Annotated in this window: 101 protein-coding genes, 1 pseudogene and 1 riboswitch (1 of these 103 cut by a window edge); of the genes and pseudogenes, 64 read left to right on the top strand and 38 right to left on the bottom strand. The window is 66.7% G+C overall.

The window, feature by feature from the left end; translation table 11 throughout:
* Window positions 1-43: 43 nt before the first annotated feature.
* Entirely contained in the window at window positions 44-2,125 is a 2,082-nt protein-coding gene (locus ACT6SE_RS01110) for an NHL repeat-containing protein (protein ID WP_046428582.1), read from the top strand.
* On the opposite strand, the gene ACT6SE_RS01115 is transcribed toward ACT6SE_RS01110, so the two are convergent.
* Entirely contained in the window at window positions 2,103-2,510 is a 408-nt protein-coding gene (locus ACT6SE_RS01115) for a YciI family protein (protein ID WP_012479004.1), read from the bottom strand. The two genes, ACT6SE_RS01110 and ACT6SE_RS01115, sit on opposite strands and share 23 nt — an antisense overlap.
* 711 nt (window positions 2,511-3,221) lie before the next feature.
* On the opposite strand from ACT6SE_RS01115, the gene ACT6SE_RS01120 reads away from it, so the two are divergent.
* The 13 genes from ACT6SE_RS01120 to ACT6SE_RS01180 all read left to right on the top strand — a co-directional run bounded on the left by ACT6SE_RS01120 (window position 3,222) and on the right by ACT6SE_RS01180 (window position 15,570).
* The gene (locus tag ACT6SE_RS01120) at window positions 3,222-3,635 is read left to right on the top strand and encodes a YciI family protein (RefSeq protein WP_014645771.1); all 414 of its coding nucleotides are present in this window, start codon (window positions 3,222-3,224) and stop codon (window positions 3,633-3,635) included.
* Between the two features lie 67 nt (window positions 3,636-3,702).
* Window positions 3,703-4,125 carry a VOC family protein gene (locus ACT6SE_RS01125; RefSeq protein ID WP_014645772.1) on the top strand — a complete coding sequence of 141 codons (423 nt, stop codon included), beginning with the start codon at window positions 3,703-3,705 and terminating at the stop codon, window positions 4,123-4,125.
* A 36-nt stretch (window positions 4,126-4,161) separates the two neighbouring features.
* A complete protein-coding gene (locus ACT6SE_RS01130) occupies window positions 4,162-4,572 on the top strand; it encodes a VOC family protein (RefSeq protein ID WP_014645773.1) in 411 nt (136 codons plus the stop codon).
* A 23-nt stretch (window positions 4,573-4,595) separates the two neighbouring features.
* Window positions 4,596-4,952 carry a DUF1428 domain-containing protein gene (locus tag ACT6SE_RS01135; protein WP_014645774.1) on the top strand — a complete coding sequence of 119 codons (357 nt, stop codon included), beginning with the start codon at window positions 4,596-4,598 and terminating at the stop codon, window positions 4,950-4,952.
* A gap of 45 nt (window positions 4,953-4,997) precedes the next feature.
* Window positions 4,998-6,260, top strand: a complete 1,263-nt coding sequence (locus ACT6SE_RS01140) for an RNA polymerase sigma factor (protein WP_046428591.1) — start codon at window positions 4,998-5,000, stop codon at window positions 6,258-6,260.
* A 106-nt stretch (window positions 6,261-6,366) separates the two neighbouring features.
* The gene (locus ACT6SE_RS01145) at window positions 6,367-7,563 is read left to right on the top strand and encodes a hypothetical protein (protein ID WP_444811083.1); all 1,197 of its coding nucleotides are present in this window, start codon (window positions 6,367-6,369) and stop codon (window positions 7,561-7,563) included.
* Window positions 7,554-8,654, top strand: a complete 1,101-nt coding sequence (locus tag ACT6SE_RS01150) for a hypothetical protein (RefSeq protein ID WP_014645777.1) — start codon at window positions 7,554-7,556, stop codon at window positions 8,652-8,654. Before ACT6SE_RS01145 ends, ACT6SE_RS01150 begins: the two co-directional genes overlap by 10 nt.
* Before the next feature lie 98 nt (window positions 8,655-8,752).
* Entirely contained in the window at window positions 8,753-9,439 is a 687-nt protein-coding gene (locus ACT6SE_RS01155) for a hypothetical protein (RefSeq protein WP_014645778.1), read from the top strand.
* 16 nt (window positions 9,440-9,455) lie between these two features.
* A complete protein-coding gene (locus ACT6SE_RS01160; RefSeq protein WP_041863036.1) occupies window positions 9,456-11,105 on the top strand; it encodes a CsgG/HfaB family protein in 1,650 nt (549 codons plus the stop codon).
* A 243-nt stretch (window positions 11,106-11,348) separates the two neighbouring features.
* Window positions 11,349-12,998 carry a M28 family metallopeptidase gene (locus ACT6SE_RS01165; RefSeq protein WP_032959265.1) on the top strand — a complete coding sequence of 550 codons (1,650 nt, stop codon included), beginning with the start codon at window positions 11,349-11,351 and terminating at the stop codon, window positions 12,996-12,998.
* Window positions 12,999-13,172: 174 nt separating this feature from the next.
* A complete protein-coding gene (locus ACT6SE_RS01170) occupies window positions 13,173-14,432 on the top strand; it encodes a sensor histidine kinase (RefSeq protein WP_046428597.1) in 1,260 nt (419 codons plus the stop codon).
* Window positions 14,422-15,192: a LytR/AlgR family response regulator transcription factor gene (locus ACT6SE_RS01175; protein ID WP_014645782.1), complete on the top strand. Its 771-nt coding sequence runs from the start codon at window positions 14,422-14,424 to the stop codon at window positions 15,190-15,192. The genes ACT6SE_RS01170 and ACT6SE_RS01175 overlap by 11 nt, the downstream gene beginning before the upstream one ends.
* A gap of 33 nt (window positions 15,193-15,225) precedes the next feature.
* Entirely contained in the window at window positions 15,226-15,570 is a 345-nt protein-coding gene (locus ACT6SE_RS01180; RefSeq protein ID WP_014645783.1) for a hypothetical protein, read from the top strand.
* A 39-nt stretch (window positions 15,571-15,609) separates the two neighbouring features.
* Here ACT6SE_RS01180 and ACT6SE_RS01185 read toward each other — a convergent pair whose 3' ends face one another.
* Window positions 15,610-16,224: a hypothetical protein gene (locus tag ACT6SE_RS01185; RefSeq protein WP_046428600.1), complete on the bottom strand. Its 615-nt coding sequence runs from the start codon at window positions 16,222-16,224 to the stop codon at window positions 15,610-15,612.
* Between the two features lie 309 nt (window positions 16,225-16,533).
* On the opposite strand from ACT6SE_RS01185, the gene ACT6SE_RS01190 reads away from it, so the two are divergent.
* The gene (locus tag ACT6SE_RS01190) at window positions 16,534-17,463 is read left to right on the top strand and encodes an oxygenase MpaB family protein (protein ID WP_046428605.1); all 930 of its coding nucleotides are present in this window, start codon (window positions 16,534-16,536) and stop codon (window positions 17,461-17,463) included.
* A 77-nt stretch (window positions 17,464-17,540) separates the two neighbouring features.
* Here ACT6SE_RS01190 and ACT6SE_RS01195 read toward each other — a convergent pair whose 3' ends face one another.
* On the bottom strand, window positions 17,541-18,128 hold the full coding sequence (locus ACT6SE_RS01195; protein WP_014645786.1) for a TetR/AcrR family transcriptional regulator: 588 nt from the start codon (window positions 18,126-18,128) through the stop codon (window positions 17,541-17,543).
* A 129-nt stretch (window positions 18,129-18,257) separates the two neighbouring features.
* On the opposite strand from ACT6SE_RS01195, the gene ACT6SE_RS01200 reads away from it, so the two are divergent.
* Window positions 18,258-19,472: an MFS transporter gene (locus ACT6SE_RS01200; protein ID WP_046428674.1), complete on the top strand. Its 1,215-nt coding sequence runs from the start codon at window positions 18,258-18,260 to the stop codon at window positions 19,470-19,472.
* The gene (locus tag ACT6SE_RS01205) at window positions 19,469-20,641 is read left to right on the top strand and encodes an MFS transporter (protein ID WP_014645788.1); all 1,173 of its coding nucleotides are present in this window, start codon (window positions 19,469-19,471) and stop codon (window positions 20,639-20,641) included. The genes ACT6SE_RS01200 and ACT6SE_RS01205 overlap by 4 nt, the downstream gene beginning before the upstream one ends.
* Window positions 20,642-20,773: 132 nt before the next feature.
* Here ACT6SE_RS01205 and ACT6SE_RS01210 read toward each other — a convergent pair whose 3' ends face one another.
* Window positions 20,774-22,885 (bottom strand): M13 family metallopeptidase, encoded by a 2,112-nt coding sequence (locus ACT6SE_RS01210; RefSeq protein ID WP_032959257.1) that lies wholly within the window; start codon window positions 22,883-22,885, stop codon window positions 20,774-20,776.
* Window positions 22,886-23,061: 176 nt separating this feature from the next.
* On the opposite strand from ACT6SE_RS01210, the gene ACT6SE_RS01215 reads away from it, so the two are divergent.
* Complete coding sequence (locus ACT6SE_RS01215; RefSeq protein ID WP_046428611.1) at window positions 23,062-26,124, top strand: bifunctional diguanylate cyclase/phosphodiesterase; 3,063 nt, start codon at window positions 23,062-23,064, stop codon at window positions 26,122-26,124.
* Window positions 26,125-26,336: 212 nt separating this feature from the next.
* Here the strand turns inward: ACT6SE_RS01215 and ACT6SE_RS01220 are convergent, their stop codons facing one another.
* The gene (locus tag ACT6SE_RS01220; protein WP_046428614.1) at window positions 26,337-27,218 is read right to left on the bottom strand and encodes a LysR family transcriptional regulator; all 882 of its coding nucleotides are present in this window, start codon (window positions 27,216-27,218) and stop codon (window positions 26,337-26,339) included.
* A 96-nt stretch (window positions 27,219-27,314) separates the two neighbouring features.
* Between ACT6SE_RS01220 and ACT6SE_RS01225 the strand changes: the two genes are divergently transcribed.
* From ACT6SE_RS01225 to ACT6SE_RS01235, 3 genes are all read left to right on the top strand, one after another.
* Complete coding sequence (locus ACT6SE_RS01225; protein ID WP_046428617.1) at window positions 27,315-27,725, top strand: DoxX family protein; 411 nt, start codon at window positions 27,315-27,317, stop codon at window positions 27,723-27,725.
* Between the two features lie 31 nt (window positions 27,726-27,756).
* Entirely contained in the window at window positions 27,757-28,545 is a 789-nt protein-coding gene (locus tag ACT6SE_RS01230; protein WP_046428619.1) for a dioxygenase family protein, read from the top strand.
* A 118-nt stretch (window positions 28,546-28,663) separates the two neighbouring features.
* Complete coding sequence (locus ACT6SE_RS01235) at window positions 28,664-30,313, top strand: Na+/H+ antiporter (protein ID WP_046428622.1); 1,650 nt, start codon at window positions 28,664-28,666, stop codon at window positions 30,311-30,313.
* 79 nt (window positions 30,314-30,392) lie between these two features.
* On the opposite strand, the gene ACT6SE_RS01240 is transcribed toward ACT6SE_RS01235, so the two are convergent.
* Window positions 30,393-30,641, bottom strand: coding sequence for a DUF3297 family protein (locus ACT6SE_RS01240; protein ID WP_005415112.1), 249 nt, complete (start codon window positions 30,639-30,641; stop codon window positions 30,393-30,395).
* Between the two features lie 90 nt (window positions 30,642-30,731).
* On the opposite strand from ACT6SE_RS01240, the gene ACT6SE_RS01245 reads away from it, so the two are divergent.
* Window positions 30,732-31,274 carry a DUF6630 family protein gene (locus ACT6SE_RS01245; protein ID WP_032959249.1) on the top strand — a complete coding sequence of 181 codons (543 nt, stop codon included), beginning with the start codon at window positions 30,732-30,734 and terminating at the stop codon, window positions 31,272-31,274.
* A 55-nt stretch (window positions 31,275-31,329) separates the two neighbouring features.
* Here ACT6SE_RS01245 and ACT6SE_RS01250 read toward each other — a convergent pair whose 3' ends face one another.
* The 5 genes from ACT6SE_RS01250 to msrB (ACT6SE_RS01270) form a co-directional block, all read right to left on the bottom strand.
* Entirely contained in the window at window positions 31,330-31,605 is a 276-nt protein-coding gene (locus tag ACT6SE_RS01250) for a DUF4031 domain-containing protein (RefSeq protein WP_046428626.1), read from the bottom strand.
* Window positions 31,606-31,618: 13 nt separating this feature from the next.
* Window positions 31,619-32,107: a hypothetical protein gene (locus ACT6SE_RS01255; protein WP_046428629.1), complete on the bottom strand. Its 489-nt coding sequence runs from the start codon at window positions 32,105-32,107 to the stop codon at window positions 31,619-31,621.
* 97 nt (window positions 32,108-32,204) lie between these two features.
* Window positions 32,205-33,155, bottom strand: coding sequence for a flagellar motor protein MotB (motB, locus tag ACT6SE_RS01260; RefSeq protein WP_046428632.1), 951 nt, complete (start codon window positions 33,153-33,155; stop codon window positions 32,205-32,207).
* Window positions 33,156-33,158: 3 nt separating this feature from the next.
* Window positions 33,159-34,013, bottom strand: a complete 855-nt coding sequence (gene motA / locus ACT6SE_RS01265; protein WP_014645799.1) for a flagellar motor stator protein MotA — start codon at window positions 34,011-34,013, stop codon at window positions 33,159-33,161.
* A gap of 91 nt (window positions 34,014-34,104) precedes the next feature.
* Window positions 34,105-34,572, bottom strand: a complete 468-nt coding sequence (gene msrB, locus ACT6SE_RS01270) for a peptide-methionine (R)-S-oxide reductase MsrB (protein ID WP_005415117.1) — start codon at window positions 34,570-34,572, stop codon at window positions 34,105-34,107.
* Between the two features lie 140 nt (window positions 34,573-34,712).
* Here msrB (ACT6SE_RS01270) and ACT6SE_RS01275 point away from each other — a divergent pair, with 140 nt between their 5' ends.
* Complete coding sequence (locus ACT6SE_RS01275; protein ID WP_014645801.1) at window positions 34,713-35,087, top strand: hypothetical protein; 375 nt, start codon at window positions 34,713-34,715, stop codon at window positions 35,085-35,087.
* A gap of 144 nt (window positions 35,088-35,231) precedes the next feature.
* Window positions 35,232-35,411: a hypothetical protein gene (locus ACT6SE_RS01280; RefSeq protein ID WP_046428635.1), complete on the top strand. Its 180-nt coding sequence runs from the start codon at window positions 35,232-35,234 to the stop codon at window positions 35,409-35,411.
* A gap of 109 nt (window positions 35,412-35,520) precedes the next feature.
* On the opposite strand, the gene ACT6SE_RS01285 is transcribed toward ACT6SE_RS01280, so the two are convergent.
* Entirely contained in the window at window positions 35,521-36,000 is a 480-nt protein-coding gene (locus tag ACT6SE_RS01285; protein WP_004140558.1) for an Lrp/AsnC ligand binding domain-containing protein, read from the bottom strand.
* Between the two features lie 149 nt (window positions 36,001-36,149).
* On the opposite strand from ACT6SE_RS01285, the gene ACT6SE_RS01290 reads away from it, so the two are divergent.
* Window positions 36,150-37,454 (top strand): D-amino acid dehydrogenase, encoded by a 1,305-nt coding sequence (locus ACT6SE_RS01290; RefSeq protein WP_032959242.1) that lies wholly within the window; start codon window positions 36,150-36,152, stop codon window positions 37,452-37,454.
* A complete protein-coding gene (gene alr / locus ACT6SE_RS01295; protein ID WP_046428645.1) occupies window positions 37,433-38,500 on the top strand; it encodes an alanine racemase in 1,068 nt (355 codons plus the stop codon). The genes ACT6SE_RS01290 and alr overlap by 22 nt, the downstream gene beginning before the upstream one ends.
* 103 nt (window positions 38,501-38,603) lie before the next feature.
* On the opposite strand, the pseudogene ACT6SE_RS01300 reads toward alr, so the two are convergent.
* A pseudogene (locus tag ACT6SE_RS01300) lies at window positions 38,604-39,171 on the bottom strand (DUF3016 domain-containing protein).
* Between the two features lie 244 nt (window positions 39,172-39,415).
* On the opposite strand from ACT6SE_RS01300, the gene ACT6SE_RS01305 reads away from it, so the two are divergent.
* Both ACT6SE_RS01305 and ACT6SE_RS01310 read left to right on the top strand, forming a co-directional pair.
* Window positions 39,416-41,404, top strand: coding sequence for a hybrid sensor histidine kinase/response regulator (locus ACT6SE_RS01305; protein ID WP_014645806.1), 1,989 nt, complete (start codon window positions 39,416-39,418; stop codon window positions 41,402-41,404).
* A 43-nt stretch (window positions 41,405-41,447) separates the two neighbouring features.
* A complete protein-coding gene (locus ACT6SE_RS01310) occupies window positions 41,448-41,741 on the top strand; it encodes a DUF3247 family protein (RefSeq protein WP_032959238.1) in 294 nt (97 codons plus the stop codon).
* Window positions 41,742-41,811: 70 nt separating this feature from the next.
* On the opposite strand, the gene ACT6SE_RS01315 is transcribed toward ACT6SE_RS01310, so the two are convergent.
* On the bottom strand, window positions 41,812-42,075 hold the full coding sequence (locus ACT6SE_RS01315; RefSeq protein WP_005407925.1) for a hypothetical protein: 264 nt from the start codon (window positions 42,073-42,075) through the stop codon (window positions 41,812-41,814).
* 157 nt (window positions 42,076-42,232) lie between these two features.
* Between ACT6SE_RS01315 and ACT6SE_RS01320 the strand changes: the two genes are divergently transcribed.
* Genes ACT6SE_RS01320 through ACT6SE_RS01330 form a run of 3 tightly spaced genes read left to right on the top strand, consistent with a single transcriptional unit; the run spans window position 42,233 to window position 44,675 of the window.
* Window positions 42,233-43,297 (top strand): class I SAM-dependent methyltransferase, encoded by a 1,065-nt coding sequence (locus tag ACT6SE_RS01320; RefSeq protein ID WP_046428647.1) that lies wholly within the window; start codon window positions 42,233-42,235, stop codon window positions 43,295-43,297.
* Window positions 43,294-43,995: a pseudouridine synthase gene (locus ACT6SE_RS01325; RefSeq protein WP_014645809.1), complete on the top strand. Its 702-nt coding sequence runs from the start codon at window positions 43,294-43,296 to the stop codon at window positions 43,993-43,995. The genes ACT6SE_RS01320 and ACT6SE_RS01325 overlap by 4 nt, the downstream gene beginning before the upstream one ends.
* Entirely contained in the window at window positions 43,992-44,675 is a 684-nt protein-coding gene (locus ACT6SE_RS01330) for an HAD family hydrolase (RefSeq protein WP_046428651.1), read from the top strand. Before ACT6SE_RS01325 ends, ACT6SE_RS01330 begins: the two co-directional genes overlap by 4 nt.
* A gap of 95 nt (window positions 44,676-44,770) precedes the next feature.
* Here ACT6SE_RS01330 and fabB read toward each other — a convergent pair whose 3' ends face one another.
* A complete protein-coding gene (fabB, locus tag ACT6SE_RS01335; RefSeq protein WP_014645811.1) occupies window positions 44,771-45,979 on the bottom strand; it encodes a beta-ketoacyl-ACP synthase I in 1,209 nt (402 codons plus the stop codon).
* Complete coding sequence (gene fabA, locus ACT6SE_RS01340; RefSeq protein WP_014035851.1) at window positions 45,979-46,494, bottom strand: 3-hydroxyacyl-[acyl-carrier-protein] dehydratase FabA; 516 nt, start codon at window positions 46,492-46,494, stop codon at window positions 45,979-45,981. The genes fabB and fabA overlap by 1 nt, the downstream gene beginning before the upstream one ends.
* Here fabA and ACT6SE_RS01345 point away from each other — a divergent pair.
* Window positions 46,493-46,684 carry a hypothetical protein gene (locus tag ACT6SE_RS01345; protein ID WP_141098624.1) on the top strand — a complete coding sequence of 64 codons (192 nt, stop codon included), beginning with the start codon at window positions 46,493-46,495 and terminating at the stop codon, window positions 46,682-46,684. The genes fabA and ACT6SE_RS01345 overlap by 2 nt on opposite strands.
* 1 nt (window position 46,685) lies before the next feature.
* The gene (dinB, locus tag ACT6SE_RS01350) at window positions 46,686-47,780 is read left to right on the top strand and encodes a DNA polymerase IV (RefSeq protein WP_046428654.1); all 1,095 of its coding nucleotides are present in this window, start codon (window positions 46,686-46,688) and stop codon (window positions 47,778-47,780) included.
* A gap of 250 nt (window positions 47,781-48,030) precedes the next feature.
* On the opposite strand, the gene ACT6SE_RS01355 is transcribed toward dinB, so the two are convergent.
* Complete coding sequence (locus tag ACT6SE_RS01355; protein ID WP_046428657.1) at window positions 48,031-48,942, bottom strand: MBL fold metallo-hydrolase; 912 nt, start codon at window positions 48,940-48,942, stop codon at window positions 48,031-48,033.
* A gap of 91 nt (window positions 48,943-49,033) precedes the next feature.
* Window positions 49,034-49,672, bottom strand: coding sequence for an NAD(P)-dependent oxidoreductase (locus ACT6SE_RS01360; RefSeq protein WP_046428659.1), 639 nt, complete (start codon window positions 49,670-49,672; stop codon window positions 49,034-49,036).
* Between the two features lie 108 nt (window positions 49,673-49,780).
* On the opposite strand from ACT6SE_RS01360, the gene ACT6SE_RS01365 reads away from it, so the two are divergent.
* The 3 genes from ACT6SE_RS01365 (at window position 49,781) to gph (ending at window position 52,231) form a co-directional block, all read left to right on the top strand.
* The gene (locus ACT6SE_RS01365) at window positions 49,781-50,710 is read left to right on the top strand and encodes a LysR family transcriptional regulator (RefSeq protein WP_014645815.1); all 930 of its coding nucleotides are present in this window, start codon (window positions 49,781-49,783) and stop codon (window positions 50,708-50,710) included.
* Window positions 50,707-51,498 (top strand): class I SAM-dependent methyltransferase, encoded by a 792-nt coding sequence (locus ACT6SE_RS01370; RefSeq protein WP_014645816.1) that lies wholly within the window; start codon window positions 50,707-50,709, stop codon window positions 51,496-51,498. Before ACT6SE_RS01365 ends, ACT6SE_RS01370 begins: the two co-directional genes overlap by 4 nt.
* 64 nt (window positions 51,499-51,562) lie before the next feature.
* Window positions 51,563-52,231 carry a phosphoglycolate phosphatase gene (gene gph / locus ACT6SE_RS01375; RefSeq protein WP_046428663.1) on the top strand — a complete coding sequence of 223 codons (669 nt, stop codon included), beginning with the start codon at window positions 51,563-51,565 and terminating at the stop codon, window positions 52,229-52,231.
* Window positions 52,232-52,324: 93 nt separating this feature from the next.
* Here the strand turns inward: gph and btuB are convergent, their stop codons facing one another.
* A complete protein-coding gene (gene btuB, locus ACT6SE_RS01380) occupies window positions 52,325-54,166 on the bottom strand; it encodes a TonB-dependent vitamin B12 receptor (RefSeq protein WP_046428665.1) in 1,842 nt (613 codons plus the stop codon).
* A gap of 115 nt (window positions 54,167-54,281) precedes the next feature.
* Window positions 54,282-54,504: riboswitch (cobalamin riboswitch) on the bottom strand.
* A gap of 142 nt (window positions 54,505-54,646) precedes the next feature.
* On the opposite strand from btuB, the gene ACT6SE_RS01385 reads away from it, so the two are divergent.
* Window positions 54,647-55,225 carry a histidine phosphatase family protein gene (locus tag ACT6SE_RS01385; RefSeq protein ID WP_014645819.1) on the top strand — a complete coding sequence of 193 codons (579 nt, stop codon included), beginning with the start codon at window positions 54,647-54,649 and terminating at the stop codon, window positions 55,223-55,225.
* A gap of 91 nt (window positions 55,226-55,316) precedes the next feature.
* On the opposite strand, the gene ACT6SE_RS01390 is transcribed toward ACT6SE_RS01385, so the two are convergent.
* Both ACT6SE_RS01390 and ACT6SE_RS01395 read right to left on the bottom strand, forming a co-directional pair.
* Window positions 55,317-55,679 (bottom strand): TfoX/Sxy family protein, encoded by a 363-nt coding sequence (locus ACT6SE_RS01390; RefSeq protein WP_014645820.1) that lies wholly within the window; start codon window positions 55,677-55,679, stop codon window positions 55,317-55,319.
* Window positions 55,676-56,158 carry a GAF domain-containing protein gene (locus ACT6SE_RS01395; RefSeq protein ID WP_014645821.1) on the bottom strand — a complete coding sequence of 161 codons (483 nt, stop codon included), beginning with the start codon at window positions 56,156-56,158 and terminating at the stop codon, window positions 55,676-55,678. Before ACT6SE_RS01395 ends, ACT6SE_RS01390 begins: the two co-directional genes overlap by 4 nt.
* Window positions 56,159-56,226: 68 nt before the next feature.
* Between ACT6SE_RS01395 and bioD the strand changes: the two genes are divergently transcribed.
* A complete protein-coding gene (gene bioD, locus ACT6SE_RS01400; protein WP_041864050.1) occupies window positions 56,227-56,910 on the top strand; it encodes a dethiobiotin synthase in 684 nt (227 codons plus the stop codon).
* A gap of 75 nt (window positions 56,911-56,985) precedes the next feature.
* Here the strand turns inward: bioD and ACT6SE_RS01405 are convergent, their stop codons facing one another.
* From ACT6SE_RS01405 to msrB (ACT6SE_RS01420), 4 genes are all read right to left on the bottom strand, one after another.
* Window positions 56,986-58,434: an aminotransferase-like domain-containing protein gene (locus ACT6SE_RS01405; RefSeq protein ID WP_046428668.1), complete on the bottom strand. Its 1,449-nt coding sequence runs from the start codon at window positions 58,432-58,434 to the stop codon at window positions 56,986-56,988.
* 242 nt (window positions 58,435-58,676) lie between these two features.
* Window positions 58,677-59,414, bottom strand: a complete 738-nt coding sequence (gene msrA / locus ACT6SE_RS01410; RefSeq protein ID WP_032959274.1) for a peptide-methionine (S)-S-oxide reductase MsrA — start codon at window positions 59,412-59,414, stop codon at window positions 58,677-58,679.
* A 14-nt stretch (window positions 59,415-59,428) separates the two neighbouring features.
* Entirely contained in the window at window positions 59,429-61,198 is a 1,770-nt protein-coding gene (locus tag ACT6SE_RS01415; protein ID WP_046428671.1) for a cytochrome c biogenesis protein DipZ, read from the bottom strand.
* A 2-nt stretch (window positions 61,199-61,200) separates the two neighbouring features.
* The gene (gene msrB / locus ACT6SE_RS01420) at window positions 61,201-61,773 is read right to left on the bottom strand and encodes a peptide-methionine (R)-S-oxide reductase MsrB (protein WP_032959218.1); all 573 of its coding nucleotides are present in this window, start codon (window positions 61,771-61,773) and stop codon (window positions 61,201-61,203) included.
* A 144-nt stretch (window positions 61,774-61,917) separates the two neighbouring features.
* Between msrB (ACT6SE_RS01420) and ACT6SE_RS01425 the strand changes: the two genes are divergently transcribed.
* Together ACT6SE_RS01425 and ACT6SE_RS01430 are read left to right on the top strand one after the other, a co-directional pair.
* Window positions 61,918-62,637, top strand: coding sequence for a response regulator transcription factor (locus ACT6SE_RS01425; RefSeq protein WP_014645826.1), 720 nt, complete (start codon window positions 61,918-61,920; stop codon window positions 62,635-62,637).
* Window positions 62,634-64,103 carry a sensor histidine kinase gene (locus ACT6SE_RS01430; RefSeq protein ID WP_444811084.1) on the top strand — a complete coding sequence of 490 codons (1,470 nt, stop codon included), beginning with the start codon at window positions 62,634-62,636 and terminating at the stop codon, window positions 64,101-64,103. The genes ACT6SE_RS01425 and ACT6SE_RS01430 overlap by 4 nt, the downstream gene beginning before the upstream one ends.
* On the opposite strand, the gene ACT6SE_RS01435 is transcribed toward ACT6SE_RS01430, so the two are convergent.
* Both ACT6SE_RS01435 and ACT6SE_RS01440 read right to left on the bottom strand, forming a co-directional pair.
* Window positions 64,100-65,446, bottom strand: a complete 1,347-nt coding sequence (locus ACT6SE_RS01435; protein WP_046428672.1) for an ATP-binding protein — start codon at window positions 65,444-65,446, stop codon at window positions 64,100-64,102. The two genes, ACT6SE_RS01430 and ACT6SE_RS01435, sit on opposite strands and share 4 nt — an antisense overlap.
* Window positions 65,443-66,132, bottom strand: coding sequence for a winged helix-turn-helix domain-containing protein (locus ACT6SE_RS01440; protein ID WP_014645829.1), 690 nt, complete (start codon window positions 66,130-66,132; stop codon window positions 65,443-65,445). The genes ACT6SE_RS01435 and ACT6SE_RS01440 overlap by 4 nt, the downstream gene beginning before the upstream one ends.
* Window positions 66,133-66,481: 349 nt before the next feature.
* On the opposite strand from ACT6SE_RS01440, the gene asnB reads away from it, so the two are divergent.
* The gene (gene asnB, locus ACT6SE_RS01445; protein WP_088375433.1) at window positions 66,482-68,383 is read left to right on the top strand and encodes an asparagine synthase (glutamine-hydrolyzing); all 1,902 of its coding nucleotides are present in this window, start codon (window positions 66,482-66,484) and stop codon (window positions 68,381-68,383) included.
* 790 nt (window positions 68,384-69,173) lie between these two features.
* Here asnB and ACT6SE_RS01450 read toward each other — a convergent pair.
* Both ACT6SE_RS01450 and queD read right to left on the bottom strand, forming a co-directional pair.
* On the bottom strand, window positions 69,174-69,521 hold the full coding sequence (locus tag ACT6SE_RS01450) for a phasin family protein (protein ID WP_014035870.1): 348 nt from the start codon (window positions 69,519-69,521) through the stop codon (window positions 69,174-69,176).
* Window positions 69,522-69,638: 117 nt separating this feature from the next.
* Window positions 69,639-70,001 (bottom strand): 6-carboxytetrahydropterin synthase QueD, encoded by a 363-nt coding sequence (gene queD / locus ACT6SE_RS01455; protein ID WP_014645831.1) that lies wholly within the window; start codon window positions 69,999-70,001, stop codon window positions 69,639-69,641.
* Between the two features lie 192 nt (window positions 70,002-70,193).
* Between queD and ACT6SE_RS01460 the strand changes: the two genes are divergently transcribed.
* Entirely contained in the window at window positions 70,194-72,833 is a 2,640-nt protein-coding gene (locus ACT6SE_RS01460; RefSeq protein ID WP_046428687.1) for a TonB-dependent receptor, read from the top strand.
* Between the two features lie 74 nt (window positions 72,834-72,907).
* Window positions 72,908-75,502 carry a M14 family zinc carboxypeptidase gene (locus ACT6SE_RS01465; RefSeq protein WP_046428692.1) on the top strand — a complete coding sequence of 865 codons (2,595 nt, stop codon included), beginning with the start codon at window positions 72,908-72,910 and terminating at the stop codon, window positions 75,500-75,502.
* A gap of 564 nt (window positions 75,503-76,066) precedes the next feature.
* Here the strand turns inward: ACT6SE_RS01465 and ACT6SE_RS01470 are convergent.
* Window positions 76,067-77,482, bottom strand: a complete 1,416-nt coding sequence (locus tag ACT6SE_RS01470) for a DEAD/DEAH box helicase (protein WP_046428694.1) — start codon at window positions 77,480-77,482, stop codon at window positions 76,067-76,069.
* A gap of 910 nt (window positions 77,483-78,392) precedes the next feature.
* Between ACT6SE_RS01470 and ACT6SE_RS01475 the strand changes: the two genes are divergently transcribed.
* The gene (locus ACT6SE_RS01475) at window positions 78,393-79,382 is read left to right on the top strand and encodes a fumarylacetoacetate hydrolase family protein (RefSeq protein ID WP_046428698.1); all 990 of its coding nucleotides are present in this window, start codon (window positions 78,393-78,395) and stop codon (window positions 79,380-79,382) included.
* 14 nt (window positions 79,383-79,396) lie between these two features.
* Window positions 79,397-80,065: a maleylacetoacetate isomerase gene (gene maiA / locus ACT6SE_RS01480; RefSeq protein WP_032957926.1), complete on the top strand. Its 669-nt coding sequence runs from the start codon at window positions 79,397-79,399 to the stop codon at window positions 80,063-80,065.
* Between the two features lie 44 nt (window positions 80,066-80,109).
* On the opposite strand, the gene ACT6SE_RS01485 is transcribed toward maiA, so the two are convergent.
* From ACT6SE_RS01485 to ACT6SE_RS01495, 3 genes are all read right to left on the bottom strand, one after another.
* Window positions 80,110-81,570 carry a UdgX family uracil-DNA binding protein gene (locus tag ACT6SE_RS01485; RefSeq protein ID WP_046428706.1) on the bottom strand — a complete coding sequence of 487 codons (1,461 nt, stop codon included), beginning with the start codon at window positions 81,568-81,570 and terminating at the stop codon, window positions 80,110-80,112.
* Window positions 81,551-82,834 (bottom strand): putative DNA modification/repair radical SAM protein, encoded by a 1,284-nt coding sequence (locus ACT6SE_RS01490; protein ID WP_046428709.1) that lies wholly within the window; start codon window positions 82,832-82,834, stop codon window positions 81,551-81,553. Before ACT6SE_RS01490 ends, ACT6SE_RS01485 begins: the two co-directional genes overlap by 20 nt.
* Before the next feature lie 131 nt (window positions 82,835-82,965).
* Complete coding sequence (locus ACT6SE_RS01495) at window positions 82,966-84,093, bottom strand: PilT/PilU family type 4a pilus ATPase (protein ID WP_046428711.1); 1,128 nt, start codon at window positions 84,091-84,093, stop codon at window positions 82,966-82,968.
* 121 nt (window positions 84,094-84,214) lie between these two features.
* Here ACT6SE_RS01495 and ACT6SE_RS01500 point away from each other — a divergent pair, with 121 nt between their 5' ends.
* The 14 genes from ACT6SE_RS01500 (at window position 84,215) to ACT6SE_RS01565 (ending at window position 101,768) form a co-directional block, all read left to right on the top strand.
* Complete coding sequence (locus tag ACT6SE_RS01500) at window positions 84,215-84,580, top strand: DUF4398 domain-containing protein (protein WP_005415160.1); 366 nt, start codon at window positions 84,215-84,217, stop codon at window positions 84,578-84,580.
* Window positions 84,577-85,461 carry an OmpA family protein gene (locus ACT6SE_RS01505; protein ID WP_080281838.1) on the top strand — a complete coding sequence of 295 codons (885 nt, stop codon included), beginning with the start codon at window positions 84,577-84,579 and terminating at the stop codon, window positions 85,459-85,461. The genes ACT6SE_RS01500 and ACT6SE_RS01505 overlap by 4 nt, the downstream gene beginning before the upstream one ends.
* A gap of 323 nt (window positions 85,462-85,784) precedes the next feature.
* Window positions 85,785-86,021 (top strand): YdcH family protein, encoded by a 237-nt coding sequence (locus ACT6SE_RS01510; RefSeq protein ID WP_005407964.1) that lies wholly within the window; start codon window positions 85,785-85,787, stop codon window positions 86,019-86,021.
* Window positions 86,022-86,322: 301 nt separating this feature from the next.
* Window positions 86,323-87,693: a pyridoxal-phosphate dependent enzyme gene (locus ACT6SE_RS01515; RefSeq protein ID WP_046428713.1), complete on the top strand. Its 1,371-nt coding sequence runs from the start codon at window positions 86,323-86,325 to the stop codon at window positions 87,691-87,693.
* Between the two features lie 123 nt (window positions 87,694-87,816).
* The gene (locus ACT6SE_RS01520; RefSeq protein WP_046428715.1) at window positions 87,817-88,989 is read left to right on the top strand and encodes a cystathionine gamma-synthase; all 1,173 of its coding nucleotides are present in this window, start codon (window positions 87,817-87,819) and stop codon (window positions 88,987-88,989) included.
* Window positions 88,986-89,846, top strand: coding sequence for an ABC transporter permease (locus ACT6SE_RS01525; RefSeq protein ID WP_141098655.1), 861 nt, complete (start codon window positions 88,986-88,988; stop codon window positions 89,844-89,846). The genes ACT6SE_RS01520 and ACT6SE_RS01525 overlap by 4 nt, the downstream gene beginning before the upstream one ends.
* Entirely contained in the window at window positions 89,836-91,257 is a 1,422-nt protein-coding gene (locus ACT6SE_RS01530) for an ABC transporter ATP-binding protein (protein WP_046428716.1), read from the top strand. Before ACT6SE_RS01525 ends, ACT6SE_RS01530 begins: the two co-directional genes overlap by 11 nt.
* 35 nt (window positions 91,258-91,292) lie before the next feature.
* Window positions 91,293-92,783: a methyltransferase domain-containing protein gene (locus ACT6SE_RS01535; RefSeq protein WP_046428718.1), complete on the top strand. Its 1,491-nt coding sequence runs from the start codon at window positions 91,293-91,295 to the stop codon at window positions 92,781-92,783.
* Window positions 92,784-92,804: 21 nt separating this feature from the next.
* On the top strand, window positions 92,805-96,155 hold the full coding sequence (locus ACT6SE_RS01540) for a glycoside hydrolase family 99-like domain-containing protein (protein WP_230548540.1): 3,351 nt from the start codon (window positions 92,805-92,807) through the stop codon (window positions 96,153-96,155).
* A 4-nt stretch (window positions 96,156-96,159) separates the two neighbouring features.
* The gene (locus ACT6SE_RS01545) at window positions 96,160-97,080 is read left to right on the top strand and encodes an NAD-dependent epimerase/dehydratase family protein (RefSeq protein ID WP_014645848.1); all 921 of its coding nucleotides are present in this window, start codon (window positions 96,160-96,162) and stop codon (window positions 97,078-97,080) included.
* 206 nt (window positions 97,081-97,286) lie between these two features.
* Window positions 97,287-98,594, top strand: a complete 1,308-nt coding sequence (locus ACT6SE_RS01550) for a DUF6056 family protein (protein WP_014645849.1) — start codon at window positions 97,287-97,289, stop codon at window positions 98,592-98,594.
* Entirely contained in the window at window positions 98,591-98,962 is a 372-nt protein-coding gene (locus ACT6SE_RS01555) for a GtrA family protein (RefSeq protein WP_049405977.1), read from the top strand. Before ACT6SE_RS01550 ends, ACT6SE_RS01555 begins: the two co-directional genes overlap by 4 nt.
* Window positions 98,959-99,894: a glycosyltransferase family 2 protein gene (locus ACT6SE_RS01560; protein WP_032957905.1), complete on the top strand. Its 936-nt coding sequence runs from the start codon at window positions 98,959-98,961 to the stop codon at window positions 99,892-99,894. Before ACT6SE_RS01555 ends, ACT6SE_RS01560 begins: the two co-directional genes overlap by 4 nt.
* Window positions 99,895-100,626: 732 nt before the next feature.
* A protein-coding gene (locus tag ACT6SE_RS01565) for an IS3-like element ISStma9 family transposase (protein WP_087944428.1) occupies window positions 100,627-101,768 on the top strand; the annotation gives its coding sequence in 2 pieces (ribosomal slippage) (window positions 100,627-100,864 and window positions 100,864-101,768; 1,143 coding nt in all).
* Here the strand turns inward: ACT6SE_RS01565 and ACT6SE_RS01570 are convergent.
* The 3 genes from ACT6SE_RS01570 to ACT6SE_RS01580 form a co-directional block, all read right to left on the bottom strand.
* Window positions 101,757-102,593, bottom strand: a complete 837-nt coding sequence (locus ACT6SE_RS01570) for an acyltransferase family protein (RefSeq protein WP_444811085.1) — start codon at window positions 102,591-102,593, stop codon at window positions 101,757-101,759. The two genes, ACT6SE_RS01565 and ACT6SE_RS01570, sit on opposite strands and share 12 nt — an antisense overlap.
* A 97-nt stretch (window positions 102,594-102,690) precedes the next feature.
* On the bottom strand, window positions 102,691-103,629 hold the full coding sequence (locus tag ACT6SE_RS01575) for an electron transfer flavoprotein subunit alpha/FixB family protein (protein WP_046428281.1): 939 nt from the start codon (window positions 103,627-103,629) through the stop codon (window positions 102,691-102,693).
* On the bottom strand, window positions 103,629-104,375 hold the full coding sequence (locus ACT6SE_RS01580; protein ID WP_014035896.1) for an electron transfer flavoprotein subunit beta/FixA family protein: 747 nt from the start codon (window positions 104,373-104,375) through the stop codon (window positions 103,629-103,631). The genes ACT6SE_RS01575 and ACT6SE_RS01580 overlap by 1 nt, the downstream gene beginning before the upstream one ends.
* A gap of 280 nt (window positions 104,376-104,655) precedes the next feature.
* On the opposite strand from ACT6SE_RS01580, the gene rfbB reads away from it, so the two are divergent.
* From rfbB to rfbD, 4 genes are read left to right on the top strand one after another with little or no spacing between them, the layout of a single operon-like run.
* Entirely contained in the window at window positions 104,656-105,711 is a 1,056-nt protein-coding gene (rfbB, locus tag ACT6SE_RS01585; RefSeq protein ID WP_046428286.1) for a dTDP-glucose 4,6-dehydratase, read from the top strand.
* 14 nt (window positions 105,712-105,725) lie between these two features.
* Entirely contained in the window at window positions 105,726-106,613 is an 888-nt protein-coding gene (gene rfbA, locus ACT6SE_RS01590) for a glucose-1-phosphate thymidylyltransferase RfbA (RefSeq protein WP_046428289.1), read from the top strand.
* The gene (gene rfbC / locus ACT6SE_RS01595; RefSeq protein WP_014645857.1) at window positions 106,610-107,167 is read left to right on the top strand and encodes a dTDP-4-dehydrorhamnose 3,5-epimerase; all 558 of its coding nucleotides are present in this window, start codon (window positions 106,610-106,612) and stop codon (window positions 107,165-107,167) included. Before rfbA ends, rfbC begins: the two co-directional genes overlap by 4 nt.
* Complete coding sequence (gene rfbD / locus ACT6SE_RS01600; protein WP_046428292.1) at window positions 107,164-108,057, top strand: dTDP-4-dehydrorhamnose reductase; 894 nt, start codon at window positions 107,164-107,166, stop codon at window positions 108,055-108,057. Before rfbC ends, rfbD begins: the two co-directional genes overlap by 4 nt.
* 102 nt (window positions 108,058-108,159) lie before the next feature.
* Here the strand turns inward: rfbD and ACT6SE_RS01605 are convergent, their stop codons facing one another.
* Both ACT6SE_RS01605 and ACT6SE_RS01610 read right to left on the bottom strand, forming a co-directional pair.
* A complete protein-coding gene (locus ACT6SE_RS01605; RefSeq protein WP_046428297.1) occupies window positions 108,160-109,563 on the bottom strand; it encodes a mannose-1-phosphate guanylyltransferase/mannose-6-phosphate isomerase in 1,404 nt (467 codons plus the stop codon).
* Between the two features lie 11 nt (window positions 109,564-109,574).
* Window positions 109,575-110,921: a phosphomannomutase/phosphoglucomutase gene (locus ACT6SE_RS01610; RefSeq protein ID WP_014645860.1), complete on the bottom strand. Its 1,347-nt coding sequence runs from the start codon at window positions 110,919-110,921 to the stop codon at window positions 109,575-109,577.
* A 140-nt stretch (window positions 110,922-111,061) separates the two neighbouring features.
* Here ACT6SE_RS01610 and ACT6SE_RS01615 point away from each other — a divergent pair, with 140 nt between their 5' ends.
* Window positions 111,062-111,224: the beginning of a CoA transferase subunit A gene (locus tag ACT6SE_RS01615; protein ID WP_014645861.1), read on the top strand. Its footprint extends 572 nt past the window's final position; the window shows 163 of its 735 coding nt (coding positions 1-163); its start codon is at window positions 111,062-111,064; its stop codon lies off the right edge, out of view.

Raw genomic sequence — 111,224 nt, forward strand, 5'->3', positions numbered from 1 at the left:
ATTGTCGGTGCCTCTTCAGACAGCAGGCAGGCAGCGCAGCACGATGGCACGGTGGCAATGGATGGCGGCAGGCGTAGCGTTGGCGACGGTAGTGGCATTGGCTGCGACCTGGTGGGAGACACCGCTGCATACGCTGGCTGAACCGGCGGGTCCGGCTCCGACGCCGTTGGCGTGGACCGCGCAGATCGAACCGCTGGCCGGCGATGGCCACCCGGGTGACCGTGATGGCGCGTCCGCGCAGGCACGCTTCGCCGATCCGTACGCGTTGCTGCGCAGTGCCGATGGCAGCGTCTATTTCACCGATGCCGGCGACAACAACCGGATCCGTCGCCGCCTTCCCGATGGCCGCGTTGAAACGGTGGCCGGGCAGGGCGAGGGACGTGTCGATGGCCCTGCACTGCAGGCCAGTTTCAACACGCCTTCGGGCATTGCCGCCGACGCGCAGGGCAACCTGTATGTGGCCGACACCGGCAACCATGCGATCCGCCGCATCAGCACCGATGGCCAGGTGACCACGCTGGCCGGTGGCGAACAGGGCCACGCCGACGGCCCTGCCGCGCAGGCCCGCTTCGATGCGCCGATGGGCATCGCCGTGGATGCGCAGGGCCAGGTTTACGTGGCCGATACGTTCAACGATCGCATCCGGGTGATCGGTACGGATGGCAGCGTGCGCACCCTGGCCGGTGGTGATCGGCCGGGCCTTGCCGATGGCGTGGGCGCCGCTGCGCGCTTCGATACGCCGGTGGCGCTGGCCTTCGACGCGCAGGGCGCGTTGCTGGTGGCCGACCTGTTCAACAACGCCGTGCGCCGGGTGGGTGCCGATGGTACGGTCAGCACCGTGGTCGCCGCCGGTGGCGTGATCAATGGGCCGCTGTCGTTGGCCACCACCCATGACGGCGTGCTGTACGTGGGTGATCTCGATGGCCGCATCGTGCAGGTGACGCCGCAGGGCCATCAGATCGCGCTGGTCGGCAATGGCCGCCTGCCGCGCCTGGCCCGCCCCAGCGGATTGGCGCTGGATGCCGATGGCAGCGTGCTGGTGGCCGACGCCGCCAGCTACCGCCTGCATCGCCTGCGCCCGCTGCCGGTGGGCGACCTGCCGGCACCGGCACTGGTCGGCCCGGCTGCCGATGCCGCGCTGCCGAAGACCGGGGGCCGTTGGCCGCTGGCACCGCAGGACGGCTGGCACGAAGTGGTCGGCACCCTGGGCGAGGTGCGCGGCAACTTCACCGGTGAGAGCCGCCACCACCTGCATGGCGGCTTCGACGTGCGCGGTGATGTGGGCCAGACCGTGCTGGCGATCGCCGAAGGCAAGATCAGCAGCCCGGTGGCCGCCTGGAACCTGGGTGAGCAGGCCGAGGGCCTGGTCGTGGATCGCCTCAAGTACATCCACATGCGGGTCGGCCGCACCCCGCGCGACGAACCCTACGATGCGCGCTGGCAGGCGCTGTACGACGAGCAGGGCAGGCTGGAGCGGATGCGCGTGCGCCGCGGCATGCGCATCCACGTCGGTGACCGCCTGGGCAGCATCAACAACCAGGCGCACGTGCACCTGGCGGTGGGTACCGGCGGCTTCGAGACCAACGCGGTGGCGCTGGGCTTCCAGGGCTACGCCGACCACTTCGCGCCGCGCATCACCGATGTGGCCCTGCTGGACGACAACGACCAGCCGATGGCGGCGGGCGGCGATGGCGTGGTGATGGTGGCGCGCCAGGGCCGCGGCGTGCAGATCGTGGTCGAGGCCTGGGACCAGGTCGACAACAACCTGCCGCGCCGCCGCCTGGGCATGTACCAGGTCGGTTACCAGATCCTCGATGCCGCTGGGCAGCCGCTGCAGGGTTACGAGCAGCCGCGCTGGAACATCGTGTTCAACCGCATGCCGCCGCAGAAGGAAGCGGTGCGCGTGGCCTACGCACCGGACAGCGGCATCACCGTGCATGGCAGCGCGGTCACCCGTTTCCGCTACCTGGCCACCAACACCGTGCGCGACGGCCTGATGGAAACCGGGCGCTGGCAGCCGGCGGCGCTGCCGCCGGGCGAGTACATCGTGCGCGCCAGCGTGCGCGACTACAGCGGCAACGAAGGCGTCGGCCCGCGCGAGATCAGGGTACGGCTGCTGCCATAGCCGCAGCCGGGGCGCCGCAGCGTTCGCGCTCGGCGTCCATGTCTTCCAGCGGCCGCACTTCAATGCTGCCGAAGCGCGCCCACGGGAAGTCGCGGGCGATGCGCATGGCTTCGTCGCGGTCGCGGGCGACGATCAGGTTGAAGCCGGCCAGCAGTTCGCGGGTTTCGGCGAACGGGCCATCGAGAACACGGCTGTTGCCATCACGCACGCGCAGGGTCTGTGCAGTGTCGACCGGCTGCAGTTTCTGCGCGGCCAGCAGCGTGCCTTCGGCCTGCAGCTTGTCGGCGTGGGCCAGGCAGTCGCGCATCAGCGCGTTGAATTCTTCGATGGGCAGGGCCTGCAGCAGGGCAGGCTCGATATAGATCAGAAGCAGGTACTGCTGCATGGGACGGTCCTGGCGGGGGCGGGTGCCCATGATGGCGCAGGATGGCGCGTGGGCATGTTGCAGCGCAGAAGCGCGCCTTCGGCGGGGACGGCGAACGGCGGAGCCCCTCCGTGGTGGCGCTACAACGTGATGCTTGGGCTTGGCCGGGTGGGTAGGCGGGTCGGGGGACGCCGTAAACCCATCCATGGGGGCTTGGCCGCGGCATCCATGCCGCGGACACCCCCGCCCCGCCTACCCACCCGGCCCTGGACAGTTTCCTGCGGCGTCCACCCCGGAAAATCACAAACAAGAGCAAAAGCGGGTCGCTTCGCTCGCAAAGCTGAGCCCGCCAGCCAACCGCCGTTGCTGTTGCTTTTGCTGTTGCTTTTGCCTTTTCTCTTGATTTTCCCGTGGTGGGGCAGCCGCAGAGATCTGTCTGGGGCCGGGCGGGTGGGGTTGGCGGGGTATCCGCGGCATGGATGCCGCGGCTAAGCCCCCACGGATGGGTTCACGGCGTCCCCGCCAACCCCACCCGCCCGGCCCACTCCCAGAAAACCAGCTTTCAGCGACCAACCCAAACCCACCACGGAGGGGCTCCGCCGTTCGCCGACCTCCGCCGAAGGCGCGCTTTCCACGGAAGAAATAATTTTCAGAGGACGTGTCGATTCCCAGCCCCCTGGTTCGTTGTACCCAATGAAGGGCACGCACCACGCGTCCCCACGGGAGACCGCAATGAAAGTGATGGTGATCGTGAAGGCCAACGCCGACTCCGAAGCCGGCCGCATGCCCAGCGAACAGGAACTGTCCGAAATGGGCGCCTTCAACGAACAACTGGTGGCCGCCGGCATCATGCTGGCCGGTGAAGGCCTGCACGCCACCCAGCGCGGCCGTCGCATTCACTTCGGCGGCGGGGCACCCCAGGTCGAGGCCGGTCCGTTCGGTCCTGCCAGTGAACAGATCGCCGGCTTCTGGCTGTGGGAGGTGCGGTCGCTGGACGAAGCGGTTGAATGGGCCAGCCGCGCGCCGTTCGGCAGTGGCGGCACGCTCGAACTGCGTCCCTTGATCTCCGCTGAAGACTTCGGTGAAGCCTTCACCCCCGAATTACAGCAGCAGGAACAGCGTCTGCGTGCACAGCTGGAAGGTTGACCCGATTCATCTCCACGCCGGGCACGACCCGGCGCTACCGCCCTGAACCACATCACGGAGTATTGCCATGAGACTGATTCCCTTCCTCGGCTTCAGCGGCCAGGCCCACGAGGCGATGGCGTTCTACGCCAAGGCACTCGGTGGCCAGGTCACTTCGGAAATGAAATACCGCGACATGCCGCCCTCCGATGGCTCGCCGGGCTGCAACGAGATGCCGCCGGAAACCCTGGACCACGTCGCCCACAGCCAGCTGGAGATCGGCAACGCCATCGTGATGGCGGCCGACGGCCCCGGCGGCGGCGAGGGTGGCTCGACCACCATCAATGTTGATGTCGACAGCATCGAAGAAGCCGAACGCGTGTTTGCCGCGCTGGCCGAGGGGGGCCAGGTGCAGATGCCGATCGCCGAAACGTTCTGGGCGCACCGCTGGGGCATGCTGGTCGACCGCTATGGCAAGCCGTGGATGGTCAACTGCATGAAGCAGCCCTGATTCCTCTCTTTCTTTCATCCACAAGGAGCTTCACCGATGAGTGCACCGCAACCGCAGATGATCTTCGTCAACCTGCCCGTGCAGGATCTGAACGCGTCCAAGACCTTTTTCGCAGCGCTTGGCTACAGCTTCAACCCGACCTTCACCAATGACGATGCCGCCTGCATGGTGATCAGCGAGAGCATCTTCGTGATGCTGCTGACCCAGCCGTTCTTCAAGCAGTTCACCACCAAGCCGATCGCCGACGCACGCAGCCAGACCGAGGTGATCACCTGCCTGTCGGCGGACAGCCGCAAGGCGGTGGACGTGATGGTGGACAAGGCTCTGGCGGCCGGCGCCAGTGAACCGCAGCCCGCGCGCGACTACGGTTTCATGTACCAGCGTGGCTTCCAGGACCTGGATGGCCATCTCTGGGAAATCGCACACATGGACGGCGAGCCGGGCTGACGGCCGCCGCAGGGAGAACCCGCATGGCTTACGTGGACGCTTACGTGCTGCCGTGCCCGCAGGACAAGGTGGCGGCCTACCGTCGCCTTGCCCGCAAGGCCGGTGCGGTGTGGAAGGACCATGGCGCGCTGCAGTACATGGAATGCGTGGCCGACGATGTGGAGCCGGGCAAGAGCACCTCCTTCCCGCGCGCGGTCAAGGCGAAACCGGGCGAGACGGTGATCGTCGCCTTCGTGGTGTTCCGCTCGCGCGCGGCACGCGACCGCATCAACGCGAAGGTGATGGCCGACCCGCGGCTGGCGTCGCTGGGCCCGAAGGACATGCCATTCGATACCCGGCGCATGTTCTGGGGCGGTTTCAAGCCGATTGTTGAAGCGTGAGCTGCGGCGCTTGTGCGGGCCGGGCGTGCGTGCTGTGATCGGCGCATGCTCGAGCCCGCACTGACGCAGCGTCTGGAAACCCTCTGGCGGATGGAGTCGCCAGTGCTGATTGCGCGCCTGGCGCGGCTGCTCGGTGGCGATGTCGGCCGTGCCGAGGAGCTGGCCCAGGACACCTGGCTGGCCGCGCTGGAGCGTTGGCCGGAGCAGGGTATCCCGGACAACCCCGGAGCCTGGCTGATGACCACCGCGCGCAACCGTGCCATCGATGTGCTGCGCCAGCACCAGCGGGTGACGCAGCAGCATGCGCAGTGGGGCGAGGAACTGCATCCGGCGGCACTGCCGGCGCCGGATGACAGCCGGGCACTGGAGGACGACCTGGGCGATGACCTGCTGCGGCTGATGTTCGTGGCCTGCCATCCCGTGCTGCCGGCCGATGCGCGGGTGGCACTGACCCTGCGCCTGCTCGGTGGCCTGACCACCGTCGAGATCGCGCGTGCGTTCCTGCAGCCGGAGCCGACCATCGCCCAGCGCATCGTGCGCGCCAAGCGCACGCTGGCGCAGAAGCAGGTGCCCTATGAAGTGCCACGCGCGGACGCGATGCCGGAGCGCCTGGCCTCGGTGCTGGAAGCGATCTATCTGGTGTTCAACGAAGGCTACGCCGCCAGCGCCGGTGATGACTGGATGCGCCCGGCGCTGTGCGAGGAAGCGCTGCGGCTGGCCCGCATCCTGGCGCATCGGTTGCCGGTGCCGCCGGTACTGGGCCTGCTGGCGCTGATGGAACTGCAGGCCTCGCGTGCAGCGGCACGGGTGGACGCGCAGGGGGTGCCGGTGCTGCTGGACCAGCAGAACCGCGCGCGCTGGGATTGGCTGCAGATCGAACGTGGGCAGCAGGTGCTGGCGCGCGCATTGGCCATCGGTGGCGACCAGGATCCCTACGTGCTGCAGGCGCGCATCGCGGCCTGCCATGCGGCTGCGCGGCATGCTGACGCCACTGATTGGCCGCGTATTGCTGCGCTTTATACACAGCTGCTGCAGGTGCAACCTTCGCCGGTGGTGGCATTGAACCGGGTGGTGGCGATCCTGCGCAGCGACGGTGCCTTCGCCGCGTGGGCACAACTGCAGCCACTGCTGGTCGATCCGCGCCTGCGCGACTACGCGCCGCTGCAGGTGGTGCGCGGCGAGCTGCTGCAGGCACTGGGGCGTGAGCAGGATGCGCGTGACGCTTTTGGCCAAGCCGCTCGGCTCAGCCAGAACCAGGCCGAGCGCGGACTGCTGCGGCAACGGGCGGGCCTGCCCCCTACGGACTGAGCCGACAAAGGCAGCACTTGTCGCCGGCCGCCTGAGCGGCTATGTTTCGCGCCCAGCGGACGCATCAGCGTCCGCGATCCGTGCGTATTGACCGAGGAGCGGTTGGATGTATTCAAGGACGAAGAGCGCATCGCGCGCTTTTGCGCGCCTGCTTGCCTGTGCCCTGTGCGTGGCCGTATGGCCGATGGCCGTGCAGGCTGCGGACAAATCACAGCAGGCCTATTGGGCCGGTTTTGCCTATACCGCTGACGCCGCCGCCGTGCAGGCGACCACCCCGCATGCGCACGCGGTGCTGGAACGGCGTGGGCTGGTCCCGCTGAACCAGACGCTGGCACAGTCGCTCAAGCGCCGCGCACCGGCCCACCTGGAGCTGATCGACCAGCCGGTGGCGATGCTCGACGGCACCACCAGTGCCACCGTGCTGGCCGCTGCGCTGGATCGCGAGCTGGTCTCGGTCGAACCGATCGGCGACCAGTACAAGGTGCTGGTGGAAGTGGCGCTGCAGGCGTTGTTCTTCGACTTCCGCGAGCGCCAGGTGATCGCCTCCTATCCGCTCACCCTGCAGCGCATCGACGTGCAGGACTACCGTCCGGACAACGACGATATCGACGCGATCGTCGCCGATCTGCTGTACGGCGGTGCCGATACCAGCCTGTCGCAGGTACTGGCGGCCAGCCTGGCGCAGGCGCGGTTGCCCGATGCCGCCGTGCGTCGCCTGCAGGTGGGCGGGGTGACCCTGTCCGACGCGGCACGCGCCAAGCTGCCCGATCCGAAGTGGGAAGCACCGCTGCGTGCCACGCTTGCGCACGAACTGTCCAAGACGCTGTCGTCCAACACCGGCGTTGGCCTGCTGCCGCCGGCCTCGGGCCAGGCGATCGGCGGTGCGATGGCCGCCCGCTTTGCCGACGGCAAGGTCTACCAGCTGAAGATTCCCGAACCCGACTACGTCATCCAGCTGCAGGTCGATGCACTGAAGAACGGCGTGATCGAGGAAACCCCGGCGATGAAGACGATGCTGTTCGGCGCCTTCTTCACCGCCAAGGTGAGCGAGCCGTTCTCGGGCAAGGTCTATTTCGAACAGCCGCTGCGCAAGGGGGCCACCAAGGTGGTGCCGGTCACGCAGTGGCAGGTCGACCAGTGGTCGGCCAGCTACGAAACCCTGCTGGCCGGCTTCGACGCCTTCGCCGGCGCCGCCGCCAAGCGTGCCGATTCGCGCGCCTGGCTGGACGAACAGAAGCCGGGCGGCCGCCCGTTGCAGCAGCAGACCCAAGCCATCCAGGAGTTGATCAAGTCATGTCGTTGATGCGTACCATCCTGCTCATCCTCATCGCGCTGGCGGTGGCCTCGCCGGTCGCTGCGCAGACCGCGAGTTCGCGCGGTACCGGCTCGGCCAGCTACGGCCTGCGCCTGAGCGCCGATACCCGTGCCCAGGCCCTGAACAAGGCCAAGGTCAATGCCCTGGAGGCGTACATCGCCGAAACCGGTGCGGCCAAGCTGCGCCTGTTCGAGGCGCGCCGCGCCGAGTTCATCGGCGAGATCGACCGCTACGTGCTCAGCGCCGTGCAGCTGTCGGACACCGAAGACAAGAAGGCCAAGACCTACAGCGTCACCGTCCGCGCCGAGATCAACACCACCCTGCTGCAGACCAAGCTGGATGCGGGTTCGGCCGTGGCCGGCGCCACCGCTGCGCAGCGCTCGCTGCTGACGTTCCTGTTCATGGCGCGCTCGCAGGACACCGTGCAGTCGTTCCAGGACAAGGAATACCGCCGCGTCGACGCCAGCAGCAGCTACAGCGAGAACACCCGTGAAGGCGACAGCTTCCGCGGCAACTCGGTCAGCACCAACGGCAGCATCAACCAGAACGGTTCGGTGTCGGTCACCAGCGGCGGCAGCACCACCGCGCGCGCCGACAACATCACCTGGAAGGTGGCCAACGCCGCCGAAGTCAACACCGCGATGACCGGTGCCTTCAGCGCCGCCGGCTACGAGGTGGTTGAAGCCGAGTACGTGGAAGGCGAGTCGCGCGGCCTGCTCAGCATCGAGCGCATCCGCAAGGACTTCAGCACCGGCAACGACCTGGCCCCGGCCACCCTGCGCGACACCGCCAATGGCATCCGTGCGGCCAACATCCCGTACATCGCCGTCGGCACCCTCGACGTCGGCATGCGTGACCGCGATCCGGCCAGCGGCAACACCCGCGTGTTCGTCACTGTCACCGGCAAGGTGCTGGACGTGACCGGTCGTTTCCCGCGCACCGTGTCGTCGGTCGGCCCGGTGCAGTTCTCCGGCACCGGCCCGAATGAAACCGTGGCCCGTACCAATGCCCTGCAGCTGGCTGCCGAAAAGGCCGCCCAGCAGATGATCAACGAACTGAACGTCAAGGCGGTCCGCTGATCCGCCGGCCCGTTGGGTGCCGAGCTCGCTCGGCATCGCCCCTGGGTTACCGATTCCCCACGTGCCGCACGCGGCCGTTTCTTCCAAAGGACTCTCACATGATCCGCAATACCGCTCTTGCCCTGGCCATCGCGGCCGCCACCCTGTCGATGCCGGCCCATGCCGGCCTGGGCAAGCTGAAGGACCTGGCCGGTGGCTCCACCGGCTCCTCCAGCAGCACCTCCAGCGCCGCTGCCCCGGACGAAGCCGCGCAGGAAGCGCTGGTGCGTCGTTTCGTCAGCTCGCAGTCGCACTCGCTGCAGGCCCAGACCTCGTTCGCCCGTGCCTTCGGCCTGGCCGAGCAGGTGCAGCTGCTGGAAGCCGAGCGCCAGGCGCTGTCGTCGGGTTCGGTCAGCGTCGATGCGATGAAGAAGTCGGTGTCGGTCAGCGAAGCCGCCCAGGCCGCGATCGACGAGCGCCAGGCCGCGCAGCCGGAGCTGAACGCTGAATCCAAGCAGCACTACGCCGAAGGCCTGGTCTCGCTGCTGGCGTCGGCCGCCGAAGCGCAGAAGCTGGGTGGCGAAGCCAGCAACTTCACCGCCGGCATGAAGAACCTGGGCGCCACCCAGATGGCTACCGTCGGCCGCAAGCTGGCCGCTGGTGCATGGGTGGCCAAGGAATCGCCGGGCTTCATCCAGGGCCTGTACGGTTCGACCAAGTCGGCTGTGACCTTCGCCAAGAAGAGCAAGGTCAAGGTGCCGTCCAACGCCGACTCGATGCTGGGCCAGCTGGACAAGATGAACTGATCCGAGGCGAATCCCCATGCGTACGACCTCCCGTTTGATCGGCCTGGGCCTGGCTGCCGCGCTGCTTGCAGCCTGTGGCAAGCAGGACACCCCGGCCGAAGCGCCCGCACCTGCCAAGGACAAGGCAACCAGTGCACTGGCCAGCAATGCGCCAGTGGAAGCAGCGCCCCTGCGTGGCACGCCGGATTTCGGCGGCACCACCCAGGTCGCGCGCGAGGCCGACGGCATCGGCAGCACCCCGGAACTGGCGGTGCTGGCGGCGTTGCAGTCGGCGGTGGCGCAGGTCAACGGCGTACGCGTGGCCAGCCAGATGCAGAGCCTGCGTGCAGGCCTGCATGTGGATGTGGATGACGAACACGTCGGCGATATCCGCGCCGACGCGTTCACCCAGCAGATGATCGCCGGCTCGCAGGGCGCGGTGCTGGGCTATGAAATCCTGTCGCAGGACGAAGTGCGGCAGCTGGATGAAGAAACCATCGCGCGCGTGCGCGCCAGCGACGAAGGCTGGAGCTTCAAGGGTTCGGCCTCTGCCAGCGCGTCCGGCGAGGCCACGGCCAAGGGCGGCGGAGCCTCGGCCAGCGTCAAGGAGAGCTACGACGAGAAGGTCAGCGTCGATGCCAAGCGTGGCGCAAGCTCGTTCGATTCGGACGTGACCCACCGCAGCATGCGCAGCTACTGGAAGGTGCGCGTGCGTGCACAGATTGCCCAGTACCGGGCACCGGACGAGCAGGGCAAGCCGAAGATCGTGGTCGCGCTGCCGCGCACCAAGGCCGGCAGCTATGCCGTGGGCGATGGCCGCGTGAGTGCCGATGAAGTGGCCGACGCGATCCGCGCGCGCCTGTCCGACACGCTGACCCAGACCCAGCGCTTCATCGTGCTGGACCGAGAGTTCGGCGACGAACTGCAGGCCGAGATCGACCATATCAACAGCGGCAACGTACGCCTGCAGGACACCGCACGCGTCGGCCAGCAGCTGGCGACCGACCTGATCCTGATCCCGACCATCGAACGCTTCGAGTACCCGCGCAGCGTGCGCAACCTGCGCATGTCCGACCGCCAGGTGACCTCGTACTCCGGTGGCGGCCGCATCACCCTGCGCCTGATCAACGCCACCACCGGCCAGGTGGTGATGTCCGACAGCTTCGACCACCAGCTGGCCTCGACCGGCCCGAGCACCCTGCCCCGCGTGGTCAACGGCCGCAACATGGCCGCGGCGATGATGGAATCGCTGTCGGGCCAGATCGGTACCACCATCGTCACCACGCTGTTCCCGGTGTCGGTGGTTTCTGTGGACGGTGACCAGGTGGTGCTGAGCCAGGGTGGCGAAACCCTGCAGGCCGGCCAGCGCTGGCAGGCCGTGCGCCTGGGCGAGGAACTGAAGGACCCGCAGACCGGCCGCTCACTGGGCCGCAGTGAACACCCGTGCTGCACCATCCGCATCGACCGCGTGGCCGCACAGACCTCGTACGGCACCATCGAAGACGGCGTCGACGCGATGCGCGGCGGTTTCCGCCCGGGCCAGATCGAACTGCGCCAGAAGCTGGGCAGCAAGCCGGCCGCCGCCGCAGGTGCGACTGCCTCGGCCGCTCCCGCCGCCGCCGCACGCCCGGCGGCCAAGCCGAAGCCCAAGCCCGCTGCCGCCCCGGCCGAAGACCCGAACTGGTAACACGCCCAAGCAACACACCGATGGGGTCAGAGCCCTTTTCCGGCGGGAAAAGGATCTGACCCCTTCGTGTTTCCGTGCGTGTCGACCCAGGTCGACACCCACCAACAGCAGTGGGACCCCGCCTACCCTCAGGAAACCAGCTTTTGCTGTTGCTTCGGCTGTTGCCGTTGTTTCGGCAGGTGCAGGGCGCAGCCCTGGCGAATCCCATTACACTCCAGAAGGATTTCCCTGCTGGAGAGAGCAATGAAACGAGTGGTACTGGGCGTGCTGGCCCTGTCGGTGTCGAGCGCACTGATGGCGGCCACCCCGAAATTCGATGGCGCGCGGATCTCCGCCGACGTCAAGGAACTGGCCTCCGACGCCTACGAAGGCCGCTCGCCGGCCACCGCCGGCGAAGAAAAGACCATCGCCTACCTCAGCAGGCAGTTTGCCGACGCCGGCCTGCAGCCGGGCGGCGACCTCAAGGACGGCAAGCGCCTGTGGACCCAGGCCGTGCCGCTGCGCAAGGGCGACATCGTCGGCGCACCGCAGCTGGCGCTGCACCAGGGCGGCAAGACCCTGCCGCTGGAGCAGGGCAAGCAGATCGCCGTGCGCGCCGCCATGAACGGCGCCAGCAGCGTCGACATCAGCAAGGCCCCGCTGGTGTTTCTCGGCTACGGCGTGAAGGCACCGGAGCGCAACTGGGACGACTTCAAGGGCGTGGACCTGAAGGGCAAGATCGCCGTGGTGCTGATCAACGACCCGGACTTCGAAACCGGCCAAGGTGATTTCGACGGCAAGGGCATGACCTATTACGGCCGTTGGACCTACAAGTACGAGGAAGGCGCCCGTCAGGGTGCGCTGGGCGTGCTGATCGTGCACGAGACCGCACCGGCGTCGTATGGCTGGGCCACCGTGGCCGGCTCCAACACCAACACCATGTTCGACGTGGTGCGTGACAACCCGGCAGAAAGCCACCCGCTGCTGGAAGGCTGGATTCAGCGCGACCTTGCCGTGGAGCTGTTCCGCTCGGCCGGGCAGGATTTCGAGGCACTGAAGAAGAAGGCGCAGCAGCGCGACTTCACCCCGGTGCCGCTGACCGGCGCCAGCCTGGACGCGAAGTACGCGGTGAAGACCGAAGTGATCACCTCTCACAACGTGGCCGCGCGCCTGGAAGGCAGCCGCCATCCGGACGAGACCATCATCTACAGCGCGCACTGGGACCACATCGGCGTGGGCGAGCCGGACGCGCGCGGTGACCGCATCTTCAACGGCGCGCTGGACAACGCCAGCGGCACCGCCTCGCTGGTCGAGCTGGCCCGTGGCTTCGCCAAGGAGAAGCGCCCGCAGCGCTCGCTGCTGTTCCTGGCGGTCACCGCCGAGGAAAAGGGCCTGCTGGGTTCTGAGTACTACGCCACCCATCCGCTGTATCCGCTGGAAAAGACCGTGGCCGTGATCAACATGGACGGCATGGCGCCGTTCGGCCCGTCGCGTGACTTCGGCATCTACGGTGCCGCGCGCTTCGAGCTGCTGGACCAGCTGAAGGACGTGGCCAAGGGCTGGGATATCCGCTACACGCCGGACCCGAAGCCGGAAGCGGGCCTGTTCTTCCGCTCCGACCACTTCCCGTTCGCCAAGCGTGGCGTGCCGGCGCTGTCCTGGTCGGCCGGCCAGGACTGGGTGGACGGTGGCGTGGCCGCAGGCAGGAAGGCCTCCGAGGACTACACCGCCAAGCGCTATCACCAGCAGGGCGACGAGTGGCAGCCGGACTGGGTGTTTGCCGGTGCCGCGCGCGACCTGGAAGTGCTGTACACGCTGGGCAACCAGCTGGCCAATTCCCGCGATTGGCCGAACTGGAGCAAGGACGAGGCGTTCCGCGCCGTGCGTGACGCCAGCGCCGACCAGCGCAAATAACGGCGTCCGGTAGTGCCGGCCGCTGGCCGGCATTGCCGCCCCCGGAAACGCCGGGCCGTGCCCGGCGTTTCCATAACGGCTTCCATCCCAACTTTCCCGGCCTTCGTCGCAGCCTGCTTGCTTGCCCGGCGGGCCGCCCTATGCTCGGCTCACCCCCTTCCTCAAGGCGCCGCCGTGTTCGCCAGCCTCTCTCTCCTGATCCGCCACCTGCTGGCCTGGGCTGCCGCGCTGGTTGTCGCCGGCATGGTCTGGAGCGGCATCTTCAGTGGCATGAACGATGGCCCGGGCTGGATCTTCGGGCTGCTGGCGATGTTCCTGATCATTTCCGCGCTGGGCAGTGCCATCACCCACATCCGCCGGGTCTGGCTGGTGGCCGGTCGCCTGGATGCCACCACCCTGTCCGGCCGCCAGCGCCGCCAGATCGAACTGCCGATGGACGCGGGCCACGCCTTCTCGGTGGTGGAGGCGGCGATTTCCGAACTACCGCGCGTCGAAGACGTGGAAAGCTCGGCCGGCAGCCTGCAGGTGCGCGCCTATGTGCGCCGGGTCGACCTCTGGAACGGCCGCCAGCCCTCGCGCTGGAACCTGCCGGCGCGGCTGGCCATCAAGCGCAACAGCGTGCTGGCCACGGTGACACCGGGGCAGGGCACCAGCACCGTGACCCTGCTGTTCGAACCCGATGCCGGCTGGTGGGCCGACCTGCTGGCGCTCGACGAGGGCAGCAACTTCGAGAACGCCGAAGCAGTCACCCGTGCGATCAGCCGCCGCGTCGCCGACCAGCGCCGCGACGAACAGGCTGCGGCCGAACAGACCCAGGTGGAAAAGGAACTGTCGGTGGCACGCTTGAACCTGTTGCATGCGCAGGTGGAACCGCACTTCCTCTACAACACGCTGGCCAACGCGCAGGTACTGACCCGCACCGATCCGGCGCGTGCCGAACAGATGCTCGGCCACCTCATTCAATACCTGCGCAGCTCGTTGCCGCAGGTGGACGAATCGGTATCCACGCTGGGCGTGGAGTTGGACCGCACCCGCGCGTACCTGGAAATCCTGCGCATCCGCATGGGCGCACGCCTGGCGGTGGAAATGCAGGTACCGAACGAACTGCACGGCGTGCACCTGCCGGCGATGGCACTGCAGACGCTGGTGGAGAACGCGATCAAGCATGGCCTGGAACCCAAGCCCGGCGGTGGCACGATCTGGATACTGGCGCGCGGCTTCGATGACCACGTGACCGTGACCGTGGCCGACGATGGGCTGGGCTTCGGCCAGGGCACCAGCGGTACCGGCATCGGCCTGAAGAACCTGCGCGAGCGCCTGCGCCTGACCTGCGGCGAGCAGGCCGGCGTGGCGATCGTTGCCAACTTCCCCAGCGGCGTGGCCGCGACCATGACCCTGCCGCAGTCGCACAAGGAGCGCAGCCATGCCGCTTGAAGCCCTGATCGCCGAAGACGAAGAACTGCTGCGGCAGTCACTGGTGGAGCAGCTGGGCCGGTTGTGGCCGGAGCTGAAGCTGGTGGCCGAGTGCGAGGACGGTGCCAGTGCACTGGAGCAGCTGGCCGAGACGCAGCCGGATATCGCTTTTCTCGACATCCGCATGCCCGGCATCAGCGGCATCGAGGTCGCGCGCTCGCTGTCCGAGCTGAGCCCGCGCACCCAGGTAGTGTTCGTCACCGCCTACGACCAGTACGCCATCGATGCGTTCGAGCAGGGCGCGATGGACTACCTGTTGAAGCCGGTCAGCGACGAGCGCCTGCTGGCCACCCGCGAGCGCATCCTGTCGCGGCTGCCATCAACGCGACAGGACGATGCCGTGCTGGAGCGCCTGCTGCAGCGGCTGGGCCCGTCGCAGGGCGCAGCGGAGCGCCCGCCACTGGCCTGGATCACCGCCAGCAACGGCCGCGAGACGCAGCTGATCATGCTGGAAGATGTGGCCTACTTCCGCGCCGACAACAAGTACACCACCGTGGTCACCGCTGCCGGCGAAAGCCTGCTGCGCACACCGTTACGTGAACTGCTTGAAGTGCTCGACCCGCAGCACTTCCGCCAGATCCACCGCTCCACCATCGTCAACATGAAGGCGGTGGCAGCGGTGAGCCGCGACGACACCGGGCGCGGCGTGCTGCGCCTGCGCGGGCGCACGGAGACGCTGGTGGTCAGCCAACCGTTCATGAGCCTGTTCCGCGGCATGTAGCCGCGACGCAGTCTCCGCCGCCAGGAGCATTGCATGCGTTTTTTCCTGCTTGTCGGCCTCGCCGCATTGGCGCTTGCCGGTTGCCGGAAGTCCACTGAAACCGCGATCACCCGCACCACTGCCAATGGCGTGGACACGCTGTACAGCAAGCGCACGGTAGTGGACGGCGTGGCGCGTTTCGAGTGCATGGCCAGCCGCAGCGGCCAGTGCCATTACCTGGTGCTGGACCCGGCCTGTCGTCCTGATGCCGCCTGTGCGAAAGCGCCGATACGGTCGTTCGCGTTGGCGGCCGGCACGACCCGGGAGTTCAGGGGCCTGCCGAAGGGCTTCGCCCAGTGCGTCAGCGAGGATCGGAAAGAACAATGCCACCGTGAGTGATCACGGTGGCATTGTGGCTCCCCCCGCTTCCCTGAAGGGTCAGTAGGCAGGCTGTAGTGTCAGGTCGTGGAGGTGCTCGTTCTCGCCCACGTGGTTGAGGCGGCCGACCAGTTCGGAGTGCTGCTTCATGCGCCCGATCTCGGTCATGATGCGGATGTCCTCGTGGCGCAGCTCGCGCTTGGCGGTGACCGCCTGCTTGTAATCGAGCACTTCCGGGTAATGCTCGGCCAGGTCCAGTGCCTCGGCCACGTGCTCGACGCTGTCGGCCTTGGAGCTGATGCGTGCGCGGCTGTTGAACGCCTTCATCCAGCGCTCGAAACCGGCCTGCTGATCGAACATGTTGGCCATGAACCAGATCACGAACAGGATCGACACCCACGAGCCGAACACGACTACCACGCGGGTGAACGTGATATGGAAGTCGTCGCGCCAGAGGTAGTTGGCGATCAGGCCAAGAATCAGCAGCGAGGCTGCCTGCCAGCCGACGATCGAGGCGATCAGCCATTGGCACTTGGCCTGGGCCAGCACCGCGACTTCATCGCGGATCTGCTGCTCGCTGAGATTGCGCCAATGCGCGACCTGTTTGTCGAACGGGCTGCTGTAGAGCTCGTTGTCGCGAAGCAGAATTCCCAAACCCTTGAACAAAGCAATCATGGCTGGCTCCTTGTGGAACGTGCGTCGATCAGCATTGGACGGTGTGGCGGTTCCAGTTCTAGCACTTCCAGCGAGCCGTGCAATGGGCGCAATGCCAAGCTGCGCAAGGGCTTTGCCTGAATCGGTGAATGTTGTTGCATCGCAGCATCGAGGGCGCTGCCTGCGACAGGATGTCGCAGGGTGAAATGTGCTGCGGCCGCACATGAAACCGTGGCTGAGTACGAAGACTCGCCGCCGCGGTCGTGATCGCCGAGAATCGGAGCCAACCGCGCAAGATGCGACTGTTCTTCCGTCTTTCTTGGACCTGTGATGCCGGCTCTGCTGCAGCGACTCTCCCGCCCCGTCACCGCGCCGATCCGGCGCTGGGTGCTGGAGGCCTTCCCCCGTGGCCAGAGCGGCATCGATTACGACCAGCCGCTGGGTGACCCGGGTTGGTTTGGACCCGACAGCGTGACCTGGCGCCTGCACGCCGAGTTCCCCTCGATGCTGGCCGGTGGCCTGTGCGCGCTGATGCTGCAGACCCTGCATCCGCGCGCGCTGGCCGGGGTCTACGATCACTCCAATTTCCGCCAGGACCTGGTGGGTCGCCTGCGTCGCACCACCGCGTTCGTTGCCGGTACCAGCTATGCGCCCACCGGCGAGGTGGAGGCGCTGGTGGCCAAGGTGCGCCGCATCCATGCACGGATCCGCGGCCAGACCGCACAGGGCGAACCCTACGCCGCCGATGATCCGCAGCTGCTGACCTGGGTGCATGTGACCGAGGCGTTCGGGTTCCTTCAGGGCTTCCGCCGGTACGGACGGGAGGTGCCGGCACACATCGCCGACCGTTACTACGATGAGTACCGCTGCGTGGCCGAGGCACTGGGTGCGGTGGACGTGCCGCGCAGCGAAGCGGAAGTGGCGGCGTACTTCTGTGCGCGGCAGCCGGAGCTGCGCGTCGACGAGCGCTCGCGCGAGGTGCTGGAGGTGCTGTCCGGCGTGCGCCTGCCGGTACCGGTGCCGGGGCTGTCGCGCGAAGTGTTCCTGGGTGCAGGCGCGGCACTGCTGCCGGACTGGGCCGAAGGCATGCTTGAACGCAGTGGCCGTCAGCGCGCGCAGGCCGCCGCGTCGGCGACACTGGTGCAGGGCATGGCGCCGCTGTTTCGCCGTGCGTTGCCCGATGGCCTGGCCAGCCGCGCCTGTGCGCGCATGGGCGTGCCGGTGTCGGTGCTGCGCGAGTGGCCCACCGTTCCCCGGTAGGTGCCAACCTTGGTTGGCACGCGTTGCGCGCGGTGCCGCAGGAGCCGCAGTAGATCCACACCATGCGTGGATGGGCCTTACCCCGCCGACTTCAACCCGCGCAACAGCATCTCCAGCGCCGCCGTCGCCTGCCGCAGGCGCACGTCGCCATCCTCGCCCTCGGCGATCCAGAACGCGGCCTCGGCCAGGCTGCCATAGATCAGCGACGCCAGCGCCTGCGCATTCACCGGCGCCACCACGCCCTGGGCAACCAGATGTTCGATCAGGTGCTGCATCGAATGCACGCAGTGGCGCTGCGATTCCGGTGAGGCGCCACCGAGCACCGCGCGCGCATCGCGCAGCACGATGCGCTGGATCTCCGGTTCCAGCGCCATCTCCAGGTACGCGCGGCAACGCTGCACGAAGCCCTCCCAGGCATCGTCGGCGGCATCACTGATCGCCTGCAGGCGCTGGTCGGTCTCGGCATCGAGCTGGGCGACGACAGCCGCCAGCAGACCCTTCTTGTCGCCGAAGTGGTGGTACAGCGCGCCGCGGGTCAGCCCGGCCTGGGCGGTCAGGTCGTCCATCGAGGTGGCGGCATAGCCATGCTCGCTGAACACCCGGCGGGCGGTGGCCAGGAGGGTGGCGCGGGTTTCTTCCATCTCGGCGCGGGTGCGGCGAACCATTCAGAGCTCCTTACATACGCAGTGCATGATTATTTACATACGGCGCGTATGAATGTAGCCTCTTATTCATACGCCCCGTATGTATTGTCATGGCGCCCCGTGCGCCAGGCAAGTCGCTTGGAGAACCTGATGGCCACCCCCTATCGCGACCTGTTCGCGACCCCCGGCACCGCCGGCCTCGCCCTGGCCGGGCTGCTGGCACGCCTGCCGCTGCCGATGACCGGTATCGGCATCATCACCTTGCTGTCCCAGCTGCGCGGCAGCTATGCACTGGCCGGTGCGGTGTCGGCCACCTTCGTGCTGACCTATGCGTTGCTGTCGCCGCAGGTGTCGCGCTGGGTCGACCGGCGCGGGCAGGGCAGGGTACTGCCATGGGCCACTGCGGCCAGTGCGGCCGGTCTGCTGTTGCTGCTCGCGTGCACGCTGCTGGCCGCGCCGGACTGGACGCTGTTCGTTGCGGCGATGCTGGCCGGCTGCATGCCCAGCGTGTCGGCGATGGTGCGAGCGCGCTGGACCGCGACCCATCGCGGACGACCACAGCTGCAGACCGCGTATTCGCTGGAGACCGTGTTCGACGAGGTGACCTTCATCGCCGGGCCACCGTTGTCCGTCGGATTGTCGGTGGCGGTATGGCCACAGGCTGGCGTACTGGCGGCCGCCCTGCTGCTGGTGGCCGGCGTCGCCGCACTGGTGCTGCAGCGGGGCACCGAGCCGCCGATACAGCACTACGAAGGTGCAGCATCCTCGCACTCGCTGCTGCGGCAACCGGAGATCCGCCTGCTGGCGTTGCTGATGCTGGCGATGGGCGTGATCGTCGGCACCGTCGACATCACCAGCGTGGCATTGGCCGAGCTGCGCGGACAGCCACTAGCTGCCAGCTGGGTGCTGTCGGCCTACGCGCTGGGCAGCTGCTCGGCGGGCCTGCTGTTTGGTGCCCTGAAGCTGCCGATGCCGCTGCCGCGCCTGTTGCTGGCCGGAGCAGCGGCCACCGCATTGACCACGTTGCCGCTGCTGTGGGTCGGCACTCTGCCGGCACTGGCCGCTGCGGTACTGCTGGCCGGGGTGTTCTTCGCGCCGACGATGATCGTGGCGATGTCGCTGGTTGAACAACGCGTGCCCGAAGCACGCCTGACCGAAGGCATGACGTGGCTGCTGGCCGGCCTCAACATCGGCGTGGCGCTGGGCGCGGCGCTGTCTGGACAGAGCGTCGATGCGGCGGGCGTGCGCAGCGGTTTTGTGGTTGCGCTGGCGGCAGGCGGTGGCGTGCTGCTGTTCGCCTTGCTCGTGCAACGTGCGCTGCGCCCGTCTGCCGCGTCCACATCTCCTGAAGGAATCATCCCGTGAGCGCTTCATCGCCTGCGCATGCCGCGTCTGTGCCCCGCCATCCGTGGTGGGCGGTCTCCGCCGTCGGCCTCGCCACGTTCTCGGTGGTCACCACCGAAATGCTGCCGGTCGGCCTGCTGACTCCCATCGCCGAAGATCTCGGCGCGTCCACCGGCACCGCCGGCCTGATGATCTCACTGCCCGCCCTGCTGGCGGCAGTGTTCGCCCCGCTTGCGGTGATCGCAGCCGGTGGCATCGATCGTCGCCGCATCCTGTGTGCGCTGTTGGGCCTGCTGCTGGTCGCCAACCTTGCGTCGGCGCTGGCACCTGGCATCGGCTGGCTGTTGGCCGCGCGTGTGCTGGTGGGGTTCTGCATGGGCGGCATCTGGACCATTGCCGGTGGGCTGGCAGCGCGCCTGGTACCTGCGCAGCGCATCGGTCTGGCCACCTCGATCATCTTCGGAGGCGTGGCCGCAGCTTCGGTGCTCGGCGTTCCGTTGGGCGCGCTGATCGGGGATGCATTGGGCTGGCGCAGCGCGTTCGTGGCGATGACGTTGTTCAGTGCGGCGGTGATGCTGCTGCATCTGCGGGTGGTTCCCGCGTTGCCGGTCAGCACATCGGTGCGGCCGCGGCAGTTCGTGCAGCAGCTTGGCCAGCGCAACCTGCGGCGTGGCCTGTGGCTGACCGGGCTGCTGGTGTCCGGGCACTTCATCGCCTTCACGTACGTGCGGCCGCTGCTGACGTCCGTATCGGGCGTGGATGCGTCGTGGATAGGTGCACTGCTGTTTGGGTACGGCCTGGCTGGCATCGCCGGCAACTTCATCGCCGGGCCGCTGGCTGCGCGCCATCCACGGGGCATGCTGCTGGCGATAGCCTCGGGCCTGCTGCTGACGCCTCTGCTGTTCCTGTGGGTGGGAAATACGCCCTCCGCAGGTATTGCAGTGCTGCTGCTGTGGGGTCTGGCCTATGGCGGTGTATCGGTGGGCCTGATGAGCTGGATGATGAAGGCGGTGCCGCAGGCCGTGGAGATCGCCACCGCGTTGTATGTGGCGGTATTCAACATCGGCATCGCAATGGGTGCGTGGGGTGGTGGCCGCCTGCTGGATGGCGTGGGCCTGCATGCGAATCTGTGGGCTGCGGCGGTGTTGGCTGGGAGTGCCCTGCTGATGGCTGCCATCACCCGCAGGTAGATCCACGCCATGCGTGGATTCCTACCCCGTGCCGACCAAGGTCGGCACCCACCAGAGCGGAGTATGTGCCGACGAAGGTTGGCCGCTACCCGGAAATGAAACGGGCGCCTTGCGGCGCCCGTTCCGGTTACATCACCACACCTTGACCCGCTTGTCCGGGGCCAGGTACAGCTTCTGGCCTTCCTTCACTTCGAACGCCGGGTACCAGGCGTCGATGTTGCGCACGGTCAATGCGCGGAACTGGCCCGGGGCATGCACATCGGTCAGCAGCGAATTGCGCAGCGCCTGCTCGCGGCTCTTGCTGCGCCACGCCTGGGCGAAGCCGAGGAAGAAGCGCTGGTCCGGGCTGAAGCCTTCCAGGGTCTGGCCCGGCTTGCCCTGCAGCGACAGCTGGTAGGCATCGTAGGCGGTACCCAGGCCAGCCACGTCGGCGATGTTCTCGCCCAGGGTCAGCTTGCCGTTCACGTGCACGCCGGGGAACGGCTCGTAGCTGCTGAACTGCGCGGCCAGCGCATCACCGGCGGCGTTGAACTGCTTCAGGTCCTCGGCGGTCCACCAGTTGTGCAGCTTGCCGGTCTCATCGAACAGCGCGCCGGCGTTGTCGAAGCCGTGGCTGATCTCGTGGCCGATCACCGCACCGATCGCACCGTAGTTCACCGCGTCGTCGGCAGCGCCGTCGAAGAACGGCGGCTGCAGGATCGCGGCCGGGAACACCAGGCGGTTCTCCAGCGGCACGTTCATCGCATTGATGGTCTGCGGCAGCATCGCCCACTCGCTGTGGTCGACCGGCTTGCCCAGCTTGGCGATGTTGCGCTGGTACTCGAACAGCTCGGCGCGCTGTGCATTGCCCAGCGGATCATCACGGCGGATCTCCAGGCCGGTGTAGTCGCGCCACTTCTCCGGATAGCCCATGCCCACGGTCAGGCCCGTGACCTTGGCCTTGGCATGCGCCTTGGTCTGCGGCGACATCCACGACAGCGCGTCGATGCGCTTGGCAAAAGCGGCGATGATGTTCTTCGCCATCTCGTCCGCACGCTCCTTGGTCCTGGCGTCGAAGTGCTTTTCGACGTAGCGCTTGCCGATCGCTTCGCCGACGGCATGGTTGGCATCGTCCACCGCGCGCTTCCAGCGGTCGCTCTGCTGCGGCGTGCCGCTCAGCGCGGTGCCATGGAAGGCGAACCGGGCATCGGCGAACTTCTTCGGCAGGTAGGCGGCGGCACGGTCCAGCGCGTGGAACGCCAGGTAGTCCTTCCAGGCGTCCAGCGGCTCGGTGGCGACCAGCCTGGACAGGCCGGCCACGGCCTTGGGCTGCCACACGATGAAGTCCTGCTGGTTGCCCAGCGCGGCCGCATCGAGGAAGGCGTTCCAGTCCAGGCCCGGCGCCTTTGCATTGAAGTCGGCCTGGGTCCAGGGGTTGGCGCCCTTGGTCACGTCGTTGGTTTCTTCCTGGGTGGCATGTGCTTGCGCGATCTTCGTTTCCAGCGCGAGGATGCGCTGCGCCTTGCCGGCCGGGTCGGCGACGCCGGCCAGCTGCAGCATCTGTGCGATGTAGGCCTGGTACTGCTTGCGCAGTTCGGCCATGCGGCCATCGCCCAGGTAGAAATCGCGGTCGGGCATGCCCAGGCCGCCCTGCACCAGGTACGGCGCGGTGCGATCCGGCTGCAGCATGTCCACCGACACCCACAGGCCGAACAGGCGGTCGGTGTAGAAGTTGGTGGCGTTGAGCAGGTCGACGTCGGCGCGCAGGTCGCCGCCGAGTGCGCGGGCCAGCCCGGCCTTGTCGGCGATCGCATCGATGGCCTTCAGCTGCGGCTGCACCGGCGCCAGACCGTGCTGCTCGATGCCGGCTTCGTCCATGTAGGCGGCGTAGTAGTCGCCGATCAGCTTGTCGTCGCCGCTGGCCTGGGTGTTGCCGGCGGCCCCTTCCAGGATGGCGCGGGTGTCGGCCAGGGTCTTCTCGGCAATGACATTGAAGCTGCCGAAGCGCGAGCGGTCGGCCGGAATCTCGGTGTTCTTCACCCAGGTGCCGTTGGCGAAGCCGAAGAAGTCGTCGCCGGCGGCGATGCTGCGGTCCATGCCGCTGGCATCGAAGCCGAAACTGCCCAGCATCGGCTTGGCCGCAGCGGGGGCGGCATCGGCCGGCGCGGTGGCACCGACGGCCGGGTCGGCCGGGCGGTCACAGGCGGCCAGGGACAGGCTGGCAACAATGGCCAGCGCCAGGGTGGGACGGCGCAGCTTGGACATGGACTTCTCTTGCAGCGGAAAACCCCAAGTCTAATCCGCTCCGGCGCCACTGGCCGCCCCCCTGCGGGGCCCGCCCTGTGCAGGATCTGGCTGAACGTGCGGATGCGATCTTCACGCCGTCACCGGGGTGGTGCATGCTGGACCCTCGAGCCCTGCGCGGACACGGGGAGGTGGCCATGCAGGATGGGGTCAGGCGTCAAGAATGGCGTCCGCCGGCCGTTGAGGTCGGGGACGTGGAGGATTCGTTCGCGCATGAAGCCAGCCGACTGCACAAGGAACATCAACCGATGCCCGCGCTGAAACGGGCGTTGGCCCGGCCGCTGCGCGCCATCACCTGGGGCGGTGTGCTGCTGGGCGTACTGCTGGTGACCGGTCTGGCCCTGATGCTGGTCAACGACCACCACCGCCGCCTGGAAGCGGCGCAGCGGCAGAGCCGCGCGCTGGCGGTGGGCAGCGAGCGCCTGCTGGCGCTGGAGCTGCGCAACCTGGAGCGGGCCATGACCGGCATCGCCGCCGACGCCGCGGAACTGTTCCGCAGCGTGCCGGCACAGGCGCCGGCCTTGCTGGATGCCTCCATCGGCGGCGTGCTGGGCCGGCACGCCGAACTGCACAGCATCGTGGTGCTCGACAGCTATGGCCGCGCATTGACGGCCGGCAAGGGCGACCTGCAGTTGCCGTTGTGGACCGATCCGCAACGGCGCGGCTCGGGCAGCGCGCTGTACATCGGCCCGCCGCAGCGTGCCAGCGACGGGGGCTGGGTGGTCCCGCTGGCGCTGCCGATGGCCGATGGGCGCTGGCTGCTGGCACGGCTGCGCTGTGGCGAACTGCAGCGCATCGTCGGCGGCCTGGATGTCGGTCCCAACGGATTGGTCTCGATCAGCGATGCCCAGGGCTACATGCTGGCCCGCGTACCCGATCCGCATGGCACGGTGGGCCGCCGCTATGACCTGCCGCGCCGGGACCTGCTCGGCACGCAGGCAGTGGTCGAGCTGGGCAGCATGCCCGGCGTTGTCGACGGCGTGCCGCGCATCCTCACCATCAGCACGCTCGAACGCAGCCCGCTGGCGGTGCAGGTCGGCCTGGCCGACGAAGATGTACTCGCACCGTGGTGGCCGTACCTGAAGGCGTCGGTGGCGATCGTACTGGCCTACATCGCGGTGTTGCTGGTACTGCTGTACGCCGTGCGCCGCAGCACCCGCAGCCAGCAGGCGATGGCCGAGGAACTGAAGACGGGCCACGCCGAGCTGCGCCTGGCGCACCAGGTCGGGCGTGTCTGCACCTGGTACGTGGATGAGGACGCCGCGCTGCTGCGCTGGTCGCCGCTGGCCCGCGAGATCTTTGGGGTACAGACCGACGCCTTGCCGGTCGCGGATTTCTTCGCGCGCGTGCATCGCGATGATGCCGCGCGCCTGCAGCAGGCCTTTGACCAGGCCTTCGCCGGCAGCGCTGTGCTCGACCAGGTGTTCCGCCTGGTGCTGCCCGGGGGCGAGGTGCGCTGGGTCGGCGCGCGCGGGCAGCGGGTGGAAGTGGCCGACAGCGAGCGGCGCATGATCGGTGCGCTGACCGACCTGAGCGAACGCTATCAGGCGCGCGAGCAGATGAGCGAAGTGGAACGCCGCTTCCGCCTGCTGTTCGACCGCAATCCGGCACCGTTCTGGGTGTTCGACCCGGATACGCTGCGCTTCATCGAGGTCAACGACGCTGCAGTGCGCCAGTACGGCTACAGCCGCGACGAGTTCCTGGCGATGAGCATCCTCGACATCCGCCCGCGCGAAGGCTGGGACGAAGTGCGTGGTGCCATCCAGCGGGCGCAGGTGGGCGATCCCCCCGACGCGACCGTGCGCCTGCACCGGCGCAAGGACGGCAGTGTGTTCGAGGTGCGCGCACACCTGTCCAAGCTCGACTTCGACGGGCAGCCCGCGTGCCTGGTGCTGGCCGAGGATGTCAGCGAGCGGCTGGCCTACGAGCGCGACCTGGCCTACCAGGCACGGCACAACCCGGCCACCGGCCTGCTCAATGTGCGCGCCCTGACCGAACAGCTGGACGAGCAGGAGGAGGGCTACACCATCGCCTTCGTGCAGCTGCGCGGGCTGCAGCTGGTGGCCGATACGCTGGGCCGCGAGATCGGCGATGCGGTGCTGCAGTCGATGGCGACCCGGCTCGGGGGCCTGGGCGCACGCTGTGGCACGCTGGCGTTCCAGCCGGCCGAGGATTTCGTCTTCGCCATCGGTGCCGAGCACGATACCCAGCGCGTGCTGGACGACCTGCTGCAGATCGTGTCGGCGCCGATGCGCGGCAAGGACTCGCTGCACCAGTTCGAGCCGCGCATCGGCGTGGCCGTGCACATCGCTGGTGACGGGCACACGGCCGAGCAGGTGATCGGCATGGCCGCGCAGGCCGCGCATGCGGCGCGCGCCGAGGGCAACGTGGTGGTCTGGTTCGACGCGGCCGTGACCACGCGCCTGGCCGACCGCCTGCGCCTGGCCGGGCGCATCCATGCCGCCATCGACAACGAATTCCAGCTGTATTTCCAGCCGATCCGGCATGCCGGCGATGGCAGCCCGGCAGCGCTGGAGGCACTGCTGCGCTGGCCGCAGGCCGATGGCAGCTTCATCCCGCCCAACGAGTTCATCCAGCTGTGCGAGGACACCGGGTTGATCCTGGCGCTGGGCCGCTGGGTGATCCGCGCGGCGGCGAAGGCGCAGCGCCGTCTGGTCGAGGCCGGGTGGGGTGAGTTGCCGATCGCGGTCAACGTGTCGGCGGTTCAGTTCTTCAACAGCGACCTGGTGGCCGAATTCACCCGTGCCCAGCAGGATTTCGGCCTGGCCCGTGGCGCGCTGCACGTGGAGCTGACCGAGAGCAGCCTGATGCGCAAGCCGGCACAGGCGATGCAGACCATGCAGCGCCTGCACGAGCAGGGCATCCGCGTGTCGCTGGATGATTTCGGCACCGGCTATTCCAGCATGTCCTACCTGCAGCACCTGCCGCTGGACATCCTGAAGATCGACCGCAGCTTCGTCGCCGACGTGGAAACCAATCCACGCAATGCCTCGATCTGCCGCGCGCTGCTGTCGCTGGGCCACAGCATGGGCCTGACCATCATCGCCGAAGGCGTGGAGACGCCGGGGCAGCTGGACTGGCTGGCTGCGCATGGCTGTGACCAGGTGCAGGGCTACCTGTTGGGGCGGCCGGCGCCGCTGGAACAGATCATCGACGCGCTGGATGAGGTCCCCGCCTGATCGGGTTTCGTATGTGCCGGCCAGCGGCCGGCACTACCCGACCGAAGCACGACGGGGCTTCGTATGTGCCGGCCAGCGGCCGGCACTACCCGACCGAAACATGACGGGGTTTCGTATGTGCCGGCCAGCGGCCGGCACTACCCGACCGAAGCATGACGGGGGTTCGTATGTGCCGGCCAGCGGCCGGCACTACCGGCAAGCGCCAGACTCGGCTACACCCCGGTGTCCACCAGATGGTCGATGAAACTGCGCACCTTCGGTGCCAGATGGCTGCGGCTGGTATAGACCGCGAAGATGCCGATCGGCGAGGCCTCCCATTCCGGCAGTACGCGCACCAGGCGGCCATCGGCCAGCGCGTCTTCCAGCAGGAAGTCGGGCTGCAGGATGACGCCCATGCCGGCGATCGCCGCTTCACGCAGCACGTCGCCGTTGTTGGCGTGCAGCAGGCTGTTCACCGCTACTTTCACTTCGCCGCCCGGCCCCTGCAGCGGCCAGTGGTCACCGGCGGCCCAGTAGCTGTAGCCCAGGCACGCGTGCGCCTGCAGGTCCTGCGGGGTCTGCGGGGCGCCGCGTGCGGCCAGGTAGGCGGGCGCGGCGCACAGGCTCACCCGCGATTCGCCCAGGCGGCGAGCGATCAGGGTGGGGCCCGGCTCGCGGGTGATGCGGATGGCCACGTCGTAGCCTTCCTCGACCATGTCCACCAGGCGGTCGGACAGGGCCAGGTCCAGTTCCACCTGCGGAAAGCGTTCGCGGTAACTGGCCAGCAGTGGGCCGAGGCGGGCGATGCCCCAACTGACCGGTGCATTGATGCGCAGCGTGCCGGAGGGCTCCAGCGCCTGCGCGCCGATGCTGGCCTCCAGCGCGTCGAACTCGGCCAGCAGGCGCACGCATTGGGCGTAGTAGGCGGCGCCGGTGCTGGTGGGGCTGACCCGCCGCGTGGTGCGATGGAGCAGGCGGGTGGACAGGCGCTTTTCCAGTGCGGCGACCTGGCGGGTAACGCCGGCGGTGGACATGTCCAGGGCCTGGGCGGCGGCGCTGAAGCCGTTGCGCTCGACCACCGCCACGAACACGCGCATCGCCTCAAGGGTGTCCATTGTTGCGCCTTCTGAAATAAATACGGTCAATCGATCGTATTTATCGGCCTGTGAAGGCGCAATAACCTGAGCCCACTCCCTTCAAGGTGCTTTCCGATGCACGCCACGACCGCTCCTGTTTCGCCGCTGGCCCCGTATGGCGCCACCCTGCTGCGCCTGGCACTGGGCGTGCTGTTCCTGGTCCATGCGCTGACCAAGCTGCTGGTATTCACCCCGGCCGGCACGGCAGCGTTCTTCGAGTCGCTGGGCCTGCCCGGCGTGCTCGGCTACCTCACCCTCGGCGTCGAGCTGGTGATCACTGTCGCGCTCCTGCTGGGCATCTATGCGCGCTGGGTGGGCCTGGTCGGCGTGCCGCTGCTGCTGGGCACCATCGTCACCGTGCACGGCGCCAACGGCTTCGGTTTCGCCAATGCCGGCGGCGGCTGGGAATACCCGGCGTTCTGGGCGCTGGCGCTGGTGGTGCTGTTCCTGGTCGGCGATGGCAAGTGGACCCTGCGTTCGCGCTGATCGCCGCCTGATCCTGCAACTGGAGAATTCCATGTCCCGCCTGCCTTCGCTGTACATCTCCCATGGTTCGCCGATGACCGCCTTGCATCCGGGCCAGGTCGGTGTGCGCCTGGCCGAGCTGGCGCGCGACCTGCCGCCGCCGCGCGCCATCGTGATGGCCTCGGCGCACTGGCTGGGCCGGCAGCCGCTGGTCGGCGCACATCCGCAGCCGCCGACGATCCACGACTTTGGTGGCTTCCCGCGCGCGCTGTTCGAACTGCAATACCCGGCGCCGGGTGATCCGGCACTGGCCGAAGAAGTGGCCGGCCGCATCGCCGCCGCAGGCCTGACAGTGGCCATCGACCCGCAGCGTGGCCTCGACCACGGCGCGTGGGTACCGCTGCGGCTGTTGCGCCCGCAGGCCGACATCCCGGTGGTGCCGGTGTCGATCCAGCCGCTGCTCGGCCCCGAGCATCAGTTTGCGCTGGGCCGCGCGCTGGCACCACTGCGCGAACAAGGCGTGCTGCTGGTCGGCTCGGGCAGCATCACCCACAACCTGCACGACTGGGGCGACTACCAGGACGGCAAGGAAGCGCCATACGTGCGGCCCTTCATCGAGTGGGTGGAGCAGCGGCTGGCCGCTGATGACCGCCAGGCGCTGTTCGATTACCGCCGGCAGGCCCCGTTCGCCGAGCGTGCGCACCCGACCGACGAGCACCTGCTGCCGCTGTTCTTCGCGATGGGAGCGGCCGGCGAGGGCGGTTTCGGCGCACGCCGCATCGACGCCGGCATCGATGCCGGCTTCCTGGCCATGGATCTGTACCGGTTCGACGGGGCATGAGCCGGGGCTGGACGCGCGGCGGCCCCGGCCGTCGCGGTCAGGGCCGCATGTGGTAGTTTTTTCCGGGTTTCCGGCGCTGGCCCTCGTGCCTCCCCACGCGCCGCTTCCTGGAAGAAGCATGCATACCATTGAAGTCGTCCTGGCGATGCTGGTGGCCGTTGTCGCCAGCGGCTACCTGGTTCGCGTCCTCCCGTTCTCGCTGCCGTTGCCGCTGGTGCAGATCGGCCTGGGCGCGGTGATCGCCGGCGTGTTCAACCGCGGCCATGCGCTGGAGCCGGAAGTGTTCTTCCTGCTGTTCCTGCCGCCGCTGCTGTTCCTGGATGGCTGGCGCATTCCCAAGCAGGGCCTGTTCCGCGACAAGGGCGCGATCCTCGAACTGGCGTTCGGCCTGGTGGTGTTCACTGTGATCGGCGCCGGCCTGCTGATCCACTGGATGATTCCGGTGATGCCGCTGGCAGTGTGCTTCGCGCTGGCGGCCATCGTCTCGCCGACCGACCCGGTGGCGGTCGGGGCGATCGCCTCCAAGGCACCGATCCCGAAGCGCCTGATGCACATCTTGGAAGGCGAGTCGCTGCTCAACGATGCGTCCGGCCTGGTCTGCTTCCGTTTCGCGGTGGCCGCGGTGATGACCGGCTCCTTCTCGCTCGCCACGGCCTCGCTGACCTTCCTGTGGGTGGCGGTGGCCGGCCTTGCCGTGGGCGTGGCGGTCACCCTCGGCGTGTCCACCTTCCAGCGCTGGTTGTGGCGCCGCTTCGGCGAAGAGCCGGGTGCGGCGATGCTGGTCAACCTGCTGATTCCGTTCGCGGCCTACCTGCTCGCCGAAGAAATCCATGCCTCGGGCATCCTCGCTGCGGTCGCCGCCGGTATCGCGATGAGCTACGTCGAGCTGACCGGCCGTGTCTCCGGCAGCATGCGCGTGCAGCGCGCGGGCGTCTGGAACATGCTGCAGTTCAGCTTCAACGGCATCATGTTCGTGTTGCTGGGCGAGCAGCTGCCGGGCATCGTCGAGCGCGCCACCACCACCATGAACGAGTCCGGCCACCAGAGTGCATGGTGGCTGCTGGTATACGTGGTGGTGATCAACCTGGCGCTGATCCTGCTGCGCCTGCTGTGGGTATGGCTGTCGCTGCGCTGGAACCTGCTGCGCGCGCGCCGCCGTGGCCTGGAGCGGGGCGAGGCGCCGAACTGGCGCATCGTGGTGGCGACCTCGGTGGCCGGTGTGCGCGGCGCGATCACCCTGGCCGGTGTGTTGACCCTGCCGCTGTTCCTGCCCGATGGCAGTGCGTTCCCGGCGCGCGACCTGGTGATCTTCCTGGCCGCGGCGGTGATCCTGTTCTCGCTGGTCGGCGCCAGCGTGGCGCTGCCGCAGCTGCTGAAGGGCCTGCAGCTGCCAGCCGATTCGGGCGAGCGCAAGGAAGAGGACCTGGCACGCAAGCTGTCCTCCAAGGCCGCGCTGGCCGGGGTCGAACGCATGCGCCAGCAGCTGGTGATGAACCAGAACACCGAGAACGTGCAGCTGTACAACGATGCTGCCTCGCGGGTGAGCCTGCTGTACCAGCGGCACCTGGAGAAAGACAACGACGGCCCCGACGTGGACCCGGAGAAGGTGCGGCGCATGGAGCTGGGTTACCGCCAGCTGCGCAGCGCGGGCCTGAATGCCGAGCGCGAGGAACTGTTCCGGTTGACCCGGCGCGGGGTGATCTCCGATGAGATCTCGCGGCGCCTGATCCGCAACCTGGACCTGCTGGAATCGCGCAAGCGCGAATGACGCGGCGGTCGTGCGCCGTCGAGCGGGGTCAGGTCCCTTTCCGCAGGAAAGGGACCTGACCCCAGGTCGGAACAGCGGGTTATTCCGGCTTCTGGTCCAGGAAATACACCTCGACCTTGCCCTTGACCTTGATGGTCATCGGATTGCCGCGGCGGTCGCGGGCCTTGCCGGCCTGCACGCGGATCCAGCCTTCGCTGACCGAGTATTCCTCGACGTTGTCGCGCTCGACGTCGTTGAAACGCACGCCAACGCCGCGCTCCAGCGCCTGTGCATCATGGAAGGGGCTGGCCGGGTTGATCGCCAGGTGGTCGGGAGGGGTATCGCTCATCGCTTCATTCACAGTGACGGCCACCAAGGCCGGCTTCAGCGGCACAGGATAAACCGTAGAATGCCGGCCTGCCCCAGAGGACGTTCCGCCATGCCCGACAACAGCGACTATTTCGACTTCGAGGAAGACATCCACGACTTCGACGAGGAGGGCTTCGAGGCGCGGGTCTGGAACCTGCTGGTGCTGATCAACCCGGGCGACGAAGAGCTGGCCCTGCAGCAGTTCAACCGCTGGCGCGAGCACCTGTCCGAGGACGGGCAGCCGCTGGAAGCGGACAGCGACTGGCTGCCGGCCCTGTTCACGGCCATCGCCTGGCAGTCCGGTTTCGATGTGGAGCGCGATGACCTGGAATCGCTGCAGTCGGCGGTGAACGAGCTGTCGGCGCGCTTCAACCTGCAACTCGACTGGGGCGGCGACCTGGACGACGAGGACTTCGCCGAGGGCCTGGACGGCGTGCAGCTGATGTCCACCGCCTTCGACCGCCTGCGCGAGCACAACTACACGCTGTGGAGCGTGGATGCCGGCAGCGACGGCTTCACCGGCGTGATGGCGCTGACCCGCGACGACGACGCGATGCTGGCGCTGTGCTCGCTGCTGAACGTGGAAATCCGGCTGGGCAGCGACCCGTTCTGAGCGATGGGCCGATCCGCCGGGCACGACCCGGCGGGGACGATCTGCTGGGCGCGGCCTACGGCCGGTACTGCGCCCTGGCGTTGGCAATCACCGCTTTGACCAGCTCGCGGTCGGTGTGCCGGGAAATCGCCCGCGCACCGAGCGCTATTGCCTGTGCGCGCAGCTCGGCAGTGACGTCGTAGTGAGCACCGCTGGCCTTGTTCTGGAAGGCCCGCGGGGGAATGCCGAGCTGCGCCGCCATCGCGTGCAGCTCGGCCAGGGTGTCGGCCATCAGGTGCGCCCAGCGCTGTCCGCGCCAGGGATGCACCGCGTCATCGACGTAGACCGTCACCGCCGCGGCCGGTTCAGGCCTGCGGCTTGCTGTCGCTGTCAGCGGCCGGGGCGGCCTCGGCAGCGGCTTCTTCGGCCGCGTCGCCTTCGACGGCTTCGCCTTCTTCGCCCTCAGCGGCGTCGACGCCTTCGAATTCGGCAACCAGCTTGTCCAGGTATTCGTCAGCGGTCTGCTCGGATTCGGCAGCCAGGGTGTCCAGCAGCTTCTGCAGCAGTTCCGAGTACTCCAGGTTGACCTTGCGGCCTTCCTTTTCCTGCACGTTGGACAGGTGCTTGAGCATGGCCAGCATCGGCACCGGGTTTTCGGCGTTGCCCATGGTCTGGCCGCCGATGGCCAGCAGCCACTCACGGCCCTGCAGGCCGATGGCCGCTACCACCTGGCCGTCTTCGTTGGTCAGCACGGCATGGTTCTGCACCTGCTGCTGGGCATTCAGGCGGAGGAACGGGCGCTTGGCCTGCTGCTTCTTGCGCTTGTCGCGCTTGGCCTTGGAGTTCTGGGACATGGGGTGGGGTCACCTGGAAACGGAAAGACCGCCATTGTACCGGCCGCACACAGGCGGGGTCAGATCCCTTTCCATGGGAAAGGGATCTGACCCCGGTTCAATGTGCCACGGGCGCGGCCTCACCTTGCGCGGCCTGCACGTCCGGGTCGGCGGTCGGCGCCGACAGTCCCACCTGCGGGCCGGCACCGGCCAGGGCGGCCGCTTCGGCGGCCTGGGTCATCACCACGATGCTGATGCGGCGGTTGATCGGGTTCTGCGGGTCGGCCTTGTCGAACAGCACCGACGAAGACAGGCCGACCACGCGGGTGATCTTGCTGTCCTCCAGGCCACCGTCCACCAGCGCACGCCGTGCGGCGTTGGCACGATCGGCGCTCAGCTCCCAGTTGCCGTAGCCGCGCTCGGCCGAATAGGCGGTGATGTCGGTGTGGCCGGTCAGGCTGATCCGGTTCGGCACGTGGTTCAGGTAGTTGGCCAGCTCGTGCAGGATCTGCTGCGTATACGGCTTCAGCGTAGCGCTGCCGAGGTCGAACATCGGCCGGTTCTGCTTGTCCACGATCTGGATGCGCAGGCCTTCCGGGGTCAGGTCCAGCAGCAGCTGGTCCTTGAACGGCTCCAGTGCCTGGCTCCTGCTGATCGCTTCCTGCAGTTCCTTCATCAACGCTTCCAGCTGCTGCTTGTCGCGCTGCTGCTGGTCCACCGGCTGCGGCACCGCTTCCTTCTGGTTCTGGAAGGGATCGTTGCTGCTGCCGCGCGAGATGTCGGTGGCACCACCCAGCTTGATCATCGAGGTGCTGGCGCCGCCCGGGCCGGCCATGCCGGGCGCCGGCGTGGCGTTCTGCCCGCTCAGCGGGCTGGGGTTGCGGAAGTACTCGGAAATGGCCGCACGGTCGTTCTTGTTGGTGGTGGCCATCAGCCACAGCACCAGGAAGAACGCCATCATCGCGGTCACGAAGTCAGCATAGGCCACCTTCCACGAACCGCCATGATGGGCGGCGTGGCCGGCCTTCTTGACCCGGCGGACGATGACAGTGGGCTTGGTCTCGGCCATGGTTTACTTGACCGTCTTCAGGTGCTGCTCGAAATCGGAGAAGGCCGGGCGCACGTTCGACGGCAGCGTCTTGCGGGCGAATTCCAGCGCGATCTTCGGGTTGTAGCCGCGCAGGCAGGCCAGCAGGGCGGTCTTGACCGATTCATAGATGCGGCTGTCCTGCTCGGCGCGTGCCTCCATTGCTGCCGCCATCGGGCCGACGAAGCCGTAGCCCAGCAGGATGCCGAGGAAGGTACCGACCAGCGCGCCGGCCACGTGGCCACCGACCTCGACGATGTCACCGCCGATCGAGCCCATGGTGATGACGATGCCGAGCACCGCCGCGACGATGCCGAAACCGGGCAGTCCGTCGGCGACCTTGGTCAGCACCTGCGACGGCGCCATGGCCTCGGCGTGGTGCTTTTCCAGTTCCAGCTCCAGCAGCGGCTCCAGCTCGTGCGGCTCGATGTTGCTGCCGATCATCAGGCGCAGGCAGTCGGTGATGAAGTCGATCAGGTGGTGGTCGGCCTGCACCTTGGGGTAGTTGGCGAACAGGGCGCTCTCGGCCGGCCGCTCGACATGGTCTTCCAGGGCCATGAAGCCTTCGCGGCGGGCCTTGTTGAGCAGTTCATAGAGCAGGCTGAGGACATCGATGTAGTCCTGCTGCTTGTAGCGCGGGCCCTTGAACACGCCGACCATGGCCTGCAGGGTCTGCTTGACCGTCTTGGCCGGGGTGCCGACCAGGAACGCACCCAGTGCGGCACCGCCGATGATGACCAGCTCGTAGGGCTGCCAGAGGGCACCCAGGCGGCCGTGGGCACCGAGGTAGCCCCCGATCACGCTGATGATGACGACCAGGAATCCAACGATGATGAGCATGGGGCGACGCAAGGAGAGGGGATATCTCCTTGTCGGCCCGTCACCCGGTTTTCTGAAGAGGGAATTCTGTGAAATCGGTCAGCGGGGTGTTTCAGCCCGCCACACCGCTTTCCGCGCCGCCACGCTGCAACGGGTCGGGCCAGGGCTCGCCATTGCCGGTGAACGAAAGTGAGACGGAGTTCAGGCAGTGGCGCTCGTAGGTGGGCGGCGGACCATCCGGGAACACGTGGCCGAGGTGGCTGCCGCAGCGCGCGCAGGTGATCTCGGTGCGCACCATGCCATGGCTGGTATCGCGGATCTCGCGCACGTGCGCCGGGTCGAACGGGGCGAAGAAGCTGGGCCAGCCGGTGCCGGAATCGAACTTGGTGCTGGAGCGGAACAGCGGCAGCGCGCACAGCCGGCAGCAGTAGACGCCCTCGCGCTTGTTGTCCAGGAACACGCCGCAGAACGGCGCTTCGGTACCGTGCTGCAGCAGCACGCGGCGCTCTTCGCTGCTGAGGCCGGCGATCAGCGCCTCGGTCTGGGTGGCAGTGGGGGGCGTCAGGTCGAAGGCAGTCATGCCGGCTCTCCGTGGGGTCGATGGCCTGGGGATGCCGGAAAACGTGGGGGTGCCGGCGCGCGCTTGCAAGTGTGACGGCCGTTCATGGGCGGCACACAGGCGCAGGCGCAAGGTAAATGCGATCCACGCCGGAGCGTGCCATGAAACCGACCCTTCCCCTGCTGCTGATGGCCCTGTTGCCCACGTTGGCGCTGGCCCAGGTGCCTGCTGCCGACCCGACGGTCACCCGCAGCGCGACCACCGTGGCTCCGGCGCCGGTGGTACCGCCGCCGCAGGCCGCACGCCCGCAGCCGCAGGTGCTGCCGTCGCCGCAGCCGGCGCAGCCGATCAGGTCCACGGGTCCTGCCCGGATTGCGCCCACCCCGGCGCCGAGGCCGGCCGACAAGGTCTATGACCGCAATGGTCGCATCGTGCCTGGCGTGCGCCCGGCTGGCCCGAACCGGGTGTTCGATTCGCGTACCGGCCGCTATTACGACAGCGTGCCGGCCGGCGATGGGCAGCAGATCAAGCGCTGACCTCGGATGCCAGGCAAGGGTGGCAGCTTCCACACACTGCACGGCCTGAACGCACGAAAACAACATCCTGCCGATCACTGCTTTTTCGCCTGCGATTAACCGTGCCGGGACCACCGTGGCCCTGCGCCGGCATTCCGCCGCCGCATGTCCTCTGTCCACTGGATCGCGATCATGAAAAACCAGCAGAACCGTCATCCCGGCAAGGAACCGCAGGGCCGCAACCCGCAGCATCAGCAGCAACAGCAACAGATGGAACCGCAGCAGCCGCACAAGGGTGGCAAGCAGCAGGAACAGCGCTCGCAGAAGCATCCGCAGCAGCGCTGACTGTCGACATGACCGGGGTCAGAGCCCGCTGCGCGGGATCTGACCCCTCGCAATCCCTGGCCGGGGTCGGATCCCGCAACGCGGGCTCTGACCCCAACCTGCGACCGCCTCAATCCGGAATCGGCAGGCTCAGCGTTTCCTTCACTTCTTCCATCACGATGTAGCTTTTGGATTCACGCACATGCGGCAGTGTCAGCAAGGTGCTGCCGAGCAGCTTGCGGTAGGAGGCCATCTCACTGATCCGCGCCTTCAGCAGGTAATCGAAGTCGCCCGAGACCAGATGGCACTCGAGCACATTGGGCAGCTTCAGGGCGGCGCGCCGGAACTCTTCGAAGATGTCACCGGACTTGTAGGCCAGGCTGATCTCCACGAATACCAGCAGGCTGGCCTTCACCGCCGCCGGGTCCAGGTGGGCGTGGTAGCCGGTGATCACCGCTTCGCGCTCGAGCCGGCGCACGCGCTCGGTGCACGGGGTGGTCGACAGGCCGACCCGCTCACCCAGTTCGGTGAAGGAAATACGGCCCTCCGCCTGCAGGATGCGCAGGATCTTGCGGTCGATCTTGTCCAGTTCGCGGGTACGGGTGGCCATGGCCGTCAACCTTGGGGAATGAATTGCAGGAGAACATCCTGCCGGTTGATTTCAAATCAGGCAAATCAACTGGGATTGGCTGTCTATACTTCCCCAATTATGGTCCCGGCACGCTCCAGTGCAGGGAATGATCGGGTTGGAGAAGTCCCATGCGAGTCCTAGTTCTCGGCAGCGGCGTGATCGGCACCACCAGTGCCTGGTACCTGCGACAGGCCGGGTTTGAAGTCACGGTCATCGACCGCCAACCCGGCCCGGCGCTGGAGACCAGCTTCGCCAATGCTGGCCAGCTGTCGTTCGGCTACACCTCGCCGTGGGCAGCCCCGGGCGTGCCGAAGAAGGCCATCGGCTGGCTGTTCGAGAAGCACGCGCCGCTGGCGATCAAGCCGGGCATGGACCTGGCCCAGTACCGCTGGCTGTGGCAGATGCTGCGCAACTGCACCCACGAGCGCTACGCGATCAACAAGGCGCGCATGGTGCGCATGTCCGAGTACAGCCGCGACTGCCTGAACGAGCTGCGCGCGCAGATCGGCATCGAGTTCGAAGGCCGCGACCTGGGCACCACGCAGCTGTTCCGCACCCAGCAGCAGCTGGATGCCTCGGCGCAGGACATCGAGATCCTGGCCCAGTACGGCGTGCCGTACGAGGTGCTGGACCGCGCCGGCATCATCCAGGCCGAACCGGCCCTGGCCCATGTCGACGGCCTGGTCGGCGCGCTGCGCCTGCCGCGTGACCAGACCGGCGACTGCCAGCTGTTCACCCGGCGCCTGGCGCAGATGTGCGTGGACGCCGGCGTCGAGTTCCGCTTCGACCAGGACATCACCGGCCTGGAGTTCGAGGGCGACCGCATCACCGGCGTGCGCATCGACGGCAAGCGGGAAACCGCCGACCGCTTCGTGGTCGCGCTCGGCAGCTATTCGCCGGCGCTGGTCGCACCGCTGGGCATGCGCCTGCCGGTGTACCCGCTGAAGGGCTATTCGCTGACCCTGCCGATCACCGACCCGGCGATGGCGCCGACCTCGACCATCCTCGACGAGAGCTACAAGGTGGCGGTCACCCGCTTCGACGACCGCATCCGCGTCGGTGGCATGGCCGAAGTGGCCGGTTTCGACCTGTCGCTGTCGCAGCGTCGTCGCGAGACCCTGGAGCTGGTGGTCAGCGACCTCTACCCGAAGGGCGGCGACCTGTCGCGCGCACAGTTCTGGACAGGCCTGCGCCCGGCCACGCCGGACGGCACGCCGGTGATCGGCGCCACGCCGTTCCGCAACCTGTACCTCAACACCGGCCACGGCACCCTGGGCTGGACCATGGCCTGCGGCTCGGGCCGTTACCTGGCCGACCTGATGAGCGCGCGCCAGCCGCAGATCAGCACCGAAGGCCTGGATATTTTCCGCTACGGCCAGTACGGTCACGCCCCGCAACATGAGAACCGCACATGCGTCCTGCCCGCGCGCTGATCGATCTGGGCGCCCTGCGCAGCAATTACCGGCTTGCCCGTGAACTGGGCGGTGGCAAGGCCCTGGCGATCATCAAGGCCGATGCCTATGGCCATGGCGCGGTGCGCTGTGCACAGGCGCTGGAAGGCGAGGCTGATGGTTTCGGCGTGGCCACCATCGAAGAGGCGCTGGAACTGCGCCAGGCCGGGATCCGTGCGCCGATCCTGCTGCTGGAAGGCATCTTCGAACCCAGTGACATGGCGCTGGTGGCCGAGCACGATTTCTGGTTCGCGGTGGGCTCGCCGTGGCAGCTGGAAGCGCTGGTCGCATTCGACAGCCCGCGCCCGCTGACCGTGTGGCTGAAGCTGGACAGCGGCATGCATCGCCTCGGCCTGGACGTGGACAGCTTCCGCGCCGCGCATGCACGCCTGTCGGCGCTGCCGCAGGTCGAGCGCATCGTGCTGATGACCCACCTGGCGCGTGCCGACGAGCTGGACAGCGAACGCACCCATGAACAGGCGGCGACCTTCGCGCGCGCCATCGACGGCCTGGACGGCGAGACCAGCGTGTGCAATTCGCCGGCACTGCTGGGCTGGCCGGATGTACGCAGCGACTGGGTGCGCCCGGGCCTGATGCTGTACGGCGCCAATCCGCTGCCGGACAACACCGCGCTGACCCAGCGCCTGCGCCCGGTGATGACGATGCAGTCGAAGGTGATTGCCGAGCGCTGGATCGAGGCCGGTGAGCCGGTGGGCTATGGCGCACGCTTCGTGGCCAAGGCGCGCACCCGCGTGGGCGTGGTCGCGCTTGGCTATGCCGACGGTTATCCGCAGTTCGCCCCCAACGGCACGCCGGTACTGATCGATGGCCAGCCCGGCGTACTGATCGGGCGCGTGTCGATGGACATGCTGACGGTGGACCTGACCGCGCATGCGCAGGCCGGCATCGGCAGTGTGGTGGAACTGTGGGGTTCTGCGCCGACGCTGTCGGAACTGGCGCCGCGCTGCGGCGTGAGTGCCTACCAGCTGCCGTGCGCGGTCAAGCGCGTGGCGAAAGTCTACGTGTAGAGCCGAGCCCGCGCTCGGCTCTGGTAGCAGCCGACCTTGGTCGGCACCGTGCAATGCGTGTCGACCAAGGTCGACACCTGCCGGCAGGTAGAGCTGCCCGGAATCATCGTGCAGCAGTAGCCCGCGTGCTCAGCTCGCGCTTCACCCAGTCGTCGATCAGGCGCTTCTCGTAGCGCAGCGGATCGCTGTCGCTCTTCAGCCCCAGGTTGTGCAGGTAGCCGGTGTCGCTGAGCTTGGCTTCTCCCTCATCGACGATGCGACCACTGGCGTCCTTCAGCGTGTACTGCAGGGTGATCCGCGGCGGATAGATGTCGCGCATGATCCGGATGTCGCTGCCGCGCGGGCCGTGCCAGGGCTCGTAGTCGCCGGCGCGCTTGATGTCGACCAGGGTCACGTCCAGGGTCTGCCCGGGCTGGCAGCGGTTTGGCCGCCGTGGTCTGCACGTAGCTGGCCAGCTGCTGCACCCAGTTGCCGCGTTCGGCCTCGAAGCGGTTGGTGCTCTGGCGGATTTCGGTGAATCCGGCTGGATCGTCCCACTTCACGCTGACCGGGCCATTGGCCTGCAGCGCGCGGGGCGCATCCGGATCGGTGACGGCGCGCGGCGCGGCGTTCGCGCTGCCCGCCATGAGGGCGCCTGCCAGCAGCAGGGCAGTGGCCAACGAGCGGTTCATGACGGTCTCCTGCGCCCCATCGACGGGGACGATGCGATTTATAGATCGAGTGTGATCCCGCTTTCCAGCCACCGCAACGGCCGATTGCGACACCGACAAGAGCGGTTGCCGCCAATTCATCGTCGTCAACCATGACTGACGGCGCTTGACGCTGTGAATACGCGCTTTGGAAGATGCTGTGCTTCCAATCCGGCCCGTCCAGACGCCCTTGTCCACACTGCCGCCCCTCGTGGAGCGCCCACCGATGATGGTGCAGGCGCCCGAACCCGACCTGCATCATGGCGTGCTTGAGCGCATCAACGCTGGTTTCTGCGTGATCCAGGTGCTGTTCGAGGGCGATCGTGCGGTCGACTATCGTTTCCTCGAGGTCAACGATGCCTTCGAGCGCCACACCGGGCTGAAGGATGCGCGTGGACAGCGCATGACCGAGCTGGAACCCAACCATGAGCAGGACTGGTTCCGTATCTACGGCGAGGTCGCACGCAGCGGCCGTCCCGCCCAGTTCGAGATGGAAGCGCGTGCGCTGGGTCGTTCGTTCGCGGTCGACGCGGTGCGCGTGGGCCGGCCAGGCGAGGACAAGGTCGGCATCCTGTTCTTCGACATCACCGCACGCAAGCAGATGGAAGTGGAGCTGGGCGAGAGCGAAGCGCGCTTCAGCGCGCTGGCCGATGGCCTGCCGATGCCGGTGTGGGTGCTCGACGAGCGCGGCCATGCCCGTTTCGTCAACAGCGCCTTCAGCGAGTTCTTCGGTGGCGACGAGACGCGTGTGCCGGAAGATGTCTGGCGCGGCCTGGTGCATCCGGACGATGCGTCGGTATTCGAATACGAACTGCAGGAAGCGCTGAAGGCGCAGCGTTCGATGCACGCGCTGGTGCGTGCGCGGCGCGCCGATGGCCAGTGGCGTTGGCTGGAGATGAACGCACGCCCGCGTTTCTCGCGGATGGGCCGCTTCATCGGCCTGGCCGGCAGCAGCCCGGACGTGACCGAACGCCGCGAGATCGAACTGGCCCGCGAGGAACTGCTGCAGTCCGAGCGTGCCGCGCGCAGCGCTGCGGAGAACATGGCGCGGCTGAAGGACGAGTTCCTGGCCACGCTGTCGCATGAACTGCGTACGCCGCTGACCACCATCCTCGGCTGGAGTGAGCTGCTGCTGCAGCGCGTGGACAACACCAGCCCTCTGTACAAGGGCCTGAACGTGATCGCCAACAGCGCCGGTGCGCAGAAGCGGCTGATCTCGGACATGCTGGACCTCAGCAGCATGCTGCTGGGCAAGGTGCAGCTGGAGGTGGAAGTGCTGGACCTGCGCACGGTGCTGGGCGAGGCCATCGGCGCGCAGGAACTGGTGGCCGAAGGCAAGGCACTGGACGTGCACCTGCAGCTGCCCGAACAGCCGAGCCTGGTGCTGGGCGATGCCACGCGCCTGCAGCAGGTGTTCTGGAACCTGCTCTCGAACGCGATCAAGTTCACCCCGGCTGAAGGCCGCATCGACCTGCAGCTGCGGGCCGACGGCAACCATTGGGAGATCACCGTGCGCGACACCGGTGATGGCATCGCACCCGAATTCCTCAATCACCTGTTCAGCCGCTTCCGCCAGGCCGATGGCACCACCACCCGGCGCCATGGTGGACTGGGACTGGGCCTGGCGATCGTGCAGCAGCTGGTCGAACTGCATGGCGGCACGGTCGCCGCGGCCAGCGAGGGGCACGGCCATGGCGCTACGTTCACCGTGCGCCTGCCGCAGCACCTTCCCGATGCCGAGCGGCGCCCGCTGCGCGAAGTGATCAGCGGGCCGATCCTGGAACCGGTGATCGTCGAGCCGTATCCGCTGCGCGGCATGCACGTGCTGGCGGTGGAAGACCAGCCGGAAGTGCTGGAGTACCTGCGGCGCATGCTGGAAGAGCAGGGCGCCAGCGTGTCGGCGGCCAGTTCGGCCGGTGAGGCGCTGGCGTTGCTGGCCGACACCGGCCATCTGCAGTACCACGTGATGCTGACCGACATCGGCATGCCGGGCATGGATGGTTATGGCCTGGTGCGCACGCTGCGCGAGGACATGGGCGTGGATGCCACGACCCTGCCCGCGGTCGCCGTCACCGCGCTGGCGCGTGCCGATGACCGCCGCCGTGCGCTGGCGTCGGGTTTCCAGGAACACGTGGCCAAGCCGTACTCGGTGGCGCAGCTGGTGGCTGCGGTACGCAAGGTGCAGGTACCCCGCGCGGACAGCGCGCTGCACTGAGCATTCACGGCCGATCGGCGACCCTGCATGCAGGAGGTCGCCGATGTCCCGCATAGCTCCCCGTATCCATACCGATCCGGCGCAGATCGCGCGCCTGGAAGCCCTGCTGCCGCAGCTGGAAGGCGAAACGCAGGTGGAACTGATTCTGCACGATGGCCGCCGCCTGCTCGGCACGGTGGCCGTGAGGCCAACCGTGCAGCAGTACCGCAACGTCGCTGGTGATGAAGGCAGCAACGGCCAGTTGCGCCTGGATGACTACGACACGCCGGTGCAGCAGCACCACGTGTGGCTGGATGAAATCGCCAGCATCAACCGCCTGCCACCCAAGGCGCCTTGATCGGATGTAGAGCCGAGCCCACGCTCGGCTGCGCCGTCGCCCGAGCGTGGGCTCGGGCGCTACCGGTGTGTCAATGCTCGAACAGGGTCGGCGTCGCCTCGAATCGGCGTGCGTACGCCCGCTCCTCTGCAACCCTCGCCACCTCGTCATCGGCCAGGTCCGGTGCCCCGTAGACGGCGTAGGCCACGCTGCCATCGGCGCCATGGCCGACCTGGTGCAGCCGGTAGCGCGAGTGGCCGCCGCCGGTGTCCTCGGGGTAGTGCACGGGCGGATGGCTGCCTTCCAGGTCCATTTCACTGTTGTCGACCACGCCACCGACGAACAAGGCTCGCATGCAGGTTCTCCTGGGTTTCCGGGGGAGCCTCTACCCTGAACGTTTCAATGTTTCTGGCAGATCAAGGCCCCGTTCGGGTTTCGCAAAGCGGCCTGCCGGGGCCGGCCCGGCCAAGCCGGTACAATGGACGGCCCTCACGCTTGAAGTACCCGCGCCGATGGCCTCCAGCGACGACGCCCCCCTGCAGACCCTGCTCCTGCCGTTCTCCCAAGGCGCCCTGCGCTGGCCGGAGGGCCCGGTGGCTTTCCTGCGTGCCCGCGATGGCTGGCCGCTGCGCGAAGCGGCCGGCAACCGCGAGCTGCACTGCGAACAGAGCTTTGCCCCGTTCGCGCAGCCGCTGCAGCAGGCCGCCGGCTGGACCGTCAGCGGCCAGCTGGACGATGTGGCCGGCAAGTGCCGTTACCCGCTGGTGCTGGTGCTGCCGCCGCGCCAGCGTGAAGAAGCCCGTGCGCTGTTCGCCCGCGCGCTGGCGCTGGTCGCCGAGGGCGGCCGTATCGTCGCCTGCCAGTCCAACAACGAAGGCGCGCGCTCCGGTGAAGGCGACCTCAAGCAGCTGGCCGGTCTCGGCGGCTGCCTGACCAAGAACCACTGCCGCGTGTACTGGACCGCCCCGCTGCAGGGCCAGCACGACGCCGACCTGGCCAAGCGCTGGTCGGCGCTGGATGCGGTGCGCCCGATCATGGGCGGACGCTTCCTCAGCCGCCCGGGCGTGTTCGCCTGGGACCGCATCGATCCGGCATCGGCGCTGCTGGCCGAGCACCTGCCGGCCGACCTGGCCGGCCGCGCCGCCGACCTTGGCGCAGGCTACGGCTATCTCTCGCGCGAGCTGCTGGAACGCTGCCCGAAGATCACCGCGCTGGACCTGTACGAGGCCGAGCAGCGTGCGCTGGCCCTGGCCGAACTGAACCTGGCGCCGCCGCCGCGCGCGCTGCCGCTGCGCTTCCTGTGGCGCGACGTCACCGCCGGCATCGAGCCGGGCTACGACGTCATCATCAGCAACCCGCCGTTCCACACGCCGTCGCGTGCCGACCGCCCGGACATCGGCCAGCGCTTCATCGCCGTGGCCGCGCAGGCGCTGCGCCCGGGCGGGCGCCTGTACGTGGTGGCCAACCGCCATCTGCCGTACGAGCACACCCTCAACGACAGCTTCGGTGCGGTGCGCGTGGTCGCCGAGCGCGACGGTTTCAAGCTGGTTGAAGCAGTGAAGGGGAAGGGCAAGTGAAGCTGGTCAAGCTCATCGCCAACCTGGGCTATGGCAGCCGCAAGCAGGTGCAGTGGATGTTCCGCGAAGGCCGCGTCACCGACGCCGACGGTGAGGTGCTGTACGCCGATGACCAGGTGCCGCACGAGGCGATCCGCGTCGATGGCGAGCCGCTGGACCCGCCGGTGGGGCTGTCGATCGCGCTGCACAAGCCCGCCGGCTACACCTGTTCGACCAAGGACACCGGCCGCCTGATCTACGACCTGCTGCCGCCGCGCTTCCGCGACCGTGATCCGGTGCTGTCCACGGTGGGCCGCCTCGACCGCGAGACCAGTGGCCTGCTGCTGCTGACCGACGATGGCGGCCTGCTGCACCGGATCATCTCGCCGAAGTCGAAGCTGCCGAAGGTCTACGAAGTCGAGTTGAGCGAGGACCTGCGCGGCGACGAAGTGGCGTTGTTCGCCAGCGGCACGCTGATGCTGGAGTCCGAGAAGACGCCCCTGCTGCCGGCTGAACTCGAAGTGCTGGAGGCGCGTCGCGCACGCCTGGTGCTGCATGAAGGCCGCTACCATCAGGTACGCCGCATGTTCGCCGCCACCGGCAACCACGTGCAGGCCCTGCACCGCAGCCGCGTCGGCGGGCTGGACCTGCAGGGGCTGGACGAAGGGCAATGGCGGCAGCTCACTTCCACCGACCTGGATACGTTGTTCGCTCCATGACCCCCTTCGCTGCGCTGCCGTTCCTGCCCGACGCCGTCATCTTCGACATGGACGGTTTGATGATCGACAGCGAGCGGGTCTCGCTGGCCTGCTGGAGCGAGGCCGCCGACGAATTCGGGCTGGGCCTGGAGGAAGCGGTGTTCCTGCGCATGGTCGGCCTCGGCGACCACGATACGCATGCGTTGCTGCGCGCGCAGGGCATCGAGGACAGCCTGATCGACGCGGTGGCGGCACGTTGCCATGAGCTGTACGAAGCACGCACGCAGACCGGGCTGCCGCTGCGGCCGGGCATCCTGGAGCTGCTGGAGCTGCTGAAGGCGCACGCGGTACCGCGTGCGGTGGCGACCACCACGCGGCAGCCGCGCGCCAACCGCAAGTTGGCGGCCGCAGGCCTGCTGCCGTACTTCGATGCCGTGATCACCAGTGGTGATGTGGCGCGGCCGAAGCCGGCGCCGGATATCTACCTGCTGGCCGCGCAGCGGCTGGGCCAGGCGCCCGAACGTTGCCTGGCGCTGGAAGATTCACCGGCCGGCACGCGGGCCGCACTGGCCGCCGGCATGACCGTGATCCAGGTGCCGGACCTGGTGCATCCGGATGAAGAGCTGCGCGCACTGGGCCACCGCATCGTCGGCTCGCTGGTGGACGCGCACGCCCTGCTGCTGCCGCTGCTGCCGAAGTAGCGGTGGCTGCCGACCTTGGTTGGCACTGAGCCGGGCATGGGCTCGGCTTCACATCTTCTGGTGGGTGCCGACCGTTGGTCGGCACACCTGTTCAATCACACCCGCCCGAACACCAGCGCAGCGTTGGTGCCACCGAAGCCGAAGCTGTTGGACATCACCGTGTCCAGCTTCTGCTCGCGGCTTTCGCGCAGGATCGGGAAGCTCTCCACCTTCGGGTCCAGCTCGCCGATGTTGGCCGAACCGGCGACGAAGCCATCGCGCATCATCAGCAGGCAGTAGATCGCCTCGTGCACGCTGGCCGCGCCCAGCGAATGGCCGGACAGCGCCTTGGTCGAGGACAGCGGTGGTACCGCATCGCCGAACACTTCACGGATCGCGTTGAGCTCGGTGACATCGCCCAGCGGGGTCGAGGTGCCGTGGGTGTTGAGGTAGTCCAGCGGGCGATCGACGCCCTGCAGTGCCATCTTCATGCAGCGCACCGCGCCCTCGCCGGACGGCGCGACCATGTCGGCGCCATCGGAGGTCACGCCGTAGCCGATCAGCTCGGCATGGATGTGCGCGCCACGCGCAACGGCGTGGTCGTAGTCCTCCAGCACCAGCATGCCGCCGCCACCGGCGATGACGAAGCCGTCGCGGTCCTTGTCGTACGGACGCGAGGCGCTGGCCGGGGTCTCGTTGAAGCTGGTCGACAGCGCGCCCATCGCATCGAACATCACGCTCATCGACCAGTGCAGGTCTTCACCGCCACCGGCGAACATGATGTCCTGCGCACCGTGGCGGATCATGTCCGCGGCAGCGCCGATGCAGTGCGCCGAGGTCGCGCAGGCGGCCGACAGCGAGTAGCTGACGCCCTTGATCTGGTAGGCCGTGGCCAGGCAGGCCGAGACCGTCGAGCACATCGTGCGCGGCACCATGTACGGGCCGACCTTGCGCACGCCACGTTCGCGCAGCAGGTCGACCGCGCCGATCTGCCATTCGCTGGAGCCGCCGCCGGAACCGGCGATCAGGCCGGTGCGCAGGTTGCTGACCTGCTCGGGGCTGAGCCCGGCATCGGCGATGGCATCGCGCATGGACAGGTAAGCGAAGGCCGCCGCGTCGCTCATGAAGCGCTTCTGCTTGCGGTCGATCAGCGCCTCCAGATCGAGGTCGACGCGACCGCCGACCTGGCTGCGCAGGCCCGCTTCGGCATGGTCGGCCAAGGCGGTGATGCCCGAGCGCCCTTCGCGCAGCGCGGCCGAAACGGTATCCAGATCATTGCCGAGGCAGGACGTGATGCCCATGCCGGTGATGACGACGCGACGCATCAGAAGCTCCCGGTTTCAGTGAACAGGCCGACGCGCAGGTCGCGCGCGCTGTAGATTTCGCGGTCATCCACGTACATGCGGGCGTCCGACTGGGCCATCACCAGCTTGCGGTTGATGACACGGCTGATGTCGATCTCGTAGCGCACGAGCTTGGCGTCCGGCAGTACCTGGCCGGTGAACTTCACCTCGCCGCAGCCGAGTGCGCGGCCCTTGCCTGGGGCACCCAGCCAGGTCAGGAAGAAGCCGGTCAGCTGCCACATGGCGTCCAGGCCCAGGCAGCCGGGCATCACCGGGTCGCCGATGAAGTGGCAGCCGAAGAACCACAGGTCCGGGCGGATATCCAGCTCGGCGCGTACCATGCCCTTGCCGTGCGGTCCGCCGTCCTCGTGGATGTCGGTGATGCGGTCGAACATCAGCATCGGATCGTTGGGCAAACGGCCGGCGGCGGTGCCGAACAGTTCACCGCGTGCGCTGGCCAGCAGCTGTTCGCGGTTGAACGCGTGGAGACGGGTCATGAAGCACAATCCTGGAAGCGGGGAAACAGGGAAACAAGCGTTCGAGGATGCCCGTGGAAACTTCGCCGATCAAACATTTCAACCGTACGCAACCGTAGTGTTTTCAATGGAATACGCGCATCCTGTTGATGTGCAACGACCATACTTCGGCGTGTGGCCCGTTCGACACGCCCCCGCCCTTTCCGCCTGACATGACCCGACTGCGCAAGATCATCCACGTCGACATGGACGCGTTCTACGCGTCGGTGGAGCAGCGCGACGATCCGTCACTGCGCGGCAAGCCGGTGGTTGTGGCATGGCGCGGCGCGCGCTCGGTGGTGTGTGCGGCGTCCTACGAGGCACGCGTGTTCGGCGTGCGTTCGGCGATGCCGGCGCTGCGCGCCGAACGCCTGTGTCCGGACGCGATCTTCGTGCCGCCGGACTTTGCACGTTACAAGGCGGTGTCACGCCAGGTGCGCGAGATCTTCCTGCGCCACACCGACCTGGTCGAGCCGTTGTCGCTGGACGAGGCCTACCTGGACGTGACCGAGCCGAAGAGCGGCATCGAACTAGCCACCGACATCGCCCGCACCATCCGTGCGCAGATCCGCGAGGAGACGAACCTGACCGCTTCAGCCGGGATCGCGCCGAACAAGTTCCTGGCCAAGATCGCTTCGGACTGGCGCAAGCCCGATGGCCAGTTCGTGATTCCACCGCAGCGGGTGGACGCGTTCCTGCTGCCGCTGCCGGTGAACCGGGTGCCCGGCGTCGGCAAGGTGATGGAAGGCAAACTTGCCGCGCGTGGCATCGTCACCTGCGGCGACCTGCGGCAGTGGTCCCTGGTCGACCTGGAAGAGGCGTTCGGCAGTTTCGGCCGCAGCCTGTACAACCGTGCACGCGGCATTGACGAGCGGGCGGTGGAACCGGACCAGCAGGTACAGTCGATCTCCTCGGAGGACACCTTTGCCGAGGACCTGCTGCTGGAAGACCTGGGCGAGGCGATCGTGCAACTGGCGGAGAAGACCTGGAATGCCACGCGCAAGACCGAACGCGTCGGCCACACCGTGGTGCTGAAGCTGAAGACCGCGCAGTTCCGCATCCTCACCCGCAGTTTCACCCCGGAGCGCCCGCCGGAATCGATGGAAGAACTGCGCGACATCGCACTGGCCCTGCGCGCCCGCGTCGACCTGCCGGCGGAGACGCGTTACCGCCTGGTCGGCGTCGGGCTGGGTGGGTTCCGCGAAAAGGAGGCCGTGGTGCAGGGGGAATTGTTCGAGCACGGACCGAACGATTCCACATCCCTCTGATCGGCAAAGGCGGGGTCAGAGCCCGTTGCGCAGCAACGGGATCCGACCCCAGCAGATTGCCGAGATCTGTCGAAGGCGAGGTGGGTCCGGTTGCGGGGGTGTGAGCGGCATGGATGCCGCGACCAAGCCCCCATGGACGGGTTCACGGCGTCCCCTGCCATCGGACCCACCCCGCCAACCCACAGATATCCAGCTGTTGCCGTTGCATTGAGCAGGTGCAGGGCGCAGCCCTGCAAAACAACCCTTTACCTTAAGGCCACTGCATCTCGCCCTTGGCCACCTTCGCGCTCAGCTCCAGCGATGCGACGCCGTCCAGCTTCGGGTAGCGCGCCTGCATCGCTTTTACCAGCGCCGTACTGTCCCTGGCCTTTGCCGTCTCGGCATCGAACGCGCGGATGTAGTCCGCGGTGAAGCGCAACGCACTGGCATCCAGCGCCGCACCCGGCGCGTAGTGCCCCGGCACCACCACCTTCGGCTTCAGTGCCTGCAACCGCTGCAGGGTCTGCAGCCAGTCGGTGTGCGACTTCGGCGTCTGCGTGTCGGCCATCCACACGTGCTCGCCGGCCACCACCGGAATGCCACCGACGATCGCGCGCAGCGACGGCACCCACAGCACCGTGCGGTCCGGGGTCGGGCCATCCAGGCCGATCAGCGGCAGGCGCTGGCCTTCCAGCTGCAGGGCATCGCCATCCAGCACCTGCGGCAGCACGATGCGCGCGGGCACGTCGGCACCCATCTTCGGTCCCCAGTAGGCCAGCTTGCCGGCCTGGGTCTGCTGGATATGGGCGACGGTCTGCGCGGTGGCGACGATGCGTGCCTGCGGGAACGCGTCCTGCAGGGTGGCCAGGCCGAAGTAGTAGTCCGGATCGCCGTGGCTGATGTAGATCGTGGTCAGCTGCTTGCCGCTGGCGCGGATCAGCTCGACCAGCTTGCGCGCATCGCTGGCACCAAACTGCGCATTGACCAGGATCGCGTCGTGGCGGCCTTCGATCAGCACCGAGGACACCGAGAACATTGCCTGCGGGCCGGGATGGAAGGTCTGCAGGTGCAGCTGGGATTTCGTCGCCGCCGCCGGCGCCGTGGTGGCCGGTGCGGCCAGCAGCGGCGCACTGGTGAAGCTGGCGGCCAGGGCGAGGGGAAGCAGCAGGGCAGCGGTACGCATGGGAATTCCTTGTGTAGAGCCGGGCCAATGCCCGGCTGCATGTTCGCGTAGAGCCGAGCGCGGGCTTGGCTCTACATGGGACGTGCGTGGATCAATACGCTGCGGTGATGATCTGCTTCGGATACGCGTGCGCTTCCAGCTCGGCGACGAACGCCGCGCCATAGTCGGCGTAGCTGATGCGGCTGTGGCCGCTGGTATCGGCCAGGAACGCCTTGGGCTGCACGCGGTACTGGCCGCGCTCTTCACCCGGGCCGATTTCGGCGGCCGGCGAGAAGAAGGTCCAGTCCAGGTCGTCCACTGCCTGCAGGCGGTTGAACGCCTCGCGGTGGGCCAGCGCGTACGGCTTGTAGGCCTCCGGGAAGGTGGGGGTGTCGACCAGCTGCACGCCGGGTGCGACTTCCAGGCTGCCGGCACCGCCAACCACCACCAGGCGCGGCACGCCGGCCTTGCGCGCGGCAGCCGCCAGCTGCGCGGCGACCTCGCCGACGCGGCCGATGTCATCGCCCGGGCGCGGGCCGTAGGCACTGGCGAGCACGTCGTGGCCGGCGATGGCGGCAATCAGCGCGTCCTGGTCATCCAGCGAGGCGATCACCGGATGGGCACCGGCCAGCTCGGCCGGGAGGTCCTGCGCGCTGCGCACGATGACGGTGAGTTCGTGGCCGCGGGCCAGCGCGTGGCGGGCGATCTGGCGGCCGATGTTGCCGGTGGAACCAACGAGGGCGATCTTCATGGCAGGACTCCGTGGGGCGCTGTGGGGTGGGAATGGCGCCACTCTAGGCCGCTGCAGTCGCTCGAAAAGCAGCGTATAACGCGCTTGTTTGTTGCATGGATCGAGCATATGGACCGATTGACCGCCATGACCGTGTTCGTCGAGGTGGCCGAGCGCGGCAGCCTGACCGCGGCGGCAGAGGTGCTGGACATGTCGCGGGCGATGGTCAGCCGCTACCTGGCTGAGGTCGAGGGCTGGCTGGGCGCACGCCTGCTGCACCGGACCACGCGCCGGGTCAGTCTGACCGGGCCCGGCGAGGCGGCACTGGCGCGCTTCCGGCAGATGCTGGCGATCGGCGAGGAACTGCAGGGCGAGCTGGCCAGCGATGATCCCGAGCCGCATGGCACGCTGCGGGTGACTGCCAGCGTGTCGTTCGGGCAGAGCCACCTGGCGCGGGCGGTGGCCGGCTTTGTTGCGCGCCATCCGGCGGCACGCATCGAGCTGCTGCTGGTCGACCGCACGGTCAACCTAGTGGAGGAGCGGGTGGACCTGGCCGTGCGCATCGCGCGCCAGATCGATCCCAGCCTGATCGCGCGGCGGCTGGCCACCTGCCGCTCGGTGCTGTGCGCGACGCCGTCCTACCTGCAGGCACGCGGCACGCCGACTGCTCCCGAGCATCTGGCCGCGCACAACTGCCTGACCCACCACTACGTCGGCAAGAGCCTGTGGCAGCTGCACCGAGACGGCCGTTCGCTGTCGGTGGCGGTGGGCGGCAACATCAGCGCCAACGAGGCCTCGCTGCTGCTGGAGGCGGTGCGGGCCGGTGCCGGTATCGCCATGCTGCCGACCTACCAGGTGGCGCCGCTGCTGCGTACCGGCGAGCTGATCGAACTGCTGCCCGAATTCAGCCTGGACGAACTCGGCATTCATGCCGTGTACGCGTCACGGCGACAGCAGCCCGCTATCATGCGGCGATTCCTGGACTACCTGGCCGAGTGTTTCGCCAGCCCGGCCTTCCAGGATCTGGATTGGCGCCCACCGGGCAAGGAGAACACATGAACCATGGACAGGCCTTGATCGACCACAACCGTGCTGCCTGGGACCGCCAGGCCAGCGAAGTGCGCGAATGGTCGCGCCCGGTGGAAAGTTCAACCATTGCCGCCGCGCGCGAAGGCCGCTGGCAGGTGCATCTGACCCCACGCGCGCTGCCATTGGACTGGCTGGGCGATGTGCGTGGCCGCCGCATCCTGTGCCTGGCCTCGGGCGGGGGCCAGCAGGCACCGGTGCTGGCCGCTGCGGGCGCCGACGTCACCGTGTTCGATCTCTCCGACGGGCAGCTGGAACAGGACCGCAGCGTGGCGGCGCGCGATGGCCTGCAGCTGCGCACGGTGCAGGGCGACATGCGCGACCTGCACGTATTCGCCAACGACAGCTTCGACGTGGTGTTCCATCCGATCTCCAACCTGTACGTACCCGACGTGCGCCCGGTGTGGACCGAATGCCGCCGCGTGCTGGCGCGCGACGGCATGTTGATGGCCAGCTTCTACAACCCGGTGCTGTTCGTCGGCGCGCGCGATCCGCAGCTCGATGCGCAGGGCCTGATCCGGCCGCAGTACGCCATTCCCTATTCGGACCTGGAAGACCTGCCCGCCGCAGAACGTGAGGCGAAACTCGGCCGCGGCGATGCGCTGACCTTTGGCCACAGCCTGACCGAACTGATCGGCGGGCAGCTGGATGCGGGGTTCGTCATTGATCGCTTCATGGAAGACTGGCAGCCGCAGCCGCGCTTCCTGATCGACCGCTACCTGCCCACGTTCCTGGCCACCCGCGCACGCCGGATCGGTTGAGGCGGATCGGCGCAGAAACCAGCGGCGTACAATGGGCGGCCCCACGTCGTGCAGGTGCCGTCCCTTGTCGTATCCCTATCCGCTGGTCGTGTTCGACCTAGATGGCACGCTGGTCGACAGCGCAGCTGATATCGCCGAAGCACTGAACCGCACGCTGGAAGACATCGGCATGGCACGCGTGCCGGAAGCCACGGTTCTGGGCTGGATCGGCGACGGTGTGCGCCGCCTGGTCGAGCAGGCCGTGCATGCCGCGGGTCGTGAGGTCGACCTGGCCGAAGTGATGCCGGTGTTCATGGCGCACTACCGTGAGTGCCTGCTGCGCAGCCCGCGCCTGTTCGATGGCGTGGCCGAAGCGCTGATGCAGCTGCGTGCAGGCGGTGTTCCGCTGGCGATCTGCACCAACAAGCCCGAAGCGCTGGTGCCGCCACTGCTGCAGCACCTGGGCATTGGTGATGCGTTCGCGCTGGTACTGGGCGGCGATTCGCTGCCGCAGCGCAAGCCCAGCGGTGAGCCGCTGCGGCACATCGCTGCGCACTTCGGGCTGGCGGTGGATGCCTGCCTGATGGTGGGTGATTCGTTGACCGACTACCGCGCCGCCGAAGAGGCAGGCATGCCGATCGCACTGGTGCGTTACGGTTATCCGCGTGGCCTGGACCTGGCCACCGCACAGGCGGTGGCGGTGATTGACGACCTGCGTGAGTTGCCGGGGCTGGCCGCGGGCGTTCGGGTGTAGAGCCGAGCCCACGCTCGGCTGCTTCATTGCGTGAGCCGAGCATGGGCTCGGCTCTACAGTAGATCGGCGCCGGGCGATGCCCGGCGCGCGCCTTCATTTCGGCTGGTAACGCACGCTCAGCTGGTACTCGCGGCCGGGCTGGTTGAACCACGCCACCGTCTCGTAGCGGCGGTCGAACACGTTGGCGGCACGTGCCAGCAGCGACCACGCCGGCGTCAGCGCGTACTCGGCGCGCAGGTCCAGCGTGCCGTAGCCGCCGACCTTCACCGCGTTGGCGGCATCGTCATAGCGCTTGCCCGCACCCTGCACGGTCAGGCCGGCGCGGAAATCGCCGAAGCGGCGGTCGACGTCCAGGCGCGCGGTCTGCTGTGCACGGCGCGGCAGCCAGTTGTCGAACTGGGTGCTGCCATGGGTGCGGTTGCGCGGGTCGGTGTAGCTCAGCTGCGCGTTGAGGTCGAAGCCGGCCAGCAGCACGCCACCGGTCAGTTCGGCGCCACGGATGCGCGCCTTCTCCACCTGCTGCATTTTCATCGTGGACGCATCGTAGGTGATCAGGTCATCGATGCGGGTCTCGTACACGTCCAGGCCCCAATGCCAGCCCTGGCCCTGCTGCGAAACACCGAGGTTGGCGCTCTTGGACTTCTCCGGCTTCAACGTCGGCACGCCGCTCCACGGGTCGTACAGGTCGCTGAAGGTCGGTGCCTTGAAGGCGGTGCCGTAGCTGGCATTGACGCGCAGGCCGTGGTCCAGCTGCATTGCCCAGCCGAGGCTGCCGGTGGCATGGTTGCCGAACTGCTGGTTGTCGTCGTTGCGTGCGCTGGCCTGCAGCTGATGGCGGCCGAAGCGGCCCTGGTACTGCACGAACACGCCGGTGTTGCGACGGCTGTCGACGAGGTAGCCCGCGCTGCTGCCGTCCAGGTTGTCTTCGCTCCAGTCCACGCCGGTGCTCAGCAGCTGGCTTCCGGTCAAGGTGAAGTCACCCTGCAGCGAGGCGCTGTCGCGGTGGGTCTGCGCGCTGCCGCGTGCGCCGAAGTCGCCGAAGTTGTCCGATTCGTTGTCGCTGCGGCCGACGTTGGCGGTGAACGCCAGGCGCCCGGACGGGGTGTAGCGCACCTTGCCGGCCAGCACCTGCTGGCGGGTTTCCGAGTAGTTGTAATAGCCGTCGTAGTGGTTCTTGCCGTCGGCGCGCAGCGCACTGCCTTCCACATTCCACTGGTCGTTGAAGGTGTAGCCGCCACGCAGGCTCTTGGACAGGTTGCGGTAGCCGTCGCGGTCGGGTTCGTCAGCGAAGCAGCCGGTGAACAGCGTCGCCGAGCCACGGCAGGCATCGACGCCATCGGAATGCTGGTAGGCGATGTCGGCGCCGAACCAGCCGCGTTCGGTGCCACCTCCGATGCCGCCGCTGGCTTCGCGCAGGCCGTTGCTGCCACCACCGAGCTGGAAGTGCGGAGCAAAATCGCCCTGGTTGCGGCGGGTGAAGATCTGGATCACGCCACCGATGGCGTCGGCGCCGTACAGGCTGGACTGCGGGCCGCGCACGATTTCCACGCGTTCGATCTGCGCCAGCGGCAGGTCCTGGTACATGGCCAGGCCGAGGTCGGCACTGTTGATGCGCACGCCATCGACCAGCACCACGGTGTGGCCCGAGTTGGTGCCGCGCAGGAACAGCGAGCTCTGCTTGCCGAGCCCGCCGGCATTGGTCAGGTTGATGCCGGCGCGGCCGCGCAGCAGTTCCTGCAACGAGGTGGCCTGGCTGGATTCGATCTGCGCGCGGTCGATCACCTGGGCTGGTGCGATGCTGTCCTGCAGGGCGATCGGGGTGCGGGTGGCGGTGACCAGGATCTGGTCGAGCGCGGTGGTGTCATCGGCGGCCTGGGCCAGCGCGGGCAGGGCGGCCAGCACGGCCAGGGACAGCATTCGGGACTGCAGCTTCATGGGGGACTCCAGGTGCCACGCACGCCCGCGTGGCGAAGGGGAGGAGCCGCGAAGGCAGGCATGCGCCGACGCCGCAGCGCAGGCTGCGGTCATCCAGCGCCATGCCCACCGCACCGCGACCTGAGGCTTCCGGGCCGGTCTCCGGGCTTGCCGCCGGGTGGCGCGAGGCCACCGTCCAGGCGCCTTCCCATGCCTGCGGCACAGTGGCGTTGTTGCCTGGAACTGACGTGCTTACCGTTGCGGGGGCAGCGCCGGCCTGGCGTGGATTCACGCGTCACCGGCTTCCCGTTTCAACCTGCCGGCCGTGGCCGCAGGTCACCTGGAAGTGCGCGCAGTCTACGGCATCGCAGGCGGCCCGTAGCGTCGAGCGTACCCGACTGCCTTTGCTGTGCCCTTAGAATGGTCCCTCGATCCCGTGGTGCCGTTGCCGATGTCCGCCCGTTTTCCGCTGTTCCCGCGTTGCCTGTACAGGACGCACGCATGATCCTCGACCTGGTCCGCCATGCCGGCAACGGTCGCGATGAGTTCCTCGATGGCCGCAGCGATCCACCGCAGCTGGCCCGCCTGCCGCAGGAACTGGTCGAGGCCTACGCTGCGCAGCCCTGGGAACGGGTGATCAGTTCGCCGCGGCTGCGCTCGCTGCACACGGCGATGGCCCTGGCCACCCCGCGCGGGCTGGACGTGGAAGCGGAGGAGGAATGGGAAGAGCTGGATTTCGGCGATTGGGACGGGCAGTCGCTGTTCGACCTGCCGGAGGATGCACTGGCGGCCTTCCATGCCGATCCGCATGCATACCCACCGCCCAACGGTGAGAGCTGGGGCCACTTCGAGCGGCGTATCGCGCGCGCGCTGGATCGACTGCTCGATGATGACGACCCGGTGCCAACGCTGGTGGTCAGCCATGGCGGCCCGCTGCGCATGGTGCTGTCGCAGGTCTGCGGCCTGCCGATGTCGCTGTGCTGGGCACTGCGCATCGACCACGGCACGCGCCTGCGGGTACGGCTGGAACGTGGCGAAGCCGGGCTGGCAGGCGAGCTGCTGGAACTGCAGCAGCCGTAACCCATCGGTAGTGCCGGCCGCTGGCCGGCAGTCTCAGGAATGTTGAAAAGACCACGCAGTTGCCGGCCAGCGGCCGGCACTACCGGTGCGGTCAATCCTCGTCCGCATCCTCGGTCACGCTGTCTTCCGCGTCATCGTCGGCATCGAAGCGCTGCTCATGCACCGGACCCGACGCCGGGCCGGCCGCCTTCAGCGGATGCGCGGCGATGCGTGCTTCGTAATCCTGCACCAGCGCCTCACGCTGCGGCTCGCTCAGTTCCTGCCAGTGGCAGTCCAGCAGCGCGCCTTCCAGCGAGTACAGCAGGTTCAGGCTGGGCTTGAAGCCGGCGCGCTTGACCTTGACGAAGGCGCCGACTGCGCCGGTCGCAACCAGGTCCTCGCGGCTGCGCAGGCCGACCTGGCGCAGCCACGCTGCACTCTTGGGGCCGATGTTGCGCAGCTTCGGTGCGCTCATCCCAGCGCCTCGACGAACACGCGGGCGATGGCTTCCAGGCCGGCCTGGTCATCGGCATCGAAGCGGCCGATCTTCGGGCTGTCGATGTCGAACACGCCGATCAGTTCATCGCCGCGCAGCAGCGGCACCACCAGTTCCGAACGCGAGGCCGAATCGCAGGCGATATGGCCGGGGAAGGCATCGACGTCGTCCACGCGCTGGGTCACGCGCTGGCTGGCGGCGGCACCGCACACGCCCTTGTCCAGCGGGATGCGCACGCAGGCCGGCAGGCCCTGGAACGGGCCGACCACCAGCTCCGTGCCGTCGTACAGGTAGAAACCCACCCAGTTCAGGTCGGGCAGGGCGTGGTAGACCAGTGCGGAGAGGTTGGCCGCGTTGGCGATGCGGTCGGACTCGGCGTAGACCAGGCCACGGGCCTGTTCCAGCAGCTGGGCGTATTGTTCCGGCTTGCTGCCGGTAAGCGAGGCATTGGCGAACATGCCCGCAGTCTAGCAAGCGCGCCGGGCCGGCGATAATGCACGCTCTGTTGCCCTGTTGGAGCCCATCGATGCCGTTGCCCGCTACGCTGCCGCCCGCCCTGTTCATTACCGGCACCGATACGGAGATCGGCAAGACCGCGGCCAGCACCGCGCTGCTGCAGGCGCTGCGCCGGCGCGGCCTGCGCGCGGTGGGCATGAAACCGGTGGCCAGCGGCAGCGAAGACCTGGGGCAGGGCCTGCGCAACGAAGACGCGCTGGCGCTGCAGGCGGCCAGCTGGCCGGTGCCGGACTATGCCGATCTGAACCCGTATGCGCTGCGGCAGCCGCTGGCACCGGAGCTGGCCGCTGCCGAGGACGGCGTGCGGGTGGAACTGGCGCCGATCGTGGCTGCGTTCGCGCGACTGCGCGCACAGGCCGACATCGTGGTGGTGGAAGGCGTCGGTGGGTGGCTGGCGCCGGTCTCGGCCACGCTGGACCAGCTGGACCTGGTGCGAGCACTGCAGTTGCCGGTGCTGCTGGTGGTGGGCATGCGGCTGGGCTGCGTCAACCATGCGCGGCTGACTGCGCAGTCGCTGCAGGCCAGCGGCGTGCAGTGCCTGGGCTGGATCGGCAACCACATCGACCCGGCGATGCAGCGCCAGGATGAGAACATCGCCACGTTGCAGCAGCGCCTGCCGATGCCGTGCTGGGGACGGCTGCCGCATCTGCCGGGTGCGGATGGCGAAGCGCTGAGCGCGCACCTGCTCGAGTGATCCTGGGTAGTGCCGACCGCTGGCCGGCAACCGCATCCACCCGGTGATCCCGATGTTGCCGGCCAGCGGCCGGCACTACCGTGCTGCGGCCGCCAGCTCCCGCGCGATCGCGCCCAGTCGTTCCACCGCGCCAATGAAGCGCGCATCCAGGGTCTGGCAGCACGACAGCCGCAGGCAGTGGCGGTATCGCGCGCCACGTGAATAGACCTGGCCGGGCATGAACACGATGTCCTCCTGCAGCGCTCGCTCGAACAGCTCGCGCGTATCCACGCCCGGCAGTTCCAGCCACAGCAGGAATCCGCCCTGCGGTTCGGTGGCGCGGGTGCCGGCCGGGAAGTGCTCGGCCACCAGCTGGCGCAGCCGTCCCACCTGGTCGCGGTACAGCCGGCGCATGCGATGCAGGTGGTGCTCGTAGCTGCCGGCTTCCAGATAAGCCGCGACCGCGTCACCGAGCAGCTGCGGCTCGCCGCCGGTGGACTGGAATTTCAGCAGCGCGATGCGCTCGGCGAAGCGGCCGCCATCCAGCCAGCCGATGCGGTAATCCGGCGCCAGTGTCTTGGAGAAACCTCCGACCACCATCACCCAGCCGTCGCGATCGAAGGCCTTCAGCAGGGGCGCCGGCGGTTCGCAGAACTGCAGCTCGGCGTACACCGCGTCCTCGATCAGCGGCAGCTGCCGTGCGTTGACCAGCTCGGCCAGGCGCTGCTTGGCGGCGGTCGGCATGGTGCAGCCGAGCGGGTTGTGCACGGTCGGCATCACCACCAGCGCGGCCAGCGGTGTGTGCTGCAGCAGCGCGTCCAGCGCACCCACATCCAGTCCGTGCTGCGGATGGGTGGGCAGCTCGATGGCCTGCAGGCCGAGGTTGGCCAGCAACGGATACAGGTTGAAGTAGGACGGTGCCTCGATGCCGACCGCATCACCGGGCTGGGTGACCGCGCGCAGCGCCAGCTGCAGGCCCTCCATCGCACCATGGGTCAGCAGCAGGCGTTCGCTGCGGGTGTGCAGCCCCATGCGCGGGCCACGCCGCACGATCTGCGCCAGCAGCCGTGGCGAGCCGTTGGGGCGCGCGTAGGTCTCCACCGTCTGCTGGCCGTGCCGCAGCACCTGTGCGGTATGCCGGGCCAGCTGCGCGCCCGGATAGAACTGGCGCCCCCGCGGACCGGCAAAGGCCAGGTCGATCACACCGGGGCGGCGCTGTGCTTCCAGCACGCGGGCCATCAGCACCTGCTGCAGTGGTGCGGTGGGTGCGGACGGGGTATCACGCAGCGAACGCTCTGGCACCGACAAGCGCGGCGCCACCTCGAAGCCGGCTTTGGGCCGCGGAATGACCAGGCCGGCGTCCTCCAGCTGGCGATAGGCGGCAATCACCGTGTTCAGGCTGAGCCTGCGCTGCAGGGCCATCTGCCGCAGCGAAGGCAGGCGGCTGCCAACCGGAAGGCGTCCGCCGTGGATGGCCTCGGCCAGCTCATCGGACAGCCGTTGGTAGCGGGGTGGGATCATCGCGCTCTGGTCATCTGTATCCATCGAATTTCCCATCATCTGGTGCTGTACCCATGATGATGGCGAGCCTAGCATGTCGTTGTCGGCCGGGCCTGATCGGGGCACGGCCGATACTTCCCAAACGCACGGCTGGATGGCCGTGCGTCTTTTTCTGTGTGTAGAGCCGAGCCCATGCTCGGCTGCACTTCCGCCAACAGCAGCCGAGCGTGGGCTCGGCTCTACAGAGAGCACCGCCGAGCGTCGGTCAGCCCAAGGGGGAATGCCGGCTACCGCATCGGCACCAGCACCGCCTCGCGCCGGTACAGCGCCGGGAACTGCCTGCCCAGCGCGGCCAGCTTCGGTGCGTCGTAGTAGCGGATGTAGGCCGCCTGCGGGTAGTTGGTCATGTAGTTCTGGTGGTAGCTCTCGGCCGGGTAGAAGCGTTGGCCGCTGACCAGCTGGGTGACGATCGGCGCGCGGTAGCTGCCGGCCTGGCCGAGCTGGGCGATGTAGGCGCGGCTGGCAGCCTGCTGGCGTGCGTCGTCACTGAAGATCGCCGAGCGGTATTGGCTGCCGTGGTCCGGCCCCTGCCGATTGAGCTGGGTCGGGTCGTGCACCACCGAGAAGAACACCTGCATCAGCTGCCCGTAGCTGACCTGGCGCGGGTCGTAGTCGATCTTCACTGCTTCGGCATGGCCGGTCTGGCCACCGCTGACGCGCTCATAACGCGCATTGGCCGCACTGCCACCGATGTAGCCGGACACGGCATTGCTCACGCCCTTGACGTGCTGGAACACGCCCTGCACACCCCAGAAGCAACCACCGGCGAACACCACGCTGGCGTGGCTGGCGTCATCGCGGAACGCCGCATCGCCGGTGGGGGCCGGCAGTGCCTGGATCTGCGCGCTGGCCTCGACCGGCGCCGCAATCGCGCCGTGGTCAACCAGCAGCACACCGGCAATCAAGGCCGTGGCCACCAGGCCGGCCACACCGGCGGCGATGCCCTGTTCAAAGGAGAGTTTCATCATGTCCTCCCGGTTCAACCGAAGGTGAAGGCATAGGCCTGCACGCCCGCATCGAGGAACTCGATCTCGAAGCGATGCGGACCGACTGCGCCGCGCTGGCGCACCAGCTGGTACAGGCGGTGCTCGTCGACCACGCCACTGCCATCGGCACCAACATCACTGCCGGCATCGGCGGCGGGCAGCGCTTTGCCGTCCAGCCAGACGCGGAAGCGCACCGGCCTGCCGTCCTCGCTCGGTGCCAGCACCAGGTGCAGGTCGCGCGCATGGAACTGGAAGGCGATGCGGCCGCCGGCCTGCTGCAGCTGTGCGGCCTCATCGGTGACGGTCCAGCGCCCGGACAGCCCCCACTGGTTCAACGCCAGGGTGGCCGGCAGCGTGTAGTCGAACGCGGCGTCGCTGCGCTGCCCGCCGGGCGAGGCGAACTGCTCGGCGCGGGCGTGGCCCAGGTAGGTTTCCGGCGAACGCAGGTTGCCCATGTCGGCCTGCACGGCCACGCCCTTCAGGCCGGCGGCAGCGGGATCGGCCGGTGGCGGCAGATTGGTCTGCCCGGCTTCGGTCAGCAGGCGACGGATCATCTGTTCCGAGCGCGCATAGTTGCCCTCGCCGAACTGGTGGCCGCGGATATTGCCCTGCGCGTCGACGAAGTACTGCGCCGGCCAGTAGCGGTTGTTGAAGGCGCGCCAGATCGTGTACTGGTTGTCCAGCGCCACCGGGTACTCGACCTTCAGCTGCTGCACCGCTTTCATCACGTTGCGTGGGTCACGCTCGAAGGCGAACTCCGGCGTGTGCACGCCGACCACCACCAGGCCGTGGTCGCGGTAGCGTCGCTCCCATTCGTGCACGAACGGCATCGCGCGCAGGCAGTTGATGCAGGAATAGGTCCAGAAATCGACCAGAACCACCTTGCCGCGCAGCTGCTGTGCACTCAGGGGCGGGCTGTTGAGCCAGCCAGTGGCACCGTCCAGCGCGGGCAGCGTGCCCTCCACCGGCAGCGCTGCATCGGCACCGGCATTGGCGCCGGCCATCATCATCATCGGCGGTGCCGCCGGCTGCGCGCCGGGCACTGCATCCAGCAGGCGTTGCTCGATACGGGCGGTGCTGACCGTGGACAAGCGGGTCAGCAGGCCGGTATCCCAGCCGAGGCCGATCGCCACGACGGCCAGCAGCGCGGCCACACCCAGCACCTTGCGAAGTACATCGCCGAGGCCGAGCCGCGCCTGCATCGCGCGGAACACCCGGCCGCCGATCCACACCGCCAGCGCCAATGCGGTGATCGCACCCAGTGCGTAGGCCAGCAGCAGCGCAGTGGTACCGACGCTGGCGCCATGCAGGGCGGCGCCGGTTAGCACCAGACCGAGGATCGGCCCGGCACACGGTGCCCACAGCAGGCCAGTGGCGATGCCGATCAGCAGCGAGGTCCACGCGCCGCCGTGCCCCGCGGCATCCGCCGCATCGGCGCGCGCACTCAGGCGGGCACCCATGCGCTGGAACGGCGCCAGCAGGTGGTCGGCCAGTCGTGGCCAGAGCAGGGCGACCGCGAACAACGCCATCAGCAGCAGGGCGACCCAGCGTCCGACCTGGTTGGCCTGTGCCACCCATTGGCTGCCCACCGCGGCCAGGCTGGCGACCACGGTGAAGGTGAGCGCCATGCCCAGCAGCAGCGGCAGCGTGCTGCGCAGGAACGGGCGATCGGCACGCGCGAACACGAACGGCAGCACCGGCAGGATGCAGGGGCTGAGCAGGGTCAGCGCGCCCCCCAGATAGGCAAGCAGCAACAGCAGCATGGTCAGGCTCCGGAAGCAGGGGAAGAACCGACCGGCACCCGCCAGCCGTCGGCAGTGCCATCCGTGGCGCCGGGAGCGAACACCATCGCCGCACCGTTCATGCAGTAGCGCAGCCCGGTGGGGCGTGGCCCATCGTTGAACACATGGCCGAGATGGCCGCCGCAGCGGCGGCAATGCACCTCCACCCGCAGCATCCCGAAGGTGACGTCGCGGTCTTCGCCGATGGCGTTGTGCAGCGGCGCCCAGAAGCTGGGCCAGCCGGTACCGCTCTCGAACTTGGTGGACGAGGAGAACAGCGGCAGTGCGCACCCGGCGCAGGCGAAGGTGCCCTGCCGGTGTTCCTTGTTGAGCGGGCTGCTCCAGGGGCGCTCGGTGGCCTGCTGGCGCAGCACCGCGTACTGCGCCGGCGTCAGTCGCTGGCGCCACTCGGCATCGCTGTGCATGACCTCGAACTGTCGCGACGGGCGCGCTTCGGCGGCGGCCGGGGCGGCGCGGCTGCAGGCCCCCAGGCCGAACAGGCCGGCGGCGGTGGCGACACCGCCCAGGCCCAGCAGATGGCGGCGGGAGAGGGACATGGCGGACTCCGGGAAGGGGCGACGGGGCCATGCTGCGCCCGCCCGGGTCAACGAATCCTCACGCAGGATTCAATTTTTCGTGAGGTATCGGCGGCCGTCCCGCGCCACAATGCAGCCAGCCTCCCCACTGGCCCCGAGCTGCCGATGTCGACCAAACGCGTGCTGATCGTTGAAGACGATGCCCACATCGCCGACCTGCTGCGCATGCACCTGGGTGATGAGGGCTACGACGTCGCCCATGCCGCCAGCGGCGATGCCGGCCTGCGCCTGCTCGAGCAGGACGGCCCGTGGGATGCGCTGGTGCTGGACGTGATGCTGCCCGGCGTGGACGGGCTGCAGGTGTGCCAGCGCGCACGCGCGATGGCGCGGTATGTCCCGATCATCATCATCAGCGCGCGCGGCAGTGAAACGCAGCGCATCGTCGGCCTGGAACTGGGCGCGGACGATTACCTGGCAAAACCCTTTTCGATGCCGGAACTGGTGGCACGGGTACGTGCGCTGCTGCGCCGCGCCGAGGCGATGGCGCAGAGCGCGCGCATCGATGCCGGCGCGATCGAGCTGGGTGGGCTGCAGCTCGATCCGGTCGCGCGCACCGCTTCGGTGGATGGCAACACGCTGGAACTGACGCCGCGCGAGTTCGACCTGCTGCTGTTCTTCGCCCGTCATCCGGACCAGGTGTTCGCGCGCATGGAACTGCTCAACCAGGTCTGGGGCTACCAGCACGATGGCTACGAGCACACGGTCAACACCCACATCAACCGCCTGCGCAGCAAGATCGAACCCGACCCGGCCAACCCACGGCGGTTGCTGACGGTGTGGGGCCGCGGTTACAAGCTGGTCGACCCGGCCGGGGCGGCGGCATGATCAAGCCGAACCTGTGGCAGAAGCTGGCGGTGGTGACCGCCGCGCTGATGCTGATGTGCTGCATGGCGCTGCTGGCACTGCAGATGCGTGCCAACACCCGCCACGAGCAGGAAGTCGTGCAGCGGCTGTCGCTGGGCCTGGCCGAACATATCGCCCAGCGCAGCGAGCTGATGGACACCAGCGGCATGCGCGATGCCGCGGTGCGCGCGCTGTTCGGCCAGCTGATGGCGGTCAACCCCAGCGTCGAGGTCTACCTGCTGGACGACCAGGGCCGCATCCTCGGTCACGATGCACCCAGTGGACATCTGGTGCGCAACCGGGTGGACGTGGCGCCGTTGCGTCGCCTGCTGGCCGGTGCACCGCTGCCGATCCTCGGCGATGACCCGCGCAGCGCCGATGGCCGCAAGGTGTTCAGCGCTGCACCATTGATCGTGCAGGGCCGGCCGGCCGGCTATGTGTACGTGGTGCTGGTCGGCGAGCACCGGCAGATGCTCGCCGACGATCTTGCCGCCGGCAGCCAGTGGAACACCACGCTGTGGTCGGTGGTGCTGGTCGGCAGCCTCGGCCTGTTGGCCGGGCTGGTCGCGTTCTACTGGGTGACGCGTCCGTTGCGGCGGCTGACCCGGCGGATCCAGGCCTTTGACATCGATGCGCCGACGCCGCTGCCGCCGCCGGAGCCGCTGCGCGCTGGTGAGCGCGACGAACTGGTGATCCTGGAACATGCGCACGCGCAGATGGCGCAGCGGCTGGGCGAGCAGTGGCAGCAACTGCGCCAGCAGGATCTGCAGCGCCGTGAACTGGTCGCCAACATCTCGCACGACCTGCGCACGCCGTTGTCGTCGCTGCACGGCTACCTGGAAACGCTGGCGTTGAAGGACGCCACGCTGTCACCGGACGAGCGCCGCCGCTATCTCGGCATTGCGCTGGCACAGAGCGCCAAGGTCGGCCGGCTGGCGCGCGCGCTGTTCGAACTGGCGCGGCTGGAGCACGGCGAAGTGCGGCTGGAGTGGGAAGTGTTTGCGCTGCCGGAGCTGCTGCAGGACGTGCTGCAGAAGTTCGAACTGGCGGCACAGGCGCGTGGCCAGCAGCTGCACGCGGCGTTTCCGCCCGGCCTGCCGCTGGTCCGTGCGGACCTGGGCCTGGTCGAGCGGGTGCTGACCAACCTGCTCGACAACGCGCTGCGCCATGCACCCGAGGGTGGCCAGATCGAGGTGCGCCTGTGCGCGACCGCCGACAGCGTGGAGGTCTGCGTCGCCGATGATGGCCCCGGGGTAGCCCCGGCGCTGCGTACCCAGCTGTTCCAGGCACCGGCCGCGCTCGGCGCGCGGCGTGGCGACAACGGCGGATTGGGCCTGTTGATCGTGCAGCGCATCGTGCAGTTGCATGGCCGCCGCATCGAACTGCGCGACAGCGAACGGGGCGCGCTGTTCGTGTTTGCCTTGCCGCGCGCGGAAACGGCGGTCTAGCAGGCTGCCTCGGCCTCCACGACACCGCCGGTTTCCAGCGGCAGGTGCAGGCGGATGCAGGCGCCGCCCAGCGCCGAATCGGTCACCTCGACCTGGCCGCCATGCTTGTCGGCCACCACCTGCACCAGCGCCAGCCCGAGGCCGAAGCCGGGGCTGCCCGGGTCCAGCCGCACATAGGGTTGCAGCACCTGGCCGCGCAGTTCCGGTGCGATGCCGGGGCCGTCGTCCTCCACTTGCAGGCACAGCCAGCCGTCATTGACTGTGCTGGCGATGCGGATCTGCCGACGCGCGTAACGCAGCGCATTGCCGAGCAGGTTGCGCAGCGCCAGTTCCAGCATGTGCCGGTTGACGTTGACCAGGCCCACCGGCGACAACGCCTGCTGCACCGGCATCGGCAACGGTGCGAACTGGGCCATCACGCCGCGCACCAGCGCCGCCAGCTGCAGGCGCTGGCGGGTCAGCTGATGGCAGCGGCCCAGTGCGGCGTATTCGACGCCGGCATCGGTGAGGTGCTGCAGCCGATCGACGTCGGTGCGCAGCCCGCCCAGCGCATCGCGCTGCACATCGTCGAGCGCAGTGTCTTCCAGGTCGGCCAGGCCGAAACGCATCCGTGCCAACGGCGTGCGCACCTCGTGCGCGACCGCCTGGGCCAGCACGCGCTGGCTTTCCAGCAGTTGCTGCAGCTGCTCGGCCATGTGGTTGAAGGCGTTGGCCAACGGCCGCACCAGCGCGGTGCCGGCGCGCGGCGCACGCGTGTCCAGCTGGCCGTCGCGCATGCGGCGGGCCGCCTGGGCCAGCTGCGAGACGTCGCGCCACAGCCGGTACACCATCACGTACATCGGCAGTGCCACCGCTACCATCAGGATCAGCAGCAGGATCGCCACACCGGATACTTCGCTGTCCTGCCAGCCTTCGTCCGGCAGCGCCTCGTCCAACGGGCCCAGCATCACGGCGTAGTCGCTGTCGCCGATCCGCTGCAGGCTGCGCATGTGCTCCAGGTCGATCTGTACGCGGCCGTTGTTGAACGGCGGGCGCTGGCTGGCCGGCAGCGCCTTCACCGCCTCGGCCAGCGGCACCATGCGCAGCGCGTAGGCGAAATCGGCGTCGAGTTCGCGCGCCAGTGCCGGCCACTGCTCGCGCGGGGTTTCGGCGAAGCGATGCTGCAGCAGCGCGTGCGTGCCGCGCATCTCGGCCTGCAGGCCGGCTTCGGTGCGGTCTTCCAGCAGGGCGTCCCAGGCCCACAGGCCCAGCACGATCAACAACAGGTGGGCGACCAGGAAACCGATGCCGTAGCGCAGGAAGTGGAAGGCGTGGCCGCGCATCGCCGAGGGTGTGCGTTTCATCCCCATGCCGAGCGGCTGAACAGGTAGCCGCGGCCACGGACGGTCTTGATCCGTTCCGGCTGCTCCGGGTTGTCGCCCAGCTTGCGGCGCAGGCGCGAGATGCGGGCATCGATTGAGCGGTCCAGGCCATCGAAGGCGATGCCACGCAGGCCGCGCAGCAGCGCGTCGCGGTCCAGGATCTGGCCGGCATTGCTGGCCAGCAGGAACAGCAGGTCGAACTCGGCGGTGGTCAGCTCCAGCAGGCTGCCCTGCAGGTGCACGTTGCGGGTGGACGGGTCGATGCTCAGCTCGCCGAAGCGCAGGCTGCCGTCACGCGGTTCGACCCGGCGGTGGCGGCGCAGGTGGGCGCGCAGGCGGGCCAGCAGCACCCGCGGTTCGATGGGTTTGCCGATGTAATCGTCGGCCCCCAGTTCCAGGCCCAGCACCTGGTCGATGTTGTCGGTACGGGCGGTCAGCACGCAGATGATGCCGTCATAGTGGGGCCGGATCTGCCGACACACTTCGAAACCATCCTGGTCGGGCAGGCCTACATCGAGCAGCACCAGGGCCGGCTTCTCCGCCAGGATCCGGGCCACGGCGCGCTCGCCGCTGCGCTCGTGGGCCACCTGGTAGCCATGCCGTTGCAGGTAGTCGCTGACCATCGTTCCCAGGCGGGCATCGTCTTCGACCAGTACGATATCCAGCATTTCCAAGGCCTCCGTGGGCGCAAACGTACCGCCACGGCACGAGCGCGGCGATGCTATCCCAGGCTTCGGGCCGCCCGGGTCCCGGGGGCGGGCGCCATTCAGCCGGGGTTGCTGGCGCGCGGGCCGGGTCTCAGTCCCGGCAACAACTTGGCGGCCAGCATAGCCTGTTGCTGTTACAAAACGTTACCTTCGTGATACGGCTGGTGACGATCGCTGACAGCAAAGCGACTGACGCCGCGCGCCCCCGCGCCGAGCATGGAGTCTCCTCCGCTCCGCGTGCCGTCCCCATGTCGCCCGCCGCCCCCTGCCTGCCGAACCCGTCCCGCCGCTGCCAGTGCGGAGGCTTCCGATGAGCGGCGTGGTCGGGGCCTGGCTGCCGCCCGCCGAGGATGAGCAGCTGCTGCAGCAGCTGGCGCCGATGCTGCGCGCGCTGCAGCAGCGTGGGCGTGGCCGCATCGGCTACTGGACCGACGCCGAGGCCGGCCTCGCGCTGGGCCATTGCCGGGCGCCGACCGATACGCCGTTGCAGCCGCTGAGCTCGGACTGCGGTCGCTACGTGCTGTGCCTGGACGGCCGCCTGTACAACCGCGGCGACCTGCAGGCGCAGCTGCGCGATCTGCCCCGCAGTTGCAGCGATGCGCGGCTGCTGCTGCAGGCGATCGTCGAATGGGGCGTGCAGCGGGCGCTGTCGCGCATCGAAGGCGCCTTCGGTTTCAGCGTCTGGGACCGGGAGTCGCGCGTGCTGTGGCTGGCCCGTGATCCGGTGGGCGAGCGGCCGCTGTATTACGGCTGGTACCAGGGCCAGTTCCTGTTCGCCTCGGAGTTGAAGGCGCTGCAGGCCTTCGCCGGCTTCGCGCCGAGCATCGACCAGGATGCCCTGAGCCTGCTGCTGCGCCACGACTATGTGCCGGCGCCGCACACCATCTACCGTGGCATCCACAAACTGGTGGCGGGCGCGATGCTGCGTATCGATGTCAGCGACCATGCCGCGGGTTGCTCCAGCCAGGCCGCGCAGGGCGGCGCGCGTTACTGGTGCGCACGCGACGCGATGCAGAGTGCACTGCAGGAGCCGCTGCAGCCGGCGCCGAGCCTGGAACAGGCCACCGACCAGCTTGAAGCGGTACTGCAGAAGGCCATCGCCTCACGCATGCACTCGCCCCTGGCGTGCGGCGCGTTCCTGTCCGGCGGTACCGACTCCTCGCTGGTGACGGCGATGATGCAGGCACAATCGACCCTGCCGATCGAAGCGTGGACGGTCGGCTTCGACGATCCGGGGCATGACGAAAGCGACTGGGCGTCACAGGTCGCGCGCCATCTGGGCGTGCAACACCACCTGCATCGCATGGACGCGCGCCAGGGCCTGGACCTGCTGCAGCGCCTGCCGCAGGTCTGGTGCGAGCCCTTCGCCGACGCCTCGCAGCTGCCGACGCTGCTGGCCAGTGAACTGCTGGGGGCGCGCAAGCCGGTGGCACTGACCGGTGACGGTGGCGATGAACTGTTCTTCGGGCATCCCAGCTATGGCCGCGCGCTGCGCAATGCGCGCCTGTGTGGTGGCCTGCCGGACTGGGTACGCGACCTGGCGCGGCGCAGCGGCAACCGCATGAACGTCGAGCGCGGCCGCCTCGGTGGTTGGCGCGCCCTGGTGGCCGAGGTGGCTGCCAATGATGTGGAAGGTCACTACCTGCAGCGCGTGACCCGCTGGCGGCAGCCGGCGCAGGTGGTGCTGGGTGCGCGTGAGCCGGTGACGATCTTCCAGCAGCAGGACACGGCGCTGCCGGCCGAGGCGCGCATCCAGCTGCTGGATTTCCGCATGGACCTGGCCGAGGGCATCCTGGCCAAGGTTGATCGTGCGGGCATGGCGGCGGGCGTTGAAACCCGTGCGCCGCTGCTGGACATGGAGGTGGTGCGCCTGGCCTGGCGGCTGCCGCAGCACCTGAAGTACCACGATGGCGAGCACAAGCTGATCCTCAAGCACCTGCTGGCGCGCTACCTGCCGGATCCGCTGGTGTATCGCCCCAAGCGCGGCTTCGGCCCGCCGATGGCGCGCTGGCTGGCCGGTCCGTTGCGCGACTGGGCGGAGGCGCTGCTGGATCCGCAGCTGCTGCGCAACCAGGGCTGCTTCGATGTGGCACGCGTGCGTGGTATCTGGGAGGCGTTCCTGCGGGGCGAGCGCAAGTGGCACACGCACCTGTGGAACGTGCTGATGTTCCAGGCGTGGCACCAGCACTGGCATGGTGGTCGCGGGCGCTGAGCCCTTCCTGCATCGCGTGCGGCGGGTTCATTCTGCGTGGCGCCGGGCCGATGCCCCTGCGTACGAATGTCCTCCGGCGCCGGCCGTTGGCCGTCACCTCCCCCTTTACTTCGTACGCAAGGGCATCCGCCCTGCGTTCGGAGTTCGTCGGCGCCTCATTGAAGGCAGATTGTTCGCAGCCTTACCCACCGCAAGCCGAGCCTCGTCGGGGCGGGCAGGGGGTTGGGCAAAGTAAAGGAGGAGGGGACGGCCAACGGCCGGCGCCGGGGGACATTTGCCCAGGCCCCTGCCTGTCTCGGCGGGGCCCGTCAGTTCGCGGGGAATCGGGACGAAGACATGCGTGCGGCGGGTTCATTCTGCGTGGCGCCGGGCGGAGGCCCTTGCGTACGAATGTCCTCCGGCGCCGGCCGTTGGCCGTGACCTCCCCCTTTACTTCGTACGCAAGGGCCTCCGCCCGGCGTTCGGAGTTCGCCGGCGCCTCCTTGAAAGGCGGCCGCGAGCGCTGTGATCTCCTCGCCGGAAGCCGAGCCTCGTCGGGGCGGGCAGGGCCCATCGGTTCGCGGCGGATCAGGACGAAGACATGCGTGTGGCGGATGCATTCTGCGCGGCGCAGGGCGGAGACCCTTGCGTACGAATGTCCCCCGGCGGGGCCCTTCAGCCTGCAGAGACGTCGCACGAAGACGCGCTTCGGTATCCAAACGACAAGCAAAAAAAGACCCGGCAGAGGGAGGGATCTGCCGGGTCCGGATTGCGTGGGGGGAGGGACCCACGCAATGAGTGTTGCGTCGCGTCAGTGGTTGTTCGCGTCCGCCGTTGATTCGTTGTAGCCCTGCACCAGCTCGGACCAAGCCTTGCTGGCCTGCAGGCCGAGACCGACCACGTCCTGCTGGGCCTGGCCCAGCCGCTGCAGGTTGTCCTGCCACAGCTGCGCGCCCTTGGAGAGCGTCCCGGCCGCATCCTCGCCGCGGGCCAGTTCACCCAGCCAGCCGCCGGTCGCAGTCAGGTTGCGCTCCATCACCTTCAGCTGCACGCCGAACATGCTTTCCGCGTTCTCCAACGCCAACCGGTTCGCGCGCGTTGCCGCGGCGGCGAGCTGGCGGGTGGCATCACTGAAGCGATCGCTGAAGGCGGCGGCCATGGGGGCGTCAGGGAGTGGCTTGATGCATTGCAGCATACGCCCTTGATGCGGCAATGCAACAAAAATAACAAAGGCGCCCAAGGCGCCTTTGAAACACCTTTCAGATCAATGGGTTGATCAGGCAGTGGGGCCGCGGTAACGGCACCCCGACGTGCAGGTTTCGTGCACGGTGATCTCGCTCAGCGCCGGCAGGCCGGGTTTGAGCTCGTTCCAGATCCACACCGCCAGGTTCTCGCTGGTCGGGTTCTCCAGGCCGGGGATGTCGTTGAGGTAGTGATGGTCCAGGCGATCGTAGATCGGCTGGAAGGCCGCCTTCACGTCACCGAAATCCATGATCCAGCCGGTCTGCGCACCCGGCTCGCCCTCGACCTTCAGTTCCACCCGGAACGAGTGGCCGTGCAGGCGCGCGCACTTGTGCCCCGGCGGTACGTTGGGGAGGCGGTGCGCCGCCTCGAGCATGAAGACTTTGAAGATTTCCATGGCGCAATTGTACGCCGCAGGTGGCCGGCCATCCTGAGCGGATGCCGGGCTCTCGTGAAGTAACTCTTTCCATCCGGATGAAGAGATGATAGTTTCTCTTATATCCGTATGAAGAGATGTTATTGGCCGGACCCGGGCCAGGCATGGACTACTGCGGAACTTCATCGCCCTTACCACCTCCCCCACATCGTCATGCCCAAGCACACCCTGCTCGTGGCGGCCCTGGCCGTCGCTCTGGCCGCGCCTTTGTCTGCCGCCGCCGAAACCTCCGCCGACGCCAGTGGCGAAGCCAGCACCCTGGCCGCCGTGCGTGTCACCGGTTCCAACATCAAGCGCACCGATACCGAGGCCTCCAACCCGGTGCAGGTGATCGGCCGCCAGCAGCTGGAACAGACCGGCAAGGCCACCGTGGCCGATGTGCTGCGTTCGATCTCGGCCAACACCGGCAACGCCAGCAACGAAACCACCAACAACGGCTGGGCCTCCGGCTCGGCCGGCATCGGCCTGCGCGGCCTGTCGCAGAAGAACACGCTGGTGCTGCTCAACGGCCGCCGCCTGGCCAACTACGGCTTCCCGGCCGGTGGCCTGTCCGATACGTTCGTTGATCTCAACGCGCTGCCGCTGGTCGCGGTCGAGCGCATCGAAGTGCTCAAGGACGGCGCCTCGGCGGTGTACGGCTCCGACGCCGTGGCCGGCGTGGTCAACATCATCACCCGGCAGAACTTCGAAGGCGCCGAGATCGGCGGCAGCTTCGGCGGTGCCGACCAGGGCGGCCTGCACGAGCAGAACCTGAAGTTCGTCGGCGGCCTTGGTGATCTCGACACCGATGGCTACAACATCCTCTTCAGCCTGCAGGGTTACAACCGCGAACGTCTGGACCAGGACGAACGCAACCTGACCAGGAGCGGCATCTACACCGACAAGCCCGGTGGCCGCTGGAACGGCTGGTCGGCCAAGGGCGCGCGCTACCTGGTCAACGGCGTGTCGGTGCCGATGCTCGACGCCAACGGCAACTGCCCGGTCGGTACCACCCGCGTCGCCAGCGCGCCGATCGACGGCCTGGCCGGCGACACCTGCGGCTTCAACCAGGCCCCGTTCACCACGCTGATCCCCTCGACCAAGCGCTACCAGGCCTATGCCAACGGTACCTTCCGCCTGAACGACAACGTCGAAGCCTTCGGCGAAGTGCTGTACAGCCAGATCAAGAGTGCCGCATGGTTCGGCAGCAGCCCGTTCTTCACCCTGGAGAGCGGCCGCTTCGCATTGAACGCCAACAGTGGCCTGGCCGAACCGGTGTCGTCGCTGCTGCCGGCCAACAATCCGTACAACCCGTACGGCCGTGCGATCCCGATCGAATACACCTTCTTCGACCTCGGCGGCACGATCAAGACCAACCGTTCCACCGCCTATCGCGGCGTGTTCGGCCTGCGTGGCACCACTGCGAACTGGGACTGGGAAGTGGCTGCATTCGGCGCACGCAGCAGCGAGCGTGAGAGCGTGTCCGGCGGCTTCGCCAATCGCTGGGCGCTGGCCGATGCGCTGGCCACCGGCAGCTACAACCTGCTGAATCCGGCGGCCACGCCGCAGTCGGTACGTGATTCGATCAACATCGCCACGCTGCGCCCGGCCGAGTCCAAGCTGCAGGGCGTCGACGCCAAGATTTCCGGCAGCCTGGGCCACACCTGGGCTGGCGAGATCGGCTTCGCCGCCGGTGCCGAGTGGCGCCGCGAGAAGCTCGATTCCAACAACCCGTGGCAGATCGATGCCGGCCTGCAGGTGCGCCCGGCCATCGCCGAAGTACATGGCCAGCGCCAGGTCAGTGCCGCCTACGCCGAAGTGAACGTGCCGCTGGCCTCGACCCTGGAACTGTCCGCCGCCGCGCGTGCCGATCACTACGATGATTTCGGCGATGCGTTCTCGCCGAAGATCGGCCTGCGCTGGCAGCCGCTCGATTTCCTGCTGGTGCGTGCCTCGGCGTCGAAGGGCTTCCGTGCACCGTCGCTGTCGGAGAACTCCAACAGCACCAGCATCGCCTACGGCAGCGTGGCCGACCCGCGTGATCCGGACGTGCCGGGCTCGCGCCAGAACCCGACCTTCTTCACCGTTGGCAACAACGCACTGAAGCCCGAGCGCACCAAGAGCGTGAACTTCGGCGTGGTGCTGTCGCCATGGGCCAACACCAACCTGAGCGTGGACTACTACCGCATCCAGCTGGACAACCTGGTAGGCACCAACAACACCCAGACCCTGGTCAACGACAACGTGGCCGGCGCCGTGCAGCGCGACGAGCGCGGCAAGCTGCAGGCCGTCTACAACCGCTACCAGAACCTGAGCGAGCTGAAGACATCGGGCATCGACGTCGAGCTGCGCCAGCGCATCCCGACCGCTGCGCTCGGCGACTTCACCGTGTCCTCCGCCTACACCCACGTGCGCGACTACCGTCGCCCGACCGTGGTCGGCGGCCCGCTGGTCGACTACGCCGGCAGCAACCTCGGCGCGACCCTGCCCAAGGACAAGGCCACCACTACCCTGGACTGGAAATACGGCGACTTCAACGCCGCGGTGACCTGGTACTACACCAGCAGCTACCGCCAGGAGGCCAGCACCGCCGCCAAGGCCGTGCAGCAGCGCGTCGGCAGCTACAGCCAGTACGACCTGTACCTGGCCTACACCGGCATCGACAAGCTGACGGTGTACGCCAAGGTGCAGAACCTGGCCGACAAGACGCCGCCGTACGATGCCTCGTTCCCGGGCATCCGCGCGCCGTACGACTTCAGCCAGTACGACCTGCGCGGCCGCTACTTCACGCTGGGCTTCGACTACCGCTTCTGATCCACCCGCTGCGACCGGTCTCCCCAAGGGACCGGTCGCGCGACCGCCTGCCGTTGTGTTCCAGGGGAGTCACTGTGTCCTTGCATCGTCGTGCCGTTCTTCCGTTTCTGCTTGCCGCCGCCACCGCACTGTTCCAGCCGCAGCCGGTACAGGCACAGAGCACCTACTTCTTTCCGCAGGCTGCCGATGCAGCGGCGTTCGATACCGCCGTGCCCACGCCGGAGCAGTTCCTCGGCTATCCGATCGGCAGCCGTTACACCCGGCACGACCAGCTGGTGGCGTACTTCCAGGAACTGGCCCGGCGCTCGGACAGGATCAGCGTGCGCGAGATCGGCCGCAGCTATGAGGGCCGCCCGCTGTTGATCGCCACTGTCACTGCCGCAGGCAACCACGCGCGGTTGGAACAGATCCGCCAGCAGCACGCGACGCTGGCCGATCCGGCGCAGCCGCGCAGTGCGGCGGGCGACAGCCCGGTGGTGGTGTGGCTGGGATACAGCGTGCATGGCAACGAGACCTCCAGTGCCGAGGCGGCGATGCTGACGGCTTACTACCTGGTGGCCAACCGCAGCGCCGAAACCCAGCAGTGGCTGCAGCAGGCGGTGGTGCTGTTCGACCCGGCGCAGAATCCGGACGGTCGCGATCGTGCCGCCAACTGGCACAACGCGTGGGCCTCCGATCCGGCCTCGGCCGACCCGGCCGACAAGGAGCACGTCGAACCGTTCCCGCAAGGGCGCACCAACCACTACTTCACCGATCTCAACCGCGACTGGCTGGCGCTGACCCAGCAGGACTCGCGGCCGAAGGTGGAGGTGTTCCACCAGTGGTACCCGAACGTGCAGATCGACTTCCACGAAATGGGCAAGGACAGCACCTACTACTTCGAGCCCTCGCCGAAGAGCATGCACAGTCCGCTGATTCCCGCGGCGTCGTACGAATTCAACAAGACCCTGGCCAGGTACCACGCGCAGGCGCTGGATGCGCTGGGCTCGCTGTACTACACCGGCGAGAACTTCGACAACTTCTCGCCGGTATACGGCTCGACCTACCCGGACTTCCATGGTGCCGTCGGCGTGACCGTCGAACAGGCCAGCTCGCGCGGCCGCGTGCAGGAATCGGTGAATGGCCTGCTGACGTTCCCGTTCACCATCCGCAACCAGGTCGCCACCGGGCTGGGCACGGTGCGTGGCGCAGTGACCGAGCGCAGCGGCCTGTTCGACCTGCAGAAGCAGTTCTTCCAGAGCGCGCTGAAGCAGGCCGCACAGCAGCCGGTGAAGAGCTTCGTGTTCGGTGATGCGCATGACCCGGCACTGACCCGCCGCCTGCTGGAACTGTTGCTGCTGCATCGCATCGACGTGCGCGCGCTGGATCGTGCCGTCACTGTCGATGGCCAGCGCTTCGATGCCGGCAGCGCCTACGTTGTGCCGGTCCAACAGGCGCAGTTCCGCCTGGTGCATTCGATCTTTGCCGAGACGCCGCCGATCAAGGGTGATGTGTTCTACGGCAGCACCAGCTATGCAATCGCACCGGCCTACGGCGTGGCCTTCGCCGGTAGCCGCAGCCGTATCGAAGGCGGTGCACGCGTGACCGCGCTGCCGGCGGCGCAGGGCGCGGTGCTGGGCAGCCAGGCCGGATTCGCCTACGTGATCGACTGGCGCGACTACAACGCCGGGCGCGCGCTGGCCGCACTGCAGGGCAAGGGCGTGAGCGCACGTGCAGCGTTCCAGCCGTTCACCACCGCGACCGCGCAGGGCGAGGTCAGCTTCGCCGCCGGCAGCCTGGTGATTCCGGTGGCCGGGCAATCGCTGCAGGGCGCAGCGCTGCTTGAGGCAGTGACGTCGGCCGCGCGCGAGGCGGGTGTGCACGTGCACGCATTGCCCAGCGGCCGCAGCCGCGAAGGCATCGACCTCGGCAGTGACGGCGTCAAGGCGCTGCGCAAACCCACGGTCGCGCTGGTGATGGGCGAGGGCGTGGCCGCCACCGAGATCGGTTCGGCGTGGTTCCTGCTCGACCAGCAGCTGCACCTGCCTGCCAGCAAGCTGGACCCGCAGCAGCTGGGCAAGGTGCCGCTGGACCGCTACACCACGATCGTGCTGTCCGGCGGCACCTACACCGGCATCGATGCCACGGCGGTGGCCGCACTGAAGCGCTGGGTGCAGGCCGGAGGTTCACTGGTGACCTACGGCAGCGCCTCGAAGTGGGCGATCGAACAGAAGCTGGCCGACGGCGAGAAGCTCGGCAAGGAAGAAGAGACTGCCGACGAGAGCCGCCGTGCGTTCGGCGACCAGCGCGACATCGCCGCGATCGAGCGGGTCAGCGGCAACATCCTCAGTGCCGACGTGGATACCAGCCATCCGTTGGCGTTCGGCGTGCCGCGCCGGCAACTGGCGATCAACAAGGAAAACACGGTGACGCTGCAGCCGAGTGCGAACCCGTTCTCGACGGTGGTACGCATCGACGCGCCGCCGCGGGTGAACGGTTACTTGTCCGAGCGCAACCGCACGCGGGTGGCGGGCAGCGCGTGGCTGCTGGTGTCGGCGCAGGGGCAGGGTAACGTGGTGCTGTTCGCCGATGATCCGGCGCATCGCAAGTACTGGCATGGCACGGACCGGCTGCTGATCAACGCGATCTTCTTCGGGAATCTGGTGAATCCGAGTAAAGCGCGGGGTTGAGGGTTTGCGCGCCTTGATTGATGCGTGTGGGGGAGGCCGGGCGGGCTGCGCAGGACACGCCGTAAACCCGTCCTTGGGGGCTCGATGGCGCCATCCTTGGCGCCAACGGTCCTGCGCAGCCCGCCCGGCCTCCCCAAGACAGTTTCCAGCGGGCGCGGACGCGTCAGACCCCAAGGCGGGAGCGAGGGCAAAAGCAAAAGCAAAGCCAGGAATTGCGACTTCGGCTTTTGCCTTTGAATTTGAATTTGAATTTGAATTTGAATTTGAATTTGAATTTGATCTTTCTTCTCCCGGCTACCCGGCGGGACAAGAAGGCGCAGGCAATGCTTGAAGCGGATGGGCATGGGGGCAGCGCAGAACCGTTGGCGCCATGGATGGCGCCATCGAGCTTACATGGACGTATTTACAGCGTGTTCTGCGCTGCCCCCATGTCCATCCGCCCTCGGTACTGCCACCGCGTGCTTTGTCACCCGGTAGCCAGCAACAAAAAAGGACGGCGCGTCAGCGCCGTCCCTCGGTAAGAAGCCCCCGCGCAGCGGGAAGCACCCTCCCTGTCAGCTGGGATCAGCCGGCGCGACCGCCGCCGTTGCCACCCTGGCCGCGACCACGGCCGCCACCATTGCCGCCACCGCCACGGCGCTGGCCCTGACCCGCGCCCGCACGCTGCTGGCCGTTGCCGCCGCCCTCGCGACGGCCACCACCGGCCTTCTTCGGGCCGGCATGCGCATGGCGCGGCGCATCGCCGTGCGGACGGCGTGCGTGGCTCTTGCGCGGCGCGCGCTCACCGGTATCGTGCTCCGCCTTGCCCGGCGCACTGTTGCCCCAGCGGATCGGCGTCTGCAGCTCGAAGCCCGGCACATCGCGGATGTCCATGTCGCGGCCCAGCAGGCGCACGATCGCGCGCAGCAGCTTCACTTCATCCTGCGCCACCAGCGAAATCGCCTGGCCGGTCGCGCCGTTGCGGCCGGTGCGGCCGATGCGGTGCACGTAGTCCTCGGCCACCATCGGCAGGTCGAAGTTGATCACCTTCGGCAGCTCGTTGATGTCGATGCCGCGCGCGGCGATGTCGGTGGCCACCAGCACGGTCACGCGGCCGGCCTTGAAGTCACCCAGCGCACGCAGGCGCTGGCCCTGGCTCTTGTTGCCGTGGATCGCCGCGGTCTTGATGCCCGACTTTTCCAGGAAGGTGGCCAGCTTGTCGCTGCCATGCTTGGTGCGGGCGAACACCAGGGTCTGCTCGCGGCTGTCCTGCGCCAGCAGGTGCAGCAGCAGGTCGCGCTTGCGGCCGGCGTCGACCGGATGCACGCGGTGGGTGATGGTTTCGGCCACGGTGTTCTTCGGCGTCACCTGGATCTGTTCCGGGTTGCGCATGAACTCCAGCGCCAACTGGCGGATGTTGTCCTCGAAGGTGGCCGAGAACAGCAGGGTCTGGCGGTTCTGCTTCGGCAGCTTGGCCAGGATGCGCTTGATCGACGGCAGGAAGCCCATGTCGAGCATGCGGTCGGCTTCGTCCAGGATCAGCACTTCAATGCCGGACAGGTCGACGCTGCGACGCTCAAGGTGGTCGATCAGGCGGCCCGGGCAGGCCACCAGCAGGTCCACGCCACGGCGCAGGATGTCCAGCTGGTTGCCCATGCCGACGCCGCCGTAGATGCAGGCGCTGGGGATGCGCAGGTACTTGCTGTAGCCACGCAGGCTGTCATGCACCTGGGTGGCCAGCTCGCGGGTCGGGGCCAGGATCAGCGCGCGCGGCTTGCGCGGGCCGGCACGTACCTCCTGCGAGGCGGTGCCCAGGTGCTGCAGCAGCGGCAGGCCGAACGCGGCGGTCTTGCCGGTGCCGGTCTGTGCGCCGGCCAGCAGGTCGCGACCGGCCAGCGCCAGCGGGATCGCCTGCTGCTGGATCGGGGTCGGGTTTTCGTAGCCCTGCTCGGCGAGCGCGCGCAGCAGGAAGGGCGCCAGGCCCAGCGATTCAAAAGACATTGAGTTTGCTCCAAGTACAAGAAACGCCTGTCCGAGCGGACAGACGGGGGCAGATCAAACTGATCGGCTGACTCGGAGCGTTCCCGTGAACCGCGCTGCGAGAATTGGGTGCAGCCGGCACGAAGCGCAGGCTGGAATGCGTGACGAACGGCGTCGGAGTGGGGGCGGGCGAAGAGGGCGGACCCTGGTCGCCGGCGATCCCGGAGGGAAACGGACGGCCGCTGCAGACCCTGCAAGTCTAAACGATGTTCGAGACTTCGCGCAAAAAGGCCTGTTCAGGTAGGGGGTGTCTGCAGGGCTTGCAGCCCTGCACCCGCGGAGGCCAGAGCCACGTCAACGTCAAAAGCTGGCTTCCTGAGGGTTGGCGGGGTGGGTCCGGTTGAGGGGGGCGCCGTAAACCCATCCATGGGGGCTTGGTCGCGGCATCCATGCCGCTCACACCCCCTCAACCGGACCCACCCCGCCTTCGACAGTTTGCTGCGGTCTGTCGGAAATGCTCTTGGGGCCAGATCCGTTTTCCGGAGGAAAACGGATCTGGCCCCGGAATTTCATTCGATATCTGACAGATGTGCCGACCAACGGTCGGCACCCACCAACAGCCGCCGCGGGGATCTGTCGGGGGTAGGGCGGTGTGGGTGGGCAGGACCGTTGGCGCCATGGATGGCGCCATCGAGCCCCCATGGACGGGTTTACGGCGTGTCCTGCCGGCCCACACCGCCCCGCCCAACCAGCAGAAAGCCAGAGCCGCTTTTGACGTTGCCGTTGCTGTTGCATTGAGCAGGTGCAGGGCTGCAAGCCCTGCCGAACCCCCCACTACGGTAGGGTGGGCCGATGCCGCGCTGCAGCTTGGCGTCGCCGCAGATTTGATTACACTTGAAACTTGTTTGCCCACGACTCCGGACACCCACCCATGAAGCTTGGTTCTTTGAAGGAAGGCGGCCGCGACGGCACCCTGATCGTCGTCTCGCGTGACCTGCGCCACGGCGTGCGCGCCACCGGCATTGCCGCCACCCTGCAGCAGGCCCTGGAGGACTGGAGCCACATGGCACCGCGCCTGAACGCCCTGTACGAATCGCTCAATGCCGGCGATGCCGATGGCGTGTTCGACCTCGACCCGCAGGCACTGGCCGCGCCGATGCCGCGCGCCTATGAGTTCGTCGATGGCAGCGCCTACCTGCCGCACGTCGAGCGCGTGCGCCGTGCCCGTGGCGCCGAGGTGCCGGAGAGCTTCTACACCGATCCACTGATGTACCAGGCCACCAGCGCCGGCTTCTACGGCCCGCGCGATGCGGTCAAGGTGGTCAGCGAGGACTACGGCATCGACCTGGAAGCGGAGATCGTGGTGATCACCGACGACGTGCCGATGGCGGTGACCCCGGAACAGGCAGCCGGTCATATCCAGTTGGTCGGCCTGGTCAACGATGTCTCGCTGCGCAACCTGATCCCGGGCGAGCTGGCCAAGGGTTTCGGCTTCCTGCAGTCCAAGCCGCGCTCGGCGCTGTCGCCGGTGTTCGTCACCCCTGACGAGCTGGGTGCCGCGTGGCAGGACAGCAAGGTGCACCTGCCGCTGCTGACCCACATCAACGGCCAGTGGTTCGGTGCGCCGGAAGCGGGCGTGGACATGCAGTTCAATTTCGCCCAGCTGGTTTCGCATGCGGCCAAGACCCGTCCGCTGGTCGCCGGCACCATCGTCGGCTCGGGCACCATCGCCAATGAAGACACCAGCAAGGGTGCGTCGTGCTTCGCCGAGCAGCGCGTGGTCGAAACCCTGCGCGATGGCAAGCCGAGCACGCCGTTTATGTCGTTCGGCGACGTGGTCCGCATCGAGATGCTCGATGCCGCCGGTAACAGCATCTTCGGTGCGATCGAGCAGCGCATCGAACAGGCGGCCAGGCCCTGAGCATGGAGGCGGCCATGGAGATCCCGGTCGACGACGGCATCGTGCTGTACACCTACTGGCGATCCAGCGCCGCCTACCGCGTGCGCATCGGTCTGGAGCTGAAGGGCCTGGCCTGGGAGGCCCGGCCGGTGCATCTGGTGCGCGACGGTGGCGAGCAGCACCGGGATGCCTATCGGGCGCTCAACCCGCAGCAGCAGGTGCCGACCCTGCTGCATGAGGGGCATGTGCTGACCCAGTCGCTGGCGATCCTCGAATACCTGGACGAGCGCTTTCCGCAGGTACCGCTGCTGCCGGCCGACGCCGCCGGCCGCGCGCGGGTGCGGGCGCTGGCCCAGCTGGTGGCCTGCGACATCCACCCGATCAACAACCTGCGGGTGATGCAGTACCTGGAGCGCGATCTGCAGGTGCCGGCCGATGCGCGCACGCAGTGGACCCTGCACTGGATCGCCGAGGGCTTCGCGGCGATGGAAGCCCTGCTGGTCAACAGTCGTGACACCGGCGCCTTCTGCCATGGTGACCGTCCCGGCCTGGCCGATATCTGCCTGCTGCCGCAGCTGTACAACGCCCACCGCTTCGGCCTGGACCTGGCACCGTACCCGACCCTGCGCCGCATCGAAGCGGCCTGCCAGGCAGTGGATGCCTTCGACCGCGCACGCCCGGAAAACCAGCCCGACGCCGCCTGAAAAAAAGGGGACGGAGGGGATTAAGTCGTATATGCACTTACGACTTAATCCCCTCCGTCCCCTTTCTGCCGCAAACGGGCCAGGTCATCGCGGAACACCCGGTAGGCTTCCTCGCGGCGCGCATCGTCGGTCTGCCGCAACACCCATGCCGGGTGCACCGTGGCGTAGCCGCGCGTGCCGTCCTCGAGGGTGTGCCAGCGTCCGCGGTCGCGTGCGAGGTCGAAACCACGACCGAATACCGAGGCTGCGGCTGTCGCGCCGAGGCATACGATCACCTGGGGCCGCACGCGTGCGATCTCACCCATCAGCCAGGGGCGGCAGGCCTGGATGTGGCGGCTTTCCGGCCGCTTGTGCAGCCGCACCTTGCCGCGCCGCTCATGGTGGAAGTGCTTCACCGCGTTGGTGAGGTACAGCTGGACGCGATCGATTCCCAGTTCCGCCAGTGCGCGGTCCAGCACCTGGCCGGCAGGTCCTGCGAACGGCTGCCCGCGCAGATCCTCGGTATCACCGGGCTGCTCGCCGATCACCATCACCCGCGCATCGGCAGGCCCCTGCCCGAACACGGTCTGCGTGGCCTGCTCCCATAGCGGGCACTGGCGGCAGGCAATGGCCTGTCCGCGCAGATTGTCCAGGCTGCTGGCATCGGCTGCCGGCGCCGCAGCGTTCGCACGCGGGGGAATCCTGCGTTGCGGTGCCTGTGCCGGCCGGTCATGCATTTCCTGCACGCGGTCGGCCGCGTCGCGCACCAGGCGTGGCAGCAACTGTGCTTCAGGCAGGTGGCGCCAGTACTTGGCCGGCATCTCCTGCATCATCATCCGTGTGTTGAGTCGCGCCGGATTGAAGATGCTGGCGTAGTAGGTCTGCCACAGCGACTCCCGTGCATCCTCGGCCGGGGCATCTTCGCGCCGTGCACCGGGGCCGAAGGCAAGCGCCTGCCCATCCCAGGCGACGCTGCGCGAAGGGGTCAGGATCGCCCAGCGCATGCCGGTGAAGCGGCGCGCGAAGAACGGCGCGACCCGGTCGACGATGTGGTGTTGCGGCTCGAACCAGGCGATGAACGCATCGGGCTGGCCAGGTACCTCGCGGAAGCGCACGAATGCCTTCATCTTGTGCGTGTCACGGCGGACGGCCTGGGCGAGGGCTGTCGCGCGCAGGACATCGGCGTCGGCGGGGTTGCCCAGCACTGATCGCTCGCCATGGGCGATGCGCCACAGCAGGCGATACAGCACGGCCAGGCGCTGGGGATCGCGATGGCACAGGCAGGTGGCCGCCAGCTCCAGGAAGTCACGTGGAACGTTGGGTGCACCGGCATCGGCAAGCATCGGCGCCTGCTGCACGGCCGGCGCATCCAGCAGCGACGTGTCACTCCCTTCCAGCCAGTCCAGCTGCGGCGGGGCAACGCCGCGCAGCAACGCTTCGCGCGCAGCATCGCGCCAGGCCTGCAGCGACCACGGCGGATCCACCCGCAGCGACCAACGCTGCGCGTCAGGACGCAGACGGGGCATCGAAAAGCGAACCCTGGCGCGGCGGCGGGGCCAGCTGCGCGCGCAGCGCCGCCGGATCATCCAGTGCTTTGCGCGGGTGATGGTCGGCCAGCAGCACGAACGGCAGCAGCTTGCTCATCGGTGCCTTCAGGCGCGCGATGTCGGCCACGCGCAGCCGCCCGTGGCGGCGTGCCATCAGCACGCGCTTGACGTTGCGCACGCCAAGGCCGGGCACGCGCAGCAGCATTTCCTTCGGTGCCCGGTTCAGATCGACCGGAAAGCGCTCGGGATGGCGGATCGCCCAGGCCATCTTGGGGTCGATATCCAGGTCGAGCATGCCGTCCTGGGTGGTGTCGGTAATCTCCTTCACACCGTAACCGTAGAAGCGCAGCAGCCAGTCTGCCTGGTAAAGGCGATGTTCGCGCTGCAGCGGTGGCGGCTGCAGTGGCAGCTGCCGGCTGGCGTCCGGAATCGGGCTGAATGCGGAGTAGTAGACCCGGCGCATGCGGTAGTTGCCGTACAGACTGTCGGCGCTGGCCAGGATCTGCTGGTCGTTTGCCCCGTCCGCGCCGACGATCATCTGGGTGCTCTGCCCGGCCGGTGCGAAACGGGGAGGGCGCGGGCGAACACTGCGACTGGCCGTCGGCGCCACCACTGCGGGGGCCTTGCGAGCTTCCCTGGCTTCCTCGATGCGCCAGCGCAGTTCGCCCATCGCGCCACGGATCGAATGCACCGTCTTCTCCGGTGCCAAGGCGCTCAGGCCGGCTTCGGTCGGCAGTTCCACGTTGATGGACAGGCGGTCCGCATAGCGCCCGGCACTGGCCAGCAGTTCCGGCGAGGCCTCGGGAATGGTCTTGAGGTGGATGTAGCCGGCGTAGCGGTGTTCTTCGCGCAGCTGCCGGGCCACTTCCACCATCTGCTCCATGGTGTAGTCCGCATTGCGGATGATGCCGCTGGACAGGAACAGGCCCTCGATGTAGTTGCGCTTGTAGAAGTCCAGGGTGAGCGTGACCACCTCGTCCACGCTGAAACGCGCGCGGGCCACGTTGCTGGAGACCCGGTTCACGCAATAGGCGCAGTCGTAAATGCAGAAGTTGGTCAGCAGGATCTTCAGCAATGAAACGCAGCGGCCGTCGGGCGTGTAGCTGTGGCAGATGCCCATGCCCTCGGTACTGCCGATACCGCCACTGGCGCGCGAATCGCGTTTGCCCGAGCCGCTGGAGGCGCAGGACGCGTCGTATTTGGCGGCGTCGGCCAGAATGGCCAGCTTGCGGATGGTTTCCATTGAGGAAACCTACGGATGAGGGGTCTCATTGGATGAGACCGCCCATGAACGCTTCAGAAAAAAGGGGACGGAGGGGATTAAGTCGCAAATGCACAAACGACTTAATCCCCTCCGTCCCCTTTTCCGTGGGGTCAGAAGCCGTGGGTGATGCTGGGTGCGCCAGCCGAGAAATCGGCGTACGGGTCGTGCTCGCCGCTGCTGCCTTCGGACAAACGGAACTTCAGGGCCAGGCCATCGCGCGAGTCGGCCGCGCGCAGCGCTTCCTCCTGCTCGATGACTCCCGCTTTGGCCAGCCGGAACAGGCACTGGTCGAAGCTCTCCATGCCTTCTTCCAGCGAGCCTTCCATCGCCGCCTTGATCTCGTGCACCTGGCCGCGACGCAACAGGTCGCGGATCATCGGCGTGTTGATCAGCACCTCGGTGGCCGGCAGGCGACGGCCCTCCTTGTTCTTCACCAGGCGCTGGCTGATCACCGCACGCAGGTTCAGCGCCAGGTTCATCAGCACGTTCTTGTGCGCGCTTTCCGGGAAGAAGTTGAGGATGCGCTCGATGGTCTGGTCGGCGTTGTTGGAGTGCAGGGTGGCCAGGCACAGGTGCCCGGTCTCGGCGAAGGCGATCGCCGCCTCCATCGTTTCCGCATCCAGGATTTCGCCGATCAGGATCACGTCCGGCGCTTCACGCATCGCGTTCTTCAGCGCGTTGTGGAAGGCGTGGGTGTCCAGGCCGACCTCGCGCTGGTTGACGATCGACATCTTGTGCTTGTGCAGGTACTCGATCGGATCCTCGATGGTGAGGATGTGACCGGTGGTGGTGCTGTTGCGGTGGTCGATCATCGACGCCAGCGAGGTGGACTTGCCGGAACCGGTGGACCCCACCACCAGCACCAGCCCGCGCGGGGTCATGATGACGTCCTTCAGCACCTGCGGCAGGTTCAGCTCCTCGATGCTCGGGATACGGCTGCGGATGGCGCGGATGACCATGCCGACCTCGCCCCGCTGCTTGAACACGTTGACGCGGAAGCGCCCGGCATCGGGCAGGGCGATGGCCATGTTGAGCTCCAGCTCGCGCTCGAACTGCGGCACCTGGCCTTCGTCCATCAGCGAGTAGGCGATTTTCTTGACCATGCCCGGCGGCAGGCCGGTGTTGCCCAGCGGATAGAGCTTCCCCTCGATCTTGATGTAGACCGGTGCCCCGGTGGTCAGAAACATGTCCGAAGCGTTCTTTTCGGTCATCAGCTTCAGGAAGTAGCCGATATCCATTGCGAATTTTCCCCAACGAAACGGCCGACGCCCGTTGCCAGCACGGTGTCGGCTTGACGACAATGGCCGTGAACCGACAACCGGTACGGCCTCCCCAATGAAACGACTTAGCTTCGCACGAATGCGCCATGGCCTGTATGTGATGGCGTTTGCATTCGCACTGTCTGCCCCCGCCTGGGCGCAGGACGCCGCCCTGGAACTGGCGCAGGCCCGGCAGGCGGTCGACAAGGCCACCCAGGCCGACGCCGACCAGTACGCCCCGGACCTGATCGGTCTGGCCCGGCAGGGGCTGGAGCAGGCCCAGCGCGCCGCCGGCGACCGCCGCGAACGGAAGAACGCCCCGGCGATGGCCCTGCGCGCCGCCGCCGATGCCGACCTGGCACGCGTCCGCAGCGAGGAAGCCACCGTCACCGCGCAGCTGCAGCTGCGCCGCAACGAGGTCAACCAGCTGCAACGCCAGCTGTCGACCGGGGAGGACCGCCGGTGAAGCCGATGACCGCCGCAACCCTGGCCGCGCTGCTGGCGCTGCCGACCCTGGCCGTGGCCGCCGACAACCCGATGGTGGCGCAGCTGAGCCAGCGCCTGATGGCCATCCAGGCCAACCCGGATACCGCTGAGCTGGGCGCCTTCGAGCGCATGCAGGCCCAGCAGGCCATCGCGACCCTGGACAAGGCCAAGCGCCGTGACCAGGAGCTGGCCACCTACCTGGCCGAGCGCCGGGTGGAGATTGCCGAGACGGCCGTGCGCACCGCGATGGCCGCGCGCGAGGTCGACCGCCTGGAGCGCACCCGCAGCGACCTGCTGATCGAGGCCAGCCGCCGCGACGCTGCCCGCGCCCGTCAGGAAGCCGAGCAGCTGCGCATGCAGGCGCAGATGCAGGCCGAGGAGGCCGAACGCCTGCGCCAGGCCGCCGAGGCCGAAACCCTGGCCCGCCAGGACGCCGAAAACGCCCTGACCAGCGTGGCCGGCAAGCAGCAGCAGCGGCTCAGCGCTGCCCAGCAGAACGCCGCCAAGCTGGCCCGTGAGGAGGCCGAGCTGGTCTCCGGGCAGAAACTGCCGGGTTCGAAGTTCGATGGGCGAGGCGAAGTCTTCACCTTCAATGGCGACGCGTTCGCTGCAGGTGCCTCCAGCCTGTCCGGTGGGGCCCGCAACCAGGCCAAGGCGCTGGCCGAGTACCTGAACATCGGCAAGAAGGGCCGCCTGCGCATCGAGGCCTACGACAATGCCAACGGCGTGGGTCAGAAGCGGGCCGAAGCGCTGCGCGACGCCCTGGTCGCGGCTGGTGTCGCCAGCAACCGGATCCAGGTCAGCGGCAAGAAGGCAGCCTCCACCCGGGCCCGTTCGGCCGAGGTCATCATCGCCCCGTAATGCATTGATATTGTTTGTTTTTCGTTGCAATGAGCATTCAGCCTGAACCCCGCCCGGCGGGGTTCGGTCTTTTTGACGCAGGGGTCTTGTACCCCGCCTTGAGCAGGCGTAGGGTCAATCGTCCGGGACGCAATGCCGCGGACCGGACGATGGGAGGGCCGGGCCGATGCAAGCAGGGCGCGAACCGCAGCAGATCGACGTGCGCAGGCCAGTGCCGCAGGTCGTTGCAGGCGTCCAGGTGGCCATCGGCCGGCGCTCCTCCATGAACAACGCCCCGTGCCTTGTGGCCGGGGCGTTCGTGTATCTGTCGAAGGAGGTCCATCATGTTTGAAGATCAGCCCCAGAGCGAGATCGACGCCCGTCGCGCGCGTGATCCGGAGTTCAGGGCACTCCATGACCAGCACCGCAAGTTGAACAAGAAGTGCATGGACGCGGAGTTGGGTGTACTCCCGATCGATGATGTCACCCTGGGTCGCATGAAGCGTGAGAAGCTGCTGGCCAAGCAACGCCTTCTGCGAATGTACGAAACACCGCTCCCAACGACGTCCCCCACGCTTTGACGCACCCCGTCGCGCCCGGAACGGCGTGACCCGGCCATCGATGGCCCCGCCGGGCGCTTCTGCCCCGGCATCGCGGCACCGCCGATGAGGCGGCCGCGCCAAGGCACCACAGGCGGTGGTGCCTTGGTCTCCAGGCACCACTCACCGATGCGGGCGGTACCGGTCTCCTCGTCGATCCGGGGCCGCCCGCATCCCTTTACGGGGCCGGCGGGCGGCATCTCCGCGCCGACCTGACATTCAGCGCCATCCGTCGGATAATCATCGGTCCGGCCCTGCGTGGCGCGAATCGAAAGTCCTCCGAATGCCCATCCATTCTTCCGTCCTCGAACTCATCGGCCAGACCCCGATCGTCAAGGCCCAGCGCCTGGACACCGGCGTCTGCGAGCTCTACCTGAAGCTGGAGAGCGCCAACCCGGGCGGATCGATCAAGGATCGCATCGGCCTGTCGATGATCGAGGCGGCGGAGCAGCGGGGTGACCTGAAGCCGGGCGCGACCCTGGTTGAAGGTACCGCCGGCAACACCGGCCTGGGCCTGGCGCTGGTGGCACAGCAGAAGGGCTACAAGCTGATCCTCGTCGTTCCCGACAAGATGAGCCGCGAGAAGATCTTCAACCTGAAGGCGATGGGCGCTGAAGTGCGCCTGACCCGTTCAGACGTCGCCAAGGGCCATCCCGAGTACTACCAGGACCTGGCCAAGACCATCGCCGAGCAGACCCCGGGCGCCTACTTCATCAACCAGTTCGGCAACCCGGACAACCCGGCCGCGCATGAGTTCGGCACCGGCCCGGAAATCCTCGAGCAGATGGGCGGTGACCTCGACGCCATCGTGTTCGGCTGCGGCAGCTCCGGCACCATGACCGGCCTGTCGCGCGCGTTCGCCAGGCTGTCGCCGAAGACCGAGCTGGTGCTGGCCGATCCGGTCGGCTCGATCCTGGCCGAATACATCAACGACGGCGTGCTCAACGACAAGTCGGGCAGCTGGCTGGTGGAAGGCATCGGCGAGGACTTCCTGCCCTCGATCTCCGACTTCAGCCGCGTCAAGAAGGCTTATGCGATCAGCGATGCCGAGAGCTTCCACACCGCGCGCGAGCTGCTGGGCAAGGAAGGCATCCTGGGCGGTTCGTCCACCGGCACCCTGCTGGCGGCGGCGCTGAAGTACTGCAAGGAGCAGACCACGCCGAAGAGGGTGCTGGTGCTGGTCTGCGATACCGGCAACAAGTACCTGTCGAAGATGTACAACGACTACTGGATGCTGGACAACGGCTTCCTGCAGCGCCCGCAGCACGGCGACCTGCGCGACCTGATCCTGCGCCCGTACGGCCAGCGCGACACCGTGGTGATCGGCCCGAACGACCTGCTGACCACCGCCTACCAGCGCATGAAGCTGTACGACGTCTCGCAGCTGCCGGTGATGGACGGCGAGAAGCTGGTCGGCATCGTCGACGAAAGCGACGTGCTGCTGCATGTCTATGGCGACGAGGCGCGCTTCCGCGACACCGTGGCCACCGCGATGGTCAGCAAGCTGGACCGGCTGGACGTGAAGTCGCCGATCGAGGCCCTGCTGCCGGTGTTCGACCGCGGCCAGGTGGCGATCGTGATGGACGGCGACGCCTTCCTCGGCCTGATCACCCGCATCGACCTGCTGAATTATCTGCGTCGGCGCGTTCAGTAAGGCGTTTATCGCCGCAGATCGCTGCTGAATCCCGGTTTATCCGCGTCAAAGCTCGTTAAGGCCGCGCTGATAGACTCCCGCTCCTTCGACGGCGCCGGTCATCGGCGCCAATCAGGAAACGACATGTCCAACGCTTCTTCCCCGGACCGCGCGCTGGCCCTGGCCACGCTGGCCATCCACGGCGGTCAGTCGCCCGACCCCAGCACCGGCGCGGTGATGCCGCCGATCTACGCCACTTCGACCTATGCCCAGTCCAGCCCGGGCGAGCATCAGGGCTTCGAGTACTCGCGTACCCACAACCCGACCCGCTTCGCCTATGAGCGCTGCGTGGCCTCGCTGGAAGGCGGTACCCGCGGCTTTGCCTTCGCTTCGGGCATGGCGGCCAGCTCGACCGTGATCGAGCTGCTCGACGCTGGCAGCCACGTGGTGGCGATGGACGACATCTACGGCGGCAGCTTCCGCCTGTTCGAGCGCGTGCGCCGCCGCACCGCCGGGCTGGACTTCAGCTTCGTCGACCTCACCGATCTGGCCGCATTCGAAGCCTCCATCACGTCGAAGACGAAGATGGTCTGGATCGAGACCCCGACCAACCCGATGCTGAAGATCGTCGACATCGCCGCGGTCGCCGCCATCGCCAAGCGCCATGGCCTGATCGTAGTGGTCGACAACACCTTCGCCTCGCCGATGCTGCAGCGTCCGCTGGACCTGGGCGCGGACCTGGTCCTGCATTCGGCCACCAAGTATCTCAATGGCCACTCGGACATGGTCGGTGGCATGGTCGTGGTCGGCGACAACGCCGAACTGGCCGAGCAGATGGCCTTCCTGCAGAACTCGGTGGGGGGCGTGCAGGGCCCATTTGACAGCTTCCTGGCCCTGCGCGGCCTGAAGACCCTGCCGCTGCGCATGAAGGCACACTGCGCCAACGCGCTGGCGCTGGCCCAATGGCTGGAAAAGCACCCGGCGGTGGAGAAGGTGATCTACCCGGGCCTGGCCTCGCACCCGCAGCATGAACTGGCCGGCAAGCAGATGGCCGGCTACGGCGGCATCGTCTCGATCGTGCTCAAGGGCGGGTTCGAGGCGGCCAAGCGCTTCTGCGAGAAGACCGAACTGTTCACCCTGGCCGAGTCGCTGGGCGGTGTTGAAAGCCTGGTCAACCATCCGGCGGTGATGACCCATGCCTCGATTCCGGTCGCGCGCCGCGAACAGCTGGGCATCAGCGATGCGCTGGTGCGGCTGAGCGTGGGCGTGGAGGAGCTGGGGGATCTGCAGGTGGATCTGGAGAGGGCGCTGGCGTGAGCAGTCGCTTGGACAAGAGATCTTCCGGGCTGACGCCCTATGCAACTGCCCGGCGGCGGCCATTGGCGGGCTTCCTGCGTTCGCCCTTGGAGCACCGTCAACTCATCTTCCGTCTGATCCAGCGTGAGATCGTGGGCCGCTATCGCGGTTCCTTCGCCGGCCTGGCCTGGTCGTTCATCACGCCATTGATCATGCTGGTCCTGTACACGTTCGTGTTCTCCATCGTGTTCAAGGCAAAGTGGAAGGACTTTGATACCAGCGGTGGCTTTGCCTTGATCCTCTTTTCCGGACTGATCGTGCACGGCGTGGTAGCCGAATGCATCAATCGCTCCCCGGCATTGATCACGAGCAATGCCAACTACGTGAAGAAGGTTGTGTTTCCGCTGGAAGTCTACGCGTGGGTGACGCTCGGTTCGGCGGTTTTCCATGCGTTCGTCAGTTGGATCGTGCTGACCATTGCCCAGTTGTGCATGGGCGTTGCGCTGCCCTGGACCGTGATCCTGTTCCCCGTGGTGATGCTGCCGCTGTTGCTCGGTTGCCTTGGCGTTTCCTGGTTCCTTGCCGCGATCGGCGTCTACTTCCGAGACGTGGCACAGATTACCGGCACGCTTGCGACGCTGCTGCTGTTCCTTTCTCCCGTGTTCTACGCGCTTGATTCGATTCCTGAACGCTATCGTCCCCTGATCCAGGCCAATCCCCTGACGGGTGTCCTGGAGGCGGCACGCAAGGTATTGATGTTCGGTGACATCCCGTCTCCTGCGTACTTCGGGATCGGCCTGCTGGTGGGCCTGCTCATGGCCATGGCTGGTTACGCTTTCTTCCAGAAATCTAGAGATGGATTTGCCGATGTCATCTGATCCGGTCGTTCTCAAGATCGACGGCGTTTCCAAGCACTATCAGGTCTACGGCTCGCCCCAGGACCGGTTGAAGGACGCCCTTTTTTCGCGCGCTGCGCGTGTCGTGGGAAGCCGAGGCAAATCCTATGGCCGCCAGTTCAGTGCGCTGAAGGATGTTTCATTCGAGATTCGCAAGGGTGAAACGGTCGGCATCATCGGACGCAACGGGTCGGGCAAGTCCACGCTGCTGCAGCTGCTGAGCGGTACGCTGGCGCCATCGGAAGGCCAGATCCTGGTCGACGGAAGGGTTGCGGCACTGCTGGAGCTTGGGGCGGGCTTCAATCCTGATTTCACCGGCCGCGAGAACGTGTTCTTCAACGGTGCCCTGCTGGGACTTTCGGACGAGCAGCTGCGCAGCAAGTACGACTCCATTGTCGAATTCGCCGATATCGGCGAGTTCATCGACCAGCCGGTGAAGACATACTCCAGCGGCATGTTCGTGCGGCTGGCCTTCGCCGTGATCGCGCACGTGGAAGCTGACATTCTGGTCATCGACGAGGCACTGAGTGTCGGCGACGCGTTCTTCGTGCAGAAGTGCATGCGATTCCTCCGTGCCTTCATGCAGAACGGCACGGTGGTCTTTGTATCCCATGACACCGCCGCCGTCATCAATCTCTGCGACCGAGTGGTCTGGTTGTCGCACGGGAAGATCGTTGCAGATGGCGCCCCCAAGGAAGTCACCGCCAAGTATCTGGAAGATCTCTACGCGGTGGAGATGGCCGCTGCTGGTCCTGCTGCGGTGGCCGTTGACGCTCCCGAAAGTGACGCGCAACCGGCAGCTGCTGGTGCGACCGCCATCGAACCGGACCACGCAGGCATGGCGCCCCGTGATTTCCGCCAGGATCTGATCAACGCCAGTGAGCATCGGCAGGAAATCCGGGTCTTTGAGTTCAATGCAAACAAGGGGTTCGGACAAGGCGGGGCGCAGGTCGAGTTCGCTGCCTTTGTTGACGTGGATGGCAACCCGCTGTCCTGGGTGGTGGGTGGAGAGCCGGTCCGGCTGCAGATCCGCTGCCGTGTGAACCAGGTGTTGAGCTCGCCCATCATCGGTTTTGAGGTGTACGACCGCCTGGGGCAGACCCTGTTCGCGGACAACACGTATGTCGCCTCCATTGATCCCCCTCCCGGCGCTCAAGCGGGGCAGGTACTGGTGGCTTCCTTTGATTTCCGGATGCCTGTCCTGCGCGAGGGTGACTACACCATGAGCGCAGCCATCGCAGACGGCAATCAGCATCACCATGTCCAGCACCATTGGCTGCATGACGCGCTTGCCTTCCATGTTCATGCACGTGGCATCTGCCTTGGATTGTTCGGCGCACCCATGCAGCGCGTGCGCCTTGTAGTCGAGCAACAAGATCTGGTATCCGGGTGACCGGCTTCAGCAGCAATCATGTATTGAGGTGACCCATGGCAACCCAGCTTGACGAGCACGTAGAAGATCTCGCATTCACCGGCGAACGGTTCATGCCCGAAGTGGCCGGTCAGATCGCCTTCGAACATCTCCATCGCTATCACTTCGCCGCCAGGTTCTGTGCCGGCAAGCAGGTGGTGGACGTGGCCTGTGGCGAAGGTTATGGCAGCCAGATCCTGTCTGGCGTTGCGGACTCGGTGACCGGCATGGATATCTCGGCCGAGGCCGTCGCCCATGCGGCTGGCCGCTACGGGTCCGATCGCTTACGCTTCGTCGAGGCGTCTGCTGCCTTGCTGCCATTGGAGGACGACTCCGTTGACGTGGTGGTGAGTTTCGAGACCATCGAGCACCACGACCAGCATGAGGAAATGCTGTCGGAGATCCGGCGCGTTCTACGTCCGGGTGGGATGCTGATCATGTCCAGTCCGAACAAGCAGCACTATTCGATCGACCCTGGCTACGAAAACCCCTATCACGTGAAGGAGTTGTTCCGTCACGAGTTGATCGAACTCATCCAGCGCTACTTCCCGCAGCAGCAGGTGTATTCGCAGCGCGTCGTCTACGGTTCCCTGTTGGTCGCTGACGGTCCGGCGGCCTTCGATTCAATCCTGGGCACCGGCCCTGAAACCAGTGAATGGGCCGAAGGCCTCAGCCGCCCGCTCTACGACCTGGTGGTTGCGACGGATGGGGTGCTGCCTGTGCAGTCGTCCTCGTTCTTCGAACTGAAGGTTCATGGAATGGATGCCGGCGCCTTCTACGGGGTGCACTTGCCTGAGCGCGTCCAGAACGCGGATATCGAAGTCCTGCAGCTTCGCGCCAAGGTCGAGGAACTCGAGGCCCAGGCCCAGTCCCATCTTTCCCATCGGGAAGCCGCTTCCCTGGAGGCGGCGGAGGAACTGCGGCGGACGCGCGAAGCGCATCTGGCCGAGATCGAGCGGCTTCGTGACAGCCGCAACGAGGTGCTGTCCTCGATCTCCGTGCTGGGTTCGCTGGTCGATGATGTTCGCCGCGAAGGCGGTCATGATCGGCTGGCCCAGGAACGCAGGCTGGAAAGCCTGCAGAATGCGCTGGATCAGAATCGAGCGCTGGTTGCTGAAGCAGCCAGCAGCCAGTCGATCGACAACGGTCAATTCAAGGCTCAGCTGGCCGAACTCCGCCAGCAGTTGATTCAGGCCGTTGCCACCGAGGAAAGGGTCCGCTCCCTCGAGCGCATGCTTTCCGAGTCCCAGGAGATGGTGTTGGGGCATATCAATGCCAACGGCAGCCTGCGCGAAGAAATGTCCGCTCTGCGTGCGGAAATCGACCGGACCATGGCCGAACGGGATGAGGCAAGGCAGTCCGTGCAGCAGCTGCAGTTGGCCGTAACCGAGCAGCGCGTCATCAGCGAGCACCGCGAACGGGATGTGGAACTGCTTAAGGCGTCACGGAGTTGGCGTTACACTGCATGGCTCAGGAAACTGTCAGGAAGTGCCAGGAGGCACCTGTAAGCGATGCATCAGGGTCAGAAAATGGGAAAACTGGGGGCAGTTGCACGCCGCATGTACATGGCGGTGCCGGGCTGGAATGCGCGGCTTGCACTGAAGGATTTCCTGTTCCGGAACTTCAGCTTCGCCTTTGCCAATACAAATGCCTACCGCCGATGGAAAACCTTCGGCGCAGGGCAGGAATTTGCTGTTGTCACGGCGGGCGCGCAGCAGCCGCCAGCCGCTGCCGCTCCGATCATTGCCGAAGGCGTGAAGGTGTCCTCCGTGGCGCGTATCTACGCAGACGCCTTCGACGTCGCTGCAGGCGTGCGCGGGTCTGAGTACGTGGAGCTGGCGCCTGCGCTACAGCCACCGACCAGCCTCCGCTTCAAGACGATCGCGTTCTACCTGCCGCAGTTTCACCCCTTCGCCGAAAACGACGCATGGTGGGGCAGGGGCTTCACCGAGTGGACCAATGTGAGCAAGGCCGTGCCACAGTTCCAGGGGCATCGCCAGCCGCACCTGCCCGGTGAACTGGGTTTCTATGACCTGCGCTTGATCGATGTGCTCAAGCGCCAGGCCGAGCTTGCCAAGCTGTACGGCGTTCACGGCTTCTGCTTCCACCATTACTGGTTCTCCGGTCATCGACTGATGGAGCGGCCGGTGGACCAGCTGCTCGCGCATCCGGAGATTGACCTGCCGTTCTGCATCTGCTGGGCCAACGAGAATTGGACCCGGCGCTGGGATGGGCATGAAAACGATGTGCTGATTGGTCAGAACTACACGGCTGACAACGACATCGCGTTCATTCGTGATGCGATGCCGTACCTGTCTGATTCGCGGTATATCCGCATCGATGGTCGGCCGTTGCTCATCATCTACCGGCCATCGCTGCTTCCCGATGCCCGCAAGTCGCTGGATGTCTGGCGCGGCTATGCGCGTGAGCAGGGCCTTGGCGAGCTGTTCATCGCCATGGTCCAGTTCGACGTCGATGATCCGCGCACGTACGGCTTCGATGCAGCCCTCGAGTTCCCGCCGCACAAGGTGGCGCGTGGCCTGTCCAGCATCAACCACACGCTGGACATCGCCAACCCGCGTTATGAAGGCTACGTGGTCGACTACCGCGAGATGGCCGAACGTTCCAGGAACTGGCCGGAAGAAGACTATCCGCTGTTCAAGGGGGTTACGCCACGCTGGGACAATGAAGCGCGAAAGCCGGGGCGCGGCTACACGTTCGCCCATTCCTCGCCGAGCGAGTACCAGCGCTGGCTGGAATCGGCGGGCGAGTTCGCACTGGCCAAACCTGTGCGTGGCGAGAGCGTGGTCTTCATCAACGCCTGGAACGAGTGGGCCGAAGGCGCCCATCTGGAACCGGACCGTTACTACGGTTATGCCTTCCTGCAGGCGACGCGCAATGTCACCGCCGGCACGGCGAAGCCGCGTGTCGCACTGATTTCCCATGATGCGCACCCGCATGGCGCGCAGTACCTCGCGCTCAACATGGCACGCAAGATGACGGCCGGCCTGGGACTGGACGTGCATGTCGTGCTGCTCGAAGACGGCCGCCTGCACAGCCAGTTCGCCGAGTGCTCCACGGTCCACCTGCTGGGCGACCGGGATCCAGCGGTGCTGGCCAATGAACTACGCCAGCTGGGCGTGCGCTCGGTGCTTGCCAATACGGCGGTCAGCGGCCGCATCGTGCAGGCGTTGGGTGATGCAGGTCTTACCGTGGTGTCGATGATCCACGAGCTGCCGGGTGTCATCCAGAGCTACGGCCTGCAGCCTGCACTGGCGGACATTTCCCGTGTGGCCAAGCGCATCGTCGTCGCCTCGGACGCAGTACGCGAAGGTTTGCAGCCCTTCCTCGACCCGGCAGGGCAGGCCAAGGTAACCAAGCTGCCGCAGGGGCTGTTTGCAGCCAACCGCCATCGCGGGAAGCGCAATCGAGACGCTGCGCGCGCAGCGCTGCGGCAGCGCTTGGGTCTCAAATCCACGGACAGGATCGTGTTGTCGGTGGGCTACGCCGATGCGCGTAAGGGTGTCGACCTGCTGGCCGAGGCGTTCACCAGCGCATTCGCCCAGCGACCTGATGTCCACGTCGTTTGGGTCGGTCACCGTGAAGAGGCTGCGTGTGAGGCCGCGGAAAAGGTGCTCCGCCGCCATGGCATGCTGGAGCGGTTTCACTTCGCCGGTCTCGACTTTGACACCGATGACTACTACGCAGGCGCTGACATCTACGCGCTCGCGTCGCGGGAAGATCCTTTCCCATCCGTCGTGCTGGAGGCCTTGTCTGTCGAGCTGCCGGTCGTCGCATTCGCAGGCACGGGGGGCGGTGCGGACCTCGTGGCCCAGCACCAGGCGGGCGTGGTCGTGCCGGCACTGGACGCCGTCGCCTATGGCGGCGCCTTGGCGCGTCTGCTCGATGAGGATTCGGTGCGAGCAACGGCAGGCGAAGCCGGACGACGCCTTGTCAATGCCGACTTCTCCTTCCGCAGCTACCTGCTGGACTTGCTGGATCTGGCCGGGCATCGCATTCCGCGTGTCTCGGTGGTAGTGCCGAACTACAACTACGCCCACTACCTGGAAGAGCGTCTGGCGTCGGTGTACGGGCAGGACTTCCCCCTGTATGAGGTCATCATCCTGGATGACGCCTCATCGGATGGGAGCCTGGCAGAACTCGAACGCCTCTGGCCAACATTTGATCCGGAGCCGCGCCTTGAGGCGTCGTCGGACAACAGCGGGTCGGTCTTCCGCCAGTGGATGAAGGGCGTGAGCCTGGCGCGCGGCGAGTACGTCTGGATCGCCGAGGCCGACGATCTTTCCAAGCCAGCATTCCTGCGCTCGCTGGTGGACCTGCTCGAGTCCAACCCCCGCTCGGTGATGGCGTTCTCGCAGTCGGAACAGATCGACGAGTTCGGCGAGGTGATGGCTGGCGACTATCTGGAATACACCAATGATCTCTCGCGTGATCGCTGGCGCAGCAGCTATTCGGCGATGGGTTCCGAAGAAGTTGAAGCCGGTCTGGCTGTTAAGAACACCCTGCCCAACGTCAGCGCCGTGCTGTTCCGTCGCGAGGCGCTGCTGCGCGTGATGCAGGAGCACATCGAAGAGATCACTCAGTATCGGATCGCGGGCGACTGGCTGGTCTACCTGCTATTGCTGCGCGATGGCGGCCTCAGCTTCAATGCGGAATCGCTCAACCAGCACCGCCGCCATGGCAACAGCGTGACCATCGGCTCCAAAGCGCAGGGTCACCTGGATGAAATCCGCAGCCTGCATGCCCACGCCCAGCGGCTTTTCCCGTTGAGCGCAGCCACGCGGAGCGCGGCCGCGGCATACGAAGACAAGCTGCGCACCCACTTCGGGTTGCGGAACCATTCAGCTGGGACGGAGTGATTGCATGAGCGCGTTGGTCATCGGTGGCAATGGTTTCATCGGTTCACGACTCGTCGCCGCGCTGCGTACGCGTGGTGAAGAGACGGCGGTGCTGGATCGCTTCCCTGCCCGCACGGACATGGACTGGGCTGGTGTGCGCTACTTTCAGGGCGATTTCCACGACGCTGATGTACTGGAGCAGGCGCTGCAGGATGTCGATTCCGTGTACCACCTCGCCAGCTGCACTGTGCCGAGCACTGCTGATGCTGATCCGATCGCTGATATCGAAGGCAATCTAATCGGTACCCACCGTTTGCTGGAGGCAATGCGCGTACGGGGCGTGCGTAGGCTCTGCTACTTTTCCTCTGGAGGAACGGTGTATGGCAACCCCGACACCCTTCCCGTTCCCGAAACGCACGCGCTGCGACCGATTTCCTCCTACGGCATCGTAAAGGTCGCCATCGAGCACTATCTGACGATGTTCCAACGTCAGGGTTGGCTGGATCCGGTGATCATCCGTCCCTCAAATCCCTACGGGCCAGGGCAGTCCACGCGAGGGATCCAGGGCGCAGTGGCTGTATTCCTGGGACGCGCGCTGGCAGGATTGCCTGTCGAGATATGGGGTGACGGGGAAACCGTCCGAGACTACGTGTTCATCGACGACCTCATCGATCTTGCGCTGTTGGCAACGGAGTCCGGAAGGACAGGAGTATTCAACGCGGCGTCTGGTAATGGCATCAGTCTGAATGAGCTCTGCGCGGCAATTCGGGTAGCTTCGGGCAGGGCATTGCCTGTGCAGTACAAGCCTGGTCGCACGTTTGATGTGCGATCCATTGTTCTCGACGTCCAGCGCGCCAAGCAGTTGCTGGGCTGGACACCAAAGATCGCGCTGGCGGAGGGGTTGATCCTCGCCTGGCGAAGCATGCAGGACGCGACGGGCAGCTAGATTCGCTTGAATCTCCGCGACGGCGTCGCACGGAGACGCAGGTGAATGTGCCCAGCAAGCAGTCGTGTGGCTTCATCGAACACAACTCAGTGTGAACTGAATCTGGCCTCCAGTCCTCGTATCGCTCGTCTTCAAGTGCGATTCCCTTCCCAACTGCAGTCTCGACGAGCGAGTCTGCGGAATTTTTCGAGTATCGGCACAAAGGAATGAGCAGAACAGCGTCCTCCCAAACAAGTCACTTCCCGCTGATAGTGGCTATCTGCGCCGCCCTCGGACTATTCGTGTACGTGGCGACTGCCATGATTTCACCTCTCAACGGCGAGGATTTCGCATTGACGCGGGATATGGCCGGCGTTGCGCCGATGGATCGTTTCGGCTGGATCATTGAACGTTCGTCGGCACAGATTACGCAGTGGAACGCACGTCTTGGAGAGCAGCTCGCAATCCTCTGGCTGAGCGTACCTCGGATCTACTTCGTCCTGGCGACGACAGCCTCGCTGCTGTTCTTCTGTGCGGTGGTTGCCGTGTATGGGCGCAGGCAAACGGATCGCGATTCGTTCCTGCATGGCTCAATCTACGCGCTGGCGATGCTCTGGTTGTTCTGGCCGGGTTACGAAGTTTTTTTCTGGACGACGGCCCAAGCGGCCTACTTCCAGCCAATGATTCTCACCCTTCTGTTGATGTCCTTTTACTTTACCGCCGAGGCGACGCAGAAGCTTGGTGAATCGAACCTCCGCTGTCTTGTTGCGGTCGTACTGGCGTGCCTTGTTGGCCTTTCGTTCGAGAACGTACCGCCTGCGCTGGGTGCGGGAATGGGGCTGGTACTTCTGCTGAGCGGAAGGGCTCGCTGGCGAATACGCGCAATTGTTCCCATCATCGCACTCGCCGCTGCGTGGGGAGTGTTGATGCTGGCGCCCTCCACAGCAATCCGTCGTGCCGCATACGCAGCCATGTATCCAGCCAACCTCGGTGTTGGTCACGTGCTTGAGCGGTCCCATAGTGTTTTTGGCACGTTGGTGAGTACAGGCTGGCTGCTCGTGTTGGCAGGGACGGCGGCTAGCGTTTACCTGTGGCGCGTGCACGGATGGCGGCAGCAGGTGGTGCTGGCGTGGACGGTGTCCTCTCTCACTGTGCTCAGTGTCATTGCCGCGCCCTACACGGAGCCTCGTGCCTTTATTGTTCCGTGGGCAATCTGGTACATGCTCGTTGTCGCCGCTGTCATTCGACTGGTGTCGATCAGTTGGTTCCGCTCGGGTGCAGCGATTGTAGCCGTTGCCAGTCTTTACCTTCCGCTGCAGGCGAATCTCTCATATGTTGAGTTTGCGCGCAGCCTGGAAGAGAGAGATTCCTACATACGAATCATGTCTAGGACCGAGCGCTGCCAGCAAGGCATTGATGTCGGGCATGCTACTAAAGCATATTCTTATAAGTATCTGAACAGTCGCGAAGCCTGGTTCGTCGCAAATCCTGCTTACGTAAGCGCCTACTACGGTTGCAAGGTGCTGCCGCAATGAGCAGTCGCCGATGGATGCCATTCCTGCGATATGCGGTCACTGGTGGCCTGAATACTGCCGTGCACTGGATGATATTTGTGCTTCTGGTATGGCTGGGTAACCCACAGTCCATCTCCAACCTCTGTGCGTTCCTGGTGGCGGTCACATTGTCTTTCTTCCTGAATGCTCAGTGGACATTCAAGACCCGGACCAGCATCAAGCGGTATGTGGTGATGGTTCTGACAATGGGGACGCTCAGCTTCGTTCTGGGTGCCGTCGCAGATGCGCTCTCACTGCATCCGATCGTTACAATGGTCGGGTTTTCTGCCGTAAGCTTGGTGATTGGTTACCTTATTGCAAAGTTCATTGTTTTCCGGGAGGTCCCTTGAAAATCAGTCTTGTCATACCGGTCTTCAATGAACAAGAGGCCATCCCCATCTTTTACCGGGCGGTACAGATGCTGCCTGGACTTGAGGGGCATGATCTCGAGCTTGTTTTTGTAAATGACGGCAGCTCCGATGGAACCGAGTCGGTCATCACTGCGCTGGCGGCGGCGGATCCCAAAGTCACGCTGATCAATTTCTCGCGTAATTTCGGTAAAGAACCAGCATTGCTGGCTGGCATACACGCAGCGCGTGGCGATGTCGTCATCCCGATGGATGTCGATCTCCAGGATCCACTGGAGTTGCTTCCCGCCATGGTCGAAAAGTTCAAGGCAGGTGCCGATGTTGTACTCGCACGGCGCGTTGATCGCGGTAGCGATGGCTTCCTCAAGCGAAACAGTGCCAACTGGTTCTACAAATTGATCAATGCGATTTCAGAAAGTCCTGTAGAGGCAAACGTTGGTGACTTCCGCCTGATGTCCAGGCCTGTCGTTGAAGCGATCAAGCAACTGCCCGAGAACCGGCTGTTCATGAAGGGCTTGTTGAGTTGGGTTGGCTTTTCAACCGACTTTGTCGACTACTCACGACCCGAGCGCTCTGCCGGTGTCTCGAAGTTCAATGGTTGGAAGCTGTGGAATTTTGCGCTTGAGGGAATCACCTCGTTCAGTAGCGCGCCGTTGCGCGTGTGGACGTACGTCGGCAGCACGATTGGATTTTTCTCGATTGCCTACGGGGTCTGGATTGTGATCGACAAGCTGCTGCATGGGAACGCAGTGCAGGGTTACTCCTCTTTGATTGCAGCCATTCTCTTTCTCGGTGCCGTCCAGTTGATTGGAATTGGCGTCCTCGGTGAGTACATCGGGCGTATCTATTCCGAGGTGAAGCGTCGTCCCCGCTACATCGTCCGCAGCACAGTGCAGCATGAGAAGAAGGACTGAACGGATGGAGGCTGGCGCGTACCGTATGTGGGTAGCGGGACTGTTGGTGAGCCTGGTCGGAATAGCCGGGTGCTCAGAACAGGTGCCCGAGGTGACAGTTCCGGCCGGGATGGTCCACGGCGAGCGGGCAAGCCCCTCCGCCGTCATCCAAAAGCCGCATGTCGCGCAGGGCTGCAATCTTGAGACCGTCAATGGGCAGCCCGTCGCCTCGTTACCGGTCCAGGCGTCAAACGGTCAGATTGCATTGAGTGGTTGGGTCGCGGGCCAGATCGATGATCGTGGCGAGCTGGTCGGCGAGACTTCGCTGGTGTTTTCTGCGGGTCCCGGAACCACGGAAATTAACGTCGCCGGAGCAGATGTTCATCACCGTGAGGATGTTGCGCGTTCTCTCGGAGAGCCTGCGTTGTCCGCGGCAGGATTCGAAGCTCTCCTAGATGGATCAAAGCTGTCGCCGGGCACATACGCCCTCACGCTGAAGCGAGGCTCTTACGTATGTGCCCAACCATTCAGTCTGCAGAGGGGCAATTGAAGTCTGATCCTGCACGCTCCGCGGGCCACTTCCTGCACAGCGGATTCACTTGTTTTATGAGGTTCGCGTGAGCCTGCCCCCGCGCAGCTTGTCGTACAGACGTTGGCCAGGTACTTCCACGAAGTAATATGTGAAAGCTGTGAATCGCCCAGGGTTCCGTAGACACCTCGCAGCCATAAACTATGGCTTAGGCGGAGGTGGTTATGAGCACGAAGCGGTACACCGATGAGTTCAAGATCGAGGCGGTCCGACAGATCGTTGAGTACGGCCGTCCGGTAGCGGAGGTTGCCGAGCGACTGGGCGTGTCGATCCATAGTCTTTACGGCTGGAAGCGGCAACAAGGCAAAGGCGATGTTGGCCGGCGTGTCGAGCAGGACCAGAACGCGGAAGTGCGCCGCCTCAAGGCTGAGCTACGCAGGGTCACTGAAGAGCGAGACATCCTAAAAAAAGCCGCCGCGTACTTTGCAAAGGGGTAAGAGCAAAGTACGCCTTCATGAAGCAACACGCAGATGAGTTCGGCCTCGCGGCGATGTGTCGGATGCTTGGCGTCCATCGCAGTGGCTACTACGCCTGGCTAAAAGAGCCGGCAAGCGCTCGCGACAAGGACGATCAGCGGTTGCTCGGCCTAATCAAGCACAGCTGGCTGGAAAGCGGCTCTGTGTATGGCCACCGCAAAGTGACCACAGATCTGCGCGAGCTTGGCGAGACGTGTAGTCGTCATCGCGTGGCACGCTTGATGAAGAGCGAGGGGCTGCGGGCAATGGTCGGCTACGGTCGGCGACCACGCCCATTGAGCGGCCCTGTTGGATCAGTCGCCAAGAACGTTCTGGCTCGCGGCTTCAAAGTCAGTGAGCCAAATCGCGCGTGGGTCACGGACATCACCTACATCCGCACGTACGACGGCTTCCTGTACTTGGCGGTAGTGCTTGATCTGTTTTCGCGTCAGGTCGTTGGATGGGCAACCCGACCAACTCAACATACGGACCTGGTTTTGCAGGCGCTATTGGCTGCAGTGTGGCGGCGCAAGCCAAGCCCCGGGCTTCTGCTTCACTCCGACCAGGGAACCCAGTTCACCAGCGAAGACTGGCAGAGCTTCCTGCGCGAGCACGACATCGTGTGCAGCATGAGTCGACGAGGAAACTGCCATGACAACGCAGCGATGGAGAGCTTCTTCCAGCTACTGAAGCGGGAGCGTATTAAGCGGAGGATCTACAGCAATCACGACGAGGCACGGGCCGACGTCTTCCAGTACATCGAGATGTTCTACAACCCAAAACGGCGGCACAGTTCCAACGACGGGCTGTCCCCGGTAGAGTTCGAGAAGCAGTACGCACTAAACGGCTGACGACTGTCTAGAAAACCCTGGGCGATTCACTATCGACATGCCGACCATCAAGGGCGCTGCAATCGAAAGCAGAACTTCTTCTGGCAGGCCGAACGGTGCGTGCAAGGAATAGATGGTGCATGCCAGCAGCGCCAGGAAAGCAACACCTACGGCTTGGCGCTGCATTGCATTGCGTGCTGTCGGCATGCCGGCACGGCTGAGATGTAGGATAAGGAGGCCGAGAACGAAATATTGGCTGTGGACCAGTACGTTGAGTGATGCGAACTCGTTCAGTTGGCCATCAAAGCTGTCCTGCAGGTAGCGCTTTGAAAGTACTGCAATCGGGCATAGCACTACCCACGCGAGTGCTGCCGACTTGACTGTCCTGATGGTCGAAAGCAGCAGCGGGAACATGAAGTAGAAAAGCCATTCGATACCGATGGACCAACCGCCGCCGACGAGGCCGCTCTGCTTGCCTGGTACAAGCGTAAACAGGAAGCTTCCTGACAGCATGAAGTCGAGCAGAGGTGGCATCGGTTGATCCATGGCCAGCCGAAAAGCCACGCCTGTGAGGATCATGAAGTAAAACAGCGGAGCGATTCGGAAGAATCTTTTCTGGTAGAAGACCTTGATCGCTTCGGTACTGCTCATGCGTGAATAGTAGGCATGACCGATAGCAAACGCGCTCAGCACGAAGAACACGCGGACGAAGAAGTCCATCCTTCCGGTAATGGCCGCAGCCGTCTCATTGATCGGGATGCCCGAAAGATAGAGGACATGAAACATGACCACGCCGAGCGCCGCCAATCCGCGGAGGACGTCCGGCCCGTGGATGCGGTCTTGCATCTGATTGTTCATAGTAAGAAGTGAACCCGTGAAGGAGAAAAGGGCCGGCTGAACTTCAGCCGGCCCTTGGATGGCGAAAGGCCTCTGCGCTGAGTCGTCAGAGCGCCTTTTCCAGCTCCGGCAGGATCCCAAACAGATCGCCCACCAGACCGATATCGGCGATCTCGAAGATTGGCGAATCCGGATCCTTGTTGATCGCCACGATCGTGCCGGCATCCTTGATGCCGGTCAGGTGCTGGATGGCGCCACTGATGCCGACGGCCACGTAAAGTTCCGGGGCGATGATCTTGCCGGTCTGGCCGACCTGCAGGTCGCTGGGCACGTAGCCGGCATCAACCGCAGCGCGCGAGGCACCGACGGCGGCACCGAGCTTGTCGGCCAGCTGGAAGATGACCTTGAAGTTCTCTTCCGAACCGACACCACGGCCACCGGAGACCACGCGCTTGGCGCTCTGCAGGTCCGGGCGGTCGCTGGCACCAGCGGCGAGGCCGACGAAGCGGGTGTGGGTCGGCAGGGCAGCATCGACGCTGGCCGCCTCGATGGTCGCGCTGCCGCCCTGGGCGGCTTCCGGCCACGAGGCGGCACGCACGGTGGCGACCACGATCTGGTCGGCCGGGGCTTCCACGGTGATGATCGCGTTGCCGGCGTAGATCGGGCGCTTGAAGGTGTGGCTGCCTTCAACGCTCATCAGGTCGGAAACCTGGTTGACGCCCAGCAGGGCGGCCACGCACGGCATCAGGTCCTTGCCGAAGGTGGTCGACGGGCCGAACACGTGGGTGTAACCCTTGGCCAGCTGCGCGATCTGCGGTGCCAGCACCTGGGCGATGGCCTGCGCGTTGGCAGCGTTGGCCACGGTCAGGACCTTGGCGACGCCAGCGATCTTCGCGGCCTCGGCAGCCACGGCAGCCGGATCGGCGGCCAGCACCAGCACGTCGATGCTGGCGCCGCTGATGGCGGCAGCAGCGCTGACGGTCTTGGCGGTGGCGGCGTTGAGCTTGCCGTCGTGGTGCTCGGCGATGACGAGAATCCTGCTCATTACAGCAACCCCTTCTGCTTGAGTGCGGCAACCAGTTCGGCCGCGTCCTTGACCATCACACCCTTGCTGCGCTTGGACGGCGCGGCGTACTGGGTGGTCTTGAAGGTGTCGGCGGCTTCAACGCCGAGGTCGGCCAGCTGCAGGGTCTCCAGCGGCTTGGCCTTGGCCTTCATGATGTCCGGCAGCTTGATGAAGCGCGGCTCGTTCAGGCGCAGGTCGGTGGTGACCACGGCCGGCAGATCGACTTCCAGCGTTTCCAGGCCGGCGTCGACTTCGCGGGTCACCGTGGCCTTGCCGTCGGCAATGTCCAGCTTGCTGGCGAAGGTCGCCTGCGGGCGCCCCCACAGCGTGGCCAGCATCTGGCCGGTCTGGTTGGCGTCGTCGTCGATCGCCTGCTTGCCCAGGATCACCAGGTCCGGCTGTTCCTTCTCGATCAGCTTGAGCAGGGTGCGCGCGGCGGTCAGCGGCTGGATGGCCTGGTCGGTGACCACATGGACGGCGCGGTTGGCGCCCATGGCCAGGCCGTTGCGCAGGTGCGCCTGGGCATCGGCCGGGGCGATGGTGGCGACCACGACTTCGCTGGCGATGCCCTTGTCGCGCAGGCGCAGGGCCTCTTCCAGGGCGATTTCATCGAAGGGGTTGGGGGACAGCTTGACGCCGTCGGTGACCACGCCGGAACCGTCCGGCTTGACCTGAATGCGGACGTTGTAGTCCACCACGCGCTTGTACGCGACGAGGATTTTCATCTGGTACGGGGTCCTTCAATAACGGAGAGAACGTCCGGTCCTCGCACAGCAACCGGTTCGGGGGTGGGACCCCGATTCTAGCTGGCTTGAGGGGACCATGCGAATGCGTATGGTCCTGTAGTGATGCTGCGCCGCCGCATGGCTTTGGCGTGAAGGCAGCTTTCTGATGTCATGTTCACGTCATGCAGGCAGTCGTGAAGGTTTCCCCGATGTATCCTGTCCCGCTATGTCGGGCACCGTGGGTGCCTGTGGACGTCATCATTGAACAGGAGATCAGGTAGTGCCCACATGGCTTGTCACCGGCGGTGCCGGCTTTATCGGCGGAAACTTCGTCCTCGAGGCAGTTGCCCGTGGCATCAAGGTCATCAACCTCGACGCCCTGACCTACGCCGGCAACCTGAAGACCCTGTCCAGCCTGGACGGCAACCCGAACCACGTGTTCGTGCAGGGTGACATCGGCGACGGTGCTCTGGTGACCCGTTTGTTGGCCGAGCACCAGCCCGATGCGGTGCTGAACTTCGCCGCCGAGAGCCACGTCGACCGTTCCATCGATGGCCCGGGTGCGTTCATTCAGACCAACGTAGTGGGCACCCTGGGGCTGCTGGAAGCGGTGCGCGACTACTGGAAGGCGCTGCCGGCCGAGCAGGGCGCCGCCTTCCGCTTCCTGCACGTGTCCACTGACGAGGTGTACGGCACCCTGGGTGAGACCGGCAAGTTCAGCGAAACCACGCCGTATGCTCCGAATTCCCCCTATTCGGCGTCGAAGGCCGCTTCGGACCACTTGGTCCGCGCCTTCCACCACACCTACGGGCTGCCGGTGCTGACCACCAACTGCTCCAACAACTACGGTCCGTACCACTTCCCAGAGAAGCTGATCCCGCTGGTGATTGCCAAGGCGCTGGCTGGCGAACCGCTGCCGGTGTACGGCGATGGCAAGCAGGTGCGCGACTGGCTGTTCGTGTCCGACCACTGCGAAGCGATCCGCACCGTTTTGGCCAAGGGCCAGGTGGGCGAGACCTATAACGTCGGCGGCAATTCGGAAAAGCAGAACATCGAAGTGGTGCAGGCGATCTGCGCACTGCTGGACCAGCGCCGTCCGCGCGAAGACGGCCAGCCGCGCAGCAGCCAGATTACCTACGTCACCGACCGCCCCGGTCATGATCGCCGCTATGCGATCGATGCCTCGAAGCTGAAGAACGAGCTGGGCTGGGAACCGGCCTACACCTTCGAACAGGGCATCACCTTCACCGTTGACTGGTACCTGGACAACCAGGAATGGGTCAACGGCGTGCTGGACGGCAGCTACCGTCTGCAGCGCATCGGCACCGCAGCCTGAATCCAGGAGATTTCATGACCCAGCGCAAAGGCATCATCCTGGCCGGGGGCTCCGGCACCCGCCTGTACCCGATCACCAAGGGCGTCAGCAAGCAGCTGCTGCCGGTGTACGACAAGCCGATGATCTACTACCCGCTCAGCGTGCTGATGCTGGCGGGCATCCGCGAAGTGCTGATCATCAACACCCCGCACGAGCAGGCGCTGTTCCAGCAGCTGCTGGGCGACGGTTCGCAGTGGGGAATGGACATCCAGTACGCGGTGCAGCCGAGTCCGGATGGCCTGGCCCAGGCCTACCTGATCGGCCGCGACTTCGTGGCTGGCAAGCCGAGCTGCCTGGTGCTGGGCGACAACATCTTCCACGGCCACGGTCTGCGAGAAGTGCTGCGCAACGCCGACCAGCGCGAGCAGGGCGCGACCGTATTCGGCTACTGGGTCAACGACCCGGAACGCTACGGCGTGGCCGAGTTCGACAAGGACGGCAAGGTCATCGATCTGGTCGAGAAGCCGGAGAATCCGCGATCGAACTACGCGGTCACCGGCCTGTACTTCTACGACGGCAATGCCAGCGACTATGCGGCCGAGCTCAAGCCGTCGCCGCGTGGCGAGCTGGAGATCACCGATCTGAACCAGCGCTACCTGCGCGAGGGCCATCTGCATCTTGAAGCGCTCGGCCGTGGTTACGCCTGGCTCGATACCGGCACCCATCAGTCGCTGCTTGAGGCGTCCAACTTCATCGAGACCATCCAGACCCGTCAGGGCCTGCAGGTGTGCTGCCCGGAAGAAATCGCGTTCGGCAAGGGCTGGATCAACGCCGAGCAGCTGGAAACACTGGCTGCGCCGCTGATCAAGAATGGCTACGGCCAGTACCTGCACAAGCTCGCCCTGCGTGGAGTCGTTCCGTGAAAGTGATTGAAACCAAGTTGCCCGGCTGCGTGGTGATCGAGCCGGCGGTGTTCGGCGATGCCCGCGGTTATTTCTTCGAAACCTGGAACGCCGAGCGCTTCGCCGCGCTGGGCCTGCCGGACCGTTTCGTGCAGAGCAACGTGTCGACCTCTGCGCAGGGCGTGCTGCGCGGCCTGCATTACCAATGGCCGCGGCCGCAGGGCAAGCTGGTCAGCGTGCTGGAAGGCGAGGTCTATGACGTGGCAGTGGATATCCGCCGCGGTTCGCCGACCTTCGGCCAGTGGGAAGCGGTGGTGTTGAGCGCGGAGAACAAGAAGCAGTTCTGGATCCCGGAGGGCTTTGCCCATGGCTTTGCCGTGTTGTCCGAGCGTGCGGTGTTCAGCTACCTGTGCACTGAGGTGTACCTCAAGGACTTCGATGCCGGCGTGCGCTGGAACGATGCAGGCATCGCCGTGGACTGGCCGGTCAGTGCACCGACCTTGTCGGCCAAGGACGAGAACGCACCCTTCCTGAAGGACATTGCTGAAGACCGCCTGCCGGTCTACGTGCCATGACCGTGCTGGTGTTCGGTGGCAACGGGCAGGTGGGCCAGGAGTTGCTGCGCGCGCTGGCGCCGCTGGGGAAGGTGATTGCAACCACGCGCAGCGGCCAACTGCCCGACGGAAGTACCTGTGAAACGGCCGATTTCGGCCAGCCCGACAGCCTGCCGGCATTGCTGGACCGCGTGCAGCCATTGGTAGTGGTCAATGCGGCGGCTTACACCGCTGTTGATCGCGCCGAACAGGACGTCGATGCGGCCTTCGCCGCCAACGCGCAGGCACCAGGCGTGATCGCGCGCTGGTGTGCGGCGCATGGCGTGCCGTTCGTGCATTACTCCACCGACTACGTGTTCGACGGCCAGGGCAGCGCGCCCTACCGCGAGGACGAGCCGACCGCACCGCTGGGCGTGTATGGCACCAGCAAGCGCGATGGCGAGGACGCGGTGCGTGCGGCCGGTGGCCGCCATCTGATTTTCCGCACGGCGTGGGTGTATGCCTCGCACGGCGCGAACTTCCTGCGCACCATGCTGCGCGTGGGCGCCGAGCGCGATGCGTTGCGGGTGGTGGCCGACCAGATCGGTACGCCGACGCCGGCGGCGCTGATCGCCGATGTCACCGCGCAGGCACTGCAGCATCCGGGCCAGCTGTCGGGTACCTGGCACCTGACCGCCAGCGGCCGGACCAGCTGGCATGGCTTTGCCGAGGCCATATTTGCCGAGGCGTTGGCCAGCGGTGTGTTGGCCAAGGTGCCGATGGTCGAGGCGATTCCCAGTTCCGAGTATCCGACCCCGGCCAGGCGCCCGGCCTGGTCGGTGCTGGACAACCGCAAGCTGCAGCAGGATTTCGGCGTCGTGCTGCCGAGCTGGCAGGATGGCCTGAAGCGGGTGATGGCGGAGCTGGCCTGACGGCCGTAGCGCCGGGCCATGCCCGGCGACGCAGCGCTGCCGGGCCGATCAGGAACGGGTCAGAGCCCGTTGCGCAGCAACGGGATCCGACCCGGACAAACCTCAGCTGCGCCCGTAGGTATCCTCGAACCGCACGATGTCATCCTCGCCCAGGTAGCTGCCGGACTGCACTTCGATCAGTTCCAGCGGCAGCTTGCCCGGATTGCGCAGGCGGTGGGTCACGCCCAGCGGAATATAGGTGCTCTGGTTCTCGCTGAGCAGGATCACCTCGTCACCACGGGTCACTTCAGCGGTGCCGCTGACCACGATCCAGTGTTCGGCGCGATGGTGATGCATCTGCAGGCTCAGCGTGCCGCCGGGCTTGACCGTGATCCGCTTGACCTGGAAGCGCTCGCCGTTGTCGATCGAATCGTAGGCACCCCACGGGCGATAGACCTTGCGGTGCCAGGTGGCCTCGCTGCGGCCTTCGGCCTTCAGCTGCGCCACTACGGTCTTGACCTCCTGCATGCGGTCGGCCTTGCCGACCAGCACCGCGTCGTCGGTTTCCACCACCACCACGTCATCCAGCCCGACCAGCGCCACCAGGCGCTGTGCGTAGGCATAGGTGTTGCGGCAGTCGATGGCGATCACGTCGCCCTGGTGGGCGTTGCCATCGCCGTCCTGCTGCGAGACATCGCGCAGCGCGGTCCACGAGCCGACATCGTTCCAGCCGGCATCCAGTGGAATCACCACGGCATCGGCGGTCTTCTCCATCACCGCATAGTCGATCGAATCGGACGGAACGGCAGTGAAGGCCTCCTTGTCCAGGCGGGTGAAATCGGCATCGCGACGCGCCTGCTGCCAGGCCCGGCGGCTGCCGGCGAGCATGGCGGGCTGGAAGCGTTCCAGCTCCTGAAGGTAGCGCGAGGCCTTGAACAGGAACATGCCGCTGTTCCAGTAGTACTGGCCGCTGCTGACGTAGCGGGTGGCGGTGCCCAGGTCGGGCTTCTCGACGAAGCGCTCGACCGCGCGCAGGCCCTGGCCATCGGCGGCCTTGATATAGCCGTAGCCGGTTTCCGGGCCGGTCGGCACGATGCCGAAGGTCACCAGCTTTCCGGCTTCGGCGGCAGCGGCGGCAGCCTGGACGGCGCTGCGGAATGCAGTCTCGTTGTTGATCACATGATCGGAGGGCAGCACCAGCAGCAGCGCGTCGCCGCCGTCGCGGGTGGCTTCCAGCGCGGCCACCGCGATCGCCGGTGCCGTGTTGCGGCCGACCGGCTCAAGGATGATCGCGGCTGGCTCGGCGCCAACCTGCTGCAGCTGCTCCGCGGCTACGAAGCGATGCTCTTCGTTGGCGATCACCAGCGGTCCACGCGCGGCGATCGGCGCCACGCGCTTCCAGGTAGCCTGCAGCATCGTCAGTTCGCCCGCCAACGGCAGGAACTGCTTTGGGTACGCCTCGCGCGACAGCGGCCACAGGCGGGTACCGGATCCACCGGACAGGATGACGGGCTGGATGCTGCTCATGCGTTCCTCGGTTACTGCTGGATGAGGCGGGAGATGTCGTCGGTACGTGCCTGCATCAGTGTGGCATCGCCCCGGGCTTCAACATTCAGGCGCAGCAGCGGCTCGGTGTTGGAGCTGCGCAGGTTGAAGCGCCAGTCGCCGAAGTCGGCACTGATGCCATCGGTGTGGTCCAGCGTGGGCGACTGCGCTGCGAAGTGCTCCATCACGCGTGCGACGGCGGCCTTGGCATCGCTGACCTTGAAATTGATTTCGCCGCTGCACGGGTAGGCAGCCATGCGGTCTTCGACCCAGTCGGCCAGCGAGCGCCCGCTTTCGGAAACCAGCTGGGCGATCAGCAGCCACGGAATCATGCCCGAGTCGGCATAGGCGAACTCGCGGAAATAGTGGTGGGCGCTCATCTCGCCACCGTACACCGCGTCTTCGGCGCGCATCTTTTCCTTGATGAAAGCGTGGCCGCTCTTGCACTGCACCGGTACGCCGCCGGCCTGTTCGACCATGTCCACGGTGTTCCAGACCAGGCGCGGGTCGTGCACGACCTTGCCGCCGGGATTGCGCGCCAGGATTGCCTTGGCCAGCAGGCCGACCAGGTAGTAGCCCTCGATGAAGCGGCCGGTATGGTCGAAGAAGAAGCAACGGTCGAAGTCACCGTCCCAGGCAATGCCGAAATCGGCACCGTGTTCGCGCACGGCGTCGGCGGTGGCGGCGCGGTTCTCCGGCAGCAGCGGGTTGGGAATGCCGTTGGGGAAGCTGCCGTCCGGCTCGTGGCAGATGCGGATGAACTCGAACGGCAGGTGCGGCGACAGCAGGTCGACGATGGCCCCGGCACCGCCGTTGCCGGCGTTGACCACCAGTTTCAGCGGTCGCAGCTTGCCAGCGTCGACATAGCTCAGCAGGTGCTGGATGTACGCGCTCTTGTCGTGCTGCGCGCTCTGCGCGGCACGCGGCGGCTGTGCCGCGGACGTATCGGCGGCAACCGCATCGGAAATCGCGAACAGGCCAGTATCGGAGCTGATCGGTCGTGCGTTTTCCTTGACCAGCTTCATGCCGTTGTAGTCCATCGGATTATGGCTGGCGGTGACCATCACACCGCCGGCCGCGCCCAGGTGGTCGGTCTGGAAATAGACCTCTTCCGTGCCACACAGGCCGATGTCGATCACCTCGCGCCCGGTACCGCGCAGACCTGCGGCCAGTGCATCCTGCAGCGCGGGGCTGGTCAGGCGCACGTCATGGCCCAGCACCACCGGGCCCGGCGCAAGCTGCGCCGCCAGGGCAACGCCGATGCGGCGGGCCAAATCTTCGTTCAGTTCTTCCGGCACGCGGCCGCGGATGTCATAGGCCTTGAAGGCGGGCAGGGGCATTGATCGGGATCCTTGGGTGGCTCAGCACGCGATTGTAGTACCTGTCTTGTATGGGAAGCGTTTCCATGCCGCAACGCCACGTGACCGTCTGCCGTGCTGGCCTAGAATGGTGTGATTACATCAACGAAGTGAGGGCGTAGATGAGCAATCCGGCAACGACCGGCGGAAAGCGCGGCAAGCGCTTCGCCAGTGCGACGGAGGCCCTGCAGGGGGTGGTCGCCGATGGACAGACCCTGGCCGTGGGCGGCTTTGGCCTGTGTGGCATTCCCGAGGCGCTGATCGCTGCGCTGCGCGACAGTGGCG

The sequence above is a fragment of the Stenotrophomonas sp. LC732 genome, from assembly GCF_052446685.1.
In the GTDB taxonomy this organism is placed as follows: domain Bacteria; phylum Pseudomonadota; class Gammaproteobacteria; order Xanthomonadales; family Xanthomonadaceae; genus Stenotrophomonas; species Stenotrophomonas muris.

What these genes read in the sequence shown, in the direction of transcription:
- ACT6SE_RS01235 (WP_046428622.1), top strand. Translation starts at nt 28,664, where the DNA reads ATGCATACCATTGAAGTCGTCCTGGCGATGCTGGTGGCCGTTGTCGCC.
- ACT6SE_RS01435 (WP_046428672.1), bottom strand. Translation starts at nt 65,446, where the DNA reads ATGAAACGCACACCCTCGGCGATGCGCGGCCACGCCTTCCACTTCCTG.
- ACT6SE_RS01310 (WP_032959238.1), top strand. Translation starts at nt 41,448, where the DNA reads ATGTCCCGCATAGCTCCCCGTATCCATACCGATCCGGCGCAGATCGCG.
- fabA (WP_014035851.1), bottom strand. Translation starts at nt 46,494, where the DNA reads ATGACCCGTCTCCACGCGTTCAACCGCGAACAGCTGCTGGCCAGCGCA.
- ACT6SE_RS01180 (WP_014645783.1), top strand. Translation starts at nt 15,226, where the DNA reads ATGCGTTTTTTCCTGCTTGTCGGCCTCGCCGCATTGGCGCTTGCCGGT.
- ACT6SE_RS01290 (WP_032959242.1), top strand. Translation starts at nt 36,150, where the DNA reads ATGCGAGTCCTAGTTCTCGGCAGCGGCGTGATCGGCACCACCAGTGCC.
- ACT6SE_RS01570 (WP_444811085.1), bottom strand. Translation starts at nt 102,593, where the DNA reads ATGCAAGACCGCATCCACGGGCCGGACGTCCTCCGCGGATTGGCGGCG.
- ACT6SE_RS01495 (WP_046428711.1), bottom strand. Translation starts at nt 84,093, where the DNA reads ATGGATATCGGCTACTTCCTGAAGCTGATGACCGAAAAGAACGCTTCG.
- ACT6SE_RS01535 (WP_046428718.1), top strand. Translation starts at nt 91,293, where the DNA reads ATGGCAACCCAGCTTGACGAGCACGTAGAAGATCTCGCATTCACCGGC.
- ACT6SE_RS01510 (WP_005407964.1), top strand. Translation starts at nt 85,785, where the DNA reads ATGTTTGAAGATCAGCCCCAGAGCGAGATCGACGCCCGTCGCGCGCGT.
- ACT6SE_RS01110 (WP_046428582.1), top strand. Translation starts at nt 44, where the DNA reads ATGGCACGGTGGCAATGGATGGCGGCAGGCGTAGCGTTGGCGACGGTA.
- ACT6SE_RS01130 (WP_014645773.1), top strand. Translation starts at nt 4,162, where the DNA reads ATGAGTGCACCGCAACCGCAGATGATCTTCGTCAACCTGCCCGTGCAG.
- msrB (WP_005415117.1), bottom strand. Translation starts at nt 34,572, where the DNA reads ATGACTGCCTTCGACCTGACGCCCCCCACTGCCACCCAGACCGAGGCG.
- ACT6SE_RS01165 (WP_032959265.1), top strand. Translation starts at nt 11,349, where the DNA reads ATGAAACGAGTGGTACTGGGCGTGCTGGCCCTGTCGGTGTCGAGCGCA.
- ACT6SE_RS01225 (WP_046428617.1), top strand. Translation starts at nt 27,315, where the DNA reads ATGCACGCCACGACCGCTCCTGTTTCGCCGCTGGCCCCGTATGGCGCC.
- ACT6SE_RS01345 (WP_141098624.1), top strand. Translation starts at nt 46,493, where the DNA reads ATGAAGCACAATCCTGGAAGCGGGGAAACAGGGAAACAAGCGTTCGAG.
- ACT6SE_RS01415 (WP_046428671.1), bottom strand. Translation starts at nt 61,198, where the DNA reads ATGCTGCTGTTGCTGCTTGCCTATCTGGGGGGCGCGCTGACCCTGCTC.
- ACT6SE_RS01605 (WP_046428297.1), bottom strand. Translation starts at nt 109,563, where the DNA reads ATGAGCAGCATCCAGCCCGTCATCCTGTCCGGTGGATCCGGTACCCGC.
- ACT6SE_RS01545 (WP_014645848.1), top strand. Translation starts at nt 96,160, where the DNA reads ATGAGCGCGTTGGTCATCGGTGGCAATGGTTTCATCGGTTCACGACTC.
- ACT6SE_RS01370 (WP_014645816.1), top strand. Translation starts at nt 50,707, where the DNA reads ATGAACCATGGACAGGCCTTGATCGACCACAACCGTGCTGCCTGGGAC.
- ACT6SE_RS01490 (WP_046428709.1), bottom strand. Translation starts at nt 82,834, where the DNA reads ATGGAAACCATCCGCAAGCTGGCCATTCTGGCCGACGCCGCCAAATAC.
- ACT6SE_RS01555 (WP_049405977.1), top strand. Translation starts at nt 98,591, where the DNA reads ATGAGCAGTCGCCGATGGATGCCATTCCTGCGATATGCGGTCACTGGT.
- ACT6SE_RS01315 (WP_005407925.1), bottom strand. Translation starts at nt 42,075, where the DNA reads ATGCGAGCCTTGTTCGTCGGTGGCGTGGTCGACAACAGTGAAATGGAC.
- ACT6SE_RS01195 (WP_014645786.1), bottom strand. Translation starts at nt 18,128, where the DNA reads ATGGTTCGCCGCACCCGCGCCGAGATGGAAGAAACCCGCGCCACCCTC.
- ACT6SE_RS01610 (WP_014645860.1), bottom strand. Translation starts at nt 110,921, where the DNA reads ATGCCCCTGCCCGCCTTCAAGGCCTATGACATCCGCGGCCGCGTGCCG.
- ACT6SE_RS01220 (WP_046428614.1), bottom strand. Translation starts at nt 27,218, where the DNA reads ATGGACACCCTTGAGGCGATGCGCGTGTTCGTGGCGGTGGTCGAGCGC.
- ACT6SE_RS01425 (WP_014645826.1), top strand. Translation starts at nt 61,918, where the DNA reads ATGTCGACCAAACGCGTGCTGATCGTTGAAGACGATGCCCACATCGCC.
- ACT6SE_RS01175 (WP_014645782.1), top strand. Translation starts at nt 14,422, where the DNA reads ATGCCGCTTGAAGCCCTGATCGCCGAAGACGAAGAACTGCTGCGGCAG.
- ACT6SE_RS01230 (WP_046428619.1), top strand. Translation starts at nt 27,757, where the DNA reads ATGTCCCGCCTGCCTTCGCTGTACATCTCCCATGGTTCGCCGATGACC.
- ACT6SE_RS01150 (WP_014645777.1), top strand. Translation starts at nt 7,554, where the DNA reads ATGTCGTTGATGCGTACCATCCTGCTCATCCTCATCGCGCTGGCGGTG.
- ACT6SE_RS01500 (WP_005415160.1), top strand. Translation starts at nt 84,215, where the DNA reads ATGCGCCATGGCCTGTATGTGATGGCGTTTGCATTCGCACTGTCTGCC.
- ACT6SE_RS01185 (WP_046428600.1), bottom strand. Translation starts at nt 16,224, where the DNA reads ATGATTGCTTTGTTCAAGGGTTTGGGAATTCTGCTTCGCGACAACGAG.
- ACT6SE_RS01120 (WP_014645771.1), top strand. Translation starts at nt 3,222, where the DNA reads ATGAAAGTGATGGTGATCGTGAAGGCCAACGCCGACTCCGAAGCCGGC.
- ACT6SE_RS01440 (WP_014645829.1), bottom strand. Translation starts at nt 66,132, where the DNA reads ATGCTGGATATCGTACTGGTCGAAGACGATGCCCGCCTGGGAACGATG.
- ACT6SE_RS01475 (WP_046428698.1), top strand. Translation starts at nt 78,393, where the DNA reads ATGAAGCTTGGTTCTTTGAAGGAAGGCGGCCGCGACGGCACCCTGATC.
- ACT6SE_RS01255 (WP_046428629.1), bottom strand. Translation starts at nt 32,107, where the DNA reads ATGTCCCAGAACTCCAAGGCCAAGCGCGACAAGCGCAAGAAGCAGCAG.
- ACT6SE_RS01215 (WP_046428611.1), top strand. Translation starts at nt 23,062, where the DNA reads ATGCAGGATGGGGTCAGGCGTCAAGAATGGCGTCCGCCGGCCGTTGAG.
- ACT6SE_RS01145 (WP_444811083.1), top strand. Translation starts at nt 6,367, where the DNA reads ATGTATTCAAGGACGAAGAGCGCATCGCGCGCTTTTGCGCGCCTGCTT.
- ACT6SE_RS01115 (WP_012479004.1), bottom strand. Translation starts at nt 2,510, where the DNA reads ATGCAGCAGTACCTGCTTCTGATCTATATCGAGCCTGCCCTGCTGCAG.
- ACT6SE_RS01575 (WP_046428281.1), bottom strand. Translation starts at nt 103,629, where the DNA reads ATGAGCAGGATTCTCGTCATCGCCGAGCACCACGACGGCAAGCTCAAC.
- btuB (WP_046428665.1), bottom strand. Translation starts at nt 54,166, where the DNA reads ATGAAGCTGCAGTCCCGAATGCTGTCCCTGGCCGTGCTGGCCGCCCTG.
- ACT6SE_RS01330 (WP_046428651.1), top strand. Translation starts at nt 43,992, where the DNA reads ATGACCCCCTTCGCTGCGCTGCCGTTCCTGCCCGACGCCGTCATCTTC.
- ACT6SE_RS01190 (WP_046428605.1), top strand. Translation starts at nt 16,534, where the DNA reads ATGCCGGCTCTGCTGCAGCGACTCTCCCGCCCCGTCACCGCGCCGATC.
- ACT6SE_RS01155 (WP_014645778.1), top strand. Translation starts at nt 8,753, where the DNA reads ATGATCCGCAATACCGCTCTTGCCCTGGCCATCGCGGCCGCCACCCTG.
- ACT6SE_RS01405 (WP_046428668.1), bottom strand. Translation starts at nt 58,434, where the DNA reads ATGGATACAGATGACCAGAGCGCGATGATCCCACCCCGCTACCAACGG.
- ACT6SE_RS01540 (WP_230548540.1), top strand. Translation starts at nt 92,805, where the DNA reads ATGGGAAAACTGGGGGCAGTTGCACGCCGCATGTACATGGCGGTGCCG.
- rfbA (WP_046428289.1), top strand. Translation starts at nt 105,726, where the DNA reads ATGACCCAGCGCAAAGGCATCATCCTGGCCGGGGGCTCCGGCACCCGC.
- ACT6SE_RS01285 (WP_004140558.1), bottom strand. Translation starts at nt 36,000, where the DNA reads ATGGCCACCCGTACCCGCGAACTGGACAAGATCGACCGCAAGATCCTG.
- ACT6SE_RS01390 (WP_014645820.1), bottom strand. Translation starts at nt 55,679, where the DNA reads ATGAGCGCACCGAAGCTGCGCAACATCGGCCCCAAGAGTGCAGCGTGG.
- ACT6SE_RS01305 (WP_014645806.1), top strand. Translation starts at nt 39,416, where the DNA reads ATGATGGTGCAGGCGCCCGAACCCGACCTGCATCATGGCGTGCTTGAG.
- dinB (WP_046428654.1), top strand. Translation starts at nt 46,686, where the DNA reads ATGACCCGACTGCGCAAGATCATCCACGTCGACATGGACGCGTTCTAC.
- rfbD (WP_046428292.1), top strand. Translation starts at nt 107,164, where the DNA reads ATGACCGTGCTGGTGTTCGGTGGCAACGGGCAGGTGGGCCAGGAGTTG.
- ACT6SE_RS01320 (WP_046428647.1), top strand. Translation starts at nt 42,233, where the DNA reads ATGGCCTCCAGCGACGACGCCCCCCTGCAGACCCTGCTCCTGCCGTTC.
- ACT6SE_RS01360 (WP_046428659.1), bottom strand. Translation starts at nt 49,672, where the DNA reads ATGAAGATCGCCCTCGTTGGTTCCACCGGCAACATCGGCCGCCAGATC.
- asnB (WP_088375433.1), top strand. Translation starts at nt 66,482, where the DNA reads ATGAGCGGCGTGGTCGGGGCCTGGCTGCCGCCCGCCGAGGATGAGCAG.
- ACT6SE_RS01140 (WP_046428591.1), top strand. Translation starts at nt 4,998, where the DNA reads ATGCTCGAGCCCGCACTGACGCAGCGTCTGGAAACCCTCTGGCGGATG.
- ACT6SE_RS01530 (WP_046428716.1), top strand. Translation starts at nt 89,836, where the DNA reads ATGTCATCTGATCCGGTCGTTCTCAAGATCGACGGCGTTTCCAAGCAC.
- ACT6SE_RS01210 (WP_032959257.1), bottom strand. Translation starts at nt 22,885, where the DNA reads ATGTCCAAGCTGCGCCGTCCCACCCTGGCGCTGGCCATTGTTGCCAGC.
- fabB (WP_014645811.1), bottom strand. Translation starts at nt 45,979, where the DNA reads ATGCGTCGCGTCGTCATCACCGGCATGGGCATCACGTCCTGCCTCGGC.
- msrA (WP_032959274.1), bottom strand. Translation starts at nt 59,414, where the DNA reads ATGAAACTCTCCTTTGAACAGGGCATCGCCGCCGGTGTGGCCGGCCTG.
- alr (WP_046428645.1), top strand. Translation starts at nt 37,433, where the DNA reads ATGCGTCCTGCCCGCGCGCTGATCGATCTGGGCGCCCTGCGCAGCAAT.
- ACT6SE_RS01580 (WP_014035896.1), bottom strand. Translation starts at nt 104,375, where the DNA reads ATGAAAATCCTCGTCGCGTACAAGCGCGTGGTGGACTACAACGTCCGC.
- ACT6SE_RS01395 (WP_014645821.1), bottom strand. Translation starts at nt 56,158, where the DNA reads ATGTTCGCCAATGCCTCGCTTACCGGCAGCAAGCCGGAACAATACGCC.
- ACT6SE_RS01240 (WP_005415112.1), bottom strand. Translation starts at nt 30,641, where the DNA reads ATGAGCGATACCCCTCCCGACCACCTGGCGATCAACCCGGCCAGCCCC.
- bioD (WP_041864050.1), top strand. Translation starts at nt 56,227, where the DNA reads ATGCCGTTGCCCGCTACGCTGCCGCCCGCCCTGTTCATTACCGGCACC.
- motB (WP_046428632.1), bottom strand. Translation starts at nt 33,155, where the DNA reads ATGGCCGAGACCAAGCCCACTGTCATCGTCCGCCGGGTCAAGAAGGCC.
- ACT6SE_RS01430 (WP_444811084.1), top strand. Translation starts at nt 62,634, where the DNA reads ATGATCAAGCCGAACCTGTGGCAGAAGCTGGCGGTGGTGACCGCCGCG.
- ACT6SE_RS01485 (WP_046428706.1), bottom strand. Translation starts at nt 81,570, where the DNA reads ATGCCCCGTCTGCGTCCTGACGCGCAGCGTTGGTCGCTGCGGGTGGAT.
- ACT6SE_RS01275 (WP_014645801.1), top strand. Translation starts at nt 34,713, where the DNA reads ATGAAACCGACCCTTCCCCTGCTGCTGATGGCCCTGTTGCCCACGTTG.
- ACT6SE_RS01460 (WP_046428687.1), top strand. Translation starts at nt 70,194, where the DNA reads ATGCCCAAGCACACCCTGCTCGTGGCGGCCCTGGCCGTCGCTCTGGCC.
- ACT6SE_RS01245 (WP_032959249.1), top strand. Translation starts at nt 30,732, where the DNA reads ATGCCCGACAACAGCGACTATTTCGACTTCGAGGAAGACATCCACGAC.
- queD (WP_014645831.1), bottom strand. Translation starts at nt 70,001, where the DNA reads ATGGAAATCTTCAAAGTCTTCATGCTCGAGGCGGCGCACCGCCTCCCC.
- ACT6SE_RS01135 (WP_014645774.1), top strand. Translation starts at nt 4,596, where the DNA reads ATGGCTTACGTGGACGCTTACGTGCTGCCGTGCCCGCAGGACAAGGTG.
- ACT6SE_RS01450 (WP_014035870.1), bottom strand. Translation starts at nt 69,521, where the DNA reads ATGGCCGCCGCCTTCAGCGATCGCTTCAGTGATGCCACCCGCCAGCTC.
- maiA (WP_032957926.1), top strand. Translation starts at nt 79,397, where the DNA reads ATGGAGATCCCGGTCGACGACGGCATCGTGCTGTACACCTACTGGCGA.
- ACT6SE_RS01515 (WP_046428713.1), top strand. Translation starts at nt 86,323, where the DNA reads ATGCCCATCCATTCTTCCGTCCTCGAACTCATCGGCCAGACCCCGATC.
- ACT6SE_RS01355 (WP_046428657.1), bottom strand. Translation starts at nt 48,942, where the DNA reads ATGCGTACCGCTGCCCTGCTGCTTCCCCTCGCCCTGGCCGCCAGCTTC.
- ACT6SE_RS01200 (WP_046428674.1), top strand. Translation starts at nt 18,258, where the DNA reads ATGGCCACCCCCTATCGCGACCTGTTCGCGACCCCCGGCACCGCCGGC.
- ACT6SE_RS01470 (WP_046428694.1), bottom strand. Translation starts at nt 77,482, where the DNA reads ATGTCTTTTGAATCGCTGGGCCTGGCGCCCTTCCTGCTGCGCGCGCTC.
- ACT6SE_RS01280 (WP_046428635.1), top strand. Translation starts at nt 35,232, where the DNA reads ATGTCCTCTGTCCACTGGATCGCGATCATGAAAAACCAGCAGAACCGT.
- msrB (WP_032959218.1), bottom strand. Translation starts at nt 61,773, where the DNA reads ATGTCCCTCTCCCGCCGCCATCTGCTGGGCCTGGGCGGTGTCGCCACC.
- ACT6SE_RS01160 (WP_041863036.1), top strand. Translation starts at nt 9,456, where the DNA reads ATGCGTACGACCTCCCGTTTGATCGGCCTGGGCCTGGCTGCCGCGCTG.
- ACT6SE_RS01550 (WP_014645849.1), top strand. Translation starts at nt 97,287, where the DNA reads ATGAGCAGAACAGCGTCCTCCCAAACAAGTCACTTCCCGCTGATAGTG.
- ACT6SE_RS01520 (WP_046428715.1), top strand. Translation starts at nt 87,817, where the DNA reads ATGTCCAACGCTTCTTCCCCGGACCGCGCGCTGGCCCTGGCCACGCTG.
- motA (WP_014645799.1), bottom strand. Translation starts at nt 34,013, where the DNA reads ATGCTCATCATCGTTGGATTCCTGGTCGTCATCATCAGCGTGATCGGG.
- ACT6SE_RS01385 (WP_014645819.1), top strand. Translation starts at nt 54,647, where the DNA reads ATGATCCTCGACCTGGTCCGCCATGCCGGCAACGGTCGCGATGAGTTC.
- ACT6SE_RS01125 (WP_014645772.1), top strand. Translation starts at nt 3,703, where the DNA reads ATGAGACTGATTCCCTTCCTCGGCTTCAGCGGCCAGGCCCACGAGGCG.
- ACT6SE_RS01365 (WP_014645815.1), top strand. Translation starts at nt 49,781, where the DNA reads ATGGACCGATTGACCGCCATGACCGTGTTCGTCGAGGTGGCCGAGCGC.